Source organism: Candidatus Accumulibacter sp. ACC007 (genome assembly GCF_907163205.1).
In the GTDB taxonomy this organism is placed as follows: domain Bacteria; phylum Pseudomonadota; class Gammaproteobacteria; order Burkholderiales; family Rhodocyclaceae; genus Accumulibacter; species Accumulibacter regalis.
In genome coordinates this window covers 1-111,139 of the sequence record NZ_CAJQUD010000006.1, presented here as the reverse complement: position 1 = coordinate 111,139, position 111,139 = coordinate 1, and the positions used below count along the sequence as shown (strand labels likewise).

Annotated in this window: 107 protein-coding genes, 4 pseudogenes and 1 riboswitch; of the genes and pseudogenes, 48 read left to right on the top strand and 63 right to left on the bottom strand. The window is 64.3% G+C overall.

Annotated elements, in window-relative coordinates:
* Positions 1-118: 118 nt before the first annotated feature.
* The 6 genes from QZ634_RS14375 to rapZ form a co-directional block, all read right to left on the bottom strand.
* Complete coding sequence (locus QZ634_RS14375) at positions 119-469, bottom strand: TfoX/Sxy family protein (protein ID WP_291989467.1); 351 nt, start codon at positions 467-469, stop codon at positions 119-121.
* A gap of 10 nt (positions 470-479) precedes the next feature.
* Complete coding sequence (gene metF, locus QZ634_RS14370) at positions 480-1,319, bottom strand: methylenetetrahydrofolate reductase [NAD(P)H] (RefSeq protein ID WP_291989465.1); 840 nt, start codon at positions 1,317-1,319, stop codon at positions 480-482.
* A 10-nt stretch (positions 1,320-1,329) separates the two neighbouring features.
* Positions 1,330-1,683, bottom strand: coding sequence for a phage holin family protein (locus QZ634_RS14365; RefSeq protein WP_291989463.1), 354 nt, complete (start codon positions 1,681-1,683; stop codon positions 1,330-1,332).
* Between the two features lie 27 nt (positions 1,684-1,710).
* Complete coding sequence (ahcY, locus tag QZ634_RS14360) at positions 1,711-3,120, bottom strand: adenosylhomocysteinase (protein WP_291989954.1); 1,410 nt, start codon at positions 3,118-3,120, stop codon at positions 1,711-1,713.
* Positions 3,121-3,225: 105 nt separating this feature from the next.
* Positions 3,226-3,298: riboswitch (S-adenosyl-L-homocysteine riboswitch) on the bottom strand.
* Between the two features lie 78 nt (positions 3,299-3,376).
* The gene (locus QZ634_RS14355) at positions 3,377-3,751 is read right to left on the bottom strand and encodes a NusG domain II-containing protein (RefSeq protein ID WP_291989461.1); all 375 of its coding nucleotides are present in this window, start codon (positions 3,749-3,751) and stop codon (positions 3,377-3,379) included.
* Complete coding sequence (gene rapZ / locus QZ634_RS14350; protein ID WP_291989459.1) at positions 3,751-4,632, bottom strand: RNase adapter RapZ; 882 nt, start codon at positions 4,630-4,632, stop codon at positions 3,751-3,753. The genes QZ634_RS14355 and rapZ overlap by 1 nt, the downstream gene beginning before the upstream one ends.
* Positions 4,633-4,714: 82 nt before the next feature.
* Between rapZ and QZ634_RS14345 the strand changes: the two genes are divergently transcribed.
* The 3 genes from QZ634_RS14345 (at position 4,715) to QZ634_RS14335 (ending at position 8,373) form a co-directional block, all read left to right on the top strand.
* Positions 4,715-5,893 carry a M20 aminoacylase family protein gene (locus tag QZ634_RS14345; protein ID WP_291989457.1) on the top strand — a complete coding sequence of 393 codons (1,179 nt, stop codon included), beginning with the start codon at positions 4,715-4,717 and terminating at the stop codon, positions 5,891-5,893.
* A gap of 334 nt (positions 5,894-6,227) precedes the next feature.
* A complete protein-coding gene (locus tag QZ634_RS14340; protein WP_043567974.1) occupies positions 6,228-6,908 on the top strand; it encodes a response regulator transcription factor in 681 nt (226 codons plus the stop codon).
* Positions 6,877-8,373, top strand: coding sequence for a sensor histidine kinase (locus QZ634_RS14335; protein WP_291989455.1), 1,497 nt, complete (start codon positions 6,877-6,879; stop codon positions 8,371-8,373). Before QZ634_RS14340 ends, QZ634_RS14335 begins: the two co-directional genes overlap by 32 nt.
* Before the next feature lie 57 nt (positions 8,374-8,430).
* Here the strand turns inward: QZ634_RS14335 and QZ634_RS14330 are convergent, their stop codons facing one another.
* Positions 8,431-9,342, bottom strand: a complete 912-nt coding sequence (locus QZ634_RS14330) for a LysR substrate-binding domain-containing protein (protein WP_291989452.1) — start codon at positions 9,340-9,342, stop codon at positions 8,431-8,433.
* Positions 9,343-9,460: 118 nt separating this feature from the next.
* On the opposite strand from QZ634_RS14330, the gene QZ634_RS14325 reads away from it, so the two are divergent.
* Genes QZ634_RS14325 through tkt form a run of 3 tightly spaced genes read left to right on the top strand, consistent with a single transcriptional unit; the run spans position 9,461 to position 13,600 of the window.
* Positions 9,461-10,543, top strand: coding sequence for a class 1 fructose-bisphosphatase (locus QZ634_RS14325; protein WP_043567968.1), 1,083 nt, complete (start codon positions 9,461-9,463; stop codon positions 10,541-10,543).
* 59 nt (positions 10,544-10,602) lie between these two features.
* Positions 10,603-11,478, top strand: a complete 876-nt coding sequence (locus tag QZ634_RS14320) for a phosphoribulokinase (protein WP_291989450.1) — start codon at positions 10,603-10,605, stop codon at positions 11,476-11,478.
* 58 nt (positions 11,479-11,536) lie between these two features.
* Complete coding sequence (gene tkt, locus QZ634_RS14315) at positions 11,537-13,600, top strand: transketolase (protein ID WP_291989448.1); 2,064 nt, start codon at positions 11,537-11,539, stop codon at positions 13,598-13,600.
* A 96-nt stretch (positions 13,601-13,696) separates the two neighbouring features.
* On the opposite strand, the gene rpoH is transcribed toward tkt, so the two are convergent.
* From rpoH to QZ634_RS14290, 5 genes are all read right to left on the bottom strand, one after another.
* Positions 13,697-14,557: an RNA polymerase sigma factor RpoH gene (rpoH, locus tag QZ634_RS14310; protein WP_291989446.1), complete on the bottom strand. Its 861-nt coding sequence runs from the start codon at positions 14,555-14,557 to the stop codon at positions 13,697-13,699.
* 157 nt (positions 14,558-14,714) lie between these two features.
* Positions 14,715-15,191 carry a hypothetical protein gene (locus QZ634_RS14305; RefSeq protein ID WP_291989444.1) on the bottom strand — a complete coding sequence of 159 codons (477 nt, stop codon included), beginning with the start codon at positions 15,189-15,191 and terminating at the stop codon, positions 14,715-14,717.
* A 112-nt stretch (positions 15,192-15,303) separates the two neighbouring features.
* Positions 15,304-16,563 (bottom strand): multiheme c-type cytochrome, encoded by a 1,260-nt coding sequence (locus tag QZ634_RS14300; protein WP_291989442.1) that lies wholly within the window; start codon positions 16,561-16,563, stop codon positions 15,304-15,306.
* A 49-nt stretch (positions 16,564-16,612) separates the two neighbouring features.
* A complete protein-coding gene (locus tag QZ634_RS14295; RefSeq protein ID WP_291989441.1) occupies positions 16,613-16,885 on the bottom strand; it encodes a hypothetical protein in 273 nt (90 codons plus the stop codon).
* A 49-nt stretch (positions 16,886-16,934) separates the two neighbouring features.
* A complete protein-coding gene (locus QZ634_RS14290; RefSeq protein ID WP_291989439.1) occupies positions 16,935-17,555 on the bottom strand; it encodes a cytochrome C peroxidase in 621 nt (206 codons plus the stop codon).
* 287 nt (positions 17,556-17,842) lie between these two features.
* Here QZ634_RS14290 and QZ634_RS14285 point away from each other — a divergent pair, with 287 nt between their 5' ends.
* Entirely contained in the window at positions 17,843-18,055 is a 213-nt protein-coding gene (locus QZ634_RS14285; RefSeq protein ID WP_291989437.1) for a cysteine-rich CWC family protein, read from the top strand.
* On the opposite strand, the gene nudB is transcribed toward QZ634_RS14285, so the two are convergent.
* The 10 genes and pseudogenes from nudB to QZ634_RS14235 all read right to left on the bottom strand — a co-directional run bounded on the left by nudB (position 18,018) and on the right by QZ634_RS14235 (position 28,898).
* A complete protein-coding gene (nudB, locus tag QZ634_RS14280; protein ID WP_291989435.1) occupies positions 18,018-18,473 on the bottom strand; it encodes a dihydroneopterin triphosphate diphosphatase in 456 nt (151 codons plus the stop codon). The genes QZ634_RS14285 and nudB overlap by 38 nt on opposite strands.
* Positions 18,470-18,913 (bottom strand): barstar family protein, encoded by a 444-nt coding sequence (locus QZ634_RS14275; RefSeq protein WP_291989433.1) that lies wholly within the window; start codon positions 18,911-18,913, stop codon positions 18,470-18,472. The genes nudB and QZ634_RS14275 overlap by 4 nt, the downstream gene beginning before the upstream one ends.
* Before the next feature lie 12 nt (positions 18,914-18,925).
* Entirely contained in the window at positions 18,926-19,273 is a 348-nt protein-coding gene (locus QZ634_RS14270; protein ID WP_291989952.1) for a ribonuclease domain-containing protein, read from the bottom strand.
* A gap of 68 nt (positions 19,274-19,341) precedes the next feature.
* The gene (gene aspS / locus QZ634_RS14265; RefSeq protein ID WP_291989431.1) at positions 19,342-21,144 is read right to left on the bottom strand and encodes an aspartate--tRNA ligase; all 1,803 of its coding nucleotides are present in this window, start codon (positions 21,142-21,144) and stop codon (positions 19,342-19,344) included.
* 21 nt (positions 21,145-21,165) lie between these two features.
* The gene (locus tag QZ634_RS14260) at positions 21,166-21,819 is read right to left on the bottom strand and encodes a DUF502 domain-containing protein (RefSeq protein WP_291989429.1); all 654 of its coding nucleotides are present in this window, start codon (positions 21,817-21,819) and stop codon (positions 21,166-21,168) included.
* 260 nt (positions 21,820-22,079) lie between these two features.
* Positions 22,080-22,391, bottom strand: a pseudogene (locus QZ634_RS14255) (FmdB family zinc ribbon protein); the annotation flags it as partial.
* A 117-nt stretch (positions 22,392-22,508) separates the two neighbouring features.
* Positions 22,509-23,360, bottom strand: coding sequence for an A24 family peptidase (locus QZ634_RS14250; protein ID WP_291989950.1), 852 nt, complete (start codon positions 23,358-23,360; stop codon positions 22,509-22,511).
* 18 nt (positions 23,361-23,378) lie between these two features.
* On the bottom strand, positions 23,379-24,617 hold the full coding sequence (locus QZ634_RS14245) for a type II secretion system F family protein (RefSeq protein ID WP_291989427.1): 1,239 nt from the start codon (positions 24,615-24,617) through the stop codon (positions 23,379-23,381).
* 13 nt (positions 24,618-24,630) lie between these two features.
* Complete coding sequence (gene pilB, locus QZ634_RS14240; RefSeq protein ID WP_291989425.1) at positions 24,631-26,349, bottom strand: type IV-A pilus assembly ATPase PilB; 1,719 nt, start codon at positions 26,347-26,349, stop codon at positions 24,631-24,633.
* Between the two features lie 260 nt (positions 26,350-26,609).
* Positions 26,610-28,898: an NADP-dependent malic enzyme gene (locus QZ634_RS14235; RefSeq protein WP_291989423.1), complete on the bottom strand. Its 2,289-nt coding sequence runs from the start codon at positions 28,896-28,898 to the stop codon at positions 26,610-26,612.
* Between the two features lie 317 nt (positions 28,899-29,215).
* Between QZ634_RS14235 and fusA the strand changes: the two genes are divergently transcribed.
* Both fusA and plsB read left to right on the top strand, forming a co-directional pair.
* The gene (gene fusA, locus QZ634_RS14230; RefSeq protein ID WP_291989421.1) at positions 29,216-31,264 is read left to right on the top strand and encodes an elongation factor G; all 2,049 of its coding nucleotides are present in this window, start codon (positions 29,216-29,218) and stop codon (positions 31,262-31,264) included.
* Between the two features lie 34 nt (positions 31,265-31,298).
* Positions 31,299-33,815, top strand: coding sequence for a glycerol-3-phosphate 1-O-acyltransferase PlsB (plsB, locus tag QZ634_RS14225; RefSeq protein ID WP_291989419.1), 2,517 nt, complete (start codon positions 31,299-31,301; stop codon positions 33,813-33,815).
* A gap of 20 nt (positions 33,816-33,835) precedes the next feature.
* On the opposite strand, the gene QZ634_RS14220 is transcribed toward plsB, so the two are convergent.
* Positions 33,836-34,627, bottom strand: a complete 792-nt coding sequence (locus QZ634_RS14220; RefSeq protein ID WP_291989417.1) for a lytic transglycosylase domain-containing protein — start codon at positions 34,625-34,627, stop codon at positions 33,836-33,838.
* 596 nt (positions 34,628-35,223) lie between these two features.
* Here QZ634_RS14220 and QZ634_RS14215 point away from each other — a divergent pair.
* Entirely contained in the window at positions 35,224-36,576 is a 1,353-nt protein-coding gene (locus QZ634_RS14215) for a hemolysin family protein (protein ID WP_291989415.1), read from the top strand.
* On the opposite strand, the gene queC is transcribed toward QZ634_RS14215, so the two are convergent.
* The 18 genes from queC to QZ634_RS14125 form a co-directional block, all read right to left on the bottom strand.
* Positions 36,564-37,262 carry a 7-cyano-7-deazaguanine synthase QueC gene (queC, locus tag QZ634_RS14210; protein WP_291989412.1) on the bottom strand — a complete coding sequence of 233 codons (699 nt, stop codon included), beginning with the start codon at positions 37,260-37,262 and terminating at the stop codon, positions 36,564-36,566. The two genes, QZ634_RS14215 and queC, sit on opposite strands and share 13 nt — an antisense overlap.
* A gap of 167 nt (positions 37,263-37,429) precedes the next feature.
* Positions 37,430-37,915, bottom strand: a complete 486-nt coding sequence (gene phaP, locus QZ634_RS14205) for a TIGR01841 family phasin (protein WP_291989410.1) — start codon at positions 37,913-37,915, stop codon at positions 37,430-37,432.
* 147 nt (positions 37,916-38,062) lie between these two features.
* Positions 38,063-39,448 (bottom strand): hypothetical protein, encoded by a 1,386-nt coding sequence (locus QZ634_RS14200; RefSeq protein ID WP_291989408.1) that lies wholly within the window; start codon positions 39,446-39,448, stop codon positions 38,063-38,065.
* Positions 39,449-39,614: 166 nt separating this feature from the next.
* On the bottom strand, positions 39,615-39,977 hold the full coding sequence (locus tag QZ634_RS14195) for a PilZ domain-containing protein (RefSeq protein WP_291989406.1): 363 nt from the start codon (positions 39,975-39,977) through the stop codon (positions 39,615-39,617).
* A 19-nt stretch (positions 39,978-39,996) separates the two neighbouring features.
* Positions 39,997-40,656 (bottom strand): 7-carboxy-7-deazaguanine synthase QueE, encoded by a 660-nt coding sequence (gene queE, locus QZ634_RS14190; RefSeq protein WP_291989403.1) that lies wholly within the window; start codon positions 40,654-40,656, stop codon positions 39,997-39,999.
* A 4-nt stretch (positions 40,657-40,660) separates the two neighbouring features.
* Positions 40,661-41,476, bottom strand: a complete 816-nt coding sequence (gene ybgF, locus QZ634_RS14185) for a tol-pal system protein YbgF (protein ID WP_291989401.1) — start codon at positions 41,474-41,476, stop codon at positions 40,661-40,663.
* Between the two features lies 1 nt (position 41,477).
* The gene (pal, locus tag QZ634_RS14180) at positions 41,478-42,002 is read right to left on the bottom strand and encodes a peptidoglycan-associated lipoprotein Pal (RefSeq protein WP_291989399.1); all 525 of its coding nucleotides are present in this window, start codon (positions 42,000-42,002) and stop codon (positions 41,478-41,480) included.
* 41 nt (positions 42,003-42,043) lie between these two features.
* Positions 42,044-43,336, bottom strand: a complete 1,293-nt coding sequence (tolB, locus tag QZ634_RS14175) for a Tol-Pal system beta propeller repeat protein TolB (protein ID WP_291989398.1) — start codon at positions 43,334-43,336, stop codon at positions 42,044-42,046.
* Positions 43,337-43,464: 128 nt separating this feature from the next.
* Positions 43,465-44,502 (bottom strand): cell envelope integrity protein TolA, encoded by a 1,038-nt coding sequence (gene tolA / locus QZ634_RS14170; protein WP_291989396.1) that lies wholly within the window; start codon positions 44,500-44,502, stop codon positions 43,465-43,467.
* Between the two features lie 11 nt (positions 44,503-44,513).
* On the bottom strand, positions 44,514-44,918 hold the full coding sequence (locus tag QZ634_RS14165) for an ExbD/TolR family protein (RefSeq protein ID WP_291989394.1): 405 nt from the start codon (positions 44,916-44,918) through the stop codon (positions 44,514-44,516).
* Positions 44,919-44,922: 4 nt separating this feature from the next.
* Positions 44,923-45,600 (bottom strand): protein TolQ, encoded by a 678-nt coding sequence (gene tolQ, locus QZ634_RS14160; protein WP_043567916.1) that lies wholly within the window; start codon positions 45,598-45,600, stop codon positions 44,923-44,925.
* Entirely contained in the window at positions 45,597-46,040 is a 444-nt protein-coding gene (ybgC, locus tag QZ634_RS14155) for a tol-pal system-associated acyl-CoA thioesterase (protein WP_291989392.1), read from the bottom strand. The genes tolQ and ybgC overlap by 4 nt, the downstream gene beginning before the upstream one ends.
* Before the next feature lie 74 nt (positions 46,041-46,114).
* Positions 46,115-47,179 carry a Holliday junction branch migration DNA helicase RuvB gene (gene ruvB / locus QZ634_RS14150; protein WP_291989389.1) on the bottom strand — a complete coding sequence of 355 codons (1,065 nt, stop codon included), beginning with the start codon at positions 47,177-47,179 and terminating at the stop codon, positions 46,115-46,117.
* The gene (locus tag QZ634_RS14145; RefSeq protein WP_291989387.1) at positions 47,176-48,264 is read right to left on the bottom strand and encodes an AI-2E family transporter; all 1,089 of its coding nucleotides are present in this window, start codon (positions 48,262-48,264) and stop codon (positions 47,176-47,178) included. Before QZ634_RS14145 ends, ruvB begins: the two co-directional genes overlap by 4 nt.
* A 17-nt stretch (positions 48,265-48,281) precedes the next feature.
* Positions 48,282-48,857 (bottom strand): Holliday junction branch migration protein RuvA, encoded by a 576-nt coding sequence (gene ruvA, locus QZ634_RS14140; RefSeq protein ID WP_291989385.1) that lies wholly within the window; start codon positions 48,855-48,857, stop codon positions 48,282-48,284.
* The gene (gene ruvC / locus QZ634_RS14135) at positions 48,854-49,432 is read right to left on the bottom strand and encodes a crossover junction endodeoxyribonuclease RuvC (protein ID WP_291989383.1); all 579 of its coding nucleotides are present in this window, start codon (positions 49,430-49,432) and stop codon (positions 48,854-48,856) included. Before ruvC ends, ruvA begins: the two co-directional genes overlap by 4 nt.
* Entirely contained in the window at positions 49,429-50,292 is an 864-nt protein-coding gene (locus tag QZ634_RS14130; RefSeq protein ID WP_291989381.1) for a DMT family transporter, read from the bottom strand. Before QZ634_RS14130 ends, ruvC begins: the two co-directional genes overlap by 4 nt.
* Positions 50,293-50,415: 123 nt before the next feature.
* Positions 50,416-51,195, bottom strand: a complete 780-nt coding sequence (locus tag QZ634_RS14125) for an IclR family transcriptional regulator (protein WP_291989379.1) — start codon at positions 51,193-51,195, stop codon at positions 50,416-50,418.
* Between the two features lie 353 nt (positions 51,196-51,548).
* Here QZ634_RS14125 and QZ634_RS14120 point away from each other — a divergent pair, with 353 nt between their 5' ends.
* The 6 genes from QZ634_RS14120 to QZ634_RS14095 all read left to right on the top strand — a co-directional run bounded on the left by QZ634_RS14120 (position 51,549) and on the right by QZ634_RS14095 (position 56,531).
* On the top strand, positions 51,549-52,268 hold the full coding sequence (locus QZ634_RS14120) for an aldehyde dehydrogenase family protein (RefSeq protein WP_291989377.1): 720 nt from the start codon (positions 51,549-51,551) through the stop codon (positions 52,266-52,268).
* Positions 52,269-52,271: 3 nt separating this feature from the next.
* Complete coding sequence (locus QZ634_RS14115) at positions 52,272-53,228, top strand: D-2-hydroxyacid dehydrogenase (protein ID WP_291989375.1); 957 nt, start codon at positions 52,272-52,274, stop codon at positions 53,226-53,228.
* Between the two features lie 28 nt (positions 53,229-53,256).
* Positions 53,257-53,895: an MT-A70 family methyltransferase gene (locus QZ634_RS14110; protein ID WP_291989373.1), complete on the top strand. Its 639-nt coding sequence runs from the start codon at positions 53,257-53,259 to the stop codon at positions 53,893-53,895.
* 75 nt (positions 53,896-53,970) lie between these two features.
* Positions 53,971-54,732: a molybdate ABC transporter substrate-binding protein gene (gene modA, locus QZ634_RS14105; RefSeq protein ID WP_291989371.1), complete on the top strand. Its 762-nt coding sequence runs from the start codon at positions 53,971-53,973 to the stop codon at positions 54,730-54,732.
* 33 nt (positions 54,733-54,765) lie between these two features.
* A complete protein-coding gene (gene modB / locus QZ634_RS14100) occupies positions 54,766-55,428 on the top strand; it encodes a molybdate ABC transporter permease subunit (RefSeq protein ID WP_291989948.1) in 663 nt (220 codons plus the stop codon).
* Entirely contained in the window at positions 55,425-56,531 is a 1,107-nt protein-coding gene (locus QZ634_RS14095) for an ABC transporter ATP-binding protein (protein ID WP_291989369.1), read from the top strand. Before modB ends, QZ634_RS14095 begins: the two co-directional genes overlap by 4 nt.
* A gap of 33 nt (positions 56,532-56,564) precedes the next feature.
* Here QZ634_RS14095 and QZ634_RS14090 read toward each other — a convergent pair whose 3' ends face one another.
* Positions 56,565-57,053, bottom strand: coding sequence for an Lrp/AsnC family transcriptional regulator (locus QZ634_RS14090; protein WP_291989367.1), 489 nt, complete (start codon positions 57,051-57,053; stop codon positions 56,565-56,567).
* 173 nt (positions 57,054-57,226) lie between these two features.
* Here QZ634_RS14090 and leuA point away from each other — a divergent pair, with 173 nt between their 5' ends.
* Positions 57,227-58,933, top strand: a complete 1,707-nt coding sequence (gene leuA / locus QZ634_RS14085) for a 2-isopropylmalate synthase (RefSeq protein ID WP_291989365.1) — start codon at positions 57,227-57,229, stop codon at positions 58,931-58,933.
* A 35-nt stretch (positions 58,934-58,968) separates the two neighbouring features.
* On the opposite strand, the gene QZ634_RS14080 is transcribed toward leuA, so the two are convergent.
* Complete coding sequence (locus QZ634_RS14080; protein WP_291989363.1) at positions 58,969-59,457, bottom strand: Spy/CpxP family protein refolding chaperone; 489 nt, start codon at positions 59,455-59,457, stop codon at positions 58,969-58,971.
* A 122-nt stretch (positions 59,458-59,579) separates the two neighbouring features.
* A complete protein-coding gene (locus QZ634_RS14075) occupies positions 59,580-60,092 on the bottom strand; it encodes a Spy/CpxP family protein refolding chaperone (protein WP_291989361.1) in 513 nt (170 codons plus the stop codon).
* Positions 60,093-60,326: 234 nt separating this feature from the next.
* On the opposite strand from QZ634_RS14075, the gene QZ634_RS14070 reads away from it, so the two are divergent.
* Entirely contained in the window at positions 60,327-61,016 is a 690-nt protein-coding gene (locus QZ634_RS14070; protein ID WP_291989359.1) for a response regulator transcription factor, read from the top strand.
* A 2-nt stretch (positions 61,017-61,018) separates the two neighbouring features.
* The gene (locus tag QZ634_RS14065; protein WP_291989357.1) at positions 61,019-62,422 is read left to right on the top strand and encodes an ATP-binding protein; all 1,404 of its coding nucleotides are present in this window, start codon (positions 61,019-61,021) and stop codon (positions 62,420-62,422) included.
* A gap of 71 nt (positions 62,423-62,493) precedes the next feature.
* On the opposite strand, the gene QZ634_RS14060 is transcribed toward QZ634_RS14065, so the two are convergent.
* Positions 62,494-63,081 carry a Fe-Mn family superoxide dismutase gene (locus QZ634_RS14060; RefSeq protein ID WP_291989355.1) on the bottom strand — a complete coding sequence of 196 codons (588 nt, stop codon included), beginning with the start codon at positions 63,079-63,081 and terminating at the stop codon, positions 62,494-62,496.
* 149 nt (positions 63,082-63,230) lie between these two features.
* Positions 63,231-64,652: an exodeoxyribonuclease VII large subunit gene (gene xseA / locus QZ634_RS14055; RefSeq protein ID WP_291989353.1), complete on the bottom strand. Its 1,422-nt coding sequence runs from the start codon at positions 64,650-64,652 to the stop codon at positions 63,231-63,233.
* Between the two features lie 367 nt (positions 64,653-65,019).
* On the opposite strand from xseA, the gene QZ634_RS14050 reads away from it, so the two are divergent.
* From QZ634_RS14050 to QZ634_RS14020, 7 genes are all read left to right on the top strand, one after another.
* A complete protein-coding gene (locus QZ634_RS14050) occupies positions 65,020-65,628 on the top strand; it encodes a MotA/TolQ/ExbB proton channel family protein (protein ID WP_291989351.1) in 609 nt (202 codons plus the stop codon).
* A 9-nt stretch (positions 65,629-65,637) separates the two neighbouring features.
* Positions 65,638-66,054, top strand: a complete 417-nt coding sequence (locus QZ634_RS14045; protein ID WP_291989349.1) for a biopolymer transporter ExbD — start codon at positions 65,638-65,640, stop codon at positions 66,052-66,054.
* Positions 66,054-67,112, top strand: coding sequence for a tetraacyldisaccharide 4'-kinase (gene lpxK / locus QZ634_RS14040; RefSeq protein ID WP_291989347.1), 1,059 nt, complete (start codon positions 66,054-66,056; stop codon positions 67,110-67,112). Before QZ634_RS14045 ends, lpxK begins: the two co-directional genes overlap by 1 nt.
* Positions 67,093-67,269, top strand: a complete 177-nt coding sequence (locus tag QZ634_RS14035; RefSeq protein ID WP_043570348.1) for a Trm112 family protein — start codon at positions 67,093-67,095, stop codon at positions 67,267-67,269. The genes lpxK and QZ634_RS14035 overlap by 20 nt, the downstream gene beginning before the upstream one ends.
* 18 nt (positions 67,270-67,287) lie before the next feature.
* Positions 67,288-68,076: a 3-deoxy-manno-octulosonate cytidylyltransferase gene (kdsB, locus tag QZ634_RS14030; protein ID WP_291989344.1), complete on the top strand. Its 789-nt coding sequence runs from the start codon at positions 67,288-67,290 to the stop codon at positions 68,074-68,076.
* Between the two features lie 115 nt (positions 68,077-68,191).
* Entirely contained in the window at positions 68,192-68,845 is a 654-nt protein-coding gene (adk, locus tag QZ634_RS14025; RefSeq protein ID WP_291989342.1) for an adenylate kinase, read from the top strand.
* Positions 68,846-69,156: 311 nt separating this feature from the next.
* The gene (locus QZ634_RS14020; protein ID WP_291989340.1) at positions 69,157-71,589 is read left to right on the top strand and encodes a sodium-translocating pyrophosphatase; all 2,433 of its coding nucleotides are present in this window, start codon (positions 69,157-69,159) and stop codon (positions 71,587-71,589) included.
* A gap of 165 nt (positions 71,590-71,754) precedes the next feature.
* Here QZ634_RS14020 and QZ634_RS14015 read toward each other — a convergent pair whose 3' ends face one another.
* The 5 genes from QZ634_RS14015 to QZ634_RS13995 all read right to left on the bottom strand — a co-directional run bounded on the left by QZ634_RS14015 (position 71,755) and on the right by QZ634_RS13995 (position 81,332).
* Positions 71,755-72,381 (bottom strand): YbhB/YbcL family Raf kinase inhibitor-like protein, encoded by a 627-nt coding sequence (locus QZ634_RS14015; RefSeq protein WP_291989338.1) that lies wholly within the window; start codon positions 72,379-72,381, stop codon positions 71,755-71,757.
* 19 nt (positions 72,382-72,400) lie between these two features.
* Positions 72,401-73,939, bottom strand: coding sequence for a murein biosynthesis integral membrane protein MurJ (gene murJ, locus QZ634_RS14010; RefSeq protein WP_291989336.1), 1,539 nt, complete (start codon positions 73,937-73,939; stop codon positions 72,401-72,403).
* A gap of 153 nt (positions 73,940-74,092) precedes the next feature.
* Positions 74,093-74,398: a hypothetical protein gene (locus QZ634_RS14005; protein WP_291989334.1), complete on the bottom strand. Its 306-nt coding sequence runs from the start codon at positions 74,396-74,398 to the stop codon at positions 74,093-74,095.
* Between the two features lie 5 nt (positions 74,399-74,403).
* Entirely contained in the window at positions 74,404-74,688 is a 285-nt protein-coding gene (locus tag QZ634_RS14000) for a hypothetical protein (RefSeq protein ID WP_291863987.1), read from the bottom strand.
* A 179-nt stretch (positions 74,689-74,867) separates the two neighbouring features.
* Positions 74,868-81,332, bottom strand: a complete 6,465-nt coding sequence (locus QZ634_RS13995) for an S-layer family protein (protein ID WP_291989332.1) — start codon at positions 81,330-81,332, stop codon at positions 74,868-74,870.
* 280 nt (positions 81,333-81,612) lie between these two features.
* Between QZ634_RS13995 and QZ634_RS13990 the strand changes: the two genes are divergently transcribed.
* On the top strand, positions 81,613-82,593 hold the full coding sequence (locus tag QZ634_RS13990) for a LuxR C-terminal-related transcriptional regulator (RefSeq protein ID WP_291989330.1): 981 nt from the start codon (positions 81,613-81,615) through the stop codon (positions 82,591-82,593).
* Positions 82,594-82,632: 39 nt separating this feature from the next.
* Here the strand turns inward: QZ634_RS13990 and QZ634_RS13985 are convergent, their stop codons facing one another.
* Genes QZ634_RS13985 through QZ634_RS13970 form a run of 4 tightly spaced genes read right to left on the bottom strand, consistent with a single transcriptional unit; the run spans position 82,633 to position 85,949 of the window.
* Positions 82,633-83,853: a lipocalin family protein gene (locus tag QZ634_RS13985; RefSeq protein WP_291989328.1), complete on the bottom strand. Its 1,221-nt coding sequence runs from the start codon at positions 83,851-83,853 to the stop codon at positions 82,633-82,635.
* Positions 83,850-84,869, bottom strand: a complete 1,020-nt coding sequence (locus QZ634_RS13980) for a hydrolase 1, exosortase A system-associated (RefSeq protein WP_291989326.1) — start codon at positions 84,867-84,869, stop codon at positions 83,850-83,852. Before QZ634_RS13980 ends, QZ634_RS13985 begins: the two co-directional genes overlap by 4 nt.
* Positions 84,866-85,687 carry a hydrolase 2, exosortase A system-associated gene (locus QZ634_RS13975; RefSeq protein ID WP_291989324.1) on the bottom strand — a complete coding sequence of 274 codons (822 nt, stop codon included), beginning with the start codon at positions 85,685-85,687 and terminating at the stop codon, positions 84,866-84,868. The genes QZ634_RS13980 and QZ634_RS13975 overlap by 4 nt, the downstream gene beginning before the upstream one ends.
* Positions 85,688-85,697: 10 nt before the next feature.
* Positions 85,698-85,949: a phosphopantetheine-binding protein gene (locus QZ634_RS13970; RefSeq protein ID WP_291989322.1), complete on the bottom strand. Its 252-nt coding sequence runs from the start codon at positions 85,947-85,949 to the stop codon at positions 85,698-85,700.
* Between the two features lie 280 nt (positions 85,950-86,229).
* Between QZ634_RS13970 and QZ634_RS13965 the strand changes: the two genes are divergently transcribed.
* Positions 86,230-86,757, top strand: coding sequence for an adenylyltransferase/cytidyltransferase family protein (locus QZ634_RS13965; protein ID WP_291989320.1), 528 nt, complete (start codon positions 86,230-86,232; stop codon positions 86,755-86,757).
* Between the two features lie 53 nt (positions 86,758-86,810).
* Here the strand turns inward: QZ634_RS13965 and QZ634_RS13960 are convergent, their stop codons facing one another.
* The 5 genes from QZ634_RS13960 to QZ634_RS13940 form a co-directional block, all read right to left on the bottom strand.
* The gene (locus QZ634_RS13960; RefSeq protein WP_291989318.1) at positions 86,811-87,665 is read right to left on the bottom strand and encodes an HDOD domain-containing protein; all 855 of its coding nucleotides are present in this window, start codon (positions 87,663-87,665) and stop codon (positions 86,811-86,813) included.
* 100 nt (positions 87,666-87,765) lie between these two features.
* Positions 87,766-88,149 (bottom strand): YajD family HNH nuclease, encoded by a 384-nt coding sequence (locus QZ634_RS13955; RefSeq protein ID WP_291989316.1) that lies wholly within the window; start codon positions 88,147-88,149, stop codon positions 87,766-87,768.
* A gap of 65 nt (positions 88,150-88,214) precedes the next feature.
* On the bottom strand, positions 88,215-89,381 hold the full coding sequence (locus QZ634_RS13950; protein WP_291989314.1) for an alkaline phosphatase family protein: 1,167 nt from the start codon (positions 89,379-89,381) through the stop codon (positions 88,215-88,217).
* Positions 89,382-89,414: 33 nt separating this feature from the next.
* Positions 89,415-91,247 carry a class I poly(R)-hydroxyalkanoic acid synthase gene (phaC, locus tag QZ634_RS13945; RefSeq protein ID WP_291989312.1) on the bottom strand — a complete coding sequence of 611 codons (1,833 nt, stop codon included), beginning with the start codon at positions 91,245-91,247 and terminating at the stop codon, positions 89,415-89,417.
* Positions 91,248-91,249: 2 nt separating this feature from the next.
* Entirely contained in the window at positions 91,250-92,317 is a 1,068-nt protein-coding gene (locus QZ634_RS13940) for an MBL fold metallo-hydrolase (RefSeq protein ID WP_291989310.1), read from the bottom strand.
* Positions 92,318-92,381: 64 nt separating this feature from the next.
* On the opposite strand from QZ634_RS13940, the gene QZ634_RS13935 reads away from it, so the two are divergent.
* The 14 genes from QZ634_RS13935 (at position 92,382) to QZ634_RS13870 (ending at position 105,776) form a co-directional block, all read left to right on the top strand.
* Positions 92,382-92,927 carry a MerR family DNA-binding transcriptional regulator gene (locus QZ634_RS13935; RefSeq protein WP_291989308.1) on the top strand — a complete coding sequence of 182 codons (546 nt, stop codon included), beginning with the start codon at positions 92,382-92,384 and terminating at the stop codon, positions 92,925-92,927.
* 46 nt (positions 92,928-92,973) lie between these two features.
* Positions 92,974-93,432: a PaaI family thioesterase gene (locus QZ634_RS13930; protein ID WP_291989306.1), complete on the top strand. Its 459-nt coding sequence runs from the start codon at positions 92,974-92,976 to the stop codon at positions 93,430-93,432.
* Between the two features lie 33 nt (positions 93,433-93,465).
* Entirely contained in the window at positions 93,466-94,629 is a 1,164-nt protein-coding gene (locus tag QZ634_RS13925; protein ID WP_291989304.1) for an isovaleryl-CoA dehydrogenase, read from the top strand.
* A gap of 118 nt (positions 94,630-94,747) precedes the next feature.
* Positions 94,748-95,890: a carbonate dehydratase gene (can, locus tag QZ634_RS13920; RefSeq protein ID WP_291989302.1), complete on the top strand. Its 1,143-nt coding sequence runs from the start codon at positions 94,748-94,750 to the stop codon at positions 95,888-95,890.
* 13 nt (positions 95,891-95,903) lie between these two features.
* Positions 95,904-96,848: an EamA family transporter gene (locus tag QZ634_RS13915; protein WP_291989300.1), complete on the top strand. Its 945-nt coding sequence runs from the start codon at positions 95,904-95,906 to the stop codon at positions 96,846-96,848.
* Positions 96,845-97,981 (top strand): acyl-CoA dehydrogenase, encoded by a 1,137-nt coding sequence (locus tag QZ634_RS13910; protein ID WP_291989298.1) that lies wholly within the window; start codon positions 96,845-96,847, stop codon positions 97,979-97,981. Before QZ634_RS13915 ends, QZ634_RS13910 begins: the two co-directional genes overlap by 4 nt.
* 212 nt (positions 97,982-98,193) lie before the next feature.
* The gene (locus QZ634_RS13905; protein WP_291989296.1) at positions 98,194-98,796 is read left to right on the top strand and encodes a 2-hydroxychromene-2-carboxylate isomerase; all 603 of its coding nucleotides are present in this window, start codon (positions 98,194-98,196) and stop codon (positions 98,794-98,796) included.
* Positions 98,796-100,421 carry a carboxyl transferase domain-containing protein gene (locus tag QZ634_RS13900; RefSeq protein ID WP_291989294.1) on the top strand — a complete coding sequence of 542 codons (1,626 nt, stop codon included), beginning with the start codon at positions 98,796-98,798 and terminating at the stop codon, positions 100,419-100,421. The genes QZ634_RS13905 and QZ634_RS13900 overlap by 1 nt, the downstream gene beginning before the upstream one ends.
* An 11-nt stretch (positions 100,422-100,432) precedes the next feature.
* On the top strand, positions 100,433-101,227 hold the full coding sequence (locus tag QZ634_RS13895) for an enoyl-CoA hydratase/isomerase family protein (RefSeq protein WP_291989292.1): 795 nt from the start codon (positions 100,433-100,435) through the stop codon (positions 101,225-101,227).
* Positions 101,228-101,354: 127 nt separating this feature from the next.
* Positions 101,355-103,391: an acetyl/propionyl/methylcrotonyl-CoA carboxylase subunit alpha gene (locus tag QZ634_RS13890; protein ID WP_291989290.1), complete on the top strand. Its 2,037-nt coding sequence runs from the start codon at positions 101,355-101,357 to the stop codon at positions 103,389-103,391.
* 1 nt (position 103,392) lies between these two features.
* The gene (locus QZ634_RS13885) at positions 103,393-104,316 is read left to right on the top strand and encodes a hydroxymethylglutaryl-CoA lyase (protein ID WP_291989289.1); all 924 of its coding nucleotides are present in this window, start codon (positions 103,393-103,395) and stop codon (positions 104,314-104,316) included.
* A gap of 31 nt (positions 104,317-104,347) precedes the next feature.
* The gene (locus tag QZ634_RS13880; RefSeq protein ID WP_291989287.1) at positions 104,348-104,590 is read left to right on the top strand and encodes a DUF1289 domain-containing protein; all 243 of its coding nucleotides are present in this window, start codon (positions 104,348-104,350) and stop codon (positions 104,588-104,590) included.
* Between the two features lie 80 nt (positions 104,591-104,670).
* Positions 104,671-104,862: a DUF1289 domain-containing protein gene (locus QZ634_RS13875; protein WP_043570425.1), complete on the top strand. Its 192-nt coding sequence runs from the start codon at positions 104,671-104,673 to the stop codon at positions 104,860-104,862.
* Positions 104,862-105,776, top strand: coding sequence for an MBL fold metallo-hydrolase (locus QZ634_RS13870; RefSeq protein WP_291989285.1), 915 nt, complete (start codon positions 104,862-104,864; stop codon positions 105,774-105,776). The genes QZ634_RS13875 and QZ634_RS13870 overlap by 1 nt, the downstream gene beginning before the upstream one ends.
* Before the next feature lie 26 nt (positions 105,777-105,802).
* Here the strand turns inward: QZ634_RS13870 and QZ634_RS13865 are convergent, their stop codons facing one another.
* Both QZ634_RS13865 and QZ634_RS13860 read right to left on the bottom strand, forming a co-directional pair.
* Positions 105,803-106,249, bottom strand: coding sequence for a thioredoxin family protein (locus tag QZ634_RS13865; RefSeq protein ID WP_291989283.1), 447 nt, complete (start codon positions 106,247-106,249; stop codon positions 105,803-105,805).
* 26 nt (positions 106,250-106,275) lie between these two features.
* On the bottom strand, positions 106,276-106,638 hold the full coding sequence (locus QZ634_RS13860; RefSeq protein ID WP_291989946.1) for a response regulator: 363 nt from the start codon (positions 106,636-106,638) through the stop codon (positions 106,276-106,278).
* On the opposite strand from QZ634_RS13860, the gene QZ634_RS13855 reads away from it, so the two are divergent.
* Positions 106,531-107,235: a hypothetical protein gene (locus tag QZ634_RS13855; RefSeq protein ID WP_291989970.1), complete on the top strand. Its 705-nt coding sequence runs from the start codon at positions 106,531-106,533 to the stop codon at positions 107,233-107,235. The genes QZ634_RS13860 and QZ634_RS13855 overlap by 108 nt on opposite strands.
* 171 nt (positions 107,236-107,406) lie before the next feature.
* Here QZ634_RS13855 and QZ634_RS13850 read toward each other — a convergent pair whose 3' ends face one another.
* Complete coding sequence (locus QZ634_RS13850) at positions 107,407-107,730, bottom strand: hypothetical protein (protein WP_291989282.1); 324 nt, start codon at positions 107,728-107,730, stop codon at positions 107,407-107,409.
* A gap of 23 nt (positions 107,731-107,753) precedes the next feature.
* On the opposite strand from QZ634_RS13850, the pseudogene ribBA reads away from it, so the two are divergent.
* The 5 genes and pseudogenes from ribBA to QZ634_RS13825 all read left to right on the top strand — a co-directional run.
* A pseudogene (gene ribBA / locus QZ634_RS13845) lies at positions 107,754-108,876 on the top strand (bifunctional 3,4-dihydroxy-2-butanone-4-phosphate synthase/GTP cyclohydrolase II).
* 45 nt (positions 108,877-108,921) lie between these two features.
* Positions 108,922-109,401: a 6,7-dimethyl-8-ribityllumazine synthase gene (gene ribH / locus QZ634_RS13840; RefSeq protein WP_291989944.1), complete on the top strand. Its 480-nt coding sequence runs from the start codon at positions 108,922-108,924 to the stop codon at positions 109,399-109,401.
* Positions 109,401-109,896, top strand: a pseudogene (gene nusB, locus QZ634_RS13835) (transcription antitermination factor NusB). Before ribH ends, nusB begins: the two are co-directional and overlap by 1 nt.
* A 51-nt stretch (positions 109,897-109,947) precedes the next feature.
* Complete coding sequence (gene thiL, locus QZ634_RS13830; protein WP_291989281.1) at positions 109,948-110,907, top strand: thiamine-phosphate kinase; 960 nt, start codon at positions 109,948-109,950, stop codon at positions 110,905-110,907.
* Between the two features lie 28 nt (positions 110,908-110,935).
* Positions 110,936-111,139: pseudogene (locus tag QZ634_RS13825) on the top strand (phosphatidylglycerophosphatase A); the annotation flags it as partial.

The following is a 111,139-nucleotide window of genomic DNA, read 5'->3' as shown; positions in this document are numbered from 1 at the left end:
CGTGCAGCAGGCGAGACGGCGCGACGCGCGCAATTCTAGCCCGAAATCTGCTCTTTCGCCGACTACCTGCGCGGGGCCGCGTTCGGTCGTGCTCGGCGCGGCCGGTGTCGCCGGCGTGCTACTTGGCTGGTTTGCGACTGCGCGCCGCCGCGGCCAGTGCGGCACGTGCCCAGGGCAACATTTCCTCGCCGCTCTCCATCGCCTCTTCGGGCACCGTCCAGTAATTCATCGTGTCGTTGCGGCCGTCCTTGCGCTGGACGCTGAAAGGCTTGCCGCCGACCGCTTCGAAGGTGGCGGCGCTCTGCGCATCCGCCTTGAGGTAGAGGACGTCGTCGGCGACGATCGCAAAGAACAGATCGTCGCAATAAAAGCCCCAGCCGCCGAACATTGCCTTGACGCGCAGCGTGCCGAGCGGAGCGAAGAGTTCGAGAGCATAGCGGACAACTACGGGTAGCTCGCGTGCAGCCATCTTGAGAAACCTATGAAAGGTGGAGGCGCTGCCACAGCTGGGTGGTCAGGGCGTCCTGGTTGAGGGTGTAAAAGTGCAGGCCCGGTGCGTCGTTGGCCAATAGCTGTTCGCAAAGCCCGCTGACCACGTCGAGGCCGAAGGCACGGATGGACGCGCTATCGTCGCCGTAGCTTTCCAGCTTCTTCCTGATCCAGCGCGGTATTTCCGCACCGCAGGTGTCGGAGAAGCGTGCCAGGCTGCTGTAGCTGGCGATCGGCATCATGCCGGGGACGATCGGCACGTCGATGCCGATTGCCTGGCAATCGTCGATGAAGTGCGCGTAGGCGTCGAAGTTGTAGAAGTACTGGGTGATCGCCGAGTTGGCTCCGGCATCGAGTTTGCGCTTGAAGTTCACGAGGTCATCGCGCGGGCTTCTTGCCTGCGGGTGGTATTCGGGGTAGGCGGCGACTTCGATATGAAACCAGTCGCCGGTTTCGGCGCGGATGAATTCGACCAGCTCGTTGGCGTAGCGAAAAGTGCCGGGCCTGGCCATCCCCGACGGGAGGTCGCCGCGCAAGGCGACGAGGTGGCGGATGCCGTTCGCGCGGTACTGTTCAAGGATGCTGCGAATGCTTTCGCGCGTCGAGCCGATGCACGACAGGTGCGGCGCCGCCTGGTGGCCCTCGCCCTGGATGTCGAGCACCGTTTCGAGCGTCCGGTCACGGGTCGAGCCACCAGCGCCGAAAGTGACCGAGAAGAAGCGGGGCTTGAGCGCCGCCATGCGGGCACGTGCGGCGCGCAGCTTCTCGGCGCCTTCGGGCGTTTGTGGGGGGAAAAGTTCGAGGCTGAAAGTACGCTTGTGCTGTGTCATGGGGAGACCATCACTTGCCCTTGCGGGCAGCTAACAGGGAGGAAAGTATCGACGCGATGATGCTGTACAGCAGCGCTCCGAAGACACCTGGCCAGAAGCCGCTGACGACGAAGCCTTCGAGCAGTGAACCAGCCAGCCAGAACATCAGGCCGTTGACCACGAACAGGAAGAGGCCGAAGGTCAGCAGCGTGACCGGGAGGGTGAGCAGAACCAACAGGGGCCGCAAGACGGTGTTCACCAGCCCCAGCAACAAGGCGGCGATCAGTGCCGCCGCAAACGATGCCAGCTGTATCGACGCGGGCATCAGATAGGCGACGGCAAGCAGCGCGCAGGCGTTGAGCAGCCAGAGCAGGATCAGTCGCATGACGATCTCCCCTGTTGGTAGCGGGCATCAGTAGCGGTAGTGGTCCGGTTTGTAGGGACCGTTCTTGGCGACACCGATGTACGCGGCTTGCGCATCGCTCAATTCGCTGAGTTGCGCGTTCAGCGTCTTGAGCTGCAGGCGGGCGACCTTTTCGTCGAGATGCTTGGGCAGCGTATAGACGCCGACCGGATAATCGGCGGTACGCGTGAACAGCTCGATCTGGGCGATGGTCTGGTTGGCGAACGACGAACTCATCACGTACGAGGGGTGGCCGGTGCCGCAGCCGAGGTTGACCAGGCGACCTTTGGCCAGCAGGATGATGCGCTTGCCGTCGGGAAAGATGACATGGTCGACCTGTGGCTTGATCTCTTCCCAGTCGTAACCCTCGACCGAGGCGACGTCGATTTCGTTGTCGAAGTGCCCGATGTTGCAGACGATGGCCTGATTCTTCATCCTGGCCATGTGGCCATGGTCGATGACGTGATAGTTGCCGGTGCAGGTGACGAAGATGTCGGCCTTGTCGGCAGCGTAGTCCATGGTCACTACCCGGAAGCCTTCCATGGCTGCCTGCAGCGCACAGATCGGGTCGACCTCGGTCACCCAGACCTGCGCGGAGAGGGCGCGCATGGCCTGCGCGGAGCCCTTGCCGACGTCGCCGTAGCCGGCAATCAGGGCAATCTTGCCGGCGATCATCACGTCAGTGGCGCGCTTGATGCCGTCGACCAGCGATTCGCGGCAGCCGTAGAGATTGTCGAACTTCGATTTGGTGACCGAATCATTGACGTTGATCGCCGGGAAGCGCAGCTCGCCCTTGGCGTGCATCTGGTAAAGGCGATGCACACCGGTGGTGGTTTCTTCGGTGACCCCCTTGACCGCCGCCAGGCGGACCGAGTACCAGGCAGGATCGCTGGCCAGCTTGGCCTTGATTGCCGCGAAGAGAATGGTCTCTTCTTCGGAAGTCGGTTTGGCGAGTACCGAGAGGTCCTTTTCGGCTCTGGCGCCGAGGTGCAGGAGCAGCGTCGCGTCGCCGCCATCGTCGAGGATCATGTTGCTGAAACCGCCGTCGGGCCACTCGAAGATACGGTGCGTGTAGTCCCAGTAATCGGTCAGCGATTCGCCCTTGACGGCGAATACCGGTACACCCGATGCGGCGATGGCCGCGGCGGCATGGTCCTGGGTCGAGAAGATGTTGCACGACGCCCAGCGCACTTCGGCGCCGAGGGCGGTCAGCGTCTCGATCAGTACGGCGGTCTGGATGGTCATGTGCAGCGAGCCGGTGATGCGCGCACCCTGCAGCGTCTTGGCGGCGGCGAATTCTTCGCGAATCGCCATCAGGCCAGGCATTTCGGTTTCGGCGATGCGCATTTCCTTGCGGCCCCAGTCGGCGAGGCCGAGGTCGGCGATTACGTAGTCTTGGGTCTTGCTAAAAGCGTCCAGCACAGGTGGCTCCTTCGGAACTTTGACGGGCAAGGAAGCCGGAGCGTGCCGTACTGAAGGACTTCAGCCTGGGCTCACCCCGCTTCCCATGCCCGGCATGGGTTGGTTGGATGAGCGCCGTTTGAGAAATCCGAGCCTGAAACTGTCGAACGACAGCCCTGCAGCGCCCCTCGGATTAGGCTTGCCATTATAACGCGGATCGCTGTCTGTAAAACCAGGGCATTCGTCACACACCAGCGGCCATGGCGCTCCGCATTCAGTAGGACAGCGAATCGTAAGTCTGCCTGTTTCCCTGCACTTCGACACTGACCTGGTTCGGAGCGCAGATGGCGATCTCTCCGGGCCGCGATAGCCAGCCCTGGCGCACGCAGTACTGGCGTGGGCCAGGATCCGCAGCGATGCGCACCCGACGCTGCTCGACGACCACCGTCGTGACGCCCAAGGGGCCTGGGACATCGATACGGCGATTGCGCGACAGGTCGAGCTCCGAGAAGATTTCGCCGCCACGCCGGACGATCGCTTTTTCAGCAGTGCCGGCCTGCCAGGCGAGCGGGAAAGCGGTAGCGCAGAGGGCCAGGCCCAGCGCCACGGTCAGCCAGTCGCCGGGCTTGAACAGCCCGAGCCAGAGCATTACGGGATGTCGAGAGCGGCCATCGGCGGCGGCGCCAATTCACGGTGCCGAACCAGTACCCGGGCACTGCTGCGGAATTCACGTCCCAAACGCTCGGCGAGGTACACCGAGCGGTGCTGCCCGCCGGTGCAGCCGATGGCCACGGTCAGGTAATTGCGACTGTCGCGAACGTACGCCGGTAGCCAGGCACGAACGAAGCCGGCAATGTCGTTGCGCATGCGCAGGACTTCGGGTTCAGCTTCGAGAAAGGAAACGACCTGCACGTCACGGCCGGTCAGCGCGCGCAGGTTGACTTCGTAGTACGGATTGGGCAGGCAACGTACGTCGAACACCAGATCGGCGTCAAGCGGAATGCCGTTCTTGAAGCCAAAGGATTCGAACAGCAGTGCCAGCCCGTGGCGGGGATCGGCGTCGTCGTCGGTGGCGACAAACTGGCGCACCCACTCGCGCAGCGAGCTGGGCTTGAGGACGCTGGTATCCATGTGGTGCGCGATGGCGGACAGGCCGGCCAGGTGGACACGTTCCTCGGCAATGGCTTCGGTGAGGGTCAGCCGATCGCTGGCCAGCGGGTGCCGGCGCCGCGTTTCCGAGTAGCGCTTGACCAGCGTGTCGTCCTGCGCGTCGAGAAACAGCAGCTGCAGTTCGAGATCCCCGCCGCGCAGGGCGTCGAGCTGCGGCGGTAGCTTGGCGACGCTGTCGCCGCCGCGACTGTCGATCACCACGCCGACCTTGTGATAGCCCTGCTCATCGAGTTGCGCAACCAGTTGCGGCAACAACTGGGAGGGCAGGTTGTCCACACAATAGTAGTCAGCGTCCTCCAGTACTTTGAGGGCGATCGATTTGCCGGAACCGGAGAGGCCGCTAATGAGAACGAGATGCATGTGAGCAAGGATAACGGTGCGCGCCGCCACGAGCAAGCCAGTCTGGCATACACTCGATCTTCCAATTTGTCTGGGCAGGCTCATGAGTCTTTTTGATATCCCCTTTCTCGACGAGCTGGCGGCCATTCGGCGCGACATTCACGCTCACCCGGAGCTTGCTTTCAATGAGTTGCGCACCGCCGATCTGGTCGTGCGCGAGCTGAGCAGCTACGGCTTGCAGGTTCATCGCGGGCTGGCGCAGACGGGCGTCGTGGCGACGCTGCGCAAAGGCAGCAGCGAGCGGGCGATTGGCCTGCGCGCCGACATGGATGCGCTGCCGCTGCTCGAGAAGAACGACTTTTCGCACCGCTCGACCGCCGCAGGCCTGATGCACGCCTGTGGTCACGACGGCCATACGGCGATGCTGCTCGGCGCCGCGCGCTACATGGCCGGGCACGTCGACGAGCTCGATTTTGACGGCAGCGTGCATTTCATCTTCCAGCCTGCCGAGGAGTCGGAGGGAGGGGCTGCGGTGATGATTGCCGACGGACTGTTCGAGAAGTTTCCGATGGACGCCGTGTTTGGCCTGCACAACTGGCCCGGAATCCCGGTTGGCGAAATGGCGGTTATGCCGGGGCCGGTGATGGCCGGGACTTGCGCCTTCGAGATCTGGGTGCGTGGGCACGGTTGCCATGCCGCGATGCCGCATCAGGGCGTCGACACGCTGGTCGTCAGCAGCCAGTTGGTGCTCGCCTTGCAGACCGTCGTGGCGCGCAACGTCCACCCTTGCGAGTCGGCCGTCGTCAGCGTCACTCAGATGCACGGCGGTGAGGCGTGGAACATCATTCCCGACGATGCCGTCCTGCGTGGCACGATCCGCAGCTTCAATGGCGAAACACAGGTGCTGGTCGAGCGCGCCGTCGAGCGTCTGTGCACCGGCATGGCCAGCGCCTTTGGTGCGCAGATCTCGGTGCGCTTCGACCACCGCTATCCGGCAACGGTCAATAGCGCTGCAGAAAGCGAGGTCTGTCGTCAGGTGGTGAGGGATTTGCTCGGCGCCGACAAACTGCGGGTCGATGAGCTGCCGTCGATGGGCGCCGAAGACTTCGCCTACATGCTGGCCGAGAAGCCGGGTTGTTACGTCTGGCTGGGCAACGGTCCCGGCAGCGGCGGCTGCACCCTGCACAATCCCCACTACGACTTCAACGACGAAATCCTGCCGCTCGGAATCAGTTACTGGGTACGACTGGCAGAGACCTGGCTCAAGCGCGGCAAGGCCTGAATCGCAGGCGGCGAGGCGAGGCCGCTGGCCACCCGTCAAGACTTCGGCAGGACCTTCGGAAGGCCACGACAGGAGAGGGTTTTTTGTTACACTCGCACGGACAGCGGGGCCACAGTGTCCCCGGCGGCCGCCCGTCCAGTGGCACGATGGTGGTTTCGGCGCCGCGGCAGGGTCCGCGAAAAATGGTGGGGAGTGTCCAGTGCAGTACCCGGACACTCCCCAAGTTCCGGTCGCAACCAGAACTCCCAAGACCATGAAATGGAGAACAGCGTGCGTAGCCTAAAAGCGGGGGCTTACAGGCAGCTTACGTACGCCAGGCAACGAACCGAGATCCATGCGCATTCTTCTTGCTGAAGACGACCGAATCATTGCCGATGGCCTTAGCCGCTCGCTGCGCAAGGCGGGCTACGCAGTCGACTGCGCCTATACGGGAATCGACGCCGATACGGCTTTGATGACCAACGTCTACGATCTGGTGATTCTCGATCTCGGCCTGCCAAAGTTGCCCGGGCTGGACGTGCTGCGGCGGCTGCGTGCTCGCAAGTCGAGCACCCCGGTATTGATCCTGACCGCGCTTGACGGCATTGACGACCGCGTCAAAGGGCTTGACCTCGGTGCCGACGACTACATGGCCAAGCCGTTCGAACTGCCGGAGCTGGAGGCGCGTGTGCGTGCGCTGAGTCGTCGCTCGTCAGGGACGGCACGTCTCATCCAGTGTGGTTTGCTGACCTTTGACCAGACCGACCGCTGCGCGATGGTCGATGGTGAGATGCTCGACCTTTCCGCACGCGAGCTCGGCCTGCTGGAGATTCTCCTCTCGCGCACCAAGCGGCTGGTCAGCAAGGACCAGCTGGTCGATCACCTCTGTGGCTGGGGCGAGGAAGTGAGCCACAATGCGATCGAGGTCTATATCCATCGCTTGCGCAAGAAGCTCGAAGCGACAGGTGTCAATATCACGACCGTGCGTGGCCTCGGATACTATCTTGAGAAACCTGCGGAAGAAACGAGACCCTGACGTCCAGCGCTCGCTGTTCGGCGAGATTCTGGACTGGATGCTTGCACCCCTCCTCTTCGTGTGGCCGATCAGCATCGCTTTCACCCACTACTTTGCCAACAGTGTTGCCAGCTTCCCCTATGATCAGTCGCTGCGCGAACATGTGGCGGCGATATCGCGCCAGATTACCTTCGCCGACGGGCGTCCGCAGCTGGCAATGCCCGGCCTGGCGCAGCTTTTTCTGCGTTCCGACGAGATCGACAACGTCTATTTTCACCTCCTTGACGCTGACGGCACCCTGGTTGTCGGAGACCCGGAACTGCCGGTGCCGCCCTTGCCTGCCAGCCTGGGGAGCGTCGAGTCCGGCGAGGTTCATTTCCGCGATGACGAGTACCGCGGCCAGACGCTGCGCGTCGCTTATACGTATGTCTTCGCCAGCCCCAGCTCGCCGACGCGTCGCGTTCTGATCGAGGTCGGCGAAACGACTGAAAAGCGTTCCCAGTTGGCGAACAAGATCATTGCCAGCGTGATCCTGCCGCAGTTCGTGATTATCCCTTTGGCGGTAGTGCTGGTCTGGTTCGGGCTGTCGCAGGGACTGCGTCCGCTGACCCGTTTGCGTAACCGCATCGAAGCGCGTCGCGAAGCAGACCTCTCGCCAATTTCGCTGAGCCGCGTCCCCGAGGAACTGCGACCGCTGACCGAAGCTTTCAATTCGATGCTGGCGCGAATGCAGAACAACGTCGAAGCACAGCGCCGGTTCATCGCCAACGCCGCGCACCAGATGCGAACGCCGCTGACCGGCCTGAAGACGCAAGCGCAGCTGGCCATGGGTGAGCGTGACCCGGGCGAGTTGCGGCACGCGCTGAGTCAGATTCTCACCGGCGTCGATCGCGCCTCGCACCTGGTCGACCAGTTGTTGGCGCTGGCGCGCGCCGAGGCGAGCGGCCATTCGCAGCAAACGCTGGTGCCGCTCGACCTTGAGCAGTTGCTGCGCGAAATCGTCGAAACCTGGGTTGTGCAGGCGCTCGAGAAACGCATCGATCTGGGTTACGAACCGGCCGGCGTGGTGCCGATTGTCGGCAACGCCTTTCTGTTGCGCGAGATGATCAACAACCTGCTCGACAATGCCCTGCGCTATACGCCCGCCGGAGGGCGGGTGACGGCGCGGGTATTCGGGCAGGGCGACTTTGCTCTCCTCGAAATCGAAGACAGCGGCAGCGGAATTTCCGACGACGATTCACACAAGGTCTTCGACCGCTTTTATCGGGCCGACGGCAGCGATGGCGAGGGGAGCGGCCTGGGCCTGGCCATCGTTCGCGAAATTGCTGAGGTCCATCAGGCGGCAGCCAGCCTGCGCCCGAAGACCGGCGACGCGGGTCGTGAAGCGGCGTGCGGCTGTATTGCCAGGATCGTTTTCCCGCTGCGTCGCCTGCAGCCGTCTCACCTGCCGACACCGGCAGCCACCACGCGCACCGGCTTTGCCTGATCCATGCCGCTGGCGTGCTGGTCGCGCGTGTCGGCGATCGCCTTGGCGACCGAATCGTCAGACCAGCTTGCGCAGGTAGGCGGGCGCGAATTCCAGCACGAAGTCCCAGAAGGCGGCCAGCGCTGGCGTCAGGTGCTTGCTCTTGTGGCGGACGATGTGCCAGCGGCGCATCACCGGCGTTCCCTCGACCTTCAGGACGCTCAGGCGCCCAGCGCTGAGTTCGAGTCCGAGCGTGTGCTGGGAAAGGAAGCTGATCCCCAGGCCGGCGACGACCGCCTGCTTGATGGCTTCATTGCTGCCCATCTCCATGCCGATGCGCGGCTTGATCGAACGCTCGTGAAAGAACTCCTCCATCGCCGAGCGTGTGCCTGATCCCGTCTCGCGAACGATCAGCATTTCACTGGCCAGGTCTTCGACGGCGACACTTGGCCGCCGGGTCAGGGGATGGTCGGCAGCGGCGACGATCACCAGCGGGTGCGGCGCGAAGGCCACCGCCGTGGCGTCGAGGGCCGGCGGCGGCCGGCCCATGATCGCCAGATCCACCTCGTTGCTGGCGAGCAGGCGAAAGACCGTGTCGCGGTTGTCGATGAGCAGGCGGATACGTACGTCGGCGTGCGTCTTGCGAAACTGTGCCAGCAGCCCCGGCGCGAAATACTCGGCCGTACTGGCGACGGCGACGGCGATGCGTCCGCCTTTCAGACCTTTCAGCGCCAGTAGCGCTTCGTCGGCCTCTTTCAGCGACTGCAGGATCTGGCGCGCGTGTTCGAGCAGGATCTCACCCGCCTCGGTCAGAAAGACGCGCTTGCCGATGCGTTCGAAGAGCAGGGTCCCACAGACTTCCTCCAGCTGCTTGATTTGCAGCGAGATGGCCGCGTGCGTCAGATGCAGACTCTCGGCAGCCCGCGCAAACGAGAGGTGGCTGGCGGCGACCGAAAAAATCTGCAGCTGACGGATAGTCGCGTTTCTCATCGGTTAGTTTTTATTAAACAAAATAGACAATAGCTTTAACTAGAGTTTTTCTATCAGGCGGCTAGAATCGGGGCATCGCTGATCGACCAGCCAAGATTTCATCTTCCGGAGTACCGCCATGCTATGCGGACGTACCAACGTAAACAAGTTCCTGATCGAAGAGCAGCGCCGCAATCCGTCGCTGGTCGGTGATTTTTCAATGCTCATGAGCGACATCGTTCGTTCCTGCAAGGCCATTGCCCAGGGCGTCTCGCGTGGTTCGCTGGCCGACCTGCTGGGTGATGCCGGCAGCGAAAACGTCCAGGGCGAAGGGCAGAAGAAGCTCGACGTCCTCGCCAACCAGGCCTTCCTCCGCCACTGCGAGTGGGGTGGCCACCTGGCGGCGATGGCCTCCGAGGAGATGGAAGATATTTTTCCGATTCCCTCCGAAAACCCCCGTGGCCGCTATCTGCTGGTTTTTGACCCCCTCGACGGCTCTTCGAATATCGACGTCAACCTGTCGGTGGGGAGCATCTTTTCGGTCCTGCGCTGCCCCGAGAATTGTAGTGGCGGTGCGCCGACGGCGGTCGATTTTCTGCAACCGGGCGCGCAGCAGGTTGCCGCCGGCTACGCGCTCTACGGACCATCGACAATGCTCGTACTGAGCGTCGGCAACGGAACGCATGGTTTTACGCTCGATCGCAACATAGGCGAATTCCTGCTCACCCACCCGAACCTGGTGATCGCGCCGGAAACGCGCGAGTTCGCGATCAACGCTTCCAACGAGCGCTTCTGGGAGCCGCCTGTGCAGCGCTACGTCAGCGAGTGTCTGGCCGGGCAGAGCGGCGTTCGCGGCAAGGACTTCAATATGCGCTGGGTGGCGTCGATGGTTGCCGAAGTTCATCGCATCCTGATGCGCGGCGGCGTTTTCATGTATCCGCGGGACAGCAAGGATCTGTCCAGGCCTGGTCGCTTGCGCCTGATGTACGAAGCGAATCCGATGGCCATGATCGTCGCCCAGGCGGGTGGCCTGGCGTCAACCGGCAGCCAGCGCATTCTCGACGTGCAACCGACCAGCCTGCACGAAAGGGTGCCGGTGATTCTCGGTTCGCGTGACGAGGTCGAACGAATCGAACGCTACCATCGCGAGCACGAGACCGGTGAGGATCAGCCCTTCAGTTCGCCGTTGTTCTCGACGCGCACCCTGTTCCGGGACGATTGAGCCCAGCATCGGGCAGCCGCGCGGACACCGCTCAACTTTAGTTACAGGAGGAATCCCCAATGTCGATCAAGAACCCCGTCATCGCGATTACCGGTTCCTCGGGCGCCGGAACCACGTCGGTGACCAAGGCTTTCCAGCACATCTTTCGGCGCGAGAACCTCAACGCGGCGATTATCGAGGGCGACAGTTTTCATCGTTACGATCGCCTGGAGATGCGCGAGAAGATGGCCGAGAAGGCGCTTGCCGGTGACCACCAGTTCAGTCACTTCGGACCCGAAGCCAATTTGTTCGCCGAACTCGAAGCCTTGTTCCGAACGTACGGCGCGAGCGGTGGTGGCACGAGTCGCCACTATGTGCATGACGATCTTGAAGCCGAGCTTTACGCTTCGCCACCGGGAACTTTCACGCCTTGGGCTGACCTCCCTGCGGGGACCGACCTCTTGTTCTACGAAGGTCTGCATGGCGCGGCGAGCACCGCTACGGTTGACGTCGGGCGCCATGTCGATCTGTGCGTCGGTGTCGTCCCGATCATCAACCTCGAATGGATCCAGAAGTTGCATCGCGACAAGGCGCAGCGCGGTTACTCGACCGAAGCGGTGGTCGATACCATCCTGCGACGGATGCCTGAGTACATCAACTACATTTGCCCGCAGTTTTCCAGGACGCACGTCAATTTCCAGCGCGTGCCAACGGTCGATACCTCGAATCCGTTCATTGCGCAGGATATCCCGCAGGCTGACGAAAGCATGCTGGTGATCCGTTTTGCCAATCCTCAGGGCATTGATTTCCCCTATCTGCTGAGCATGCTGCATGGTTCGTTCATGTCGCGCCCGAACATCATCGTCTGCCCAGGCGGCAAGATGGGTCTGGCGATGCAGATCATTTTTACGCCGATGATCATGCAGTTGATGGACAAGAAGCGCCGTGCGCGCTGAACGTCATCGCCCGCACTGGTCGAGGACAGTTGCCCTGCCCTGAGGGAAGGAGATTTCCGTGCCCACCGCATCCCGCAAGCTACGCCGCCGCTGCGCCAACGCGCTGCGCTTCCTCGCCATTGACGCCGTGCAGGCGGCGAACTCGGGGCATCCCGGGATGCCGATGGGCATGGCCGACATCGCCGAGGTGCTCTGGCGTCATCACCTCAAGCACAATCCGGCCAATCCGCGCTGGTCCGATCGCGACCGTTTCGTGCTTTCCAACGGGCATGGCTCGATGCTCCTCTACGCGCTGCTGCATCTCAGCGGCTACGATCTGCCGATCGACGAGCTGCGGCGTTTTCGACAACTGCACTCGAAGACGCCGGGTCACCCCGAGTTCGGGATAACCGCCGGGGTCGAAACGACCACCGGACCGCTCGGGCAGGGGCTGGCCAACGCCGTCGGCATGGCGCTCGCCGAGCGCCTGATGGGCGAGACCTTCAACCGCCCGGCGCACAAGATCGTCGACCACTACACCTACGCCTTCATTGGCGACGGTTGCTTGATGGAAGGCGTTTCGCACGAAGCCTGTTCGTTGGCCGGGCGCCTGTCGCTGTCGAAGTTGATCGTTTTCTACGACGACAACGACATTTCCATCGACGGGCGCGTACAGCCGTGGTTCGCTGACGACACGCCGCAGCGTTTCGAGGCCTACGGCTGGCGGGTGGTACCCCATTGTGACGGCCACGACGCCGATTCGATCGAGGCAGCGATTCGCATTGCCAGGACCCAGACCGGGCGGCCGACGCTGATCTGCTGCAAGACCATGATCGGGTTTGGCTCGCCGAACAAGGGCGGTACGCATGAGGTGCACGGGGCGCCGCTGGGTGTGGCCGAGATTGCCGACACGCGCCGCCTGCTCGAATGGCCGTTTGCCCCTTTCGAAATCCCTCCTGATGTTCGTTCTGGCTGGGACGCGCGCGTTTCTGGGGCCGACGCCGAGAATGACTGGAAGCTGCGCTTTGCCGCGTATCGTGTCGCCTACCCGGAGTTGGCTGCCGAGTTTGCCCGTCGCATGCAGGGCGAGTTACCTGCCGACTGGAGCCGGCACGTCGCGGCGTTGCTCAAACAGTGCGCAACACAGGCTGGCGCCGTCGCCACGCGCAAGGCTTCGCAGAATGTCATCGAAGCGCTGGCCCCTGTGCTGCCAGAGTTGCTCGGTGGATCGGCCGACCTGACCGGGTCGAATCTGACCAACTGGAGCGGCACGCGCCCGGCCAACCGCGAACAGGCCGGCAACTACGTCAACTATGGGGTGCGCGAGTTCGGCATGACGGCAATCGCCAACGGCATCGCGCTGCACGGCGGCTTCATTCCGTATACCGCGACTTTCCTGGTCTTTTCCGATTACGCACGGAACGCAATTCGCCTCGCCGCGCTGATGAAGCTGCGCCAGCTGATGGTCTACACGCACGATTCGATCGGCCTCGGCGAGGACGGCCCGACGCATCAGCCGATCGAGCACGCGGCGTCCCTGCGTTTGATTCCCGGACTGGACGTGTGGCGCCCGGCCGACGCCGTCGAGACGGCGGTCGCCTGGACTTCTGCCCTTGAACGAAGGGATGGCCCTTCGTGCTTCCTGCTCTCCCGGCAAAACCTGCCGGCGCTGGCGCGCAGCGCCGCGCAGATCGCCAGCATCAAGCTCGGTGGCTACGTCATCGGCGATGCGGACAGCGTCGCAACGAGCGTGCTGCTGATCGGCACCGGTTCCGAGTTGAACATCGCCATGGCCGCGCAGGTGGCACTCGAAGAGGAAGGAATCGTCGCACGCGTGGTTTCGATGCCGTGCACGCGGCGTTTCGATCTGCAGCCGCTGGCGTACCGGCAGCAGGTGCTGCCGCCGTCGCTTCCGGCCGTCGCTATCGAGGCCGGGCATCCCGATCTGTGGTGGAAGTACGTCGGCGGCAAAGGTGCCGTCGTCGGCATCGACCGTTTTGGCGAGTCGGCGCCGGCAGCCGACCTCTACGACTTCTTCGCCATCAACGTGGCGAGGGTTGTCGCCGAGGCGCGCCGCCTGGTGAAGGCGCCGTCATCAGCCGCGAAAAAGGCTTTGCCAGGCAAGGCGGAAAGGGGGAGCTGACGGTCGACGAACCTTTGCTCTTGAGGCAAGAAAAAAGCCGGCATTGCCGGCTTTTCCGCGTGCAGGTGGCATCTCCACCCGCGACTTTGCGTACCCTCAGGTATTCGCCACCAGCGGCGCCAGATTGGCGCGCATCTTCTGCATTGCCTTGACCTCGATCTGCCGAATCCGTTCTGCGGAAACCGAGAACTCGCCGGCGAGATCGTGCAGGGTTGCCGGGTTTTCTTCGGTCAGCCAGCGCGCTTCGACAATTCTGCGGCTACGCGGGTCGAGACTGCCCAGGGCATTCTGCAGGCCGTCGCTGTGCAGTCGGTCGCGGGCACGCCCTTCAAGGACGTGCACCGGTTCGCTGGAGTTGTCGGCGAGATAGGCCGCAGGCACGAAGGCCTCGTCATCGTCAGCCTGCGCGTCGAAGGCCGTGTCGTGTCCGGACAGGCGCGTGTCCATTTCCATGACCTCGTCGGCTTTGACGTTCAGGCGTTGGGCGATGTCGGCAACCTGAACCGGGCCGAGAGCGTCGCGGTTCGCTTTCATGCTGCGCAGGTTGAAAAACAGTTTGCGCTGCGCCTTGGTCGTTGCCAGTTTCACCATTCGCCAGTTCTTGAGCACGTACTCATGGATCTCGGCTTTGATCCAGTGGATGGCAAACGAAACCAGCCGAACTCCGCGCCCCGGATCGAAGCGCTTGACGGCTTTCATCAGCCCGATATTGCCCTCCTGAATCAAATCCGCATGCGGCAGCCCATAACCCAGGTAGCCGCGAGAAACGGAAATCACCAGACGAAGGTGCGAAAGAACCAACTGCCGCGCAGCGTCGAGATCGCTTTCTTCGCGGAAGCGGGTCGCCAGACCAAACTCCTGCTCTTCGGTCAGCATGGGAACCTGTCTGGCCGCCTGGATATACGCGTCGATGCTGCCAATCGCGGAGATCGTTGGTAAAGCCAAAGCTTGCGTCATTTGGATGCACTCCTCCTTGCTGTTTACTTGCTATCACCCGTATTTTAGCACTCGCAGTCTGAGAGTGCTAAAGCTAGAGAAGGTTCGCCCTCAGACAGGCGATAGATCGATGCCAAGATCTGCTACGAACGGCGAGCAACGCAGAGCCGTCGCTGGATCAGTTCACCACCAGCCGGTAGTCGGGCGTTGGGTTCAGCGGGCACGAATAAACGTACTCGCCGGGCTGGAGATCGATTACGTAGTCCTGCGTCTTGCCCGTAAGCAGGCCACCGCCGGAGACACTGGGCAGCGTGACCCGTCCTGCAATCCCTTGGCCACGCAACCAGAAGCCGAGTTCGTAGGGAACGTCCTTGTTGGTGACGCGAAAGATCGTCTTGCCCGGCTTGAGTTGCAGGGTTTTCGCCGTTTGCACGCGGCTGGCGCCAGACTTGGCATTGATGGCCTCGCAGTCCTGGATCTTGGTGCTGCGATAGCCGTGGTTGGTGCCCTGCTCGCTCTCCAGGAACTGGCAGGGGACCTGCGTCAGTTCGACGATGACCGCAGCGTCCCCGCCGGCGGCCAGTGCGCTGCCGCCAAGCCCTGGGGCGGCGAGAACGAGAGTCACTAAGAGCTTGTTTGTGATGGTCATGGTCATGGTAATTTCTCCTCAAAAACGTTTCTGGTTGTGCCGCCAAGCGCAGTCCAGTGAAAAGACGCAAGCCACGTGTGACGGTGTCTGCGCACGCCCTGCGACGGGGTCGGCGGGCTCATCGCTGCGGCAGCACTCGCCGCTCCTCAAAAGCCAGGAAAGAAGACGATTCGGCTTGTTTGAGTGCCTGACCGATGAGCTCCCGGCCTCTTCCTGCCGCGCCGTCGGCAAGCAACGCACGGTAGAAACGGGAGTAGAACTCGTCAGGTTCCACGCGCAAGCGGTAGGCAAGTGCCACGGCGGCGCGATGCACGGGCCGCTCGTAGACCAGGCGTAGCTCGCCGTCGGGCGCCAGGCGGGTGTCGCTGGTTTCGCTGCCGAGATCGAGAGGGACCAGGCGTTGAATCAGCTGTTCGATACGTGTCCCCGGCAGACTGCGGCCGTCGCCGTCGAGCTGCTCGATCTCGGCGACCAGCCTGGGTGTCACATAGGTCGGCAGGTAATGGCCAGCGCCGGTATTACGCACGCTCAGAGCCGCGCGGATGGCATTATTGGTCCACTCGCCGCCTTCCACTGAAAAGGTGACGGCAGCGCGGACCGTTTCCGGATCGTGAATTCCTCGCCAGAAATGCCGGCGTTCGGGCATGTGGCACGATTGGCAGCTGCGGCCTTCCCGGGCGTGTCGCGAGGCTTTCCATTCGTCGTGGGTGTTCTCCAACAGCTTGCCGTTCAGCGCGTATTCGTGGGGCTGGAACTGATGGCAGGCAGAGCAGAAGCGGGAATCTTCGAATGCCCCCGTGGCGACGAAGCCGGCGTGCGGCAACGTAGCATTCTGTGCCGCGTCGGGTGCTGTTCCATCGCGCCGCGGCGGACCGGAACGTTGATGAGCCCGGACATGACAAGCGGCACAGACGACCCCCTGCTGGTGCAGAGAAGCGGTTGCCGGTGAAGGCGCCGCGTCTGGTGACGCGTGTTCGGTTGCCGCGAGTTCGGCAAGCAGATCATTGGCCTGTTCGGCCAGAGGTGCGTGGCAGCGGAGGCAATCCTGGTGTTCGTCGCGCGCCGTCGGCGTCATGGCGAGCAATTGCCCCATCAGACCGGGCCCCATGGCCTGGGCGTGCAAACTTGTTTTCCAGTCGCGATATTGCTCGGCGTGGCAACTACCGCAATCGCTGGGCATCAGCGACGCTTCGAGCGGGCTGAACTGCTCCGGTGCCTTGCCCTGCGCGGGCAGTGGACGCGCCCAGTGGCGCTCGAGAAAAGCGCTGGTCGCATGCGCGGACCCGGTACCCGGGTTGCGTTCTGCGCGGGCTGGTGACAGCACCGTCTCGCTTCTGTCACAGGCGTTGAGAACGAACAGCAAAACGGGAAGGGCCAAGAGCACCCTTCCCGTTGCAACTGCCGAGGTAAACATGCTCAGGCGATGCTCACATCTTCTTGGCTGCGCAGGGGTTCTTCGCCGCGCAAGGATTCTTGGCGGCACAGGGGTTTTTCGTTGCGCACGGATTCTTCGCCGCGCAGGGGTTTGCCGCCTTCGCCGCACAGGGATTGGCCATCTTGGTCGCCGCGGATCTTCCTGCGCAGGGGTTTTTCGCCGTACACGGATTCTTGGCGGCGCAGGGATTGGCCGCGTGCGCAAACGGAACGGCGAGAGCAAGGGCGGCTGTGCCGAGAGCAAGCTTCAGGGTTTTCGTATTCATTGGCGTCTCCTTGGGTGGTTTTTTCTTACACAACCTAGCGGAACGTCCGCTATTTCTTTACAGCACAGGGATTTCTTGCCGCGCAGGGGTTGTTACTCGCTGCGCAAGGGTTACGGGCGGCGCAGGGGTTGTGTACCTTTCCCTTGGCCGGCGTGAAGGTCTTCTGGATTTCGGTCGCGTAAGCACCGAGAGCCGCCAGCTCCCGCGAACTCCAGGCCAGTGGTTGTGCGGCCATGGGAGCGAGCATGCAGATTTGAACCATTTCGTCGAGGTGCGTGGTCTTCATGCCGACACGATCTTTGGCCATCTGGACCGCATGCGGATAGGGCTGCGCGAAAGTGTCGTGGAACGTGCCATTCGACTGATGGCAGGTGTTGCAAGACATGCCGTTGGTCGACAGGCTGCTGTCGGACCACAGGCGCTGGCCTTCCTGCTTGAGTTCGCCGGCAGTGCCCGCGTACGGCCTGTAGTTCGTCGGGCGGGTGACCAGCTTCCGGTCAATAGCGTCGTTCGGCTTGCTGGCAGCACACGGGTTCTTCGCTGCAACGGGGGTTTGCGACTTCGGCGCGCAGGGGTTACAGGGGTTGGCTGCGTGCGCGGCGGCCATCGGCAGTGCCAGGCCACCGGCTAGAGCGATGGCCAGAGCAAGGGGTTTCGCTGTCGGATTCATCACTGATTTCCTCTCTTTGCGGTAGTCTTCGTTGCCCTCATCAGCGCCGGCGACGCCTGTGGATGGCCCCTGATAGCGCTTGGTCGCCGCACACGGGCCGATGCTTACACCTTTCTCGTGTTTTTCTTCTTTCCTGCATCGCTCTGCCTGAACCTCCGTTGAGCAGAGTCCATTCACGCTTGACAAGGTGACCGCACGGCGCAGAATCGGTTCATGAGCCGCGGGGGGCCGATCCAATCGAAGTGCGAGACCCCGGATGAGAGTGAATCTGGAGAGTGAGGAACGCCATGTCGAAGGTCCCTGAAGATCCGCAAGCGAGTACCTGCCCCGCTTGCGGCACGTCCTTTGTCTGTGGTGCGGCGGCGGGCCTGGCAAGCTGCTGGTGCATGGAGAAAGCGCCGCTTTCGTTGGCGCCGGAGGCCGGAGGCCGTTGTTTTTGCCCGACCTGCCTGGCGCAGCGCTTCAGCGCCGCGCCGGGGAAACCCTCTCCGGCAGCATGAGCAGCGCGTCGCGGTTGCTCCACGAAAAGCACTTCGCAGCGGCCTCGTGCCAGGGCAGCCAGCAGTAGTCGAGGTGCTCGTCGGGAGCAATGACGACCGCTCGCACGGCCGCTACCTGCAGTGAGAAAACGTGCTCGGTGTTGTGTACGACTCCCGGCGCGTAACGATGTCGCCACTCGGCAAAAATCTCGTAGCGGTTGCTCATCTGCCAGTCGTGCAAGTCGCCTGGAGGCGCACTGATGCCCGTCTCTTCGGCAAGCTCACGCAGCGCCGTGTCGGCCAGCGCCTCGCCGCCTTCCTGGCTGCCGGTGACCGACTGCCAGTAGCCCGCATGCGAGGCACGCTCAAGCAACAGCACCTGCAGGTCGGGGGTATGGACCACAACCAGGACCGATACCGGTCGCTTGTAGGCCGTCATTCCAGGGTCGGAAGTGTTGCCAACCCGTCGGCCTGGAGGTCGTAGAAAACCCACATCGGGACACCCTGCGAACGCCATTCGTCGATCGCTGCGGCGAAGACTTCGTTGAGTGTCCGAAAAGCGTTCGCGTTCGCGAACTGCAGGGCTTCGGCTCGCGACAGGATCAGCAGATAACCGCACTCCTCGCGCCACGAGATATCGCTCAGGCAATCCTTCAGCGCGTCGAAGTTGCCGCCGTACCATGCGGGGAAGCCGAGCTGGCGGCCGAGCCGGGTCAGTACCCCATGGATCTGGTCCGAGTCGCCGAGATCGGCTTCGAAACAAGCAAAGCCGGCGGCTTCGGCAGCTTCGCGCAGGGCCCTACGATCACCGTGCGGAAGACGGTAGATGCCGGCCTGGCGTGAATCCTCCAACAGAGCTTGCAGGTCTTTCTGTGTCATGGTGGGTCGTGACTATTCGCGGATGCGGCGGAAGCTGCGGTAGTGATCGCTGGTGTAGTAATACTCGCCGGAGGTGGCGACATCGCCGCCGCGTCCCTCTCCGGCAACGATGCGCCGCGCACCGCGGTCGCGGCTGCCTGGCGTCGGCACCGTGTATTCACGATAGTAGGCGCGTGGCTGCAAGGGGAGGTGCTTTTCGAAATTACCGAAATTGCTGCCGTCCTTGTGCGGATAGGGGAATGGTCCGCCTTGCTTGATCAGGCGCAAGGTGTGCAGCGCTTCGGCGGGTAGCTCGGCCAGCGTGATGCTCGCCAGGGGAGCGCTCTCGCGTGCCTGCGTGGTGCCGCTCGGGCCGAGCAGGCCAAGCAGCGCAAGTAGCGCTGCGACCAGCAGCAGGCGAAAATGCCCAGCGGCGCGTAGCACGACTGCTAGCCCTTGCCGACCTCTACCTGCGTTTCGACTTTCTGGCGCAGGCGGATATGCAGCTCTCGTAACTGCTTCTCGTCGACGCTGTTCGGCGCGTCGGTGAGCAGGCACTGCGCCCGTTGCGTTTTCGGAAAAGCGATCACGTCGCGGATCGACTCGGCGCCGGCCATCATGGCGACGATGCGATCCAGGCCAAAGGCCAGGCCGCCATGCGGTGGCGCACCGTACTTGAGCGCGTCGAGCAGGAAGCCGAACTTGAGCTGCGCCTCGTCGTCGCCGATACCGAGTACCTTGAAGACTCTTTCCTGTACCTCGGACTGGTGGATACGCACCGAGCCGCCACCCAGCTCGGAACCGTTCAGTGCCAGGTCGTAGGCTTTCGCCAGGCAGCGACCGGGGTCGCTCTGCAGCAGCTCCAGGTGGCCGTCCTTCGGGCTGGTGAAGGGGTGGTGGCAGGCCGTCCAGCGGCGCTCGGTTTCGTCGAAGTCGAACATCGGGAAGTCCACGATCCACACCGGCTCCCATGGATTGCCGTTGAGGAAGTTCTTTTCGTGACCGATCCTGACGCGCAGAGCGCCGAGTGCGTCATTGACCACCTTGCTCTTGTCGGCGCCGAAGAAAATCAGATCGCCGGACTGCGCGCCGGTGCGTTCGACGATGGCCTTCAGCGCAGCTTCATGCAGGTTCTTGACGATCGGCGATTGCAGGCCGGTTTCGTTGAGCTGGGTAACATCGTTGACCTTGATATAGGCCAGGCCGCGAGCACCATAGATGCCGACGAACTGGGTGTAAGCGTCGATCTCGCCACGCGTCAGAGTGGCGCCGCCGGGAACGCGCAAGGCAGCAATGCGGCCGCCCGGGCTATTGGCGACGCCGGCAAAGACCTTGAAGGAAACGTCCTTGAGCACGTCGGTGACTTCGACGAGTTCGAGATCGACACGCAGATCCGGCTTGTCCGAACCGTAACGATCCATCGCCTCGCCGTAGCTCAGGCGGGGAAAGGGGTTGGGCAGTTCGACGGCCATTACCTCGCGGAACACCGCCCGGATCAGCTCCTCCATGAGCGTGACGATTTCGCCTTCGGCCATGAACGACGTCTCGATATCGACCTGGGTGAACTCCGGCTGGCGGTCGGCGCGCAGGTCCTCGTCGCGAAAGCACTTGACGATCTGGTAGTAGCGGTCGAAGCCGGCGACCATCAGCAGTTGCTTGAACAGTTGCGGCGACTGCGGCAGGGCGAAGAACTGCCCCGGATGAACGCGCGACGGCACCAGATAGTCGCGCGCGCCTTCCGGCGTGCTCTTGGTGAGCATCGGCGTTTCGATGTCCATGAAGCCGGCGTCGTCGAGGAAGCGACGGAAGGCGCGTGCCGTCTGGTAGCGCAGCTGCATGTTCTTCTGCATCTGCGGACGGCGCAGGTCGATCACCCGGTGCTGAAGGCGAATGCTTTCCGACAGGTTCTCTTCGTCAAGCTGGAACGGCGGGGTTGCCGAAGCGTTGAGGATCTCCATTGCGTGACAGAGAATCTCGACTTCGCCGCTGGCGATGTTGGCGTTCACCGTACCTTCGGGACGGGCGCGGACCTTGCCTGTAATGCGCAGGCAAAACTCGTTGCGCACCGTTTCAGCGGCTGCGAACATTTCCGGACGATCGGGGTCGCAGACGATCTGGGCCAGGCCCTCGCGGTCGCGGAGGTCGACGAAGATGACGCCGCCGTGGTCCCGCCGCCGATGCGCCCAGCCGCAAAGCCTCACCTCCTGGCCGATGAGCTGTGAATTGACTTGTCCGCAATAATGAGTTCGCATGCTGTTTCCGGGTGGCTGGTATCAGATATTGTTGGGGTCGATGGGCGGCGTAGCGGCGGTGGTCTGTTTCGACGCTGCCGCTTTTCTGGCCGGTGGCGCCACAACGCCCATCGAGATGACGTACTTCAGCGCCGTATCGACGCTCATGTCCAGTTCAATGACGTCGCTTCTCGGCAGCATCAGGAAGAAGCCCGAGGTCGGGTTCGGCGTCGTCGGCACGTAGACACTGACGTAGTCACCGTCGAGATGGTGAAGCACATCGGCGCCCGGCGTGCCGGTGAGGAAAGCGATCGTCCAGGCCCCGCGCCGCGGGTACTCGATCAGCAGTGCCTTGCGAAAAGCGTTGCCGGACGACGAGAAGAGGGTGTCGGACACCTGTTTGACGCTGTTGTAGATCGAATTGACGACCGGAATGCGCGCCAGCAGATGTTCCCACCACAGCACCAACCGCTGGCCGATGAAATTGGCCGCCAGCAAGCCGGTGATCATGATGATCAGCAGGGTCAGGATCGCTCCGGCACCCGGGATGTCGAAGCCGAGGAGCGTGCGCGGGTGCATCGCCGCCGGCAGCAGGCGCATCGATTGATCCATGGTGCCGACGATCAGCACCAGTACCCAGGCCGTGATGGCCAACGGCACCCAGATCAGCAGTCCGGTAATGAAGTAGCGCTTCATTCCTTGCCGTTGGCCGCCGGCGTGCTCTTCGCGCTGGTGGAGGCAGTGTCCGGACTCGTCGAAGTTCCTGCCTTCTCCGAACCGGTCGAGTTTGCCGCACTCGGTGAACTCGCCGTACCGCCGGCGGCTGGGCCCTCCTTGCTTTCGGATCCCTTGGTGGCCGTCGACGGGGCCTTGTTGCCCCCCTTGAAATCGGTCACGTACCAGCCGCTGCCTTTCAACTGGAAGCCGGCAGCCGTGACCTGCTTTCTATCAGTGTCCGGACTCGTCGAAGTTCCTGCCTTCTCCGAACCGGTCGAGTTTGCCGCACTCGGTGAACTCGCCGTACCGCCGGCGGCTGGGCCCTCCTTGCTTTCGGATCCCTTGGTGGCCGTCGACGGGGCCTTGTTGCCCCCCTTGAAATCGGTCACGTACCAGCCGCTGCCTTTCAACTGGAAGCCGGCAGCCGTGACCTGCTTTCTATACGTGGCCTGGCCGCATTCAGGGCAGATGCTCAAGGCCGCGTCACTGAGTTTTTGCAGGTGATCCTTCGTGAAACCGCATGTTTCGCAGCGATAGGCGTAAATCGGCATGACAAGCCCTCAAAGGACGCAGGATAGCGCCCGAAAGGGCACGATTATACGCGAACCCAGGTGTCGTTTACCCGTCCCCGGCGCGTCGCAAAGGACCCCTGTTGCCGGCCGGTAGAGCTACAGCAGGCTCAGGTAGGCGCGCGTAAGTGGCTTGCCCCAGAAGAGTGCCAGCAAGCCAGCGGCCGCCAGGTAGGGGCCGAAGGGAATCGGCACGCTGCGTCCGCGCTTGGCAATGGCGATCAAGGCGATGCCGACCACTGCGCCAAGCAGCGACGAGAGCAGGATGGTCAGGGGCAGCATCTCCCAGCCGAGCCAGGCGCCGAGCGCGGCGAGCAGCTTGAAGTCGCCGTAGCCCATGCCCTCCTTGCCGGTGGTCAGCTTGAACACCCAATAGACCGACCACAGGGCAAGATAGCCGCACACCGCCCCGATCACCGCCGACTGCAGGTCGGCAAAGGTGCCGAACAGGTTGAACAGCAGGCCCGCCCAGAGCAGTGGCAGCGTGATCGCATCGGGCAACAGCTGGCTGTCGAAGTCGATGCAGGTCAGCGCGATCAGGCTCCATATCAGCAGCATGGCGGCAACAGCCGCCCAGCCATAGCCGAAATGGAAGGCCGCAAGGGCGGACAACAGGCCGCTTGTCGCTTCAACCAGTGGGTAGCGGGGCGAGATGGGTGCCGCGCACGCCGAACAGCGGCCACGGAGAAACAGCCAGCTCAGTACTGGAACGTTCTCGAGCGCAGTAATCGCGTGTCCGCACGCAGGGCAGCGCGAGCCGGGTCTGGCCAGCGACAGTGGTTCGTGTGGCGGTGGGTCCTGACCACACAGTTCGGCGCAGTGGTTGCGCCAGTCGCGTTCCATCATCATCGGCAAGCGGTGGATGACGACGTTGAGAAAGCTGCCAACCAGCAGCCCGAGCACGGCGCAGATCAGCGCGAACAGGGCAGGGGGCAGGTCGGCAGGGAGCAGGTCGGGCACGATCCCAGGTTAGCCGACGACGGCGCCCAGTTTGAAGATCGGCAGGTACATGGCAATCACCATGCCGCCGATCAGGACGCCGAGAACGACCATGATGATCGGCTCCATGAGGCTGGAAAGCGCCTCGACCGCGTCGTCCACCTCGGCCTCGAAGAAATCGGCAACCTTGCCGAGCATTGAATCGAGGGCGCCGGACTCCTCGCCGATGGCCACCATCTGATTGACCATGTTCGGGAAAAGTGCGGTGTTCTGCATCGCCGAAGTGAGGCTGGTACCGGTGCTGACCTCACCCTGGATCTGCCTGGTGGCGACCTTGTAAACGTAGTTTCCGGCAGCGCCGCCGACCGATTCCAGTGACTCGACCAGCGGCACGCCGGCCGCGAACATGGTGGCCAGCGTCCGCGTCCAGCGGGCGATCACCGATTTGCGAATGATGTCGCCGAAAATCGGCAAGCGGAGAAACAGGCGGTCGAAAGCCATCTGCATCTTTTCCGAACGTTTCCAGGAATAGAAGAAGCCATAGATGGCGGCACCGGTACCGCCGAAAATGGCCCACCAATAGTCGATGAAGAAGTCCGATATGGCGATTACCACCAGTGTTGGCGTGGGCAGATCGGCACCGAAGCTCTTGAAGACCTCCTTGAAGGCCGGAATGACGAAAATCATGATCACCGCAGTGATAATGAAAGCGACGACGATGATCGCCACCGGGTAGAACAGTGCTGCCTTGATCTTGGACTTGATGGCGAGCATTTTCTCCTTGTAGTTCGCCAGGCGGTCGAGGAGCGTTTCGAGAATACCGGCTTGCTCGCCGGCTGCGACCAGGTTGCAGTACAACTGATCGAACTGCAGCGGATGCTTGCGGAACGCTTGCGACAGGGAACTGCCGGTCTCGACGTCAGCCTTGATGTCCAGGAGCAGTTTGCCGACCGACGGGTTGTCGTGCCCGCGCCCGACGATTTCAAAGGTCTGCAGCAGCGGTACGCCGGATTTCATCATCGTCGCCAGCTGGCGCGTGAACAGCGTGATGTCCTTCTCGGTGATCTGTCGCCCACCCTTGAAGCGCTGCTTCGTGACCTTGCTGACCAGAATCCCCTGCCGCCGAAGCGTGGCGCGCACGACGTTCTGGCTGTTGGCGCGCTGCTCGCCGCGAACGACCTTGCCAGCCTTGTTTTTCCCTTCCCAGAGAAATACGTATTCCTTGACTTCCGGCTCGGCTTTTCTGGTGCGTTTCGCTGCGGTCGCCATTATTCCCCCGTTTTCAAGCGTTGGTGCTGCCGAGAATCTCGTCAAGAGAGGTGAGCCCTTGCTTGACCTTCAGCAGGCCGGAGCGGCGTAGATCATTGACCCCCTCCAGCCTGGCCTGGGCGGCGACGTCATGCTCCGTGCCGTTGGCCATGACAATGCGCTGAATCGCCTCGGTCACGGGCATCACCTCGTAGAGACCAACACGTCCCTTGTAGCCACTGCTCTTGCAGCGTTCGCACTCGCCCGGACCGTAGAGCGTCCACGTTCCATCCAGATCACTTTCCAGGAAGCCGGCGTTGAGCAAGGTCTCGACCGGTGTGTCGAGTTGCTTCTTGCAGGTGCACAGCCGACGTACCAGGCGTTGCGCGGTGATCAGCAGAATGCTCGAGGCCAGATTGAAGGTCGGGATGCCCATGTTCATCAGGCGGGTCAGCGTTCCCGGCGCATCATTGGTATGCAGCGTCGACAAGACGATGTGCCCGGTTTGCGCCGCCTTGATCGCGATTTCCGCGGTTTCGATGTCGCGGATCTCGCCGACCATGATGATGTCCGGGTCTTGCCGAAGAAAGGCCTTGAGCGCCACCGGGAAAGTGAGCCCGGCTTTGTCATCGACGTTGACCTGGTTGATCCCTGGCAGGGGTATTTCGGCCGGGTCTTCGGCGGTGGCGATGTTGACCCCGGCTTTGTTCAGAATGTTGAGGCAGGTATAGAGCGAAACCGTTTTTCCCGAACCGGTTGGTCCAGTGACCAGGATCATTCCGTAGGGACGGTGGATGGCATCGAGCAACAGCGCCTTCTGCTCGGGTTCGTATCCCAGCGCATCGATTCCGAGGCTGGCGCTGGCCGGGTCGAGAATCCGCAAGACGATCTTTTCCCCGTACATGGTTGGCAGAGTGCTGACCCGGAAGTCGATGGATCGACTCTTGGACAGCACGAGTCGCATCCGACCGTCCTGGGGGACGCGCTTCTCGGCAATGTTCAGGCGCGAAATGACCTTGATCCGCGAGGCGATTTTGTCCTTGATGACCAGCGGCGGCGCCGCCACTTCACGCAAGATGCCGTCGGTTCGAAAACGGATGCGATAGTTCTTCTCATACGGTTCGAAATGGATGTCGGAGGCGCCGTCGTTGATCGCGTCCAGCATCATTTTCTGAATGAACCTGACGACCGGTGCGTCGTCAACCTCAAGCGTTGACGCGGCCTCGTCGGCCCTTTCCTGCGTCTGCTCGTCGGTGAACTCGAGGTTGATGTCCTCGCTGGTGAAGCTCTTCAAACTCTCCTCGACGGTTTCGGAGAGCTTGGCGACCAGGGGGCCGAGCTTGTTTTCCTCGACGATTACCGGGTCCACTGCCAAACCCGTCTGGAAGCGAATTTCATCAAGCGCGCGCAGATTGGTCGGATCGGCGATGGCGATTGCCAGGCGGTTGCCACGCTTGTGCAGGGGCACGACGCGATGGCTGGCGATCAGCTTGCGGTCAATTGCGCTTTTCTGGATTTGCGCGTCGTCGAAAGCGGACAGGTCGAGCAGGGGGTAGCCGAACTTCTCGGCGGCAAAACGGGCCAGGTCAATGAAGGTCGCCTTGTTGGCGCTGACCATCTGTTCAATCAGCGAGGTCCGGTTGGCCGCCGCCTGCGCGAGCAAGGACTCCGCCTCGACTTCCTTGAGCCGACCAGCTTGCACCAGCGCACGGGCGAGACCACTGAGTGGGGAGTGTTGCGGATTGGCTGCCATTGTTCGCGATAGGGCCCTGCAATGCGTTGTGAACCATCAGGTCCCGGCTATGCCGAGTTATTAGCCCTCCCGATGATGCATTGACTCGGCGTGTTTGTAAAGCGGCGGGTTTACGGCAAGAATCCCGCTCCCGGGGCCGCTTGCGGAGCGTGCTGTTCCTGGCCAAAGCAGCCGGTGCGCCGAAGGCGCGCGGTGCCATGCAGCCGGCGCGCGCAATGGGCGACGCTCGGCGGTGCGCCTCGCCGGCCGCTGTGCAGCGCTTACTCGCTCGCCGCCTCGACGACGATCAGAGCGCTCATGTCCACCACTCGACGGACCGTCGACGTCGCCGCCAGCACATGCACCGGGCGCGCCGCGCCGAGCAGGATCGGGCCCACCGACATGCCGTCGCCACCGGTCATCTTGAGCAGGTTGTACGAGATGTTGGCGGCGTCCAGGTTGGGCATCACCAGCAGATTTGCCTCACCGGTCAGCGGCGACTGGGGGTCCGAGCGCTCACGGATGCTTTGTGAGAGGGCGCTTTCACCGTGCATCTCGCCGTCGATTTCCAGGTCCGGCGCCTTGGCGCGGACGATTTCCACTGCCCTGGCGACCTTGCGGGCGCCAGCGGTGAGCGAAGATCCGAAGTTCGAGTGCGAGAGCATGGCTATTTTTGGGCGGATCGCAAAGCGACTGACCGCCTCGGCCGCCATCAGCGTTATCTCGGCCAGCTGCTCGGCGTCGGGATCCTCGTTGACGTGCGTATCGCAGAGGAAAAGGGCGCGGCCGGGCAGCAGGACATGCGTCATCGCGGCCATTGTCGTGCGCCCGGGCTCCTTGCCGATGACCTCGTCGATTTGCCGCAGGTGATGCGCGAAGCGGCCGGAGAGGCCGCAGAGCATGCCGTCAGCGTAGCCGAGGCTGAGCAGCATGGCCCCGATGATGGTGTTGTTGGTGCGCAAGCGCGTCTTGGCGATGTCGACGGTCACTCCGTGGCGCTTGCGCAACTGGTGATAGGCAGTCCAGCACTCCTTGTAGCGCTCGTCGCTGGCCGGGTCGACCACCTCGAAATCGGTACCCGGGCGCAACTTCGACGAGATCCTCTTCAGGCGAGTCGCAATGACCTCCGGGCGACCGATCAGGATCGGCCGCGTCAGACCCTCATTGATGATCGTCTGTGCGGCGCGCAGCATCCGCTCGTCCTCCCCGTCGCAATAGACGATGCGCTTTTCGCTGCTGCGCTTGGCGGCCGAGAACACCGCGCGCATGCCGACGCCGCTTTGGTAGACGAACTCGCGCAGCTTCTCCCGGTAAGCTTCCATATCGGCGATCGGTCGGGTGGCCACTCCCGAATTCATCGCCGCCAGGGCAACCGCCGGGGCGATGATGGTGATCAAGCCTGGATCGAAAGGCTTGGGGATCAGATAGTCGCGGCCAAAGACCAACTCCTGGCCGGGGTAGGCCATGGCCACTTCGTCGCTCACCTCCTCCTGCGCCATCGCCGCCAGGGCTTTGACGCAGGCCATTTTCATCTGCTCGTTGATGCCCGTCGCACCGACGTCGAGCGCGCCACGGAAAATGAAGGGGAAACAGAGAACATTGTTGACCTGGTTCGGATAGTCCGAGCGACCGGTGGCGATGATCACGTCGGGGCGAACTTCTCTGGCCAGTTCGGGCATGATCTCCGGGTTCGGATTGGCGAGCGCAAAAACGATCGGATCCTTGGCCATGTTGGCGAGCATCTCGGGTTCGAGGATCCCTGCCGCGGAGAGTCCGAGGAAGACGTCGGCCCCCTCGAGTGCTTCACCGAGGGTGCGGCACTCAGTGTCGCGCGCATAGCGCGCCTTGTTCGGCTCCATGTCGGCGTCGCGGCCGGCGTAGATCACGCCTTTCGAGTCGCAGACGAGAATGTTCTCGCGACGTACGCCGAGATCGCACCACAGGTTCAGGCAGGAAATCGCCGCCGCCCCGGCTCCGGAGCAAACGACGCTGACTTCGGCGATTTTCTTGCCCGTTACCTTGAGCGCATTCAGGATCGCTGCCGACGAAATGATCGCCGTACCGTGCTGATCGTCGTGAAAGACAGGAATCGACATCCGCTCCTTGAGCTTGGCTTCGATATAGAAGCATTCCGGAGCCTTGATGTCTTCCAGGTTGATGCCACCCAATGTCGGTTCCATCGCGGCGATCATGTCGATCAGCCGGTCGGGGTCCCTTTCGGCCAGTTCGATATCGAAGACATCGATTCCGGCGAATTTCTTGAACAGGCAGCCTTTACCCTCCATCACCGGCTTCGCTGCCAGCGGACCGATGTTGCCCAGGCCAAGTACCGCCGTACCGTTGGTGATCACCCCGACCAGGTTGGCGCGCGAGGTATACAGGCTGGCCGAGCCGGGATCATCGACGATGGCGTGGCAAGCGAAGGCGACGCCCGGAGAATAGGCCAGCGCCAGGTCGAGCTGGTTGTTCAGTCCTTTGGTCGGCTGGACAGCTATCTTGCCCGGAGTCGGCTCGCGGTGATACTCGAGGGCAGCCTCACGAAGATCGGCCTGGCGCAGATCGTTTTCCATTTGGGACTCCTGACGCGGTGTTCATCAAAAATAAAGCGCGTCACTTTAGCTGACTGACGCGGTTTACACAAAACGGATGTTCTGGCGAGTTGTTTTTCCGGCCAAGATCTCTCGGCTGGCGTGGCTGCCGCTGCCGATGTCTGTCCGCCTGCCGGAGCGTGGCCGACCCTCTGTCGATGGCATTCCCGAAGCCGGTCGCGAGCAGCGCGCGCGACGCTCGCGGCGGGAGTAAAATGATGTCAGCACGCGCGGCCTGACATGCCATGTGGCTAGAGGGGAAGCTGCGGCGTGCGTTCGACTTGAATGGGAGATGATGAATGGGCCAAACCACCACCAGTATGCTGCGCGCTGTCGCTCTTGTCGGCCACGGTGCTGCTGGCAAGACGACGCTAGCCGAAAGCCTGCTCGCTGCCGCCGGCGCTATCAGCAGCCGCGGTGCCGTCGAAAGAGGTAACACCGTTTGCGACTTTGATGCGCAGGAAAAGGAATTCGGCCACTCGCTGAACGCGACCCTGGTGGGGTTTTCGTGGCAGGACGTGTATGTGCATCTGATCGATACGCCAGGTTTTCCGGACTTCGCGGGGCAGGCGATCAGCGCTCTGGCCGCGGTCGATACCGCACTGGTGGTCATCAACGCGCAGAATGGTATCGAACTCTCGACTGAAAAGATGATGCAGCTGGCCGCCGCTCGCGGCGTTTGCCGGATGATCGTCATCAACAAGATCGACGCCGACAACGTCAACCTGCCGGCGCTGGTCGGCGAGATTCGCGAGCGCTTCGGGCGCGAGTGCATGTTGCTTGACTTGCCGGTCAAGCACGGCGCAGAGGTCGTCGAGTTGCTTGGTCACGACAGCGGCGAGAGCGATTTCGAATCGGTGGCCGCGGCGCACCGCGCCTTGATCGATCAGATCGTCGAGGAAGACGAGGATCTGCTCGCCCGCTATCTTGACGAGGGTCTCGATCCCAGCCCGGAGGAACTGCACCTGCCGTTCGAGAAAGCACTGCGTTCAGGCCATCTGATTCCGATCCTGTTCGTTTCGGCAAGAACCGGCGCTGGCATCCGGCAACTACTCGACGCGCTTGCCCAGCTGGCACCCAGTCCGGCCGAGGGCAACCCGCCGCCGTTCTATCGTGGCGAGCCGGGCGGAGCGACGGAAGCATTCCGGGCGGACCCAGACCCGGAAAAGCACGTTCTCGCGCACGTCTTCAAGATCGTCAGTGATCCCTTCATTGGCAAGGTTGGCATTTTCCGCGTTCATCAGGGCACCATTCGCAAGGACTCGCAGCTCTTTGTCGGCGACGGCAAGCGCCCGTTCAAGGTCGGTCACATCTACCGCCTGCAGGGCAAGGAATACCTCGAAGCCGAGTCACTGGTCCCTGGCGATCTCGGTGCGGTGGCCAAGGTCGACGAAATAGAATTCGACTGCGTGCTGCACGATTCGCACGACGAAGACCACATCCACCTCAAGCCGCTCGAGTTCCCGCAGCCCATGCAGGGCCTGGCCGTGCATGCCAAACGCAAGGCCGACGAGCAGCGCCTGTTCGAGATTCTGCGCAAGCTCGAGGTCGAAGACCCGTGTTTCCGGATCGAACGCCATCCGACGACCAATGAAACGGTCATTCGCGGCATCGGCGAAATGCACCTGCGCGCCAAGCTCACCCGGCTGGCGCAGCAGTACAAACTCGAACTCGATACTACGCCGCCGCAGATTGCCTATCGTGAAGCGATCACCACCTCGGCCGAAGGGCACTGCCGGCACAAGAAGCAGAGCGGCGGCGCCGGTCAGTTTGGTGAAGTGGCGCTGCGCGTCGAACCGCTCGCGCGTGGTGCCGGTTTCGAGTTCGTCGATATCGTCAAGGGCGGCGTCATCCCGGGCGTGTTCATGGCCTCGGTCGAGAAGGGTGTCCGTCAGGCCCTGGCCGATGGCGTTGTCGCCGGTTTCGAAGTGCAGGACTTGCGGGTCACCGTACACGACGGCAAGTCGCACCCGGTCGACGGCAAGGACATCGCTTTCCAGACCGCCGGCCGCAAAGCGACGATCGAAGCGATTCGAGCGGCCAAGCCAATCATTCTCGAACCGGTGGTCGAAATCGAGATTCTCGCTCCCGAAGCGATGACCGGCGACCTCACAGGCGATCTTTCCAGCAAGCGCGGCCACCTCACCGGCACGCAGCCGCGCGGGCCGGGAGTGATGGCGATCACCGGCGAGGTGCCGCTCGCCGAACTGGACGGTTATCAGTCACGCCTGAAATCGCTGACCGCGGGACAGGGCTCGTTCAGCATCGCCTTCTCGCATTACGCGCAGGTGCCGCCGGCGACGCAACAGCAGCTTGTCTCCGAGCATCAGGTGGTCGACGAGGAATAGGGGCCAGCGAGCAGCGACCGGGATCCAGGTCGTCGTGATTGGCGCGCGCAAGCTCGCCGACTGGTTTCTCCCGCTGGCCCGCCGGCTCTTGTACCTCTGGGTACGCAGCTCGGTTTTCCCGGAGAAGATGCAGGACTTGTGCCTCGCTCCGGGCAAGCCGGTCTGTTATGTCCTCCAGGACCGCCACTTGTCGAACCTCCTGGTGCTTCTCGAGGAATCGCGGCGCGCCGGCTTGCCGCGCGCCGAGGCACCGCTGGCCATCGGCGGCCAGCATCCGACGCGCTCGTTCTTCTTCGTCAATCGTGACCGCAGCCTGACTGGCCGGGCGCGCGATCAGAATGATCATTCGCCGTTGCTGGCGCATCTGATCGGCGCGACCATTGCCGACCCGGAACTCGATGTGCAATTGCTGCCGGTGGTTATTCTCTGGGGGCGATCTCCCGGCAAGCAGGACTCGATCGTCAAGGCGCTGTTCTCGGAAACCTGGCGCCCGCCAGGCGCCTGGCGACAGCTGCTGGCGATCGTGTTGCACGGCCGCCAGGTCCTGGTGCGCTACAACTCGCCAATCTCGCTGCGTGATCTACTGCACGGGGGGCTCGACCAGGAGCAGGCGCAACGCAAGTTGTCGCGGGTTTTGCGGGTCCATTTTCGTCGCCAGCGGCAGATGGCGATCGGGCCCGATCTGTCGCACCGCCACACGCAGGTGGGCGCGGTGCTCGCCGGCGAGCGAGTGCGCGCGGCGATGGCCAGCGAAGTCGCGACGCACGGCATTACGCCCGACCAGGCAAGAGCGCGGGCCGCCGGCTTCGCCCGCGAGATTGCTTCCGACTATTCGCACGGCGCCGTTCGGGCCCTGGAGCTGTTCCTGACCTGGCTGTGGAAACGGATCTACGACGGCATCGAGACGCATAATTTCGAAGCCCTGACCCGTGTCGCGCCAGGCCATGAAATTGTTTACGTTCCCTGCCACCGCAGCCATGTCGATTACCTGCTGCTCTCTTACCTGATTCGCCGCAAGGGGTTGACTCCGCCGCATATCGCCGCCGGTGCCAACCTCAACATGCCCATCGTCGGCGCCCTGCTACGCCGCTGCGGTGCTTTTTTCCTGCGCCGCAGCTTCAGGGGCGAGCCGCTCTATACGGCCGTTTTCGACGAGTACCTGCACCTTGTCCTGGCGCGCGGCTTTCCGCTGGAGTATTTCATCGAGGGCGGGCGCAGTCGTAGCGGCAGGATGCTGACGCCCAAGGCCGGCATCCTCGGGATGACCGTGCACAGCTTCATTCGCGAGCACAGCCGGCCGCTGGTCTTCGTGCCGGTGTATATCGGCTACGAGAAGCTGCTCGAAGGGCGCAGCTACCTTGCCGAGCTGGCCGGAAAAGCCAAGCGGCGCGAGTCGCTGTGGGGCATTCTGAGGACCATTCGCAGTATCAAACGGGTATTTGGCCGGGTCCATGTCTGTGTCGCCGAGCCGCTGCCTCTGGCCGCCTTTCTCGACGCGCAGCACCCCGGCTGGCGCGCGGGCTCTGACGATTGTCCTGCCCCGTGGTCGCGTGCGCTTGTCCGCCGCGTGGCTGGCGAAATCGCCAAGCGGATCAATGAGGCGAGCGTTCTCAATCCGGTCAACCTGATCGCCCTGGCGCTGCTGGCGACGCCAAGGCACACCGCCGACGAGTCTTCGCTGCACCGGCTGATCGAGCACTACCAGGCCTTGTTCGCCGAAGCGCCATACGCGTCGGCGAGTATCGCCTGCACACTCGACGCGCAGCAGATTGTCGCCTACGCCCAGCGCCTGGGCTTCGTCGAGCGTTTTTCCGATCCCCTGGGGGAGCTGATTCGCGTCACCGAAAAGCAGGCGCCGTTGCTGGCCTACTTTCGCAACAATGTCCTGCACCTGTTTGCCCTGCCGGCGGTGATCGCCTGTCTGCTCAGTCACAATCGTCGACTCGCCAGTGCGCGTATGGCGCAGGCGGTGCGTGGCATCTACGTCTTGCTGCGCGCCGAGTTGTTCCTGCGCTGGCCGGAAGCTGAACTGGCTGTCGCCAGCGATGCCGTGATCGAGGTGCTGGTCGGTCGCGGCCTTTTGCTGCGCAGCGATCCCTCGGGCAGCCTGGCGGCGCCGGAGCCGATCAGTCAGGAGTTTGCCGAACTGCACTTGCTCGGCGAAAGCATTCGACCGCTCCTGGAACGATACTTCCTTACGCTGGCCTTGCTCGAGCAACACGGAAGTGGACAGCTGACTCGCCAGGCTCTCGAGGACAGCTGCCATCATCTGGGGCGGCGGCTGGCGCTGCTTTACGAATTCAATTCGCCTGAGTTCGCCGAAAAGCTCGCTTTCTCGGGCTTCATTGGCACGCTGATCGAAGCCGAATTCCTGTGTGAAGACGAGGGCGGCCTGCTGCACTTCGATCATCGACTGATGACGCCGCTGGCGGATGCCGAACTGCTGCTCTCCGCCGAGGCCAGACAGGCGATCCGGCGCATGGCGGGAGGCGATCTTTCCGGAGCAGGCCACGGAGCAGGTTTGCCTCCAGCAAAGCCGCCGCCATCGTGATCTGGCGACGGGGAGCCCGCTCAGGCGCGTGAGTTGCCGCCGCGCTTGGCTGCCTTTTCGAGACGCTGCTTCTCGGCAAAGACTTTTTTCGCGTAGCCGGTTGCCGGGTCCGTGGGCGAGCCACCGTAGTGCTGCAGCCCGCCGGTCAGGCTGCCGCGCCAGCGGATCGCCTCCTCGAGGACATGCACGCCAACCTGAATATTGGTCACCGGGTCAAGAAACGGCTGCTCGCCGGCGTCTTCCGGCAGTTTGTCCTTATGGATGTCAGGCATCACCTGCATCAGGCCCTGTGCGCCGACCGGGCTTTCGGCAAAGGGGTTGAAGCGCGACTCGATGCCGATGATGGCGATGATCAATAGCGGATCGAGTTTACGCTCGCGGCCGACGCTCTGCGCGGTCTCGAAAATCGGAACCAGCGCCTCGGGGGCAACGCGGTAGCGATCCGACACGTAGTCGAGCGCGCGCTGCAGGGAGGGGCGCAGCGCTGCGGGGGCAGCGGCGAAGGTTTCCTTCTTGACCGCCTCCTTCACCGCTGGCACTGCTTGCGCTTCGGCGGTGGTGATCGATGCTTCCTCTTCGGCCATCAACGATGGCGATACGGTCGCTGGCAAACTGGCGGTCGGCGCGACGGTTTCCGTCGTTGCCGCCGCCTGCCGCTGGCCGCCGTCATCCTTGCGACTGTCGCTGAAGGCCGGCTTGACGGTGCCCACCAGGAGCATCAGCCCGACGATGACCAAGGCGTATTGAATGAAACTCAAGGTGGCGTCGCTACGACGTGGCCTTGTACTCTTGAGTGAGATTGTGGCAGACATGCTCTCTCCTTCACTGTTGTCAGCGTGGCTGTGTTACGCGCCAACGATGACAATTACAGATGGGTATAAAGCCTCGAACTTGGGGGAAACTGGTACCCTGAGGCCGGGTCTCTGTGCGGATTGTTGCGCCGCAAGCAGAGGGGGCGAGAAGCAAGCGGGGCCGCTGAAAGTGCCGTGTGTCGTTTCAACTGAGCGCTGAAACTTGCTTGCTTCGGATCAACTGGAGGCGGACTCTATTGATTATCAAGGGTCTGGTCAACCCGGGTGGCCCGGCGCGCCGCGTCAAGGCGCCCCAGGGGCAAGCCCGCAAGCATAGCGGCCGGCGAGTGGGCAAAACGCTCGGGTGGCTGCAGGCCTTGCTCTAAGGGCGCTCGAGCGATGCCCGGGCTGAGCGGCCGTGGCATTCGTCATGGCCGTCAAGGGCCCGGCAACAGTGTTGCAAAAAAACAACATTGCGGCGCCTTTGCTGCGGCGCAACATGGTGATCTCCGTTCGCTGGCGTTATGGTGCGGCCACTTTTTCGGGCCTTGCGGTCGATATAATGCCCACTTGTCTGTCGTGCACCACGCCGACCGTCAGCCACCTTGCCCCCATTCATGGACATCGCCCTCCTCTTTTTGCTGATCCTCCTCAACGGCGTTCTCGCGATGTCGGAAATCGCGCTCGTTTCTTCGCGCCAGTCGCGCCTGCAGAAGCTCGCCGACGACGGCAACCTGGGCGCCCGTTCGGCACTGGCGCTGCAGCACGAGCCGTCGATCTTCCTGTCGACCGTGCAGGTTGGCATTACCAGTGTCGGCATTCTCAGCGGCGCCATTGGCGACGCCACGCTGGCGGTTCCGCTCGGCGAGTGGCTGGCGGGTGTAACGGCGCTGGCGCCCTACGCGAGGGCCATCTCAATGACGCTGGTTGTCTGCGCGGTGACCTATTTCGCGGTTGTCGTCGGCGAACTGGTTCCCAAGCGCCTTGGTTTGCTGGCGCCGGAGCGTGTGGCCTCGTTCATTGCGCCGCCGATGAATCTGCTCTCCCTGTTGGCGCGCCCGCTGGTCTGGCTGCTTGCCTCGTCGTCTACCCTGCTGCTGCGTCTGCTCGGTGCGCGCCGGGTGCCGGACTCTTCGGTCACCGACGACGAAATCAAGATCCTGATGAGTCAGGGTGCCAGGGCAGGCGTTTTCCATGTCAGCGAACAGGAGATTGTTGCCAATGTCCTGCGCCTTGACCAGCAGCGCATTCGCGAAATCATGACCCATCGCAAGGATCTCTACCTGATCGATCTGAACGATGAGGAAGCGGAAATCCGTAAGCGTCTCGCCGCCAGCCCCTTTAAACGCGTCGTCGTCTGCCGCGATGGCCTCGACGACCTCGTCGGCGTCTTGCGCACCAGCGACCTGCTCAAAGGCGCGTTTTCCGGTGAGACGCTGAACATCGAGGCGTTCGTACGCCCGCCGCTGTACGTTCCGGCGAGCGTGAACACGACGCAGTTGCTCGAAACTTTCCGCAGGGCGCAGCAGCAGTGTGCGCTGCTGGTCGACGAATACGGCGAGCTGCAGGGCCTGGTCACGCTTACCGACGTGCTGACTTCGATCGTCGGCGACCTGCCGGTCTTCGACACCCCCGAGGAGCAGGATATTGTCGCCCGCGAGGACGGCTCCTGGCTGGTCGACGGCGGCGTCACGCTTGAGCGACTGCGCAGTGTGCTCCAGATCGCTGTCGCCCTGCCCGGTGAGGAAGAGGGTGCCTTCCACACGCTCGGCGGTTTCATCATGTACGTGCTCGGCCACATTCCAAAAACCGCGGACCATTTCGAGTTTGCCGGGCTGCGCTTCGAGGTGGTTGACATGGATCACAATCGAGTCGACAAGGTCTTGATTGCACGTTCTATTCCCGCCGACAAGGCGTCGCCTGGTGGGGCCGTCGAGGCCTCGCTGCCGGGTAGCGATCAGCGGGCGTAGCGCGTCGGATCGGCGACTGCGGCGGCGGCGAAGCCGGCTTGCCGCAGCCGGCACGAGTCGCAGACAGCGCAGGCGCGCCCTGATGGGTCCGCCTGGTAGCAGGAAACGGTGAGCGCGTAGTCGACGCCGAGCTCTGCGCCACGCTGGATGATCTGCGCCTTGCCAAGATTGATCAGCGGAGCGTGAATGTGCAGCGCCGCGCCTTCGACGGCAGCCTTGGTCGCCAACCTGGCCATGTGTTCGAAAGCGGCGATGTATTCCGGTCGGCAATCGGGATAGCCCGAGTAATCGACGGCATTGACGCCGACGAAAATGTCGTTGCTGCCGAGCACCTCGGCCCAGGCCAGCGCCAGCGAGAGCATGATCGTGTTGCGTGCCGGGACGTAGGTGACCGGAATGCCCGGTTGTACGCCGCCGACGGGGACGGCGATCGTCGCATCGGTCAGCGCCGAACCGCCGAAGACGTCCAGCGACAGGCTGACGATGCGATGTTCGGCGGCGCCGAGCGCCGCGGAGACCGCCGCCGCCGCTTGCAGTTCGGCGCGATGACGCTGACCGTAGTCTACCGACAGGCAATGGCATGCGAAACCCGCGGCCCGGGCGATGGCCAGCGTCGTCGCCGAGTCGAGTCCGCCGGAGAGCAGAACGACGGCACTCTGGCCGGGTGAGTCAGGGGGCGTATTCATGGGGTCGAGAATATACCGCTTTCCGGGCCTGCCCGCGGGCCTTCTCCCCGAAGTTGCGGAAAGTCCGGGGATGCCCGGGCGTGTCGCCACACCTCCGACGCAGGCGGGAGGACGCAGGCCGCGCGCGGTGAATCCACGCCGTGACTTGCTCGTGCCGCGCCTCGCAATCAGGCCTCCCCCGACGCTCCCGGCAGCTTCAGCACGTCCTTGATTTCACCGAGGCTTTCCGGGATGCGCTTGGCAATCGCGGCGCTTGCCTGTTGATTGGCCTGAATCACGATTTGCGTCAGTTCCTGCATCTGCCCGACTGCGGTGGCGAAGGCTTTTTTCGCCAGGTCGCTCTCGACGGCCAGCAGCTGTTGCGGCGAGCCGGACTGCGACAGCTTGCCGATCGCGGCGGTCAACTCGCGCATCGTTTCCTGCAGCAGCTTCGCCTGCCACTCGCCGACCGCCTTCATGCCTTCCAGGGCCGCTTGGTTGGCGGCGTTCAGCGCTTCCAGGTTGTCGCGCTGGCTGGCGACCAGAGCGTCCATATTGACTCCCGGTACCTTGAGAGCGGCAATCATGTTGAGCATTTGTTCGCTGCTCGTGGTCATGTCCATGCTGGCGACTGCCTTGCTCCAATCGCCGAGTTGTTGAGAAAGTTCTGCCATTTCGTTGTCCTCCTGTCGATTTGCTTCTAGCTGCGAGTGCTTGTGAGTAGTCGTGCATGGCCGTGTTTGACGCTGCGCGGGGCGTCCGTGGGCGGCAATCACTTCCGCGGTTTCTGCCTTGTGGCGCTCCATTTCTCTTTCCCTGCCCTACTCCGGCGCAACCTCCAGTAGCGCTTGCCCACCGGCGACGAGGTTGATCATCTGCGCCACGGCCTTTATCTGCTTGCCATCCCTGGTGTGGTAGCCGGAATGCGTGTAATTCTGCCCCCACCAGTCCCAGCAGCCGCGCGGATTCACCGGCCCCAGGCTGCGCGCCTGGATTTGCGGATAGAGGACGATCATCTCGTTGGCTTTGGCCCATTCGTTGTAGCCGGCAAACTTGGCGAACAGATTGCCAGCGTGGCCTGGCCGATAGTCGGTGCTGCCGCCCTGCCTGCAACCATGAAAGGCAATGTGCAGCTTGCACTGCCGGCCGTCCCGGCACGGCTCGGGAATGAAGATGTAGCCTTCTCTGGCCATCGAGGCATTCTGCAACGCGGTAGTGGGGAGGTCCGAGAACTTGCCGAAAACCTGCCGTTGATCGAAGGACTGCAGCTCGTTCTCCTGGACCTGCAGGCGACCCTTGTCCAGCGCCTGCGCGCCGTAAATCCGTTCGAGGATCGCACCGGCGAGATCGACGTCCTTCAGATCCTTGCATACCGCCAGCTTGTCGGGGGGCGGACAGGCGACTGCGACTTCTCCGTCGGTTGCCGACGCGGCGGGGCAAATGCAGAGGTTCTTCTTCGCTTGTTGCCTGGCCACTGCTTCGCAGTCGTCGATGTAGGCGTTGGTCTCCATCGCCGGCGGTGGCGCCGGCGGCACGGCACAGTCGCCGACGACCTTGCCGCCAGGTTTGCCGAAACCGTCGCGGACCATCGTGTGGCGGGCGGGGAAGGTGCCGTTGAAGTCGATGTTGCCTTGCCGCACGGCGCCTTTGTCGGGGTCGGCATAGAAGCGGAAGACGGTGGCCATCACCCCGTGCGGCACGATGTCGTCGTAGCTGCCGCTGAACAGATAGATCTTGTCGTCGCGAAGATTGACGAGTCGACTGATCTTGCCGGCGGCTTCCTGTTTCCTTGCCTCGTCGAAGGACGCGCGTGCCGCCGCCTCGATCGCCCGTCTGCCCTTTGGCGCCAGGTCGGTCTTGCCGCAGAGTCTGGGGTCCAGCTTGATGGCCAGGCATTCGAGCATTGCGAACTGACTGCAGCGAGTGAGCGCGTCGAGAATGCTGCCGCGAGCGCAGTAGTAGGGTCCGCCGGCGACGATGCCGGCGCCCATGATGTGCTGCGAGTGCGCGACGTGAAACTGGTGCGCCATGAAGCCACCCGAGGAAATCCCCGACACGGAAATCTGGGTGGTATCGACCTTGACGCCGGCGGCCACGTCTTCCAGCGCCGGGGCAGCGCTTGGCGAAGCGGAAAATGCCAGCACCCACAGCGCCGCGATGCTCAGGACGCCGTAGCGAGTGCGCGCGCTCACTTCTTGCCGTGACATCTTTTTCTCCCTTTTTTTCTTGAGTCGTCGCCTGACGCCATCTACCCGGCTTGCCGTCCGCACAAGCGACGCGCAAAATGCTGCGCCGCACCATGAAGCATAGGGTGCGGCTGGCCAAAGTCAAGTCGGGAGGGTGCGGCGCGGGGCGCCAGGGTAAGGTGACGGACTACGCGCTGAGCAGCGCCGAAAGCTCGCGCTGCAGCAGGTCGGGGTCAGCGGCGTTCAGCTCGACGAGGCGCCGCAGGTGCGTGACGCTGTCGACATCGATGGCCTGGCAGGCGAGCCCGGTTCGGCGGCCTTCACGGTGTGCGACGGACGCCTGCATGCAGATCACGCTGCCGGCGTCGTCGAGGACGACACGCAGTTCAGCGCTGGCTGCGAGTCCAGGCTCGGCATGCGCCGGCAGGTGCACCAGCGCACCGCGCAGGGAAAGGTCGAGGACGCGTACGTCGAGCTGCTGCCCAGCAAGAAGTAACTGAGCCGGTGAATCGAAGGCAATACGGGAGAAGTGACGTCGCTGCTTGGTCATGGCCGCTCGCTGGGAAAGTTTACCTAGCGCGCAGCTTACCCCAAAGAATCTTGTGCAGCTGCAACTGGAAGCGTACGGGCAGGCGGTCGGCGAGCAGCCAGTCGGCCAGGGTTGCCGCTGCCAATTCGCCGTCGACGGGCGAAAAAAGCAGCGGACAGAGGGCCGCGAGCTGACGTTCCACGATCAGCTGCCGTGCCCATTCGTAGTCAGAGCGGTCCTTGAGAACGAACTTGATCTCGTCGTTGACGGTCAGCAGGGCGAGGTTCTGCCAACGATTCCGGTCGCTCTCACCGGAACCGGGTGGCTTGACGTCAACGACGCGCGCGACGCGCGCGTCGACCTGGCCGATATCGAGTGCGCCCGAAGTTTCCAGAGAGACGGCATGGCCGGCGTCACACAGAGCGCCGAGCAGGGGCAGACAAGCGGGCTGGGCGAGGGGTTCGCCGCCGGTCACGCAGACGCGGGCGACGTCGTGAGTGGCGACCTCGGCGAGGACTTCCGGTAGCGACATCGTCTGCCCGCCCGAGAAGGCGTAGGCCGTGTCGCACCATACACAACGCAGGGGGCAGCCGGTCAGGCGGACGAAAACGGTAGGCAAGCCGACGCGCGAGCTCTCCCCTTGCAGGGACAGGAAAATCTCGCTGATCTTCAGCGCCGGGGTCTTTCCCGAGGATTCCACCTGCCTATTTTTTCAGGCGTTGCCTGGCGGCGCTCGCCGCCGTGCTGTCCGGGTACTTGGCCAGCAGGGCTTCCAGCGTACTCCTGGCATTCTTGCTGTCGCCGAGTTCCTGTTGGCAGGTGGCGACGTTGAGCAGCGCATCGGGCGCCTTGCTGTGGGTCGGCCACTTGCTGCCGACGACGCGCTGTGCCTCGAGCGACCGGCGACAATCACGCAAGGCGTAATGGGCGTTGCCGAGCCAGTAATAAGCGTTGGGTGTCAGCGTGCTGTCCGGATGCGCCTTGGCGAAGGCTTCGAACGCCGTTGCCGCTTCCTTGAGCTTGTTGGCCCGAAACAGATTGAGCGCCGCTTCGTACTCGCGGGTCTCGGCGGCCGGATCGCTGGCCACCTTCCTGGGAGTCTCGCTGGCTACCGGCTTCATGTCGTCCGCCGGTCTGGATGTCGTGCCGGCAGCTGCCGCTGCCGTGCTCGCCGCCGCGGGTGTCTCAAGTTTGCGCAGGCGACCGTCGAGGTCGACGTAGAAGTCCTGCTGCCGCTTCTTGGCCGCATCGAGCTCGTAGTTCAGCGTCTCGACCTGGCCGCGCAGGCGGGCATTTTCGTCGCGCAACGCCTGGATCTGATTGGCCAGTTCCATCTGCCCTCTGGCGACCGTGTCCAGGCGTTCGTTCGACTTCGCCGAAAGATCGGTGACCTGGCGTCTCGCCTCCTCGTCGTCGAAAAGACCGGCGTGCGCCTGCTGCGCGCCGAGCGCGGCGAGCAACAGGGCGACCGAAACGACGCGTGTTCTGGCCGGCGAGCGACCCGTGCAGGTCCCCGGCATCCTAGAACTCGCCGTTATAGAGCATGTCGGCGCGACGGTTCTCGGCCCAGGCGGTTTCGTTCTGGCCTTCATTCTTCGGCTTCTCCTCGCCGAGGCTCACTGCCTCGAGCTGCTCTTCCTGAGCGCCGAGCAAGGCCAGCATTCTCTTCACCGCATCGGCGCGTTTCTGACCGAGCGCAAGGTTGTACTCACGGCTGCCGCGCTGGTCGGTGTTGCCCTGGATGAGCAGTCTGAACTGGCGGTTCTGAGTGAGGAACTTGGCGTGCGAAGCGACCAGATCCCGGTATTCCGGTTTCACTTCGTAGTTGTCATAATCAAAATAGACGCTGCGCTTGGAGAGGATATTGTTGGGATCGGTGAGCTCGGGTGGCAGGCGCTGGCTATCGACACCCCCTGTCGTGACGGTGGCCACTCCCGGCCCGCGTGACTCGACCGGCGCACCGGCGCCGGCTTTGTCGGCGTCTGGCGTCGAGCTGCAGGCGGCCAACAGAAGGGCAAGAGCAGCCGGGATGACGAGTTGTTTCATGGATCTATCTCCTGCGGAAAATGGATGATTAAAGCGACTTTTTACTTGTTGAAGGGGCCCCACGCCGGCTCGCGAACATCACCCGCCGATATGGACAGGCGTTGTTTGATTCGGCCGTCGGTAGACACCGCCGAGAGGACGCCCCGACCACCGGACTCGGTGGCAATCAGGATCATCCGGCCGTTCGGCGCAAACGTCGGTGACTCGTCCTTGTAGGAGTCGGTCAGTACCTGTACCTGCCTGCTCGCCAGATCCATCACGCTCAAACGGAATCCGCCGTCACGCCGGCTGATGAAGGCCATCGACTTGCCGTCCGGCGACAGGCGTGGCGTGACGTTGTAGCTGCCTTCGAAGCTCACCCGCTGCACGTCGCCACCGCCGATACCGGCCCTGTAGATCTGCGGGCTGCCGCCACGGTCCGAAGTGAAATAGACGAATTGTCCGTCCGGAGAAAAGTTGGGTTCGGTATTGATCGCGCTGCTGCTCGTCAGGCGCTGCGCGCCGGTGCCGTCGGCATTGACGATGAAGATTTGCGAGCCGCCCTCCTTGCTCAGCACGACGGCCAGACGGCGGCCGTCGGGAGACCATGCCGGCGCCGAGTTCGAACCCTTGAAGTTGGCCACGACGATACGCTTGCCGGAGGCCAGCGAGTGCACATACACCACGGGTTTCTTGTTTTCGAACGAGACGTAGGCCAGACGGTCGCCATCAGGCGACCAGGAGGGCGAGATGATCGGTTCCTTGGAGATCAGAGCCATCTGCGCATTCTGCCCGTCGGCATCGGCGATGTGCAACTCGTAGCGCGCGGCGTTGACCCGCACGACATAGGCAATTCGCGTCGAGAAAACGCCAGGCTCGCCGGTCAGCTTCTCGTAGATCACGTCCGCGATGCGGTGTCCCGCGGCGCGCAGCATCGGCTTCGAGGTCACGAAAGCAGAGCCGCCGAGGACCGTCTCACGGGTGACGTCGTAAAGCCGGAAGCGTGCCTCCTGGCGTCCGTCGGCACTCACGCCGATGCTGCCAGCGGCGAGCGCGTCGGCACCGCGGCTTTTCCAGTCGCCGAAGATCGGGCTGCTGGTCTCGGTGATGGCAATGCCGCCGGTGTCGATCATCTTGAACAGGCCACTGCGTTCAAGGTCGCTACGGATGACCGAAGTCAGAATCCTCGAAGCGGCCGGATCTCCGCCGAAGTCGGCGATGGCCACGGGAATGCGGTTGGCGCCAGCACCGGTGATCTCGATGGTCAGTTGAGCGTGTGCCGACGCGTGCAGCAAAGCAAGTGCGCAGACGGCAAACAGGCCGATACGACGGATCTGGGAGAGTGTTCTTGACATGGCGCGATCCAATACAGAATGGGAGATTATATCGCCTTTGCATTCTTGGCATCTGTAACAAAGATTGATCTTGTCGAGAGCTGCCTGCCAAAGCGAAAGAAAAGGGCGCCAACTGTCAACGCCGATTGCTAGTCGTCACGTGGGCGGTAGGGGATCTTCAGGACCCGATCGAAGAGTTCCGCTTGAGCGGGTTTCGGCAAGGGCGACGATCTGCGGATCGCGCGCTCGACGGCGGCGTCGAGCGCTGCGTTGCCGCTCGAACGGCGGATCTTGACGTCGAGGACGTCGCCGCTGGGTAGTTGCGTGACCTCGAACTCGGCCTCCGGATTTCCCTGGATGCCTGGCGGCAGGGCGATGTTGCCACGAATCTTGCCACGCACCTTGTCCATGTACTCGGCCAGGCCGCGGGCGCGCTCGACGGCCGCCTGTTCGGCCTGCAGTTGCTTGAGCTGGCGTGCCTCGGCCTGAGCCCGGGCGCGCTGGTCCTGAGCGGCTTTCTCAGCCGCTTTCTCGGCCGCTTTCTGCTTCGCTTCCTGCGCCGCCTTCTGCTTTTCCAGCTGCGCTTTCTCACGTTCCAGCTCGTCCTCGAAACTTGGTCGGCGTTCCGGTTGCGGCTTGGGCTCCTCCTTCTTCGGCTTGGGTTCTTCCTTTTTCGGCGGTTCTTTGGTTTTCGGCTGTTCCTTCGGCGGTGGCTCCTTCGCTTTCGGCTCTTCCTTTTTGGCAGCTTCCTTCTTCGGCGGCTCCTTGACTTCTTCTTTCCTGGGCGTTTCCTTGGGCTTTTTCTCTTCCTTCAGCACGATGTCCGGCTTGACCTCGGGCTTGGGTGCCGGTTTGGGTTCGGGCTTCGCTTCGGGTTTTGGCGCCGGCTTTGGAGGCGGGGGCGGAGGTGGCGACGGGGCAGGTTTCGGTTCCGGCCTCACTTCGGGCTTTGGCTCGGGCTCCGGCCTGGCTTGCGGTGCCGGCTCGGTCTTGACCGGCAGAGCCGGCGCCGGTGCGCTGCGCCAGACTTCGACTTCGATCGACTTCGGTGCCTTGCTCTTCCATTGCACGCCGAAGAACAAGGCGCCGATGAGCAGAACATGGACGGTTGCCGCAAGAGCCAGCGAGCGCCATTTGGCTGGATCGGCTGCTTGCGGTGGCGCCGTGGGTGTGTCGACTGAATTCACTGCTCAGCAACTCACTTGTCGGCCAGCTGGACGAGCAGGCCAATGCGCTTGACCTCGTTGCGCTGCAACTCGTCCATGACCTTGAGCACGGCTTCATACTTGACGCTGCGGTCACCGACGATGACCACCGCCAGTTCGGGGTTCGCAGTCTGTGCCGCACGAATCTCCCCGGGCAGCTGGCCGCTTGTCAGCGGACGTTCGCCGGCCCCCGGTGCCAGCAGGGTCAGGCTCCCGTCGGCGCGCACATTGACCTGCAGCGCGTCGGCGGGCGGCTGCGCCGCTTTGCCGACCGACGGCACGTCGATGCTGGCGGTGGTCATCATCGGCGCGGTGACCATGAAGATCACCAGCAGCACCAGCATGACGTCGATATAGGGGACGACGTTGATCTCGTTTTTCAGACGGCGCGGACGCATGGCCTTACCTCACTTGCCGTTGCAGGATGTTCGAGAATTCCTCCATGAACGACTCGAAGCGCGACGAGAGGCGATCGATCTCGTGCGCGAAGCGGTTGTAGGCGACTACTGCCGGAATCGCCGCGAAGAGGCCGATGGCGGTGGCCACCAGCGCTTCGGCAATCCCCGGGGCAACCGCCGAGAGCGTCGCCTGACCGACGTTGGCCAGGCCGCGGAAGGAATGCATGATTCCCCAGACGGTGCCGAACAGGCCGACGTAGGGACTCACCGAGCCGACCGAGGCGAGAAAGGCAAGATGCGAGTCGATGCTGTCCATCTCGCGCTGATAGGTGGCCCGCATGGCGCGGCGCGAGCCGTCGATGACGTCCTTGGCGTCGAGGTGCTTCTGGCTGCGCAGTTTGGTGAACTCGCGAAAACCGGCTTCGAAGATACGTTCCATGCTGCCGGTGCTGTGGCGGTCGTTGATGGCGCTCTGGTAGAGGCTGTTGAGATCGCCGCCGCTCCAGAAGTCGCGCTCGAACTGCTCGGTTTGCGATCGCGCCGCCTTGACGGTGAACCACTTGCGGAAAATGTAGTACCAGGACATGAACGAAACGCCGGCCAAGAGGAGCATGACCGCCTGCACGACGGCACTGGCGTTGAGGATCAGGTGCAGGATCGAGAGGTCTTGCGAGACGTTCATTGCAATGCTTCCAGTTGGGACCGCAGAAATGCGGGAATCGAAGTCGGCTTCATCTGCGCCGAGTTTACACAAACGATCTGGACGGTGGCGCCGAGCAGGGCGATCGAGCCGCCGGCGACGCTCTCGTCGGCACGTCGGATGGCCTGGCGAAAAAATATTTGTGCGCGGCTGATCTTCTCCACTTCGAGATCAACGAGTAGCTGATCGTCGAGCCGAGCCGGCTTCAGGAAGTCGACCTGAACGCTGCGCACGACGAAGGCGATCCCCGGGTCGCGCAGCAAGTTCGCCTGCCGATGACCGATCGCGCGCAGCCATTCGCTGCGACAGCGTTCGAGGAACTTCAGATAGTTGGCGTAATAGACGACCCCGCCGGCGTCGGTGTCTTCGTAGTAGATACGAACGGGAATCGAGAAAGAACTGAGCTTGGGCGTGAATTTCATCGTAGGATCAGATTCTAATGCAGCTTTCTTCACGTAGAAAGTAAGCTTTTGTGACCGGGCGTGCAAGGAGCGGCTCAGGTGTTTCGCCAGAGTTCGACCTGCGCGTCGGCGAGCAGGTGTTCGAGACCCAGATGCCGGTAGACGGCTGCCGTCGCCATCCGCCCACGCGGTGTGCGTTGCAGGAAACCTTGCTGGATCAGGTAGGGTTCGAGCACATCCTCGATGGTATCGCGCGCTTCGCCAATGGCCGCGGCAAGGTTGTCGACACCGACCGGGCCGCCAGCGAACTTGTCGATCACCGCCGACAGCAGCTTGCGGTCCATGACGTCGAGGCCGCCGTGGTCAACGTCGAGCATCAGCAACGCCGCGTCGGCGACCTCGCGCGTGATCCGGCCGGCGGCCCTGACTTCGGCGAAATCGCGTACCCGCCGCAACAGCCGGTTGGCAACCCGCGGCGTGCCCCGCGAACGGCGCGCGATTTCCAGCGCGCCGCCGCTATCGGCGGGCACCTTGAGCAACTGCGACGAACGCGTGACGATCTGCGTCAGCTCCTCGGCGGTGTAGAACTCGAGCCTGGAGACGATACCGAAGCGGTCGCGCAGCGGGTTGGTGAGCATGCCGGCGCGGGTGGTCGCGCCGACCAGCGTAAAGGGCGGCAGATCGAGTTTGACCGAGCGCGCCGCTGGCCCCTCGCCGATCATGATGTCGATCTGGAAGTCTTCCAGGGCCGGATAGAGGATTTCCTCGACGACCGGCGACAAGCGGTGGATCTCGTCGATGAACAGCACGTCGTGCGCGTCGAGGTTGGTCAGGATGGCGGCCAGATCGCCGGCTCTCTCGAGGACCGGGCCCGATGTCGAGCGCAGGTTGACGCCCATTTCGGCGGCGATGATGTGCGCCAGCGTCGTTTTCCCCAGTCCGGGCGGACCAAAGAGGAGGACGTGGTCAAGCGTGTCGCGGCGCCGCCTGGCGGCTTCGATGAAGATCGCCAGCTGTTCGCGGATTTTCGCCTGGCCAACGTAATCGGCCAGCCGCCGCGGCCGCAGAGCGCGCTCGATGGCTTCTTCCTGCGTCGATTTCGACTCGGCCGAAATCAGCCGCTCGATCGGCGCTGCGCCGAGATCGTCGCTTTCGATCATGGCTGGCGCTCGCTTTCCGTGGCCAGGGCGGCGGGGGAGTCGGGACCGTCGTGCGCCAGCCACTCGCGGATCAGCACCTGCCCGAGGGCGAGCAGGGTTGGCCCGAGGAACAGGCCGATGAAGCCGAAGACCAGGACGCCGCCGAAAACGCCGACGACGATCAGCAGCAGCGGCAGGCTCGCGCTGCGCGAAATGAGGATCGGTTTGAGGAAGTTATCGACGCTGCTGATGGCGAACATCCCCCACAGCACCATGAACACGGCCCAGCCGGTCTGGTCGCCGTTGTACAGCCAGATTGCCGCCCCCAACCAGATCAGCGTCGCGCCGACCACCGGCACCATCGAGAAAAAGAAGGTGGCAATGGTCAGCAGAATGACGCCCGGAACGCCGGCGACGAGAAAGCCGATCATGGCCACGATCGACTGCGCCGCGGCGGTTCCGACGATCCCGGCCATGACGCCGGTGACGGTTCCCTCGGCCAGCGTCAGCATCCGTTCGCCGAGGTTGCCGGCGAGCATGCGGCTGCCGGTGAGCAGGGCGTCGGCGTAGATATGCGCGTCGCGAAAGATGAAGAAGACGAAGAAGATCACCAGCACCAGTTGCAACAGTCCTTGCGCAAACAGGGCCACCGCGGCCAGCGCGAACTTGCGCGTCGGGTCGAAAACCTGACGCAGGAGATTGTTCATTTCCTCGCGGCTATCGGCCAGATCGTGCCAATATCCGGTGACGTCCGGGCCGATGATCGGCAGACTGGCAAGCCACGCCGGCGGTTGGCCGGGAATGCCGCTCTCCAGCAGTGGTTTCACCTGCCGGATGCCGATCTGAACGGCGTCGGCGAGTGAGCCGGAGAGCAAGGCCATTGGCACTACCAGCAAGAGCAGCAAGAGTAGCGACAGCAGGAGCGCCGCTAGACTGCTGCGCCCACCGCAGAGCGTCAGCAGGCGGTTGCGAATCGGCAGCGTCGTCAGGCAGATGACGACGGCGAAAAGCAGGGTGCCCGTAAACGGCAGCAGCACAGCAACACAGCCGATCAGAAGCAGCGCGACGAGCGCGATCTGGATCAGTTGCTTGTGGCTGGGATTCATGGATTCATGGGCGCGGTTCAGACCTTTGACAGCAGTTTGAGCGCCTGCCGAATGCCGTCGGAAGTAGTGGTTTCGGCCGGCAACTGCCTCATCACGGCGCCTGCTTCGCGCTCATTGTAACCCAGCGCCAGCAGCGCATTGAGAATGTCGCTGCGGCTGTCGGCGGCCGCCGGCGTGGCCGTCGGCAGAGCCTCGGCGAGCTTGCCCTTGAGTTCGAGCAGCAGGCGCTCGGCGGTCTTGGTGCCGATTCCCGGTACCTTGGTCAGCCGCCCGACTTCCTGACGGGAGACGACTTGCGCCAGGTCGCTCACCGACAGTCCGGAGAGTACCGACAGCGCCATGCGCGCGCCGACGCCGGAGATCCTGAGCAGCTGGCGAAACGCGAAGCGCTCGCTTTCGGTGGCAAAACCGTAGAGGAACTGCCCGTCCTCGCGGACCGCGAAATGGGTCAGCAAGCTGAGTCTCTCGCCGTTCTCGGGCAGGTTGTAGAAGGTGCTCATCGGTACCTCGAGCTCATAGCCGACGCCATGCACGTCGACCACTACCTGCGGCGGATTCTTCGCGAGCAGGATGCCACTCAATCGGCTGATCATCTCTTGTTCTCCTTGGCGACCATCCATCGCCCATTGCGGACGTGCAGACCGCGGCTGCTCAATTGTTCGATGCCCTGGCCCCCGTGCGCGTGCGCGATCGCGCAGGCCAGGGCGTCGGCGGCGTCCGGGCTCGGCTCGGCCGCCAGCGACAACAGGCGGCGCACCATGTGCTGCACCTGCACCTTGTCGGCGTGGCCGTTGCCGACCACCGCCTGTTTGACCTGCAGGGCAGTGTACTCGGCGACTTCCAGGCCGCTGACGACCAGCGCTGTGATCGCCGCACCCCTTGCCTGGCCGAGGCGCAGCGTCGATTGTGGATTGACGTTCACGAAGACGATTTCGACGGCCGCCTGGTCGGGCCGATGCCGGGCGACCAGCGTGCGCAGTTCCCTGTGTATGGTTCCCAGGCGGCTGGGCAGCGAAGCACCGGCGTCGGTCTTGATGCAGCCGCTGGCCAGGTAGGACAGGCGGTTGCCGGTCTTTTCGATGAGCCCGAAGCCGGTGATGCGCAAGCCCGGGTCGATGCCCAGAATACGCAGCGGGCCTGCTTTCCCGTTCTGCCCTGCCTCATTCATCGCGGTGTCGCGCGCGCCAGATAGACGCCGCTGACCGCCAGCACCATGCCGGCAACCGCCAGCGCGCCGAGTGTTTCGTCGAACAGCAGCCAGGCGATGATCGCCGTGCTCGGCGGCGTCAGGTAGAACAGGGTGGCGACGTTGACCGCACTGCCACTGCGGATAAGCAGATTGAGCAGGCTGATCGCCCCGACCGAGAGTACCAGCACCAGCCACAGCAGGGCGAAGACGAACTGCGGCGTCCACTCGATGAGCATGCTTTCGCTTGCCGAGGCGACGACGGCGGTGATCAGCGCGGTGGGCAGGAACTGGATTACCGAGCCGGTACGCAGGTCGAATCGCGGACAGAAGCGCTTCTGATACAGGGTGCCAAGGGTGATGCCGAGCAATGCGGCGATGGCCGGAACGAGCATTGCCGCCAGTGGCACGCCAGCAAGCTTGTTGGCAACGACCAGGGTCACTCCGGCGAAGCCGAGCGCCAGGCCCAGCCATTGCCGCGGCGAGACGCGTTCGCCGAGCAGAAAGCCGGCCCCGCAGGCAGTCAGCAGCGGCTGCATGCCGACCACCAGCGCCGTCACGCCCGCCGGCAAGCCGTGTTTTATGGCCATGAACACGCCACCCAAATAGACGCCGTGCACGAGAACGCCGGAAACGCCGATGTGGAAAAACTGGCGCGGATTGGCCGGCCACGGTGCGCGCGTCAGCAGTACAAGGGGAAGCATCAGCGTCAGCACCAGCAGGTAGCGGGTGAGCAGGAAGGTCAAGGGTTCGGCGTAGGGTAGGCCGAACTTGGCGCCGATGAATCCGGTGCTCCACAGAAAGACAAAAAGAAAGGGCAGCAGCGATGTCGGCAGGGGCATTCAATGGGCTCCGTGGCAGGGGACAGAGTGTAGCAAGCATCGCCACGGCAATGGCGGCACCGTTCTTCGCGGTGGTTGGTGCGGGTGTCTCTTGTTCCACGGCTTGCAGACCGGTCGCGCGGGTTATGGGTGCGGTGGTGCCTGATGGCCCAGGGCCCGCGCGATCTTGTCGGCCGTTGCCTTGATCGTCGTTGCCCAGTCTGGATCGTGGCGGTCGCTGGGGGCCGAGACGGAAAGCCCGGCGACCAGCTGATCCTCGTCGTTGCGGATCGGCGCAGCGATGCAGCGCAGGCCGACCTCCGCTTCTTCATTGTCAAAGGCCACTTCGTGGCGGCGAATCTTGTCGAGTTCCTTGTCCAGGGCATCGAGGCGCGTCAGCGAGTGCGGCGTCTTGCCCGGCAGACCGGTACGACGCGCGTAGGCGCGGACATCGCTGGCGCTGTCGGCAGCAAGAAACAGCTTGCCCACCGAAGTCAGGTGCAGTGGCGCCCGACCACCGACCAGATAGACGACGCGGACCAGCGAGCGACCGCTGGAGGTACGTTCGACGTAGATGATCTCGTCCTCGTGGCGGATGCCGAGGTTGACGGCCTCGCCGATGGCCTCGTGCAATTGCTGCATGTATGGCCGGGCGACTTCACGGATGCTGATCCGCGACTTGACCAGATTTCCCAGTTCGAGGAGCCGGATGCCGAGCGTATAGCTGCCGTTCTCGTGCCGCTCGACAACCGCGGCGCTGGTCATCGCGGCCAGGATGCGGTGCGCCGTCGACGGGTGCAGGCCGCTGTTCCTGGCCAGGACCTTGAGGCTCACCGGCTCGCGGATGTCAGCCAGCACGTCGAGCAGCGACATCATGCGCTCGATGACCTGTATCGACGTCTTCTCTGCCTGTTGTTCCGCCATTACCTTCCTATCGCAATTCCCGGAACCTTCCGTTTTTACCTGTGGGAGACTACTATTGCTGGCTCTGCCACTCGCCCACGCTGACTTGTGCGGCGCAATATCTTACCATCATGCGCGTTGCCCTGTTCGTAGGCTACCTGGTCGTGCCCAGCGCTTCTTGCGCCGCTCGCGACCTGCCCGCAGCGCCGGGTAGGACGTTTCGCAAACTCTACCGCCAGTGCCAGCGCGTCCGGTGAGGTGCGCGAGCGCAGCGACGCGCCAGGCCAGTCCCCTCTTCCGATATCCGGCATTGCCTCAATTCATGAGTCGCCCAGGCGACTTCCTCGGCAACCAAGCAAGGAGCGAACCTCCAGATGATGTCCGCAACCGACCAGGTCCTGGCCATACCGCTGTGGATCAATGGGCACGCCTATTTGACCATGGCACCGGCTTTTTTCGATGTTCGCGACGCACGCAGCGGCGAGGTCAAGCGGCGCACACCGCTGTGCGGCGCTTCCGAAGCGCTCGCTGCCGCTGGCTCGGCGCAGGCGGCCCTCGCTGACTGGGCGGCCAGAAGCGTCGCTGAACGCGCGGCCCTGTTGCTCGTCCTGGCCGACGCGCTGGCCGGGTATGGCGAGCATTTCGCCGCCCTGATCAGCGAAGAAACCGGCAAGGATGCCGCTTCGGCAGCGGCCGAAGTCGACGCCGCGCTCGGCCTGCTGCGCGGCCGCGACTCGGCGACCGATAGCAGGGGCGGCAGCAGCGCGGCCAAGGCGGTCGTGGCCATCGTCAGCGACGACAGCGCGCCGCTGCTCGGTCCGCTGCGGCACGCCGTTCCGGCACTGCTGGCGGGCGCGACGGTGGTCGTCAAACCGAGCCCGAAAGCGCCCTCGGCCGTTTTCGCCCTGGCCGAACTGACGGCCGAGAGCGCTTTCCCTGCGGGCGTTTTCAACGTTTTGCACGGCGACCTGAAAGCCATCGAAGGCCTTTGTGTCGCCAGCCAGGTCAGCCGGCTGTGCTTTTCCGGCGATTCTGCCCTCGGCGCCAAGGTCGCCGAAGTCGCCATCCGCTACGACAAACCGTTCGTGGATTGAGCCATGCACCGAATTGTCTATCTTGAGCGTGAATCGATCATCGCCGAAGTTCGCCGGCCGGATTTCCCGCATCACTGGGTCGAACATGCGCAGACGCTGCAGCACGAGGTCAAGGAGCGGCTCGCCGGAGCGACGATGGCCATCGTCAACAAACTGCAGATCGACGCCGAGCTGATTGCCGCGCTACCCGCCTTGCAGATGGTCGCCGTCGCCGCCACCGGCAGCAACAACATCGATGTCGACGCTTGCCGTGCGCGTGGCATCATCGTCTCGAACATCCGTGGCTACGCCGTGCATAGCGTCCCCGAGCAGGTGCTGGCGATGTTGCTGGCGCTGTCGCGCAATCTCTTCGCCTATCGGCAGGCGGTCGTCGACGGCAAGTGGCAGCGTTCCGGGCAGTTCTGCTTTTTCGACTACCCGATCCGCGACCTGCACGGCGCAACGCTGGCGCTGATCGGCAGCGGCAGCCTGGGCAGCGGAGTCGCCCGTCTGGCCGCCGCGTTCGGCATGCGCGTGCTGCGCAGCGAACGCAAGGATGCCCTCAGCGTTCGTCCTGGCTACACGCCCTTCGCCGAAGCGCTACGCCAGGCCGACGTGGTTTCACTGCATTGCCCGCTGAACGCCGAAACGGCGAGGCTGATCGGCGAAGCCGAACTGCGGTCGATGAAAACCTCGGCGCTGCTGATCAATACCGCGCGCGGCGGCCTGGTCGATGAAGCAGCGCTGGCCCGGGCGCTGCAGGAAGGCTGGATCGCCGGGGCCGGCTTCGACGTCCTCAGCGTCGAGCCGCCGCGCAGCGGCAACCCCCTGCTCGCTCCCGAGCTGCTGGCCTTGTCCAATTTCCTGCTAACCCCGCACGTCGCCTGGGCCAGCCAGCCCGCGATGCAGGTACTCGCCGACCAGCTGATCGACAATCTGGAAGCCTTCGCCCGCGGCGAGCCGCAACACGTGCTGACATGAACCGTGCATTGGCCGCCAAAACCCCGCCATGATCGCTGCCGCCGAGGACCTCCTGCTGAGAGCCGGCGGGCTGCGCTTCCACACCGTGCTGGCCGACCCGCCGTGGCGCTTTCAGAACCAGACCGGCAAGGTGGCGCCGGAACACAAACGCCTCAATCGCTACGACACGATGACCCTGGACGCCATTTGCGAGCTGCCGGTGGCGGAGATTTGCCAGGACAGCGCACATCTCTATCTCTGGGTTCCCAACGCGCTCTTGCCGGAAGGCCTGCGCGTCCTGCAGTCCTGGGGCTTTGCCTACAAGAGCAATCTCGTCTGGCACAAGGTGCGCAAGGACGGCGGTCCTGATGGGCGAGGGGTCGGTTTCTACTTTCGCAATACCACCGAAATCATCCTCTTTGGCGTGCGTGGCAAGAACGCCCGCACCCTGGCGCCGGGGCGGCGCCAGGTGAACATCATCCGCTCGATGAAACGCGAGCATTCGCGCAAGCCCGACGAACAGTACGCGCTCATTGAATCCTGCAGCCCGGCGCCGCGCATCGAACTCTTCGCGCGTGGCACGCGCGCCGGCTGGACGACCTGGGGCGATCAGGCGGACAGCTATTCGCCCGACTGGCCAACCTATGCCAATCATTCACAGGCCGATGGCTCGCTGCACGAGCTCTGAGCCGGGCTCCACGAGCGCCGTGTCGCCAGGCTCGCCTGCCCACCTGCTCTTCCTCTCTCCTTGGGTCATGACAAGATGCGCTTCCTGCTTTTCCTTCTGCTGAGCTTTTTCGTCATCGTCGCCAACGCCCAGACAGTCAAGGTCGCTGCCGCCTCGGATCTGCAGTTCGCGCTCGGCGAGATTGCTGCCCGTTATGAACGGGAGAGCGGCAACAAGGTCGTTCTGTCCTTCGGTTCCTCGGGCAACTTCGCCCGCCAGATTCCCCAGGGGGCGCCTTTCGACCTCTTCCTGTCCGCCGACGAGGAGTACATTTTCCGTCTCGCCGGACAGGGCCTGCTGCGCGACCAGGGCCAGCTCTACGCAATCGGGCGCGTCGCACTGCTGGTACCCCACGGCTCGTCGCTGAAGGTCGACAGCGAACTTCGCGACCTGGCGGCGGCGATCGGCGATGGTCGCCTGCAGCGTCTGGCGATCGCCAATCCCGAGCACGCGCCCTACGGGCGTGCCGCCCGCGCCGTCCTCGAACGCGCCGGCCTCTGGGCAGCGCTGCAGGGCAGGCTGGTGCTCGGCGAGAACGTCGCGCAGGCGGCGCAGTTTGCGCTCAGCGGTTCGGCGCAGGGCGGCATCGTTGCCTGGTCGCTGGTCAAGGCGCCCGAGTTGGCCCGGCACGGTGTCGCAGCACTGATTCCCGAGAGCTGGCATCCGCCGCTGCGCCAGCGCATGGCGCTGACCCGTCACGCCGGCGAGGACGCCAGCCGTTTCTACGCCTATCTGCAACAGCCGGTGGCGCGCGCCATTTTCGAGCGCTACGGTTTTTCGCTGCCGGCAACCAGGTAAGGGGCGCGCACTGTGGCCGCAGGGATGGCCGTGATCGACTGGCAGGCGCTCTCGCTTTCGCTACAACTGGCCAGCGCCACGGCACTTTTGCTACTGCCCTTGGCGATCTGGCTGGCACGCCTCCTGGCCTGGTCGCAGTTTCGCCATCAGGGCGCGCTGGAGGCGGCGATCCTGCTGCCGCTGGTGCTGCCACCCACTGTTCTCGGCTATTACCTGTTGCTCGGCTTCGGCGGCGCCTCTCCCCTTGGCCAGGCGTACCACGCCCTGACCGGACGGACATTGGTGTTCAGCTTCGACGGACTGCTCGCCGCCTCGCTGATCTTCAACCTACCCTTCGCCGTGCAGCCGATGCAGCGTTCCTTTGCCGCCATCCCGCGCGAAGTCCGCGAAGCGGCGTGGGTCTCCGGGCTGTCGCGCTGGCAGACCTTCCTGCGCATCGAACTGCCGCTCGCCTGGCCGGGCGTCGCCGCCGCGCTGGCGCTGACCTTCGCGCACACCCTCGGTGAGTTCGGCGTCGTGCTGATGGTCGGCGGCAGCCTGCCCGGCGAGACCAAGACCATCGCCATCGCCATCTACGATCAGGCGCAGGCGTTCAACGATTCGGCGGCGGCAGGCATGTCGGCGCTGTTGCTGGCGCTGTCTTTCGTCGCCGTGCTGCTGGTCAGTCGCCTCGGGCGTTCGGTGCTGCGCCGGTGAAACTGGTCGCCCGCCTCGAACAGAGCGTGCCGATTCCGCTGGCCGCCGACATCGCCTGCGACAGCGGTGAGCTGCTGGCGCTGGTCGGCCCTTCGGGAAGCGGCAAATCGACCATTCTGCGTTGCCTTGCCGGCCTGCACCGGCCGTCGGGCGGGCGCGTTCGTTGCGGCGACGACATCTGGTTCGACGCCAGCGGTGGCGTCGATGTCTCGCCGCAGCAGCGGCGTGTCGGCTTCGTCTTCCAGCACTACGCGCTCTTTCCTCACCTCAGCGCGCTGGCCAACGTGATGGTCGCCCTGCAGCACCTGCCGGCGCGCGCGCGCGCGGCGCAGGCGCGTCACTGGCTGGCGCGCAGCAGGCTCGAAGGCCTCGAGGACCGGCGCCCGGCCGAACTCTCCGGCGGCCAGCAGCAACGGGTGGCGATTGCCCGCGCGCTGGCGCGCGAGCCGCAGGTGCTGCTCCTCGACGAACCGTTCTCGGCGCTCGATCAGGTGACCCGCCGCAAGCTGCTGCGCCAGCTGATCGAGCTGCGCCGCTCGCTGGCCATCCCGATCATCCTGGTCACGCACGACCTCGAGGAGGCGGCGCTGCTTGCCGACAACATGACCGTCCTGCACCACGGCCGCACGCTGCACACCGCGCCGCCAGGCGAACTGCTGGCGCGACCGGCGAGCGCGCTGGTTGCCCGCCTCACCGACCAGCCGAACGTCTTCATCGGCAGGGTCACCGAGCAGTCGCCGAGCACCGACACGACGCTGATCGACTGGCACGGGCAGCCGCTGCAGGCGGCGCATCACGCCGAATTCGCCGTCGGCGACAGGATCTGCTGGATCGTTCCCGAAGCCGGCGTAATCCTCGTTCGCGACCACCAGGCCGAGCGCGAGAACACGCTTGGCGCGATCGTCAGCGAGCGACTCGCCTGGCGCGGACACGCGACGGTGACCGCTCGCGTCGGCGAAGGCGGCGATGCGATGCTGTCGTTCGCCATCGGCAGCGCGGTGGCGCAGCGCCGCGGTATCGTCCCCGGGGCGCGCATTGTCTTGCAGTTGCAGAAGGCCGCCATCTGTCTGACCCCCGTCGATCCGGCGATCGGCAGCCACTGATTCATCCGAACCCTGGTGAACGCTCCTCCCGGATCAACTGGCCAGAAAACTCGACGCCATCGCCAGCGGCAACGCCGTCCTGTCAACCACCCGGCGCAGGACAAAGCTCGAATGCACGCCGGTCACGCCGGGGATGCGGGTGAGGCGGTTGAGGAGCAGTTCCTGGTAGGCGTCCATGTCCCTGACCACCACCTTGAGCTGGTAGTCGGCGTCCTGACCAGTGATCAGCAGGCATTCGAGCAACTCCGGGATCTCGGCGATGGCGGCGTCGAAGCCGGTGAAGCGCTCGGGCGTGTGCTGGTCCATTGAAATGTAGATCAGCGCCATCAGCGACAGGCCGAGTTTCCTGGCGTCGAGCAGTGCGCGATAGCCGGTGATCAGCCCGGATTCCTCGAGCGCGCGCATCCGCCGCAGGCAGGGTGAGGGCGAAAGGCCGATGCGGTCGGCGAGGTCCTGATTGCTGATTCGGCCGTCTTCCTGGAGGACGCGCAGAATCTGCCAGTCGTAGCGATCGAGGTGCACGAGATTTCTCCGCTGAAGCAATTGCGCAATTGTAATGCTGGTTTCTTTTTATGTGCGCAACAGACTTGCTCCAAAGTCCCTTTTAAAGCGGCAATACGCAAGCACCTGCCGGCGGCTTTTCCCTACCATGTGGGTCATCAGATTCAACACCCGAAACCCGAGGAGTCGCCATCATGTTGTCCAACCCCGCCAGCAAGTACCGCTCTTTCCCGCCGGTCGCGCTTGCCGACCGGCAGTGGCCGAATGCCACGATCAGCAAGCCACCGATCTGGATGAGCACCGATCTGCGCGACGGCAATCAGTCGCTCTTCGAGCCGATGAACGCCGAACGCAAGACGCGCATGTTCAGGATGCTCTGCGAGATCGGTTTCAAGGAGATCGAGGTCGCTTTCCCGTCGGCGTCGCAGACCGACTTCGATTTCGTGCGCAGCCTCATCGAGGGCGGGCATATTCCCGGTGACGTGAGCATCGAGGTCCTCACGCAGGCGCGCGAGCATCTCATTCGGCGGACGATGGAGTCGGTGCGCGGCGCGCGACGGGCGATCGTGCATGTCTATAACGCCACCTCGAAACCTTTCCGCGAGACCGTCTTTCAGATGAGCCGGGAGGAAGTGATCGACATGGCGGTGGTGGCGGTGAAGTTGATCAGGGACCTGGCGGCGCAGGCGCCGGAGACCGAATGGGTGCTCGAATACAGCCCGGAAACCTTCACCGCCACCGAGCTCGACTTCGCGCTCGAAGTCTGCAACGCGGTGACCGCCGCCTGGGGCGCGACGCCGGACAACAAGGTGATCCTCAACCTGCCGACGACCGTCGAGATGGCCACGCCGAACGTCTACGCCGACCAGATCGAATGGATGCATCGTCACCTCGAGCGGCGCGACAGCGTGATCATCAGCCTGCATCCGCACAACGACCGTGGCACCGCCGTGGCCGCCGCCGAACTCGCCCTGATGGCTGGCGCCGAGCGCGTCGAGGGCTGCCTGTTCGGCAACGGCGAGCGCACCGGCAACGTCGATCTGGTCACCCTGGCGCTCAATCTGTACACCCAGGGCGTCGCGCCGGGGCTCGACTTTTCGGACATCAATGCCGTTGCCCGGACCTTCGAGCAGTGCAGCCAGTTGCCGATTCACCCGCGCCATCCCTACGTCGGCGATCTGGTGTTCACCGCTTTCTCGGGTTCGCATCAGGACGCCATCAAGAAGGGCTTTGCGGTCGGGCAGAGCGACGGTTTCTGGAACGTTCCCTACTTGCCGATCGACCCGGCCGACCTTGGCCGCAGCTACGACTCGGTGATCCGCGTCAACAGCCAGTCGGGCAAGGGCGGCATTGCCTACCTGCTGGAAAGCGAATACGGCGTGGTCATGCCGCGCCGCTTGCAGGTCGAGTTCTCGGGTGTCGTCCAGCAGCATGTCGACGAGCACGGCGGCGAGATGAGTGCTGCCGCCATCTGGCAGCTCTTCTCGGCGACCTATATCGACTGCGTGGACCCGGTACGCTACCGCGAGCACCACCTCTTCGAGCACGGTGGCGGCAACGGGCAAGGCATCCGCCTCAATGTCGATATCGACGGCATGCCGCAGGTACTCACCGGTACCGGCAACGGCCCGATCGACGCAGCGGTGAATGCCTTCCAGAGTGTCGGCATCGATATCCAGGTGCGCAGTTATGAAGAGCGCGCGATGAGTCCCAGCGGCGAGGGCGGCAACGCCAGGGCCTGCGCCTTCATCGAAGTCGCGCCGGCGGCTGGTGGCGGTAGCGAGTTCTACGGCGCCGGGGTGGACACCAACATCGTTACCGCGTCGCTGCGAGCGGTGATCACCGGCATCAACCGTCTCGAGTCCAGCGTGCCGAGAGGGGCGCAGCAGCAGGCCGCGTAGCGCGGCCTGGGCGGGCGCTCCGCCCACGGCGCTGCTCAGCCGCCAGACTGGCGGACGCGCTGTTCAAGCCTGCGCTGCATCATTCGCTGGCTCTGTGCCACGAACTCCTTGCGCTGCTCTGGGGTGAGCATGTCCATCATCTGGTGGTGCTGGCGGGCACGAATCTGTTCCAGTTCTGCCGTCACCTGCGCGCCCTCCTCGGTCAGTTTCTTGACCTGGAGTTCGTCGTACTGGCCTTTCATCTGCATTTCGTCAAGCTGCATGCGGGTGTCGCGGACGTGCTTGAACTTCTCGTCCATCAGGTCGGCGTCCTGTTTGCGCAGATCGGCGATGCGCGCCTGCTGCTCGGCGGTCAGCTTCAGTCCCTTCATCAGCGGCGGCACGCCGTCGCGATGACCTTGCGCCGCCTGCGGCCCGAGGCAGTCATAGGCCGCGCCTGGCGGTCCTGCTGCGACGGTCAGTGGCGTAGCCAGGGAAATCCCGGTAGCAAGCAAGATGGCGAGGGTGCGACGGGGTGTGGTCATTATTTACTCCGCTAAGGTGGAATCGATCGAGGGACGGCGTTGGCGGCTTCGTCGGTCGTCTGCAGCCTTCGCCAGGCGCTCATGCTACCCGCCTGGCGAAGGCTGCCAGTCCTGACGTCCGGTCAAGCGGCGGGCCCTGGTCGCTCGCCACGCTTCTTCTCCCAGCGCTTCATCATCGCATCGCGCTGGGCTGCGAGCTTCTCGCGCTGCTCGGGGGTGAGCACCGCCATGATCTGGTGGTGCTGACGGGCCCGCAGCTGGGCCATTTCGGCCATTGCCTGGGCGCCCTGCTCGGTAAGCGCCTTGACTTTCGCTTCGTCGTATTCGCCCTTCTTCGCCATTTCGTGCAGCTGCGCACGGCTGTCGCGCATGCTCTGGTACTTTTCGCCGATCAGCGCGCTGTCCTGCTTGCGTAGCTCGCTGATCGTGGTTTGCTGTTCGGGGGTCAGCTTAAGGTTCTTCATCATCGGTGGCACGCCGTCGCGCTGGCCGCCGCGCATCTCTGACCAGCCTTTGCCACAGCCGCCTTCCATTCCGCCGCCCATCATCGGGCCGGCATTGGCGGCCAGCGGGACGGCCAGGGCGATGCTGCTGGTGGCCAGGAAAACGGCAAGAGTGCGTTTGAATGTATTCATGTTTGGCTCCTTGATAAAGGGGGGTTCCAGTCGGGCATCGGTTGCCTCGACCGTTGGCTGAACTTTCGCGCAGCGGGCGGTAAAGCGCGGTTAATCGTCTGTAAAGCCATGTAAATGGGCGCCGAGCGGCAGCAGGCGATGGGCAGCGGGCGTTAAAGCCGGTAAAGAGCCGTAAAGAAGCGTGACCAGGCCTTGCCGGCGCTTATCATCAGTGCTGTGGAGAGGATGGGCACGATGACTCGAGTACTGCTGGTCGATGACGATGTCGAACTCGCCTCGATGCTGCGCGAGTACCTCGAACAGGAGGGATTCGAAGCCGAGGCGGTGCATGATGGCGAAAGCGGTGTGCGCGAAGCACTCAGCGGGCGCTACGCCATCGCCGTGCTCGACGTGATGATGCCGCGGCTCAACGGCGTCGAGGTCCTGCGCCGCATCCGCGCCGCCAGCCGCCTGCCGGTGTTGATGCTCACCGCCAGGGGTGATGACATCGACCGCATCATCGGGCTCGAACTCGGCGCCGACGACTACGTGCCGAAGCCGTGTTCGCCACGCGAGCTGGTCGCCCGGCTGCGGGCGATCCTGCGCCGGGTCGCCGACAACAGCGCCGAGAGCACGTCCGACGGGCCGATCGTCGTCGGTCCCCTGCGCATGTGGCCCGAGCGGCGAAGCGCGCAATGGCAGCAGCAGCCGCTCGAATTGACGAGCACCGAATACAGCATTCTCGAAGTCATGGCCCGCCACGCTGGCCGCGTGGTGAGCAAGAGCGACCTCTCGGAGCTGGCGATGGGGCGCCCGCTGGCGCGCTTCGACCGGAGTATCGACGTGCATGTGAGCAGCATTCGCCAGAAGCTCGGCGCCCGGCCCGACGGCGACTCGTGGATCCAGACCGTTCGCGGCCAGGGTTATCAGTTCGTCAAGGCCTGAACGTGGGACGGCTCTTCTGGAAATCCTTCTTTGCCTTCTGGCTGGCGCTGTTGCTCGCCGGTGTCGGCGTCGGCAGCGTCGTCTGGCTGCACCGTCAGGCCGAGGCCGAATTCGAATCGCTGCCGGCCCTGCCGGGTGGCCCGCGGGCGGCGGTGATGCTCGATGCGGCGGAGGTTTTCCTGCGCCGCGGCGGCCCACAGATGATGCGCGAAGTGTTGCGCGAATGGGCCGAAGCTCCGGGCAAGGCGCAGCTTTTCGTGATCGACGAAGGCGGTCGCGACCTCTTCGGTCGCGAGCTTCCCGGCGACCTGAGCGCCGCGCTGGCTTCGGGTGACTTCCGGCGTGGACCGATGTCCGGTGCGCGGCGCGTACACGCGCACGACGGACAGACCTACACCTTGGTCGCCCGTTACGAGCGCCCGGGTGGGCGTGGTCACCTGCTGCGCAGCGAACGGCCGTCGCCGGCGCTGCCGATCATTGCCGGTCTGCTCGCCAGCCTCGCCTTCAGCGCCGCGCTGGCGTGGTACGTGGCCAAGCCGATTCGCAGCCTGCGCGGCGCTTTTCGCGCCGTTTCCGACGGGCATCTGGAGACGCGCGTGCAGCCTTCGATGGGCAGCCGGCGCGACGAGCTGGCCGATCTCGGGCGCGACTTCGACCGCATGGCGCAGCGCCTGCAGGCGCAGATCCATAGCCAACAGCGTCTTCTGCACGATGTTTCGCACGAGCTGCGCTCGCCGCTGGCGCGCCTGCACGCAGCCATCGGGCTGGCCCGGCAGAGCCCGGAGAAACTCGAAATGACGCTCGAGCGCATCGAACGCGAGTCGGTTCGCCTTGACGAACTGGTCGGCGAGCTGCTCACCCTGTCGCGTCTCGAAGCCGGCACGCCGGGCGCGCCACCGGTGACCATCGAGCTCATGGAAATGGTCGCCAGCATCGCCGACGACGCCGGTTTCGAGGCCGAAGCGAGTGGTCGCCGCGTGCATTTCAGCGGTGCCGGCGAAGTGACCGCGAGCGTGCAGGGTGAGCTGCTCTATCGCGCTGTCGAGAACGTCGTTCGCAACGCCGCCAAATACACCGCCGCGGGGACCACCGTCGAAGTGACGGCGCGCCGCCTGGTCGACGGTGGGGTAGCAGGGGAAGGCAGGACTTCCGGGGTTTCGGGCGCCTGCCAAGCGTCAGGCGTGTTCGAAATCGTCGTTGCCGATCGCGGCCCCGGCGTGCCGGAAGCCGACCTCGAGGCAATTTTTGAACCGTTCTACCGTGCCGACAACAACGCGGGCACGATCGGCTACGGACTCGGACTGGCGATCGCCCGGCGGGCGCTGCTTTCGCACGGCGGCCAGGTACGGGCACGCAACAGGCCGGATGGCGGCCTCGAAGTGACGCTCAGTTTGCCGCTCGGCTAAGCAACGCTGCGCACCCTTTTCAAAATGAAAAACGGGGGCCTGGGCCCCCGTCCTGCGTCGCTTGCTGCCGCTTAGCCGGCGAAATTCTTCTCGGCGAAGGTCCAGTTGGCGAGTTGGGCGAGGAAGGTCTCGACGAACTTGGGACGCATGTTGCGGTAGTCGACGTAGTAGGCATGCTCCCAGACATCGATGCACAGGAGCGCCGTGTCGCCGGTGGTCAGCGGCGTGCCGGCCGCGCCCATGTTGACGATATCCACCGAGCCGTCGGCTTTCTTGACCAGCCAGGTCCAGCCCGAGCCGAAGTTGCCGACCGCGGAAGCCTGGAAAGCCTTGCCGAACTCGGCGAATGAGCCCCACTTGGCGTCGATCGCCGCGGCCAGCGCGCCGCCGGGTGCGCCGCCGCCAGCGGGCTTCAGGCAGTTCCAGAAGAAAGTGTGGTTCCAGACCTGCGCCGAGTTGTTGTAGATGCCGCCGGCGGGCGCTTTCTTGACGATTGCCTCGAGGTCAAGAGCTTCGTATTCGCTGCCCTTGATCAGGTTGTTGAGGTTGGTGACGTAGGCCTGATGGTGCTTGCCGTGGTGGTATTCGAGGGTTTCCTGCGACATGTGCGGCGCCAGAGCGTCGATGGCGAAGGGAAGCTGCGGTAGCTGATGTTCCATTGTTGTTCTCCGTGAAGGTTGTTATGGGGTGAAATGGAGCGCAGTCAAGCGATGCGGTGAACGCGTCCTGCTCGTTCGCGTATTCATGGCTTTTACGGATTTCATGGATCCGCGAGTTCCTGGCTTCCTGGCTTCCTGGCCCCGGAATTCTATTCGCGGCCCGCGGTACTGGCAATGGCGCCTGGTGGAAAGAGCGGTCGATCGGGCCCTCCATGATCTTCGAAAAGCGCAGTCACCTCGGCCTCGAGGCGCCCACGGTGCAACAAGACAGCAATTCGCGCGCTTGGTTCCAGGCTGCGGGCGTCGCGGACGATCTCGCCCTGCCCGTTGGTGACGACACTGTAACCGCGCGCCAGGACAGCCTGCGGATTGAGGTGCGCGAGTCCGGCGGCCAGCCGGTCGAGGTCGGCGCGCCTGCCGTGCTGCACGTCGTGCCAGGCGCTGCGCAGTTGTGGTGCCAGTGCGGCGAGCCGGCCGGCGTGGCGTGCCGGGTCGGGGCGGTTGAGCAGCAGGCGGCGGCTGAGGCGGGTCAGTTCAGCGCGGGAATGCGCGCTGGCTTGCAGCAGCCCGGCGCCGAGCCGGCGCCGTAGATTGCGCAGCCGTTCGCCGTGCTGGGCCAGGTACTGCGCCGGATGTTGCAGGCGGCGGGCCAGCCAGTCCACCTGCTGGCCACGCTGGGCAAGAAGCTGCTCGATCTGCCGGCGCAGGGCGGCCTGTGAGCCAGCGAGACGAGCGAGCAGCGCCGCCTGCTCGGGGGCGGCGAGTTCGGCCGCCGCCGTGGGTGTCGGCGCACGCTGATCGGCGGCGAAGTCGGCGATGGTGAAATCGGTTTCGTGGCCGACTCCGCAGATCACCGGCAGCGGGCAGGCGCGGATCGCCCGCGCCACGCGCTCGTCATTGAACGCCCAGAGGTCTTCCATGCTGCCGCCGCCACGACAGACGATCAGCACTTCGCAGTCGCGGCGCTCGCCGGCGCGGCAAATGGCGTCGGCAATCTGCGCGCCGGCGCCGTCGCCCTGCACCGGCGTCGGGTAGACGACGATGCTCAGCTGCGGGGCGCGGCGGGTGAGCGTCGTCAGAACGTCGCGCAGTGCCGCCGCCTGCAGCGAGGTGACGACGCCGACGCAGCGCGGAAACGTCGGCAGGGCGCGTTTGCCGGCGCTGGCGAAGAGCCCTTCGCCGTCGAGCTTGTCCTTGAGGCGCAGGAACTCTTCGTAGAGGTGGCCGACGCCGCCGCGCCGCGCGGCTTCGACGTTGAGTTGGAAGTCGCCGCGCGCCTCGTAGAGAGTGACCAGCACCCGCGCCTCGATGTGCTGGCCGTTTTCCAGTCGCCAGCCGAGGAGCTGCGCGCGGCTGCGGAACATCACGCAGCGCACCTGTGCGGCGGCGTCCTTGAGCGAGAAGTAGACATGTCCGGAAGGCGCCCGGCTGAGGTTGGAGACCTCGCCGGCGACCCAGCACAGCGGAAAGGCGGACTCGAGTCGTTCGCGGGCGAGGCGATTGAGCACGGCCACCGGGATCACCGGAGCGCTTGCGGGAAAGGTGTTGCTGGCTGGGGCGGTCTCTGACATCCGCGGATTCTACATGGCTCGCCGCGCGCGCTGCCGGCGGCGGTGTTCTGGCTCACCCGTTTGGCGGCCGGCGGGCAGTCTGCGGCTGATGTGCAGGGCACTTTCCGTCGGCAAAGGCCCGGTGCCCCCGCCGGCTCGTTGCTCGCTGGGCAGGCACGGCAAAAAAACGCTTGCCCGTTCGCCACTTGCGCCGCTTGCCAACAGCCTGGCAGCACTCTTATCCACAGTTCCTGTGGATTCCCGGGCGGTCAGTGAATGCGTCCGGCCTCGCTGGCGCCGGTTCGCAGCGCCACGCATCGCATCGGCACTTGCCGCAAAGCCTGGCGCAGGCTAAAGTTCTCCCCTTGAAAATCACCTGGGGTGCACCGTGTTTGCCATCGTTCAGGCCGCTGGTTGGCCAATCTGGCCCTTGCTGCTGGCGTCGATCCTGGCCGTCGCGCTGATCATCGAGCGCCTGGTGGCGCTGCGGCGGGCCAAAGTCGTTCCGGCCGGCCTGTTGCAGCGGGTGGTCAGCGAATTCCGGGAGAGAGGTGCCACACAGGCGATGGTCGTCGATCTGGAGGCGCATTCGCCACTTGGTCGCGTGCTTGCCGCCGGTCTGCGCAACGAGGGTTGTTCGCGCGAAATCATGAAGGAGTCGATCGAGGAGGCCGGCACCGTCGTTTCGCACGAGCTCGAACGCTACCTGACGACGCTCGGCACCATTGCCTCGATCAGCCCCTTGATGGGTCTGTTCGGCACCATCGTCGGCATGATCGAGATCTTCGCCTCGCAGGCGCCCAGCGGCAGCAACCCGATGCAACTGGCGCACGGGATTTCGGTGGCCCTGTACAACACCGGCTTCGGCCTGGTGATCGCCATTCCGAGCATGATCTTCTGGCGCCACTTCCGTGCCCTGGTTTCCGGTTTCGTCATCGACATGCAGCAACAGGCGGTGCGCCTGGTCGAGGTTCTGCACGGCGAGCGCCGGTCCTAGGAGCCGACGATGAACTTTCGCCGCGGTCGCACGAGCGACGTGCCCGAGATCAACCTGATTCCCTTCATCGACGTGCTCCTGGTGATCATCATCTTCCTCATGCTCACCACCACCTACGCCAAGTTCTCGGGGCTGGAGATCAACCTGCCGACGGCCGACGCCAGCAAGCAGAACGAGCAGCCCAATGAAATCAGCGTGAGCGTGACCCCGTCCGGCCAGGTGCTGGTCAACAAGACGCCGCTCGCTGCCGTCAGCGTCGAGGCGATCAGCGACGCACTGCGCCGCGCTGCCGGCGAGGCCAAGGATCCGGTGATCGTCATCAACGCCGACGCCAAGGCAACGCATCAGAGCGTTGTCGACATCATGCAGGCGGCTCAGGCAGCCGGTTACCCGCGCATTTCCTTCGCCACGCAATCGCCCCGCTGATGGCCGCTGGCGGCATCGCAGGCAGCCTTTCGCGGCGCTGGTATGAGCGCCGTCTGACCCCTGCCCTGTGGCCGCTGCTGCCCCTCTCCTGGCTGTTCGGCGCACTTGCCGGGCTGCGACGCAGGTGGTTCCGCTGCGGTGTGCCGCTGGCACACCGCTTGCCGGTGCCGGTGATCGTCGTCGGCAATCTCACTGTTGGTGGCAGCGGCAAGACGCCGCTGGTGCTGTGGTTGGTCGAGCGTCTGCGCGAAGCCGGTTGGCGACCGGGCATCATCAGTCGCGGCCATGGTGGCAGCGGCGAGGGCGTGCGCGTGGTCGCCGCAGGCACGCCACCTTCCCTGGTTGGCGATGAGCCGCTGCTCCTCGCGCGGCGTAGCGGTGTGCCGGTCTTCGTCGGTCGCGACCGGGTGGCCGCCGGGAAAACCCTGCTCGTCGCCCATCCCGAATGCGATGTGATCGTCTCCGACGATGGCCTGCAGCACTATCGCCTGCAGCGTACACTGGAAATCGTGGTCTTTGACGGGCGCGGCGCCGGCAATCGCCGGCTGCTGCCTGCGGGCCCCCTGCGCGAGCCACTGCGGCGACTGACCGGGGTGGACGCAGTGGTCTGGAACGGCCGCCGCGAACCTGACGTGGCGGGTGCCGCCGGCGATTGTCCGCAGTTCGACATGCGCCTCGTGGGCCAGCGCTTCGTCGCCGCCGGTGAGTTCGCCCGTCGGCTCGCCGGTAGTTGCGACGCGGCTTCTCTGCGCGGTCGCAAGCTGTATGCGCTGGCCGGGATCGGCGATCCTGCTCGCTTCTTCGCGCAGCTGCAGGCGCTGGGGCTCGATTTCGAAGCCCACCCCTTTGCCGACCACCATGCCTATACTGCCGCCGACCTGGCCTTTGCTGGCGACGGCGTCCTGCTGATGACCGAAAAAGATGCGGTAAAATGTGCGCCGATTGTGACCGGCGAGGCTTGGGTGTTGCCGGTCGAAGCGGTCATCAGCGGCCCGCCGGGGGGGGCCGGTCTTTTCGAGACAATTCTGGAGAAACTCAATGGACGCACGACTGCTTGATATCCTCGTCTGCCCGATCTGCAAGGCCAACCTCGAATACCGCAAGGCGCAGTCGGAGCTGGTGTGCAAGCCTTGCAGGCTGGCTTTCCCGGTCCGCGACGGCATCCCGATCATGCTGCAGGATGAAGCCCGTCCGCTGACCACCGACGAAGCCTGAGTGCCGGGCGCCGCAAACATGCACGCGATGCCGTTCAAGGTGGTCATTCCGGCTCGTTATGCGTCGACCCGCTTGCCGGGCAAACCTCTGCTCGACCTGGCCGGCAAGCCGATGGTCGTGCGCGTCGCCGAGCGTGCCGTTTTGTCGGGTGCCGATGAAGTGCTGGTGGCCACCGACCATCCGCAAGTGCTGGCGGCGGTCGAGCGCCACGGCTTGCGGGCCATGTTGACCCGTGCCGATCACGTCAGCGGGACGGACCGCCTGGCCGAGGTGGTCGATGCTGCCGGCTGGAGTGACGACACCATGGTGGTCAACGTGCAAGGCGATGAACCACTGATCGACCCGGCGCTGATCGCCCGGACGGCAGCCCAGCTGGCGCAGAGTGGCGCCGACATCGCCACCGTGGCGCACCCCGTCGTAGACGCCGCCGATTTCTTCAGTCCGCATGTGGTCAAGGTGGTGCTGGCCGCCAGTGGCGACGCGCTGTATTTTTCGCGGGCGCCGATTCCCTATGCGCGCGACCACTTTGCCCGCGAGGCGGGCGGCGAAACGCTGCCCGCGCACATGCTCGCCTATCGCCACGTCGGGCTGTACGCCTATCGCGCGCGCTTCCTGCGCACCTATGCCGGCCTCGCGCCTTCGCCGCTGGAAGGCCTCGAAGCGCTCGAGCAGTTGCGTGCCCTGTGGCACGGCTTTCGCATCAGCGTGGCGATTTCCGACCAGCTGCCGGCTGCCGGTGTCGATACCCCCGCGGATGCGCAACGCGTTCAGGCATCGTTCAAAAAGTTTGACCGTCTGCCGGTTTGAGGGTAAGTTGCGGCGTGTTGATCACGACAACGTGCTGCCGGCGGCCCGTGGCTGGAGTGCAAGTGTCTGAACTTCTGAACAATTTGCTCGACTTGAAAATCAACGAAAGCGAACCATGAAACTCATTCTACTCGGTGCGCCAGGGGCTGGAAAAGGCACCCAGGCCCAGTTCATTTGCGAGCACTTCGGCATCCCGCAGATCTCCACCGGCGACATGCTGCGTGCTGCGGTGAAGGCCGGCACCCCTCTCGGAGTGGCCGCCAAAAAGGTGATGGATTCCGGGGGCCTGGTCTCCGACGAGATCATCATCGGCCTGGTCAGCGATCGCCTGCAACAGCCCGATTGCGCCGAGGGCTACCTCTTCGACGGTTTCCCGCGCACCTTGCCGCAAGCCGAGGCGATGAAGGCTGCCGGGGTGGCGCTCGACTACGTGCTCGAAATCGACGTCGCCGACGAGGAAATCATCGAACGGATGAGCGGCCGCCGCGTCCATCTCGCCTCCGGGCGTACCTATCATCTGCGCTTCAACCCGCCGCGCGTGGCCGGACAGGATGATGCGACGGGAGAAGAGCTGATTCAGCGCGCCGACGACCAGGAGGAAACGGTCCGCAAGCGCTTGCAGATTTATCATTCGCAGACCAAGCCCTTGCTCGAGTACTACCGAGCATGGGCGGCCACTGGTGACCCCAGGGCGCCGAAGTGCCCGCGAATTGCCGGTGTCGGCAGCGTCGAGGAGATCAAGAGAGCCGCGTTCGATGCGCTTCAATAGCCCTCGCCGTCGATGACGGTGGATCGCAAGGAGGTCTCTTCTGCGCAGCTCGCGAGTGCCAGTGCCGTCGCTTCCCGATTGCGGGCATGGGGCTACCGCGGTCTCACCAGCGCCGCTGCTGCGGCGTTTGTTGCGTCTGCGGAGCGGCCAAGACTCTGTTCTCCGCCACTCCGGCTTGAACCGTTCGCAGCGAGCGAGCGATCAAGCGGTGTTTAGCATCGGTTTTTTGTTGTTCAAGTCGCTTATGGGGTAAATTTCAGCCACGGGGAGTTCCCCTGGGAGCTGGGAAACTTTAGAGAGGGAGGTTGTATATGGGTTATCTGGTGTTCGCGCTGATATGTGCGCTCATTGCAGTAGGTTACGGCGCTGCAATGACCAAATGGATTCTCGGCTTGCCAGCCGGCAATCCGAAAATGCAGGAGATTGCCAAAGCCATTCAGGAGGGCGCTTCTGCTTATCTCAACAAGCAGTACACCACCATCGGCGTCGTCGGTGCGGTCCTTTTCGTGGTCATCTGGCTGGCACTCGGCAAGCTCATGGCCATCGGCTTCCTGATCGGCGCCGTCCTCTCGGGGGCCACCGGCTTCATCGGCATGAACGTTTCGGTGCGCGCCAACGTGCGCACCGCCGAAGCGGCGCGCAACGGCATTGCCCCGGCGCTGGACGTCGCCTTCAAGGGGGGTGCCATCACCGGCATGCTCGTCGTCGGTCTCGGTCTGCTCGGTGTCGCCGGCTACTACGCCGTCCTCAGAGACCCGAGCGGCGACCTGCATCACGCGGTTGAACCGCTGATTGGCCTGGCCTTCGGCGGCTCGCTGATCTCGATCTTTGCCCGTCTGGGTGGCGGCATCTTCACCAAGGGAGCGGACGTCGGCGCCGACCTGGTCGGCAAGGTCGAGGCTGGAATTCCGGAAGACGACCCACGTAACCCGGCGGTCATCGCCGACAACGTCGGTGACAACGTCGGCGACTGTGCGGGCATGGCTGCCGACCTCTTCGAGACCTACGGGGTGACCGTGGTCGCGACCATGGTGCTTGGCGCAATGATGCTCAAGGGCGTCCCCGACGCCAACGACAACCTGATCATCTACCCGCTGGTCCTGGGGGGCGTTTCCATCATTGCCTCGATCGTTGGCTGCTTCTTCGTCAAAGCCAGTGATGGCGGCAAGATCATGAATGCGCTCTACCGCGGCCTGGCCGTGGCTGGCGCACTGGCTCTGGTCGCCTTCTACCCGGTGACCATCATGCTGCTCGGCGACGGAATAACGCTTGCGGACGGCAAGCTGATCAGCTCCGGGAGCATCTTCGGGGCGGCGACCATCGGCCTGATACTGACCGGCCTGCTGGTGTGGATCACCGAGTATTACACCGCGACCGAGTTCTCGCCGGTCAGGAGTGTTGCCCAGGCTTCGACCACCGGTCACGGCACGAACATCATCGCTGGCCTCGCCGTCTCGATGAAATCGTGTGCACTGCCGGTACTCTCCGTTTGCGCGGCGATCTACGTCACCCATGCGCTGGCCGGCCTTTACGGCATCGCCATCGCGGCGACCGCGATGCTCTCGATGTCCGGAATCATCGTTGCCCTCGACGCCTATGGGCCGATTACCGACAACGCGGGTGGTATCGCCGAAATGGCCGGTTTGCCGGCGTCGGTGCGCGATGTCACCGACCCGCTCGACGCGGTTGGCAATACCACCAAGGCGGTGACCAAAGGCTACGCCATCGGCTCCGCCGGTCTGGCCGCGCTGGTCCTGTTTGCCGACTACACGCACGCCCTCGAAGCCAACTTCGGCGGCAGCATGCGTTTCGATCTGTCGAATCACATGGTGATCATCGGCCTCTTCCTCGGCGGTCTGATTCCCTACCTCTTCGCTGCCATGGCGATGGAGGCCGTGGGTCGTGCTGCCGGTTCCGTGGTCGTCGAAGTGCGCCGGCAGTTCAAGGAAATCAAGGGCATCATGGAAGGCAAGGCGAAGCCGGATTACTCCCGCGCTGTCGGCATGCTGACCGCTGCAGCGATCCGCGAAATGATCATCCCCTCGCTGCTGCCGGTGCTGGTGCCGGTGGTCGTTGGCCTGCTGCTTGGCCCACAGGCGCTCGGCGGCCTGCTGATGGGAACGATTATCACCGGCCTCTTCGTCGCCATCTCGATGACCACCGGTGGTGGTGCCTGGGATAACGCCAAGAAGCACATCGAGGACGGTAACTTCGGCGGCAAGGGTTCGGAAGCACACAAGGCTTCGGTGACCGGAGATACCGTCGGCGATCCGTACAAGGATACGGCTGGTCCGGCGATCAACCCGCTGATCAAGATCATCAACATCGTTGCGCTGATGATCGTGCCCTTGATGGTTCCTGCTGCAGGCGCCAAGCCGATGCCGGCAGCGCAAGCTCCGGCTGCCGTTCCAGCTGCGGCGATGGCCGCCGCGCTGCCGATGGCCACGGTCTATTTCGAAGTCGGCTCGGCCGAACTTCCGGGTGATGTCGCGACGACGCTTGAAGGCATCGTCGTCTATGCCAAGGCCAATGCCGGCGCCAGGCTCGGTATTTCGGGCTTCCACGATGCCACTGGCAGTGCGGAAGCCAACGCCGAGGTTTCTAAGAACCGTGCCGTCGCTGTCGGTGAGGTGCTGAAAATGGTCGGAATCGCCGAAGAGCGTATCGAGCTGAAGAAGCCCGAGTTGACCACCGGCCCCGGCGACGGCGCCGAGGCGCGTCGCGTCGAGGTCAGGGTGATGTAGTCGCGCATGTGCAGCGGCGGCTTGCCGCTGTGCTCGCCGTCCGCTTGGCGAAAAAAAAAACGAACGGGCCTTCTCATGCGGCCCGTTCGTTTTTACGGGTGCGCTCGATCGGTCGCCAGGGCGCATCCAGTTGCCTCTGCGCTGCCTGCCGCCATGCGGGCGACTCTACTTGAGCGCAGGATTCAGCGTGTAAGTGCCGGTCAGGCTGGCCTGCGCGAGGATGTGCCCGTGCATCGCGGCACGGACCTGCTGCCCGGTCAGTTTGCCTTCGACATCGAGCTTGGCCACGTCGAGCGCAAAAACGGTATATACATAACGGTGGACCATCTCGTCGTTCCATGGCGGGCAGGGCCCGTCGTAGCCGTAGTAGTCGCCGCGCATATCGTTGTCGCCGGCAAACCAGCTGGTGTAATCGTTGATTCCCTGGCGTGCGTCGTGTGGCGCGTGCGGACCGGGCTTGCCACGTGGCGTGACATCGCTGGAGAACTCGCCTTCGCTGATCTCGCTGAGGCTGGCCGGCAGGTCGAAGAGCACCCAGTGGAAGAAATCGACGCGCGCCAGCGACGCCGGCACCGTCCGGTCCTCCTGATTGACGTCGTCACCCTGGCTCGGAACGTCGGGGTCATGGCAGATGATGGCCAGCGACTGCGTGCCGGCCGGGGCATCGCTCCACGCCAGCTGCGGGTTGCGGTTGCTGCCCAGGCAGACGTGGTGATCGGGGTCGGCAATGCAGAAAGCGAAGTCGCCGGGGATCTGCTGCCCGTCAGTGAAACTACTGCTGCTCAATCTCATCGTTGATCCTCCTGATTGATTACTCGGCCGCGCTGCGTTTGAAGTCGCGCAGGCGAAAACCTGCGATCCATAGTGTAGCGAAATAGACGCTCGCACCGAAGCTCACGAGGAGCGAAAGGCGGAGCAGGCGCTGGCTGAGGTTCCAGCCCAACCAGGCGCTCTCTTCGTCAACGGTAAACCAAAGCGCCGCAGCCATGGCCACCATGGCCAGCACGAGGCGGGCGTAGAAGCGTAGCCAGCCGGGTTGCGGGGCATAGATGCGGCTCTGCCGCAAACCCTGAAACAGCAGGCTGGCGTTGAGAATCGCCGCCAGGCTGATGGCCAGGGCCAGTCCGGCGTGCTGTAGCCAGCCCACCAGCAGCAGGTTCAGGATCTGTGTCGTGCACAGTGAAATGATCGCGATCCGGACCGGCGTGCGCACGTTCTGGCGGGCATAGAAACCGGGGGCGAGAACTTTCACCAGGATCAGGCCGAGCAGTCCGATGCTGTAGGCGAGCAGCGCGTTGCGAGTCATCAAGACGTCGTGGGCAGTGAACGCGCCGTGGTAAAACAGCGTCGTGATCAGCGGCGTCGCCAGCAGCGCCAGCGCCAGCGCTGCCGGTGCGGCGAGGAGGAAGGTCAGCCGCAGTCCCCAGTCGAGAAGCCGCGAGTAATCGTCGTGCTGCTCGGCGGCATGGTGCCGCGACAGCGAGGGCAGCAGAATGGTGCCCAGGGCCGCGCCGAGGAGGCCGGCCGGGAACTCCATCAGCCGGTCGGCATAGTACAGCCACGAAACACTGCCGGTGGCCAGGAACGAGGCGAAAACGGTATTCAGCAGCAGGCTGACCTGAGCCACCGAAACGCCCAGCAAGGCCGGTCCCATCAGCCGCAGGATGCGGCGAACGCCTTCGTCGCGCAGCTGCAGTGAGAATCTGGGCAGCATGCCGATGCGCTTGAGCGCCGGGATCTGGAAGGCCAGTTGTACGGCGCCGCCGATGAAAACGGCCCAGGCGAGCGCCAGGATCGGCGGCTCGAAGTGCGGCGCTGCGAACAGCGCCATGGCAATGAACGAAACGTTGAGGAGCACCGGCGTGAAAGCCGGAACGGCAAACCGACTCCAGGTATTGAGCACGCCGCCGGCCAGCGCGACCAGCGACATGAAGAGAATATAGGGGAAGGTGATGCGCGTCAGGCTGACGGTCAGGGCGAACTTTTCCGGGTCGTCGGCAAAGCCCGGCGCCGAGAGGTAAACGAGCAGCGAGGCGGCCGCCATACCGAGCACGGTCACCACCAGGACGAGGAGAAAAAGTGTGCTGCTCACGCGATCGACAAGCAGCCGGGTTTCTTCCGGGCCGCGCTTGTTGCGGTATTCGCCGAGAATCGGGACAAACGCTTGCGAGAAAGCACCTTCGGCAAACAGCCGGCGCAGCAGGTTGGGCAGCTTGAAAGCAACGAAGAATGCGTCGGTCAGCAGCCCGGCGCCGAAGGTGCGGGCAATCACGAAGTCGCGCACGAAGCCGAGGATACGCGACAGCAGGGTCATGCTGCTGACGGTGGCGAGGGTCTTCAGGAGATTCATTGCGGCTCCGGGCGGCGCCGCGCAGGCGCAAAGCCCGTCATCTTAGCGCCTGCAGGGCGGAAGCAGAACGCCTTTGTGGCGGCGAGCGTGCTTCGGAGAACAGGTTGCCGGTGGCGGGCGTCAGCGCCGCCACCTCCGATCCTCCGGTCAGGGCTACTGGGCTTGAGCCGGCTTGGCGTCCGCGTTGATGGTGATGCCGCGCTGTTGCAGCGCATTGACCACCGTCTGTGCATTCTTGTTACCGGCGCTGGCCAGCTTCTGCGTGCCGGCGGCCAGCGAATCTAGCTGCGCGCGCATTTTCTGGGCGTTCGTGTAGGTGCTGTCCTGATTGCTGCGCAGGCTCGCCAGCTGGGCTCGTTCCTGGTTCAGCTGGCTGGCCTGGAAGCCGAACCAGACGACCAGCGCCAGCGCGATCAAGAGCACCGGAAGAAAGAAATTCGTTTGCTGTGGCTCGTTCATGTCGTTCACCGTGCCGCAGCGGCTTGCCCGCCGGCGCTGAAAGTGATCCCCTCCGAGGCCAGCAAGTCGCGCAAGGCGGTGTCGTTGTCGCGCGCCGCAAGATCGGCCAGCGACTTGATCAGGGACTGGTAGAGAGGTTCCAGCTGCAGGCTCTGCTGGATGTACTGGCCGCGTGTGGCCAGCTCATTCTGCTCCTGGCGGTTGGCGCTGAACATCAGCGCATTGACAATCGCCAGACACAGCGCCAGGGCGCCCAGGGCGAGCAGGGCACGATATTGCATAGTGGTCAATCGAGGACTCCCGAGAAATTCAAGGAACGCGCCTTGCGGCGGCGAACAGGGGAAACGAGCGGCAAGAAAACGCGGTGGAAATGGTCGTGGCCAACGAGCGGCTAACAAGTGGTTAACAGTTGGCCAATCGGCGGCCAGAGGCGAGACGGGTTCCTCTGCCGAGGAACCCGTTTGCGGCCTTAGTCTAACATTCCGCGGCGACGCTGGAGAACAATGATGGCCATGGCGATGGTCAGCAGCAGCAGAGTGCCGGGTTCCGGAATCTGGTTGCCGCCGCCCGCCTGTACCCGAGCCTGGACGGTGAGCCGGATGTCCTGGAAGGCGGCGCTGTAGCCGCTGCCATTGTGACCGACGGCCGAGAGTACGATGGTGTCGCTGAAGCTGCCAACATTCAGGGCATCGAAGGCAATCTCGAGGCCGCCTTGCGCTTCACCGGCGTCCAGATCGGCAAAGGAAGCGAAGCCGCTCTTCAGGAACTCGTTGAGCGCGAAGCTGTAAGCGCCATCGAGCAGGTCGGCCGGGCCGACGACGTCGTTGGCCAGTTGCAGCAAGGCGCTGACCATGCCGCTGCCCGCGGTGAGCGTGCCGAAGTCGAGCAGGAAATCAAAGCCGCTGCCGCCCAGCGAGCCCGCCCCCGAGGTCTGCGAGAAGGTCGGCTTGGCGTAGTTGTTGACCTGCGCCTGCAGGGTGAGCGCGGTGTCGCCGAGGCCAAGGTCGGCCATCTCCGGGTTGTGGCTGGCAAACTGCAGCCGGTCACCGCCCTGGGTAAACACCCCGGCGCTGGTCGTGTCGAGGCTGACCAGCAGGCTGCTGGCGTCGGTCTGCCCGGCGGCCAGGCCGCTGACGCTGCCACTGCCGCCGAAGGGACCGACGGGCATGTTGATGAAGCTGCCCTGCAGCGTATCGTTGAGGGCCGCCACCGGCGCGCTGTTGGTCACCGAGATGTTCTTTGCCCCAACCACGTCGCCCTTGTGGACGATCCCGAAGTCGACGAGCACCGTATTGACCTGCGCGACGGCCTTCTCGTACACCCTGCCGGCCAGGCTGACCACTTGGCTGCCGACTGAAATGTCGGCCGCGCCGGTGGTGCCGGCCCCGGTCGATGCGAAGTTCACTTCCGCACTGCCGGCGACGCTGCCGGCCGAGCTGGTGTTCAACGCGATCTGCAGGCTGCTGGCGTCGGTGCCTTGCGCCGCCAGGTTGGCGATGGCGCCGCTAGCCGAGAAACCGCCAGCCAGCGTGCCGAAGCCGGCCTTGAGCCCTTCGGTGAAGCTGTCCGGACTGGCGTTGCTGACGCTGATCGCCGCCGTCGGTGCCGCGTCGCCGCGGCGTGCCACGAGGGTGACGTCGGTAGTGTTCAGGGTCGGGTTGGCCAGCCGATAGACGTCACCGCTGACATTGACCGTCTGCGGCGCGAGATTCGTCGTTCCCAGGCCGCTGGTGCCGTTACCGTCGGAGACCAGCGCGATCGTTGCGCTGCCGCTCTTAGCGCCGGCGCTGCTGGTGTCGATGCCGACACGCAGGTCGCTGCCGTTGGTCGCCTGGGCGGCGAGCAGATTGAAGGCGCCGCTGGCGGTGACTGGTACGCCGTTGGAGCTGATGCTGGCGTTGAGCTTTTCGGAGAAGCCGTCGTTGGCTGCCGTGTTGGTGATGCTCAAGGTCTGCTCGGCCGTGCTGCCGATGCGCACGGCACCGAAGTTGACCGGGTTGGGGGTCGCCGGGCTGGCGCTGGCCAAGCGGAAGACGCTGCCGCTGGTGGTGATGTCGCCACTGACGCCGATCGTCTGCGACGCCAGCGCGGAGATGCCCAGACCGCTGGTGCCGGTGCCGTCGGAAGCAAAGTTGATCACCTGCGTGCCGTTGACGTTGCCCGCGGCGGTGGTGTTCAGGCCAACGAGCATGCTGCTGCTGTTGGTCGCCTGCGCGGCCAGTTGGCTGATGCTGCCGCTGGTCGTGATGCGTGCGTCCGAACTGGCGCCGAAGCTGGCGTTGAGTTTTTCCGAGAAGCCGTCGGCGAGCGCCGTATTGCTGATGCTCAGCGCCTGCTGGACGAAGTCGCCGACGTGGACGTTGCCGAAGGCGATGGCGCCAAGGTTGTTGGCCGACGCCAGGCGGTAGACGTCGCCGCTGACGTTGATCGTCTGGCTGCCGGCGGAAATGGCCGCCAGGCCGCTGCTGCCGGTACCGTCGGAGACGTAGCTGATCGTCGCGCTACCGCTCTTGGCGCCGGCGCTGCTGGTGTCGATGCCGACCTGCAGGCTGCTGCTGTTGGTCGCCTGTGCCGCGAGCAGGTTGACGCTGCCGCTGGCGGTGGCCGGACCGCCGTTGGAGCTGATGCTGGCGTTGAGCTTTTCGGAGAAGCCATCGGCGGCGGCGGTGTTCTGCACCGTCAGCAGCTGACTCGCGGTATCGCCGACGTGGCGGTTGGCGAAGACGATCGGCGTCGGGTTGGCTGCGCCGGCCGCCAGGCGGTAGACGTCGCCCGAGACGGTGAGCACCTGACTGCCGACGCTGGCGATGCCCAGGCCGTTGCTCACCCCATTGACCGTGCCCGTGGTCTCGTAGGCGAGCGTCACGGTGCCGGTTTTCGCGCCGGCGGTGCTGTTGTCGACGCGCGCCCCCGTGGTGGTGTTGTTGCTGCCGCCGGCGATCAGGCCGAGGATGTTGCCGCCACTGATCGCGGCGTCGCCGCTGCTGCCGGCGAAACTGGCGTTCAGATCTTCGGAGAAGGCGCCTGCCGCGGCGTTATTGGTGATGGTGAAGAACTGCGTCACCGGCGTTCCGCCGACGCGCTGATTGGCGATCACCAGCGGCGAGGGCGTTGCGTTGCCGATGGCCGCGTTGTAGGCCGCCGCACTGCTGGCCAGCACGATGTTCAGCTTCTGGTCGGGGATATTCTCGAAATTGCTGCGCAGGTTGACGACCTGGCCGCTGAGCGGTGCGAGCGCACCGGCGCTGGCTGCGCTGAAGGTCACGCCGAGGTTGCCGGTGTTGTTGCCCGGTGCGCCGGTGTTGTAGTTGCCGGCCGTGACACCGCTGCCACCGAGGCGTGCATCGCTCAGATTGGCGCCGTTGACGCTGGTCTGGACGGCGCCGCGCAGCGCCGGGCCGGTGGTGCCGTTGTTCGCGATCTGGTAGTTGAACGTGGTGTCACCGACGCGCACGTTGTTGATCGTCAGTGTCGCATTGTTGGTGGCGCCATTGCTCACGCCGGCGCCGGTGATCACCTGCGCGACATCGCCACCGGCGACGATCTGGCCGGGCCCGGAAACGCCGGCGCGGCGGTTGAAGGCGTTGCCTGCGCCGGCGGCGACGTTGGTGTAGTCGGTGTTGATGGTCAGGTTCTGGGTGCCGATGTTGAGCGTCGATCCGGCAGCACCCATGACCAGCCGGCCCTGCGTGTTCGCGGCGTTGGTCAGGTTCATCACGCCGCTCGCATCGACTTGCAGCGTGCCGCTACCGGTGACGCCGTTGTCGATCGTCAGCGTCCCGTTTTGCGCACGCAGGGTGCCATGGTTGGTCAGCGTGCCATCGGTATTGACTCGGATCAGGCCACCGCCGTCTGAATTGATCGTGCCGTTGTTCACCAGCGTGTGTGTGCCGCCGATATTGATCTGGCCACCGATATTGCCATTCTCGCCGCGGATGGTGACGTTCGAGCCGATGGTGCTCGTGCCGTTGCCATCCAGGTCCAGGCGGTTGCCGGCGCCGGTGTTGCCGAAGACGATCGAGCCATTTCCGGCGAGTGCCTGTCCGCCCTCGAGGCTGAGAATGCCATTGTTGTTGATATTGACCGTGCCATTGACCGTCAGCCCATTGACTACGCGCTCGCGGCTGTTGACGAGGGTGGCCATGTCCAGCGTGCCGCCGATCGTCGTTGCATCGAGATAGTTGCTGGCACTGCTGGTGACCCGGAAGACGCCACCGTTGACTGAATTGATCGCTCCGCCGGTGACCCGTTGTGTCGACTGGAGAACGACACCGTTGTCGGCGAGGATCACACCGCTGGCGGTGTTGTTGACGTTGCTGTTCAGGTTCAGGGTGCCACCGTTGCGGGCTTCCAGGACGCTGTTGTTGGTCACCGCCGAGTCGGTGATGGTGATCGTTCCGCCAGCGACATCGGCGGAGATCCTGCCGTTGTTGAGCAAGGTCTGCGTGCCGCCGATATTGATCTGGGCGCCGATGGTGCCGTTCTCGCCGCGGATGGTGACGTTCGTGCCGACGGTGGTGGTGCCGTTGCTATCGAGGTCGACCCGGTTGCCCGGACCCGTGGCCCCGAGCACGATGCTGCCGTTGCCATCGAGGGCGCCGTTACCCTCGAAGCTGAGGATGCCGTTGTTGTTGATGTTGATCGTGCCGTTGAGCGTCAGGCCGCCCCCAATGACGCGTTCGCGGGCGTTGGTGGCGGTCAGGTCGAGGTTGCCGTTCAGGGTGACGCCGCTGAGGTAGTTGGCAGGGCTGCTGCTGGCACGGAAGATGCCGCTCCCCGAGGTATTGACCGTGCCGCTGATCACCACGCCGTTCTGCTGCACGGTGCTGCCGACACCGGCGACGATCTGGCCGCTGGCACCGCCGGCAACGTTGCTCGACAGGAGCAGGGTGCCACCGTTACTGGCTTCCAGGATGCCGTTGTTGGTCACCGCCGAGTCAGTAATGTTGATCGTTCCGCCAGCGACATCGGCGGAGATCCTGCCGTTGTTGACCAGCAGTTGCGTGCCGCCGATATTGATCGCGCTGCCGATGGTGCCGTTCTCGCCGCGGATGGTGATGTTCGACCCGACGGTGGTGGTTCCGGTGCCGTCGAGGGCGACGCGGTTGCCCGAACCGGTGGCCCCGAGCACGATGCTGCCGTTGCCATCGAGGGCGCCGTTGCCCTCGAAGCTGAGGACGGCGTTGCTATCGATGTCGATCCTGCCGTTGAGCGTTAGGCCACCGCCATCGACGCGTTCCCGGGCGTTGGTGCTGGTCATGTCGAGGTTGCCGTTCAGGGTGACGCCCCTGAGGTAGTTGGCAGGGCTGCTGCTGGCACGGAAGATGCCGGTCCCCGAGGTATTGACCGTGCCGCTGATCACGACGCCGTTCTGCTGCACGGTGCTGCCGGCACCGGCGATGATCTGGCCGCCGGCACCGCCGGCGACGTTGCTGGACAGGAGCAGGGTGCCCCCGTTCTTGGCTTCCAGGATGCCGTTGTTGGTCACCGCCGAGTCGGTGATGTTGATCGTTCCGCCAGCGACATCGGCGGAGATCCTGCCGTTGTTGAGCAGGGTCTGCGTGCCGCCGATATTGATCTGGTTGCCGATGGTGCCGTTCTCGCCGCGGATGGTGATGTTCGACCCGACGGTGGTGGTTCCGGTGCCGTCGAGGTCCACGCGGTTGCCCGAACCGGTGGCCCCGAGCACGATGCTGCCGTTGCCATTCAGAGCGCTGTCACCCTCGAAGCTCAGGCTGCCGTTGTTGTTGATGTCGATGGTGCCGTTGAGCGTCAGGCCGCCACCAATGACTCGTTCCCGGGCGTTGGTGGCGGTGAGGTCGAGGTTGCCGTTCAGGGTGGCGCCGCTGAGGTAGTTGGAGGCGCTGCTGGTGGCACGAAAGACGCCGCTCCCCGAGGTGTTGACCGTTCCGCTGATCGTCACGCCGCTCTGCTGCACGGTGCTGCCGGCACCGGCGATGATCTGGCCGCTGGCACCGCCGGCGACGTTGCTGGACAGGAGCAGGGTGCCCCCGTTCTTGGCTTCCAGGATGCCGTTGTTGGTCACCGCCGAATCGGTGATGTTGATCGTTCCGCCAGCGACATCGGCGGAGATCCTGCCGTTGTTGAGCAGGGTCTGCGTGCCGCCGATATTGATCTGGTCGCCGATGGTGCCGTTCTCGCCGCGGATGGTGACGTTCGACCCGACGGTGGTGGTTCCGGTGCCGTCGAGGGCGACGCGGTTGCCCGGACCCGTGGCCCCGAGCACGATGCTGCCGTTGCCACTCAGAGCGCCGTCACCCTCGAAGCTGAGGACAGCGTTGCTATCGATGTCGATGGTGCCGTTGAGCGTCAGGCCGCCACCAATGACTCGTTCCCGGGCGTTGGTGTTGGTCATGTCGAGCTTGCCGTTCAGGGTGACGCCGCTCAGGTAGTTGGAAGGGCTACTGAATGCCACCAGCGCGCCGCTACCCGTTGTGCTGATGATGCCGCCGGTGATGGTGCTGCCGAACTGGTTGACGACACTGCCGTCATCGATGTTGATCGTGCCGCCGGTGTTGTTGATGTTGTGGCCGACGGAGACGCCAATATTGGCCGTCGAGGCGCCGCCGACGTTGATGACGCCGCTGTTGGTGGTGGTGCCGCCACCACCGACGAGGTTGAGGCCGAAGGCGTCGATGTTGATCTGGCCGGCGTTGTTCAGCGTCCGAATCGACTGCCCGGTGTTGATCGTGACCACGCCCGCGGCGCCGATATTGGCGGTGTCGCTGCTGCCGGGCGTGGTCGCCGGATTACCATTGCCCGCGCCGCAGGTCAACCAGTCGGAGGGCGTCGCCCAGTTGCCGGCGGTAACGTTCCAGGTGCAGGTGGCCGCGAGGGCTTGCTGTGCGGGGAAGGCGAGAAGAATGGCAAGAAGGGCTGGCTTGACTGTCGAAAGCGGGTGCTTGGCGCGCATGGGTGTCTCCTCTGATCACGGACGGAACGCCGACAGCACTCGGCGCCGGCCGGCAACATAAAGCAACTTGATGTCAGTCCTAAAAGCAAGTCCTATGCCCGCAAGGATTTGGTGCCGGCTCGCAGCGGCTTTCCGTTGATCTTTCAGGCGCTTATGGGGGCTAAGTCGGTGCGTTGCAGGGACGGGTCGGCAATTTTCCTGAGCGTGCCGCGCGCGCTTGTAAAGCGCCACGATGATGCAATTGCACCATTGGCGGAGAGCAGTACAGAACGGATTTTTGGTGCACAATGCGCGTATGCCGAACGTCGACGCTGGCCCTTTGAATGCGCTGATCCTGCACCTTTATCGCGACGGTCGCGAGGTGCCGCTGGGCAGCTTCCAGGCCTGGGCAGTGGAGCAGCTGCGCTCGCTGGTGGACTTCGACTCGGCCTGGTGGGGCAACGCCACGGCGCATCCTCCGGCGCTGCACGAAGTGTTCCTGCACAACTGCGATGAAAGCATCGTCGACGCGTATCCGCCTTTCGTCGACGGCGATTTCTTTCGCGCCGCCCTGGTCGCCTCGCCTGGCATTTCGGTCAACATGAGTGACCTCACCACGCGCGCACGCTACGTGCGCACAGCACTGTATCGCCAGCTGGGGCGGCGCTTCAGGATCGAATGGTCGCTGGGAACGCTGGTCATCGAACCGACGTCGTCGCTATACGAGTTCCTGACGCTGTGGCGTCACGACCGCAAGCGCCCTTTTTCCGAGACCGAGCGGCAAACCAAGGAACTGCTGATGCCGCACCTGGTGGAGATACATCGCGCCGTGCGCTTGCGCCATTTCCTGAGAGTTCCCGGCGCCTTCAACCGCGAGTGGGCGGTGGCCGATGCGCGGGGTTTCCTGCGTGAGGCTTCACCAGCCTTCATTTCCCGCGTCAGCAAGCTCTGGCCGGACTGGCGTGGCAGCGCCCTGCCCGAGCCGCTGCTCGCTTCCCTGCGCACGGGGCGTGCGTATGTCTCGCCCGAGCTGGCTCTGGACGTTGCGTCATGCGCTCACCTGCGCTACCTCAGCGCTCGATCGGACGGCGCGCTGGCGCAGCTTTCGGCGCGCGAAGGCGAGGTTGCCAGGCGCTATGCGCAGGGCGAAACCTATTCGGCCATCGCCAGGAGTCTGTCGCTTTCTCCGGCAACGGTACGCAACCATATTGCCCACTGCTTTCGCAAGCTGGGGGTCAACAACAAGGCCGAACTGGTGCGCCGCCTCGAAGGTAGGGCGTGACGCGCTGGCGATCTGAGCAATCCTGTCCTGTCGAGCGCGCTATTTCTTGCGTTTCGCCGCTTGTGGCTCCTTCGCCGACTCCTTGGCCGGCGGCTCCTTCACCGGCTCGTAGCCGCTCAACTCCATGAAGCCGCCACCGCTGTGCGAGCCGCTCACCTTGACCGCGCCTTCCCAGTACACGTTCAGCGTCGTCGTGCGCGAATCAAACTCGCTCGCCCGGATGACCGGGTCCACCTGCAGTTGCAGGCCCTTCGAGGGAATCGCGACGGTCCAGTCCAGCGGATAGCGCACTCCGGATGCAGGGCTCGTCCAGCTGGCCGTTGAGCCGAGCGCAATGTCGGCATCGCCGAGGGCGGTTACCGTGCCGTTCCTTGCGTAGGTGCCCATGCGCTGGACCGGTTTTCCCTGCCGATCGAAGAGCTCGAAAATCATGATGTCGGCACCGTCGGTGAGTTGCAGGGCAAACCAGTTCCAGCGCAGGTTTGCTGCTTCGAAGTCACCCCATTGATGGTCGAACCACACTTCGCCGCGTACCGCTTTCCGCTGGCCCTCGACGGTCAGCGTCCCTTGCGCGGTCATGCGTGGACGCGAAGTGTAATAGCTCTTGCCGGCGGCAGCGAAGTCAAGCAGGCCGGCGACCGGCGTTCCCGGCGCCTGGTGCAGGACCGGCGCGTTCCGGTCATCGAGTTGCAGATCGAGCGAAAAGTCCTTGCCGGCCATCTTGGCCAGGTGTTTTTCGCCGTTTCCCTGCAGCTGCCATTTGCCGAAGCTCAGGTTGAAGCCGTCCCGGCGCCCATCCGAGGGGTTGCCGGCGGTACGCGCCTGCTCGGTGTATCGCTTCTCGGTCCGATGGTCGAGGAGCGAGCCGTGGAAGACCGTGTGCGTCAGCGTTCCGCGCCGCAGGAAGCTGGCCAGGTGAAACGAGTATTTTTCGCCGGAGTCGGTTTGCAGGTGGCCGCTGTAGTACCACCATTCGGTGAGCTTGTCGTGCACCGCGTCGTCGGCTGGCAGTTTCACCGGCGGCAGCAGCCCGGCGTCGGCGCTCGCGCTGGCCAAAGTGGCCACCCGATGGGCCGCGCCGGAGGGTACGGGCAGCGGCTCGGAGCGCATGAAGAGCACCCAGGCGACGGCCACCAGAATGGCCAGCCAGCCGGTAATGACCAGCCATCGATAGCGTCGGAACCAGCGTGCCGAGCCGGCATGGGCCTTGCCGCGAGTGTGGCGTCGGCCGCCATAGGAACTGGTGATCTGCGTGCTCATGCGAGGAATCCCCCGGTGGTGGGAGCGGTTTCAAGAACCTCGCTCACGGTGTCAAGCCAAGCCAGCGTGGCGTCTTCGACTTGCGCACGCTGCGTGCGAGAGGAAAAAGTGTGATCGGCCTCGGCAAGATCGACCCGCCGCACCTTGGCCGCGTCGACGAGTCCTGACCAGGCCGGGTCGCTGCCGGCAAACTCGAGAAACTCTTTGGCAGTGTAGTCCTGTCCGCTAAGGATCAGTAGCAGCCGGCCGGGAAACTCGCGCCAGCCTTCCGCCATGCGTTCCTGGAAGCTGTGCCTTTGCGGAGCCTTGCCCGGCGCGCGCGAACGCCGCGCCAGCATTGCGCTGGCGAGCAGCGCGCGCAGCGACTTGACCACTTCGAGGCGGCCGCTGAGCAGCTTGCGCCAGAATTCGCCCTGCATCAGGCGTTGCCCGTAGTAGTGCTTGATGTGCGTCTGCGCCAGGCTGGCCTCCGAGCGCACCCAGGGGTTGAGCAAGGCCAGGCCGGCGATGCGCGGGTCACGGCTTGCCTGGACGTACAGCAGGGCAGCCGATGCGGCGTCGCAAAGGCCCCAGAGAACGACGCGCTGCAGCGTCGGGCTGGCGCTCTGGAAGGCGTCGATGGCCGCAGCGATGTCCGTCGACACCTCCTCGAAGCCACGCATGCCGCCACCGGCGTCACCCATGCCGCGGTAGTCGAAACGCATCGCCGGATAACCTGCGGCGGCGAGGCGTCTGGCAAGCAGCAGGAACTGGCGGTGACTGCCCACCCGGTACTGCGGGCCGCCGACGACGATCAGTACGCCACAGGTGGCGCGCTGCTCGCGGCGGCGGTCGTCGGCGGTGAGCCTTGCCGGTTGGCCGTTGGCTGCGCCGTCTGGCAGCTCTGCCTGGCCCTCGTCGCGGTCGGCGGTGGTTTGCTGGTTGCCGCCGTGGCGCCCGGCCGGTGGCCAGGCGACAATTGCCGGCAGCAGTTCGCCGGCGCACGGAATGAGCAGCGCCTGTTCGCGGCTGTTCATGCCGGAACGGCTTCCGAGAGGGCGCGCAGGCTGGCCTCGAGCAGCGCCGGACACTCGCTGATTTCTGTCGTCTGCCAGAACGCAGGGCCGCTGACCGCCGTGCCGCGCGCTTCCTGGCCGGCGGCCTGCCACTGCGTGAGGCGCGCCGTGGCTGCCGGCGAGAGGCGGGCATCGGGTCGCCCGGAAATTTCGATCCATTCGACGCGACCCGAGCGGTGCGGCAGGAGAAGTTCCGCCTGTTCGAGACCATGCGCCAGCGCGGGCGACAACAGATAGCCGGCGATCTCGATGGCTTCCCCTTGCCGGAGCTGGCTGCGCAAGCGCTCCATGACGCCCTTGCCATCGCTGGCGAGCATTTCGGCGGCCACTTTCAGGCGCAGGAATTGCTGCAGAAACTGCTTGCCGGAGAGCACCGGTTGCCAGAGCAGCAGCTTGACCGGCGTTTGCATGCGCTGCGCCGCCTCATTGACCAGCAGGCAGCCACTGCGCAGGCCCCACAACCACAAGGGGGCTGGCGTCCGTTCCTGCAGCCAGGAACAGGCGAGCCTTACGTCGGCCAGCCAGGCCTCCCAGGTGGCGTCGCCGAAATCACCCGCACTGTCGCCGCAGCCGAGCAGATCGATCTGCAGCACGCTGTAGCCGGCGCTGGCCATGGCCCTGGCCTGCAGTGCCGCCATCCGGCGCGACTTGTTGAGCTCCTCGCCGAAGGGATGCACGTAGACCACCGCGCCACGTTGTTTCTCCGCCGGCTCCGGGGTGTAGAGCAGGGCAAAGCGCTGGCCGGCGGCGCTGGGCAGGAAGAAGGCTTCGCAGGGCATCGTCAACGGCTCAGGCGCCCAGTTTTCCCTGCACGAAGTCGAGCAGCGTGCCTAGCGAGGCAAAGACCGTGCCGTCGATTTCATCGTCGTCCACGACAAAGCCGAAACGTTCCTCCAGGGTCGTGATCAGGGCCACGACGGCCATCGAATCGAGTTCCGGAATGGCGCCAAGCAGGGGCGTGTCCAGGGTGAAGGCGCTGGCGCGGCCCTTGAGGCTCAATACCTCGTCAAGCACAGCGACGACCTCGTTTCTGATCTCCATGTTTTCTCCTGTGGCGGGGTTGGTCCAGCATTCGAGTATGCCGCATTCCGGATTGCGCATTCGGCCAGCCAAGCGGGCGCTGGTCATTTGAGCGGCGATTATAACGAGCTGCTTGCCGAGCCTCCGTGAGATAGGTCACGTGGCGAGCTTCGCGTGTGCTCCGATGGCCAGGCCTTGCTGGCCGGGCGGGCGGATGAGAGACTGGCGTGCATCGCCAGGTGATCAGGCTGGCGCCCGACTGGGCCAGCCCGCAGCACCGGCAAGCTTCCTGGAGTGAACAATGGCCGAATCGATCTTGCCGGCGCAGCCTGCCGCCACCGTAACCAGTGCATTGCCCGCCTTCGAGAGCAAGATCGTCGCCCCCGGCGAACTTGCCGGGCGCCTCGCCGACGTGGCGCGCCCTCTGGTGTTCACCAATGGCTGCTTCGACATCGTTCATCGCGGGCATGTGACGCTTCTCGCGCAGGCACGGGCGCTGGGTGCGGCGCTGCTGGTGGCGGTGAACTCGGACGCTTCGGTCAAGCGTCTCGGCAAAGGCGACGACCGGCCGGTGAATTGCCTGCTCGATCGGCTGGCGGTGATCGCCGCGCTGGAATCGGTGACGCTGGTGACCTGGTTCGACGAGGATACGCCGCTGCAGCGCATCCTCGATTGCCGGCCGGAGGTTCTCGTCAAGGGTGGCGACTGGCCGGTCGAGAAAATCGTCGGCAACCGCGAAGTGAGCGCTGGCGGGGGGCGCGTCGTGTCCCTGCCTTTCATCCACCAGACTTCCACCACCGCGCTGCTCGAGAAGATCCGCCGGCTGTAGTGCTGCCTCCTGCCTCGGGCCGGTGAGGGAGGGCTGAAAGGGAAGCTGGCGCGCTAGGCTTTGCCGCCGAGTGCGGCCTTCAGCGAGGCAACGTCGTCGGCCGACTCGGCGAGCAAGGGCTCGAGTTCGTCGGCTGCGAACAGCTGCGCGACAACGGCGGCGTCAGGCGGCGCGGAGTAGGCCGGATCTCGCCAGCCGTGCTGCACATTGGCTAGGCGGTTGGCGACGAACAGGACTTCGGCCAGCGTGCTTACGCTGTCCATCGCGTGCTCCAGTTCGTGTTCCTGAACGACGCTCAGCAGTTCTTCGGGCAAACCCATCGCCGCGAGCAGGGCGTGTCCGATGTCGGCATGCCATTGCACCAGCAACTGGTGCAACTCGGCCGGGTCGGCGATCAGGTCGGGGAAATTCGCTGCCCGCGAGAGCAGGTAGAAGACGCCGATATCATGGACCAGGCCGGCGAACATGGCCTCGTCCGGACTGATCTTGGTCAGTCGCCGGGCGAGGACGCGCGACAGGGCAGCCACGTGCATGCTGTGTTCCCAGAGGCGTCGCGAGAGGGCTTCGAAGGGTGCCATCTTCTTCGAATTGAGCAACTGCTCCATGGCCACGGCGAACGAGACGCTGCGTACCGCTTCCATGCCGACGCGAGCGATGGCTCGGTTGAGGTCGGCGATGACTCGTCCGGAACGGTTCATTGCCGCCGAGTTGGCCAGGCGGATGATCTTGGTGCTCATCAGCGGCTCGGCGCTGACCAGCGTTCCGAGCTGTTCGATGGTCAGGTCGGGTTTCTTGAGTGCCGTTCGTACCTGGAAGGTGATGTCGAGAAAGGTCGGAAAGCAGACCATTTCGCTGGACAGGTCGCGGGCGATATCTTCGAGGATGCGAAAGCTGGTTTGATTGCTCATTGCTCGTTGCTCCGACACGCTGTGCGCGGTGGCAGGGGGCCAGGGTCGCTGCCTGCGCTATTCGCTCTCCTGGCGCACCCCGGGCGGCGCCAGTCGCTGATTAGTTGCGTTTCAGTAGATCCTTGAGGTTGGCGAAGGGCTGGCCGGTGGCCACGGCCTTGCTTTTCGTAGCCGACGAATCGATCCCCGCCTGACGCGCCGCGTCGGCGTCGAGTTGCCGCGAGTGCTCGTTGTCGTGACAGTACAGGCATAACAGCTCCCAGTTACTACCGTCGCCGGGGTTGTTGTCGTGATTGTGATCGCGGTGGTGAACGGTCAGTTCGCGCAGATTGTGGTGGCTGAATTCACGACTGCAGCGTCCGCAGATCCACGGGTAGATTTTCAGCGCCTGTTCGCGATAACCGGCCTCGCGGCTCTGGCGATTGCGGATCGCGTCGGCGATCAGACGATCGGTGTGGGCGCTCTTGGCATTGTCGTTGGCCATTTCATGGACTCCCTGATGGAATGAAGACGGTCGCTTGCACTGCTCGCCGGCACGTCCTGTCGCGGCTAGACACGTAGCGCGATCAAGGGCACGTGCATCTCGCTGCTGCTGGTGCCGCCGTGCACGCCGAGCATGGTGTAGCGCTTTTCGCCAGGTAGCCAGTCCTTGATCGTCCAGTTGTCCTTCATCAGCAGCGTGTAGTCGCCAACCCTCGATGCGAGAGCGCGATGATAGGGCGGCGGACCGAACCAGCCGGCGGCGATCAGCTCCTCGCTGGCGTAGAGGTGGCAGGCGCGACTGAGATGGCGGCGGACGTAGTTTTCGAAAGCTGGCCGCTTCGCCGCGGCGACGTAGCAATAGGCGACGCGACGCTCGCCGCACAGGGGCCGTTGCAACAGCGCCGCGAGCTGCGGATGGTCGTCGACATCGATCACCCGTCGGCCCGGGGAATCGATGAACCCGTGGTCGGCGGTGACCAGCAGCCAGGTATTGCTGCCGCGAAGCCGTCGCCGCAATTCGCCGAAATGGGCATCAAACGCGGCCAGCGTCTGTTGGGCCTGGCGGCTGTCTGTGCCGTAACGGTGTGAATGGGTGTCGAGATCGGGATAGTAGGCGTAGATGTAGCGCGACTTGATCTTTTCCTGGGTGAGCTCGCCGATGTTGGCGAAAACCTCCGGCAAGGCGCGGTAGGGTATGGTCTGCGCGCCGCGCGAGTGCCAGCTGTTGAAGGCGCTGCCGGCGATGCTTTGCGGCGCGATCACCCACGATTCTCGGTTCAGTGTCTGAAACAGCGATTGATGCTCGAACAGGCGTGCCGGCAGCTGTTCGGGCGGAGTCAGCGACGGTCCGTCGCGGGGAGTCAGTGGCAGAATGGCCAGCGTCTGGTCGATCTCGTCGAGGTGCATGTGCCAGCCGGTCAGTCCGTGCTGCGCCGGGGCCAGTCCGGTCATGAAGGTGGTGATCGCGCTGGCGGTCGTCGATGGGAAAACCGAGGTCATGCTGCCCAGCTGGTGCTCCTGCAGATTCAGGCTGGCGGAATGCCTGGCCAGGGTCCGCAGGCCGAGGCCGTCGACCACGATCAGCACCACATGCCGTGCGCGGGCGAGTTGCGCCGCCGACAGCAAGGCCAGCGGCGGGTAGTCGCTGCGCGTGCTGCCGCAGGCGGTGGCGATGCTCTGCATCAGGTTGACGATGCTGCCGCCGCTGTAGTCGGGGAGTTGGGTCGAGCTCATCGGGCAGGTCTTCTCTCAGGCACGTGCGGCTGGCTAGGGCGCCGCTGGTCGGCCGCCGCGACCGATGGCGTAGCTGCCGGGAGCATCCTCGATCACCTTCAGTGCCCGCTCACCCGGCTGGCGCGCGCCGACCAGGGAATTGCCGTCGGCCTGGGCGAGCAGCCATTGTTGCCAGTCGGTCCACCATGAACCGTGGTGCCGGGTGGCGCTGCTCAGGAACGCGCCTGCCTGTTCGGGCAGGGTGCTGCTTTCGTTTGTCCAGTAGCCGTGTTGCTTGGCCGCGGGCGGATTGATCGTCCCGGCGAGGTGGCCGGAACCGCCGAGGACGAAGCGGCGCGGGCCGCCGGGCAGCTGTGCGCCGTTGTAGACACTCCGCCACGGGGAAATATGGTCTTCGATCGTGGCCAGGAAATAACACGGCAGCTTGACCCGGGAGACGTCGATGGCGACGCCGGCCAGGGTAACCCCGCCCGGCTGCCGCAGTTTGTTGGCCTGGTAGAAGTTCTCCACATAGAAGCGGTGCAGCGCCGTCGGCAGGCGCGTCACGTCGGCGTTCCAGTGCAGCAGGTCGACCGGAAAGCGATCCCTGCCGAGAAGGTAGTTGTTGACCACGACGGACCAGATCAGGTCGTTGGCGTGCACCATCTTGTACGTGCTGCTGGTCAGCGCTGCGCTGTCCCGATGGCGCGTTCCGGCAGTCTTTCCTGTGCTGCTGGGCGCCGCCTCGGCAAGCGTTGCCAGTTCGCCGGGTGCGGAGAAGTCGATCAGCGTTCCCAGGAAAGTCGCTGAAGCCACACGCTTGTCGCGGCGGGCGGCCATCCAGGCGAGGGTGGCCATCAGCAGCGTGCCGCCGAGGCAGTAGCCGACGACGTCGACCTGCTTCTCGCCGCTTGCCTGCTCGACAGCGTCGATTGCCGCCAGTACGCCATCGACCAGATAGTCGGCGAAGCCTCTCTGTGCCAGTCGCTGGTCGGGGTCGACCCAGCTGATGATGAAGGTCGTGAAGCCCTGTTCGCTCGCCCAGCGGACGAAGGAATTGCTTTCGCGAAGGTCGAAGACATAGTACTTGTTGATCCACGGCGGCACGATCAGCAAGGGTTTCCGGTGCTGGTGGCTGCCGGTCGCCTGGTACTGAATCAACTGCATCAGCTCGTTCTGGTAGATCACCTTGCCCGGGGTGCTGGCCAGGTCCGTGCCGAGACGCCAGGCGCCGCTGTCGCCAGGCCGCGGGGGAGGTAGCCCTGGCGCATCGCCTGCGGCGAAGTCCTTGAGCAGGTGCTTGAGGCCCTTGAGCAGGTTCTTGCCCTTGCTGCTTACCGTTTCGCGCAGCACTTCCGGGTTGGTGAGGGCGAAGTTGGTCGGCGCCAGCGCGTCGATGTACTGCCGGGTGAGCGTGCTTACCCGCTGCCGGGTCACTTCGTCGAGGCCCTCCGCGCTGGCCACCGTCTGGTGCAGGTGGCGAGCCGTGATCAGGTACGATTGTTTGATGAAGTCGAAGAGGAAATGGTCCTCCCAGGCTTCGTCGGCGAAGCGTTCGTCATCGGCGTCGGGGCGGGCCACGGCGTGGGAGGGCATGCCCATGCTACGCAGCATGGATTGCTGCCACAGCTGGACGTGATCGCGCATCATCGCCATCTGGGTTTGCGCCAGCCGGTACGGGCTGACCAGCAGCCGCGCCGAGAGATCCATGAACGCCCCGGCGACTGCGAATTCCTCGCTGGGAAACCAGATACCTTTTCTGGCGGTCTTCTTCATGTGCCGGCGCAGCAGGCGTGATGCGCGCTGGGCGACTTCCAGATAGCTGTTGGCGACCTCTGCGGCGGCGGGCAGAGATCGGTCTTGTGCACTCGCTGGCGGCGATGTCATGGTCAGTGTCCGGCGGGTTGTCCTGGAGGACCGGCAGCGCCCTGCTTTCTGACGAAACGGATCAGGCCGCTTTCGTCCTCGCTGCGCAGCAGTCGGCCGGCGTGCTCGAGCCGGTTGAGATGGGCGATCGCCTCACCCATGGCAAACATCGTCTGATGGGTGTCGAGATCACGTGCGAACAGGGTCATCAGCAGCTCGGCAGCGCTGCGCGGGCTGGTGCAATGGTCTTCGAGCACCTGCAGCCGCTCTTCGTGATGGGCGTGCAGGGCATTGACGCGGTTCTCGATTCCGTGAAAAGGCAATCCGTGCGACGGCAGGACCAGCGTTTCGGCCGGCAGTTCGCGGTAACGGTCGATCGACTGCAGGAAGTCGCGCAGCGAATCGGCTGTCGGGGTGACGGCAAAGACGCTGATGTTGGTCGAGATTTTGGGCAACAGCATGTCGCCGGAAATCAGGACGCCCAACTCGCGACAGTAGAGTGCGGCATGTTCCGGCGAGTGGCCGAAGCCGAGGCGAACCTGCCAGCGCTGCCTGCCGATGTGCAACTCGTCACCCCCAAACAGGCGCTGGTAGGTGGTTGGCAGGCTCGGCACGCCACGGTTGTAGTTGCCGCTGCGCCGCTCAAGCGCCGCACAGCGGTCGGCGTCGAGTCCGTGCGCACGAAACTGGCGCAGCATCGGCTGATTGCCGTGCCCGCCGATTTCGTGCCAGACCGCGTGCGCGGTCAGATACTCGCCCAGCGTCATGCACACCGGCGCGCCGGTCTGTTCCTGCAGCCAGGCGGCGAGGCCGAGGTGATCGGGGTGAAAGTGGGTGACGATGATGCGCACGATTCGCCCGCCACGTTCGCTCGCGCTCAGCCGGGAAAGGATCGTTTGCCAGCAGGCCTTGACCGTGTCGAGCGCAAAACCGGTATCGACAATCGTCCAGCCGTCGTCGTCCTCGAGCAACCAGAGGTTGATGTGATTCAGCGCGAAGGGCAGCGGCATGCGCAACCAGTGGATGCCGGGAGCGACCGCGAAGGTTTCTCCGGCGGCCGGGGGGGTGGCAAAAGGGTAGTCGGGGAGCATTGGGCGGTGGATTGTAAAAACGTCCGGAATCTATAAACTTGGCCGCTCAGGAGGCTGGCCCCTGATGGCCTCTGCAGCGAAGCATTCTACACGTGATCAGACTCCGGACAGCCCTGCAGTGGATCAGCAAGCGACGACCTTCAGCATTTCCGATCTGGCGCGAGAGTTTCACATCACGCCACGAACGATCCGTTTCTACGAGGATCAGGGTCTGCTCTCGCCAATGCGCGAAGGTCGGACGCGCGTGTTCACGCGCCGTGACCGTACGCGTCTGAAGCTTGCCCTGCGCGGCAAGCGGCTGGGCTTCAGTCTGGTCGAAATCTCCTACCTGATCGGTATGTACGACCGTGCGCGCGACAAGAACACGCAGTTGTCGGAGTTCCTGAACGGCCTGCAGCAGCGCAAGGAAGCCTTGTTGCAGCAACGCGAGGACATCGAGGCGGTGCTGCAGGAAGTCTGCAACTTCGAACAGCAATGCCGGCAACTGTTGCTGACCCGCGCGGCGAGCGAGACGGTCAATAAGGTGGCCAGCAACGGGACCGGCAAGACGGTCGAGGATGCGACCAAGCAAGCGGCCAACAAAGCGGCGAAAGCCGACAAGGTGGCGTGAGCGCGCCGCGCGAAAATGGTTGACGTTTACGTCAACGTAACCTTAAATGGCGGTCATGCACAAAGCTCAGGATTCCGATTTTGCCGAACGTGTCCGCGCCAGCTTCGATCGCCAGCAGGCGATGGCGCTGATTGGCGCCCGCATGGCGGTGGTCGAGCCCGGGTACACCGAGATCCATTTGCCGCATAAAGCCGAAATCACGCAGCAGCATGGCTACATCCATGGCGGAGTGGTGGGCATGATCGCCGACTCGGCGGCCGGTTACGCCGCCAGTACGCTGACCGCGCCGGAGACGGGCGTGCTGACCGTCGAGTACAAGCTCAACCTGCTCGCGCCGGCCGAGGGCGATCTGCTGATTGCCGAGGGGTCGGTACTCCGCTACGGGCGGACGCTGATCGTCACCCGCGCCGAAGTGTTTGCCGTTCAGCATGGCCGCAAGAGCATGTGTGCCTTGATGCAGCAGACGATCATGACCGTGCACGGCAAGAAAGAGCATCCGCGCTAGTACCTGCCCCAGCCCACCCAAGGAGCGAGAGACATGGAATATCCGAGCCTCAACTTTGCCCACGGCGAAACGATCGACATGCTGCGGGAAAGCATTCGCGGCTTTGCTGCTGCCGAAATCGCACCGCGTGCCGAGGCCATCGATCGCGACAACCTGTTTCCCGCCGATCTGTGGCGCAAGTTCGGCGACATGGGGTTGCTCGGGATGACCGCCGACGAGGAGTACGGCGGAACCGGGCTCGGCTACCTGGCGCACATCATCGCCATGGAAGAGGTTTCGCGGGCGTCGGCGAGCGTCGGACTCTCGTATGGCGCGCACTCCAACCTTTGCGTCAACCAGATCGGGCGCAACGGCAACGCAGCGCAGAAGGCCAGGTATTTGCCGAAGCTGATTTCCGGCGAGCACGTCGGCGCGCTGGCGATGTCCGAAGCGAATGCCGGTTCCGATGTGGTGAGCATGAAGCTGCGCGCCGAAGCCAGGGGTGACCACCTTGTGCTCAACGGCGGCAAGATGTGGATCACCAACGGCGGTGACGCCGACACCCTGGTGGTTTACGCGAAGACCGACATCAACGCCGGGGCGAAGGGAATCACCGCGCTGATCGTCGAGAAGGGAATGAAGGGCTTCTCCTGCGGCTCGAAGCTCGACAAGCTCGGCATGCGCGGCTCGAACACCTACCCGCTGTTCTTCGACGACTGCGAAGTGCCGCTGGACAACGTCCTTGGCCAGGTCAACGGCGGCGTGCGCGTGCTCATGAGCGGCCTCGATTACGAGCGCGCGGTGCTCGCCGGCGGGCCGCTGGGGATCATGGCCGCGGCGATGGACCTGGTGCTGCCCTACCTGCACGACCGCCAGCAGTTCGGGCAGGCGATCGGCGAGTTCCAGTTGATGCAGGGCAAGGTCGCCGACATGTACACCACCTTCAACGTCTGCCGGGCCTACGTCTATGCCGTGGGCCAGGCTTGCGATCGCGGCGAAACGACGCGCAAGGACGCCGCAGGCGCGATTCTCTACGCCGCCGAAAAGGCAACCTGGATGGCCGGCGAGACCATCCAGACGCTCGGCGGCAACGGCTACATCAACGAGTATCCGGCCGGCAGGCTGTGGCGCGACGCGAAGCTTTACGAAATCGGCGCCGGTACTTCGGAAATCCGCCGTATGCTGATTGGTCGCGAACTGTTCGCCGACACGCTCTGAGGCGCCATGCGCCCTACACTGAGCGTTACGCCGCTGCGCGGGAACATGCCTGCCGCCACGGCGTAGCGCGTTTCCAGCAGCTATTCTGCAGCCCTTGTCCGCAGCTTTCGGGAAGATCATGACCACCATCCTGCGCAACCTTACCGCCGACGACAGCGCTGCTGTCGAACACGTTCGCCAGTTCTTCCGCAACTATGCCGCCTGGCTGGGCGTCGATCTGTCATTCCAGGGTTTCGAGGAGGAAATGGCGTCGCTGCCGGGCGCCTATGCGGCCCCATCGGGTCGCTTGTTCTACGCCGAGCGCGACGGCCAGCCGGCGGGCTGCGTCGGCATCCGGCCGCTGTCCGCGGGTCTCTGCGAAATGAAGCGCCTGTACGTCGAGCCCGGGCAGCGCGGTGGTGGCGTCGGTCTCGAGCTGGCGCTGGCGGCGATCAAGGCGGCCAAGGATATCGGTTACAAGCGGCTGCTGCTCGACACCCTGCCGGCGATGCGCGTCGCCGTCCGCCTGTATCGTGAATTGGGTTTTCACGAAGCGCCCGCGTACTACCAGACGCCGATCGAGGGGACCATGTTTCTCGCCCTCGATCTGCAGAACTGGACCGAGGAGGAAGTGGCCAACGAAAACCTCTTTCACCTCTTCGACTTCAACCGCGCCTGGTCGAATCGCATGCAGGAAAGCGACGCCGAGTATTTCATGCGCCTGTCGCGGCTGCAGACGCCAGAGTATCTGTGGATCGGCTGTTCCGATTCGCGGGTGCCGGCGAACGAGATCGTCGGCCTGCTGCCGGGCGAGATCTTCGTGCATCGCAACGTCGCCAACGTCGTCGTGCATACCGATCTCAACTGCCTGTCGGTGATACAGTTCGCGGTCGATGCGCTCAAGGTGCGGCACGTAATGGTCGTCGGCCATTACGGTTGCGGGGGGGTGAAGGCGGCGCTCAATCGTGACCGCGTCGGCCTGGTCGACATCTGGCTGCGGCACGTGCGAGACGTGCACGACAAGCATCTGGCGCGCGTCGACAGCCTGCCGCCCGAGCAGCGACATGACCGCCTGTGCGAGCTCAACGTCCTCGAACAGGTGGCCAACGTCTGCCAGACCTTCGTCGTCCAGGATGCCTGGCAGCGTGGCCAGCCGCTGACCGTGCACGGCTGGATCTACGGCCTCAAGGACGGTCTGATGCGCGACCTCGGGTTTACCGTGCACCGCCAGGAAGACCTGCTGCCCACCTATCTGACGGCACTCGAAGCCTTGCAGGGCTGACGTGACGGCTCACTTGTCACTTACCCGGGAGCGGATTTCTGCGTCGCCGGCGACCTATTTCAAGCTGATTTCCACGGCGGCGCTGTGGGGGGCGACGTGGGTCGCCGCGCGCATCGCGGTCAGCGAAGCGGCGCCGCTGGCCGTGGCCAGCTGGCGCTTCCTGCTCGCGGCGCTGGTTCTCGGCGCCTTGCTGGTCGTTCGCGAAGGCTGGCCGCGGTGGTCGCTCGGCGAGTGGCTGACGCTCACCGCGCTCGGCGCCACCGGTATCTTCCTTTACAACGTCTGCTTTCTCTACGGCATGACGATGATTCAGGCCGGCCGTGGTGCGCTGGTCGTGGCGCTGACGCCGGCGCTGATCGCCGCCAGCGACTGGCTGCTGTTCGGCGCGCCGATGTCGCCGACCAAGGCGCTCGGCATCGGCCTGGCTGCCTTCGGCTGCCTGCTGGTGGTCACCAATGGCCATCCCTCTCTGCTGCTCGCCGGCGAGGTGGGGCTCGGCGAATGGCTGATCATCGGCTGCGCCGTGATGTGGACGATCTACACCTTCCTCGGGCGGCGCGGTACCCGCTCGCTCTCGCCGCTGGCGATGACTTTCGGCGCCAGTGTCACCGGCTGGTTGATGCTGACCGGCGCGGCCCTGCTGCAGGGTTCGCTCTTTTCGCTGTCAGAAACGACCTGGCGTGGCTGGAGCGCAATCGTTTTCCTCGGACTTTTCGGCACCGCCCTGGCTTTCACCTGGTACGCCGAGGCCGTACAGCGCATCGGCGCCACGCGTTCGGCGGCGTTCATCAATCTGGTGCCGGTCAGCGCCGTCATCCTTGGTGCCGTGCTGCTCGGAGAGCGGCTCGGGCTGGCCGTGCTGAGCGGCGGCGCCCTGGTGATTGCCGGCGTCTACATTACCAATCGCGCCGGCGTGAAACTTGCGTCCGGTGCGAACCTCAAGGAGAAAGCTGCATGATTCTGACTCAGGAACAGGAAATGATTCGTGACTCGCTGCGTGAATTCGCGCGCGAGCGTCTGGCCCCCTTCGCCGGCGAATGGGACCGCAATCACACGTTTCCGGCTGAGGCCTTACGCGAACTCGGCGAACTTGGCGCGCTCGGAATGGTGGTTCCCGAGGAGTGGGGCGGTGCCGGCATGGACTACATGTCGCTGGTGCTGGTGATCGAGGAAATCGCTGCCGGTGATGGCGCCACCTCGACCATCGTCAGCGTCCAGAACTCGCTGGCCTGCGGGATCACCATGAAGTACGGCTCCGACGAGCAGAAGGAAACCTGGCTCAAACCGCTGGCCAGCGGCGAGAAACTCGGCTGCTTCTGCCTGACCGAACCGCACACCGGGTCCGACGCCGCAGCGATCACTACCCGTGCCGACCGCGACGGCGACCATTTCGTCCTCAATGGCGTCAAGCAGTTCATCACCACCGGCAAATACGGCCAGGTGGCGATCGTCTTCGCGGTGACCGACAAGGCTGCGGGCAAGAAAGGCATCTCGTGTTTCCTGGTGCCCACCGACACCCCCGGCTATATCGTTGCGCGCATCGAGGAAAAGATGGGACAGCGTGCTTCGGATACTGCCCAGATCCTGTTCGAAGACTGCCGTGTTCCGGCGTCCTGCCTGCTCGGCCAGGAAGGCGACGGCTACCGTATTGCCCTGTCGAACCTCGAAGCCGGCCGCATCGGCATCGCCGCGCAGTCGGTCGGCATGGCGCGCGCCGCCTTCGAATGCGCGGTGCAGTACGCCAAGGACCGCGAAACCTTCGGCAAGCCGATCATCGAACACCAGGCGGTCAGCTTCCGCCTTGCCGACATGGCCACCCAGATCGACGCCGCGCGGCTGATGGTCTGGCGCGCCGCAACTTTCAAGGATGCCGGCAAGCCCTGCCTCAAGGAGGCGTCGATGGCCAAGATGTTCGCCTCCGAAATGGCCGAGAAGGTCTGTTCGGACGCCATCCAGATTCTCGGCGGTTATGGCTACGTCAGCGATTTCCCGGTCGAGCGGATCTACCGCGACGTCCGCGTCTGCCAGATTTACGAGGGCGCCAACGACATCCAGCGGCTGGTCATCGGCCGCGCCGTTGCCGACGCCTGACATGAGCCGCCACGCGCTGCGGCCGGAGGCGGACCCCGCCTGGCTCAAGGTCCGCTCGCCATACCGCTTGCGGGCGGTTTCCTTTGCATCTGGATAGGTACCCATGCCGACCACGACAAACTGCTTGGCTGATATCGGTCCGTAGCGAAGTCGCTTCCCCCGGGCTTTGCGCCTGAATCGTCAACACATCCACTCATCGGGAAGACCAAGCCATGCCGGAACCCATCGATTTCTACTTCGACTTCTCGTCGCCGTATGGCTACCTGGCCTCCGAGAAGATCGACGAACTCGCCAGGAGCCACGGGCGCCAGGTCAGATGGCGGCCGATTCTGCTCGGCGTGGTGTTCAAGCACACCGGCGCCGCGCCCTTGACGCTGGTGCCGCTCAAGGGCGAGTACTCGGTGCACGACTTCTCGCGCTCGGCGCGCTTCCTCTCTGTGCATTACCGCCATCCGGCGAAGTTTCCGCTCGCTACCCAGCACGCGGCGCGCGCCTATTACTGGCTGGACGATCAGGACTGTGCAACGGCGCGGGCCTTCGCGCACTCGCTTTTCCGCGCGTTCTACGCCGAGGGGCGCGACATCTCCGACCTGGACGTGGTCCTCGAACTGGCGGCGCGGCACGGAGCCGATCGCGACTCCCTGTCTGTCGCGCTGAACGGCCCCGAACTCAAGCAGCGGCTGAAAGACGAAGGCGACGCGGCGCTCGCCAGGGGTGTTTTTGGTTCGCCGTACATGATCGTCGACGGCGAGCCGTTTTTCGGTGTTGACCGGCTGCCACAGCTCGATCGCTGGCTGACCTCTGGAGGTTTCTGATGCCCGTACTGCAAACCCAGCTCAACGCGCGGAGTGCCGAATTCAAGGCCAACGGCGAGGCCATGCGTGCGGTCGTTGCCGATCTGCGTGCCACCGTCGCGCGCATCGCCCTCGGGGGGCCTGAAAGCGCGCGCCAGAAACATCTGGCGCGCGGCAAGCTGCTGCCACGCGAGCGCGTCAACGCCCTGATCGACCCCGGCTCGCCCTTTGTCGAACTATCGCAGCTGGCCGCCTACGGCATGTATGGCGGCAGCGCGGAGAATCCCTTCGAGGTGCCGGCGGCGTCGCTGATCACCGGTATCGGGCGGGTGAACGGCATCGAGTGCATGATCGTTGCCAACGACGCGACGGTGAAAGGGGGTACCTACTACCCGCTGACCGTCAAGAAACACCTGCGCGCGCAGGAGATCGCCGGCGAGAACCGCTTGCCATGCATCTACCTGGTCGACTCGGGCGGCGCTTTCCTGCCCATGCAGGAGGACGTCTTTCCGGACAAGGAGCATTTCGGCCGCATCTTCTACAACCAGGCCAATCTTTCGGCGGCGGGTATCCCGCAGATCGCAGCGGTGATGGGCTCATGCACCGCGGGCGGGGCCTATGTGCCGGCAATGTCCGACGAATCGATCATCGTCAAGGATCAGGGAACGATCTTTCTCGGCGGGCCGCCGCTGGTCAAGGCGGCGACCGGAGAAGTGGTGAGCGCCGAGGATCTGGGTGGCGCCGACGTGCATACGCGCGTCTCGGGTGTCGCCGACCACTACGCCGAAAACGACGCGCACGCGCTGGCGATTGCTCGCCGCATCGTCGGCAATCTCAACTGGCGCAAGCGCCCGCCGCTTGCTCTGAGCGAGCCGCGTGCGCCGCTGTACGCGGCCGACGAGTTGTACGGAGTGATCCCGAGCGATAGCAAGAAGCCTTTCGACGTGCGCGAGATCATCGCGCGCATCGTCGATGGCTCGGACTTCGACGAGTTCAAGGCGCGTTACGGAACGACCATCGTCTGCGGCTTTGCGCGCGTCTGGGGCTATCCGGTCGGAATTGTCGCCAACAATGGCATCTTGTTTTCGGAATCGTCGCTGAAAGCCGCCCATTTCGTCGAACTCTGCGCGCAGCGCGGCATTCCGCTGCTTTTCCTGCAGAACATCACCGGCTTCATGGTCGGTCGCAAGTACGAGAACGGCGGCATTGCTCGCGACGGTGCGAAGATGGTCACCGCCGTCGCCTGTGCCAAGGTGCCGAAATTCACGGTGGTCATCGGCGGTTCTTTCGGTGCCGGCAATTACGGCATGTGCGGTCGTGCCTACTCGCCGCGTTTCATGTGGATGTGGCCGAATGCGCGCATTTCGGTGATGGGTGGCGAGCAGGCGGCGGCTGTTCTGGCAACGGTCAGGCGCGACGGCATCGAAGCCGCCGGCAAGTCGTGGAGCGCTGCGGACGAAGAAGCATTCAAGGCGCCGATCCGCGCCCAGTACGAGGTCCAGGGTCATCCCTATTACGCCAGCGCCCGCCTCTGGGACGATGGCGTGATCGACCCCGCCGACACCCGGCGGGTTCTCGGACTCGGCCTCTCGGCAGCGATGAACGCCGCAGCCGAAGCGACGAAGTTCGGCATTTTTCGGATGTGAGCGAGGTTTTGATGAGCGACTACCAAGCAATAGTGACCGAGGTCGACGCCGGTGTCGGCATCCTGACGCTGAACAAGGCACAGCGCCACAACGCTTTCGACGCGCAACTGATCGCCGAGATCACTGCCGGTTTGCGAGAACTCGACGCCGACGCCGATGTCCGCGTCGTCGTCCTCTCGTCTACCGGCAAGAGCTTCTGCGCCGGCGCCGACCTGAACTGGATGCGCGCCGCTGCCGGCTACTCGGAGGAGGAAAACCTGCGCGACGCGAATCGCCTGGCCGAGCTCCTGTCGACGCTCAACGAACTCTCGAAGCCGACGATTGCACGCGTCCAGGGACCTGCCTACGGCGGTGGCGTCGGCCTGATCGCCGCTTGCGATATCGCCGTGGGTACCTACGACGCCATCTTCTCGCTCAGCGAAGTGAAACTGGGGATCATTCCGGCGCTGATCAGTCCCTACGTCCTGGCGGCCATCGGCGAGCGCTACAGTCGGCGCTACATGCTGACCGCCGAGCGCTTCTCGGCTGCAGAAGCTTACCGGATCGGCTTGCTGCACGAGATCGTTCCTGGCGAGGAACAACTCGACGAGGCGATTGGCGAAATCGTCGACAGCCTGCTGGCCAACGGCCCGAGCGCGCAGGCCGAGTGCAAGGCGCTGCTCCGCGTCGTCGTCGGGCAGCCGATCGACGAGCAGACGATCGCCGAAACGGCACAACGCATTACCCGCGTGCGCAGCAGTCCGGAAGGCCAGGAAGGTCTGGCCGCTTTCCTCGAAAAGCGGCGGCCGAACTGGCTGCTGGAGTGATGCGCGGAGTGGCCAGCCGGAGAACGACGCACCGCCATCAAAATGCATTGCCCTGCGGCTTGCCGCTGTTGAACCATTGACTCGACATTCACGGCGCACTGGCGGCGTGGAGGCGAAAGGTGCTCCGATGTTTACAAAGATTCTGATAGCCAATCGCGGCGAGATCGCCTGCCGTGTGATCAAGACCGCGCGGCGCATGGGCGTGCGTACGGTGGCCGTCTATTCGGAGGCCGACGCCAACGCCCGCCACGTGCGCCTGGCTGACGAGGCGGTGTGCATCGGTCCCGCTGCCGTCCGCGAGTCGTACCTGGTCGGCGAGCGAATTCTTGCTGCCGCCCGCCGAACCGGTGCGCAGGCGATCCATCCCGGCTACGGCTTTCTGTCCGAGAACGACGTCTTTGCCGACGCCTGCGCTGCCGCGGGGATCGTCTTCATTGGGCCGCCAGCAGCAGCGATCCGCGCCATGGGTTCGAAGTCGGCGGCCAAGGCGATCATGAGCGCTGCCGGCGTCCCGGTGACGCCCGGCTACCACGGCGACGACCAGGAGGCGGAGCTGCTGCGGGTAAAAGCCGACGCGATCGGCTATCCGGTGCTGATCAAGGCAGCGGCCGGGGGCGGCGGCAAGGGAATGCGCCTGGTCGAGCGTGGCGAGGATTTTGCCGCCGCGCTGGCGTCGTGCCAGCGCGAGGCGCTCTCGTCGTTCGGCGACGACAAGGTGCTGATCGAGAAGTATCTTAGCCGTTCGCGGCATATCGAATTCCAGATCTTCGCCGATACGCGCGGCAATTGCGTTCATCTTTTCGAACGTGACTGCTCGGTGCAGCGCCGTCATCAGAAAGTTCTCGAGGAAGCACCGGCTCCGGGAATGACGAGCGCACGGCGCACGGCGATGGGCAAGGCGGCCGTCGACGCCGCGCGCGCGGTCGGTTATGTCGGCGCGGGCACGGTGGAGTTCATCGCCAGCGACACTTTCGTGGCTGATGGAAGCTTCTATTTCATGGAAATGAACACCCGCCTGCAGGTCGAGCACCCGGTCACCGAAATGATTTCCGGGCAGGATCTCGTCGAGTGGCAGCTGCGCGTGGCCAGCGGCGAAGCCCTGCCGCTACGCCAGGAGCAACTGGAAATCCGTGGGCACGCGCTCGAGGCGCGGATCTATGCCGAGAACCCCGAGCAGGATTTCCTGCCGTCGACCGGGCGGCTGGTACATCTCTCGCCGCCGGCCGAAAGCCTCAACGTGCGCGTTGACACGGGCATCGAACAGGGCGACGAAATCACGCCGTTCTACGACCCGATGATCGCCAAACTCGTCGTTTGGGACGTGGACCGTGACGCGGCCTTGGCGCGCATGTGGCAGGCGCTGGCCGACTACCGCATCGTCGGCGTCAGCACCAACGTCGCCTTCCTGTCACGCTTGGTGGTCTGTCCGGCTTTTGCCGACGCCGATCTCGATACCGGCCTCATCGAGCGCAGCCGCGAGTTCCTCTTTCCGGCCCACAGCGAACCGCCGCGCAATGTCTTTTTCGTCGCCGCGGTCGCCGGTTTGCTGCGCGAGCAGGCGGCGGCGCTCAGCAGGGCCAGCCATTCGGGCGACCCCTGGTCGCCGTGGAGTTCGCACGACGGCTGGCGCCTGAACATTCAGTCGCGACGCACGCTCACCTATCGCAGTGGCGAAGCAGTGTTCGAAGTGGCGGTTGACTACGAGGTCGATGGCTGGCGCCTGACGCTGGCTGGCGAGTCGGTGCTTGCCCGCGGTCGGGTTCTCGAGAGCGGACGTTTTGCCGGCCAGCTTGCCGTCGAACTCGACGATCGTCGCCTGGTGGCCAGCGTCGTCGCTGTCAATGAGAAGCAGGAGCAGAAGCGGTATGTCTTCCTGCATGGCAGCAACTACCTGATCCTGCGCGACGATCCGCTGCACCTGGTCGAGGCTGGCGGTACGCACGGCGGGGGCCTGACGGCGCCGATGCCGGGCAAAGTTGTCGCCTTGCTGGCAGCGGTCGGCCAGCAGGTGGAAAAAGGTGCGCCGCTGCTGATTCTCGAAGCGATGAAGATGGAACATACGATCACCGCGCCGAAGAATGGCATCGTCAAGGCCTTCTGCTACGCTGCCGGCGATCAGGTTGCCGATGGTGCCGAACTGGTCGACTTTGCCGCGGAGAAATGAAATGGCGTTGCCGAAACAGGTCAAACTGGTCGAAGTCGGTCCCCGCGATGGCTTGCAGAACGAGGCGCAGATTGTTCCGGCGGCGATCAAGATCGAATTGATCGAACGTCTCGCCGATGCCGGGCTGTCGACCATCGAGGCGACCTCGTTCGTGTCGCCGAAGTGGGTGCCGCAAATGGCCGACAGCGCCGAAGTCCTGCGCGCGGTGTTGTCCAGTCCGCGTCGCCGGCCGCAGGTAGCGTACCCGGTACTGACGCCCAATCTCAAGGGCTTCGACGCGGCCATCGAGGCTGGCGCGCAGGAGGTGGCGATTTTTGGCGCCGCTTCGGAAGCGTTCTCGGAGAAGAACATCAACTGCAGTATCGCCGAAAGCCTGAAGCGCTTCGCCGCCGTCGTCGACGCCGCCAGCGCCCTCGAGATCCGCGTGCGGGGCTATGTTTCCTGTGTCGTCGCCTGCCCTTACGAAGGCCCGGTTGATCCGCGACGTGCCGCCTGGGTCGCCCGGCAGCTTTTCGAGATGGGTTGCTACGAGGTCTCGCTCGGCGACACCATCGGCGCCGGAACGCCGGCGTCGATCACCAAGATGCTCGAAGCCTGTGCGACGGTGGTGCCGATCAAGCGCCTGGCGGGTCATTATCACGATACCTACGGGATGGCGATTGCCAATATCTACGCTTCGCTGCAGATGGGCATGGCGGTTTTCGACAGCTCGATCGCCGGTCTCGGTGGCTGCCCCTATGCCACCGGGGCGAGTGGCAACGTAGCGACGGAAGACGTCGTTTATCTGCTCCAGGGGCTGGCCGTCGAAAGCGGTGTCGACATGGGCAAGTTGCTCGCTGCCGGCCAGTTCATAGCCAGTCACCTGGGCCGCGAACCGGCGTCAAAGGCCGCGCGCGCGCTGCGTGCGCGCCAGCGCACGGGCTAAAGGCAGGGGCAAGGCTTTTGATGTGGAGGAAATGGCCGTGAGTCAAGTGCAGGCGCAAAGCGTCGCGTCGCCGTGCATCAACGTCTGCAAGATGGACGACGACGGCGGCTTCTGTCTCGGCTGCTTCCGGACGATCGAAGAGATTGCCGTCTGGAGCCGCGCCCCGGACGAGCAGCGCCTGAGAATCCTGGTCGCTGTAGAGCGTCGCCGCGTTGAGCACGACCCCGCCGGCTGTGCGTCGGGAGGGGAGTTTCGTGGCGACTGTGAGCGCTGACCGGCGGCGAGACAAGCGAGGAGTGGGCAAATGAAACACGGACCGGTTCGCTGCGAATTCATTGCTCATGGCCAGCGCCCATGAGCGAGACTGAAGACGACTATCTCTGTGTCGGGGTCTGCATGTTCGACCCGGATTCGGGTTACTGCCTTGGCTGCGGGCGCCCGCCCGAGCCGGTGTCAGACGCCGCGCAGGGGATCGTCGTCGAAGAGGTGCAGCCGCTGCGGGTCGTCGATGAGGGACTGAACGGCGATTCCCCCGACAAGTCCTGATGTTGCCCGACAACCTCCTGGTTCTTGAACGCGGCTGGCTGTCGTCGAACAACATCGTTTTCCTCGAAGGCGAGCGGGCGGCACTGATCGATAGCGGTTACGTCACGCAGGCCGGCCAGACGCTTGCCTTGCTCGAACACGCGCTGGCTGGTCGTCGCCTGACGCGCTTGCTGAACACCCATTCGCATTCTGACCATATCGGAGGCAACGCCGCGCTGGTCGAGGCTTTTGGCTGCCAGGTCGTCGTTCCGCACGGAATCGACGCGACGATCGCCGAGTGGGACGAAGAGGCGCTGCTGCTTTCACCGCTTGGTCAGTCCGCCGCCCGCTTTCGCCACGATGCGACGCTTGCCGCTGGCGATGAAATCGAGCTCGGCGGTCTCAACTGGCGGGCGATCGCGGTTCCCGGTCACGACATGGACGCCCTCGCCTATCACAACCCCGAACGGCGTATCCTGATCTCCGGTGATGCGCTGTGGCGCAATGGCTTCGGGGTCATTTTTTCGGAACTTCTTGGCCATCCGGAAGGTGCTGGTGGCCTCAAGGCGGCGCGTGAAACGCTCGATGTGCTTGCTCGCCTGCCGGTCGAAGTGGTGATCCCCGGTCATGGCGCGCCTTTCGTCGACGTCGAAGATGCTTTCGAGCGGGCGTATCGGCGGCTGGCTGCGTTCGAACACGACATCGATCTGCTCGTCTGGCACGCGCTCAAGGTGATTCTTGCTTTTGCCTTGCTGGAAAGACGGCAGCTGCCGCGCGCCGATCTGCCCGTTTTTCTTGCGCGCCTGAGTTTTTGCCAGAGCGTCAACGCGCGCTACCTGAACCTCAGCAACGAGGTGCTGGCGCACCGCCTGGCTCGCGACCTGATCCGCGTGGGCACGCTACGCGACGAGCAGGGAGTGCTGGTCGCCATGTAGCTGCGCTATCGCGCTGCTGCACCCGCTCAGTCCTGGGGACAGAGTCTTCCCAGGCAAGCGGCATCGAGGTGGCGCAGGTCCGGGTCGTCCTGCCAGCCGTGACGGTCGACGCTGGAGAATGCGTATTCCTCACTTTCTTCGCTGCTTTGTTCCAGGAAAGCCTCGAGCGTGCGTTTCAGGTGACTCGGTGTCGGCAGCATGATGCCGTAGAAGAGGACCAGGTTGCGACGCTTGATGAGTAGCGTTGGGAAGTTTTCCACGTCGATGTCGCCCAGGTTGTCGGCGTGTTCCTCGATATCCAGCCAGTGAAATCCGGCCTCCGGGAACTGGCGGGCGAGCGCCGCGAAGCCTTCCCGGTACTCGCGGCAAACGCCGCACCATTCGGCGCACAGGCAAACGATCACGAACTCGGCAAGCGTGGGGTTTCGTTGCCCATGCTTTTCCGGGTGATCGGTGCGAGGCGCGCTCTCCATGACGCCGGCGTTCGCTGAACGCGGGCTCAAGCGCTGCCCTGGCTGTTGGCCAGGCGCTGGATGTGGGCGATCAGCTGCTCCTCGGGGTAGGGTTTGCCGAGCAGTACGTCTACGCCCGCGGCGTCGGCTTCACCACGCAACTGCTCACTGTCCGAAGTGACCATGATGATCGGCAGGCGCGCGGTGGCGGCATTGGCACGCAGCTGTCGTGTCAGCTGCAAGCCGCTCATGCCGGGCATATCAACGTCGGTAATCAGTACGTCCGGCAAGGCGGCCTTGATTTGCTGGGCCGCGTCCAGTCCGTCTTCAGCCATGACGACCTGGTAGCGCTGGGTGCCGAGCAGGCGGCCGGTCTTGACGCGCACTACCTTGGAATCGTCAGCGATCATCACCACCGTTTCTTCTGGCGTCCTGGCTTTTGCTGGCGCCACCGGCGGGGCGCTGGCCGCGGCCAGCCGCTGCGCTTCCTCGGCTGCCTGGCGCTCGGTTTCGCGAGCAATGGCTTCGGCAACGGCCAGGCACTCTTCTTCTTCCGCACGCAGGGCTTCCTCAACGGCCTTGCGGTCCGCTTCGACTTGCGCAGCTTCCTCGGCGGCGGCGCGCTTGGCTTCCTCGGCGGCCTTGCGCTCGGCGGCGGCACGCTCGGCTTCCTCGGCGGCCTTGCGCTCGGCGGCGGCGCGCTTGGCTTCCTCGGCGGCCTTGCGCTCGGCGGCGGCGCGCTCGGCTTCCTCGGCGGCCATGCGCTCGGCGGCGGCACGCTCGGCTTCCTCGGCGGCCTTGCGCTCGGCGGCGGCACGCTCGGCTTCCTCGGCGGCCTTGCGCTCGGCGGCGGCACGCTCGGCTTCCTCGGCGGCCTGGCGTTGGCTGCGGCGTGCGCGGCTTCCTCGGCGGCCTGGCGTTGGGCTGCGGCGTGCGCGGCTTCCTCGGCGGCCTTGCGCTCGGCGGCGGCGCGGGCAGCCTCTTCAGTGGCTTCCCGCTCTTCTTGATCGTCTGCTGAACGACGAGTCCTGAAGGCGCGCAACGCGAAAAACGACACGATCACTATCGCGGCGACCAACAGCAAGCTCTCATTGATGGACATTGAACTGATCCTTCGCCTTCTTGGCATTCACCCTCGTCGGAATGTGCCGACGCACACCCAGTCACGATTCAATTGATCAGCCGATGGCGTTGTGCCCTCGCTGGCGACCATGATAAAACGAATAATTGACTGATTGGGTGATCGCTTGGCCGCGCGCTTGCGGCCAGGGTGCTCGGCGAATGGCGTTGATCGCCGCCCTGGCCCACCTGGCCGCCTTGGCCACGAAGCGATTGCCGGGCGGCGAGTGGCGGGCGGCGAGTGGCGGCGAAAGCGCCAGGGGCTTTATCTCCGCATGGCGGTGGAGCCGGGAAACTGAGAGAATGCCGGGTTCGGGAACGATGCGGCTTGACCAGTCAAGGCGTGGCTTGTCGCCAGTGGGCGCGGGCTCAATTGCGCGCATGCCCGCCGCGGAGGATGTAGAGAATGTCACCACAGAGCACTTCGACCGATGTTTCACCGATCGAAGAAGTCATTGTCGAAATGCGTGCCGGACGGATGGTCGTCCTGGTTGACGAAGAAGACCGTGAGAACGAGGGCGATCTGATTCTCGCCGCCGAACATGTGACTCCGGAGGCGATCAACTTCATGGCCCGCTTTGGGCGCGGGTTGATCTGCCTGACGCTGACCGAGGCGCGTTGTCGGCAACTGGGCCTGACGCAGATGGCGCGTGACAACAAGAGCCCCTACAGCACGGCCTTCACGGTTTCGATCGAAGCCGCCGAAGGGGTGACCACGGGCATCTCGGCGCAGGACCGCGCGCTGACCATCAAGGCGGCGGTGGCACGCAACGCGGGGCCTGCCGACATCGTCCAGCCCGGACATGTCTTTCCGATCATGGCGCGCGCGGGGGGGGTCCTGGTGCGCGCTGGCCATACCGAAGCCGGCTGTGATCTGGCGCTGCTCGCCGGGCTTGAGCCGGCGGCGGTGATTTGCGAAATCCTCAACGAGGATGGCAGCATGGCCCGTCTGCACGACCTGGTTGACTTCGCTCGCCAGCATGGCCTCAAGATTGGCACCATCGCCGATCTCATTCACTACCGCAGCCAGCACGAGACGCTGGTCGAGCGTACGCTGTCGAAGCCGGTGCAGTCCGCGCACGGCGAGTTCATGCTGCACGCGTACACGGATTGCACCTCGAACGAGGTGCACCTGGTGCTCACCAAGGGCGAGATCTGCCCCGACAGGAAACGGTGGTGCGCGTGCACGAGCCGCTCTCGGTGGTCGATTTCCTCGATCCGGGCGGGATCGGCATACTTTTTCACTCGACGTGGCACAGGCGGCGCTGGCGCGGGCAAGGGCGGGTGTAATCGTCTTGCTGCATCGGCCGGAGAGCGGTCAGGACATTCTCGCCATGCTCCGTGAGCCTGTGGCCAGCAAACGTCCGGCCGCCCGTTGGGACCCGCGCATCTACGGTATCGGGGCGCAGATTCTGCGCGATCTCGGGGTGGGAAAAATGAAACTACTTGCCAGTCCACGGCGCATGCCGAGCATGACCGGCTTCGATCTCGAAGTGACCGGCCACATCGCAAAACCTGACCGACCTTGAGAGGCTCTGATGAGCACCCAGACAACGCGTAACAAGACCGTTCCCGTGCGTCGCGACGAGAATATCCACGAATACGATGCTTCACTTGATGGCGACGGGCTGGCGATCGGCATCGTCATGAGTCGCTTCAGCCAGGACATCGGGGAAGGCCTGCTCAGCGCCAGCCTCAGCGAGCTGCAGCGCCTCGGCGTCGACGAAGCCCGCATTACGCTAGCGACCGTCCCGGGTGCTCTGGAGATACCTCTAGCGCTGCAGACGATGGCCCAAGCGGGCATTTCGAACGCGCTGATCGCGCTCGGCGCGGTCATTCGCGGCGAAACCTATCACTTCGAGATCGTCGCCAACGACTCGTGCCGGGGCGTGATGGAGGTGCAGCTCGATAGCGGCGTGCCCATCGCCAATGGAATCCTGACCTGCGAAGACGACGATCAGGCGCTCGCCCGCATGCAGCAGAAGGGTGCCGACTGCGCGCAGGTGGCGGTCGAGATGGCCAATCTGCTGGCAGTACTCGGGGAGCGCTCGTGATGGCCGGGCCGTCGCCGAACAAGACGAACGGCAAGGCCACTGCCGCTCGATCGCCGCGTCGCCGGGCCCGCGAATTCGCGCTGCAGGGGCTCTACCAGTGGCAGCTGAGCGGCAACGACCGAAGCGGCAATCGAGGCGCACCTGGGCGACGTCGAAGGCTTCGACAAGGCCGACAGCGAGTTTTTCGTCAAGCTGTTGCGCGGGGTGCTCGTTCAGCGCCTGGCGCTGCAGGAGCAGCTACAGGCGTATCTCGACCGTCCCTTCGCTGAGTTGTCGCCGATCGAAGCCAGCGTCCTGCTGGCCGGCGCTTTCGAGTTGAGCAACTATCCGCAGACCCCGTACCGGGTGATCATCAACGAGTCGATCGAGTTGGCCAAGGCCTACGGTGGCACCGACGGCCACAAATACGTCAACGGCGTCCTCGACAAGCTGGCTGCCCGCTTGCGTCCGGCCGAGGTCGAAGCCAAGCGCGCGGCTCGCGCCAAGGCACGCTGAGCAGCGTCGCCGAGCAAGTCCGGCAAGTCGTGCAGGTGCAAGGAAATGGAGATGCCCAGCGAGTTTGAACTGATCCGGACGTACTTTTCCAGGCCGACGCCGCAAGCGGTCCTCGGCCCCGGTGATGATTGCGCGCTGCTGGCGCCGTCCGCGGGCTGCGAACTGGCGATAACCACCGACATGCTGGTCGAAGGAAGCCATTTCCTGCCCGGCACGGATCCCAGGCAGCTCGGCTGGAAAGCGCTGGCGGTCAACCTCTCCGACCTCGCTGCGATGGGCGCCAAGCCACGCTGGGCCTTGCTTGCCGGAAGCCTGCCCGAGGCGCGCGCCGAGTGGCTGGTGGCGTTTTCGGAAGGCGTCTTTGCCTGCGCCAGTCGCTATGGCGTCGACCTGGTCGGCGGCGATACGACGCGCGGTCCGCTCAACCTGTGTTTCACGGTGCTTGGTGAACTTCCCGCCGGCGAGGCGCTGCGTCGCGATCGGGCTTTGCCGGGTGACGATCTCTGGGTTTCCGGCTGGCCTGGCCTGGCGGCGATGGGGCTGGCCTGTCTGCAGGGGCGCGTACAGCTCAAGGAAGCGCTCGCCAAACGCTGTCTGGCCGCACTGCAGCAGCCCATGCCACGCGTCGAACTGGGACTCGAGTTGCGCTTGCGTCGTCTGGCGCACGCGGCCATCGACGTTTCGGATGGCTTGCTCGCCGACCTCGGCCACATCCTGGATCGATCGGCGGTCGCCGCCGAAGTCGGCGCGGCGCAGCTTCCGTCAAGGCCGGCTGGAGTCGACCCGGCGTTCGCGCGCCAGTGTCAGCTGGCTGGTGGCGACGACTATGAACTGGTGTTCTCGGCCCTGCCGGAAAGGCGACTCGAGATTGCCGCACTCGCCGCCGAGCTCGATCTGCCGCTCTGGCGCTTTGGCCGGATAGTCGCCGCGGCGAACACTCGCCTGACGCTGCTCGACGAAGACGGGCAGGCAATGGCCATCGACGGCAAAGGATTCGACCACTTTGGCTAGCCCCGCTCCTCCTTCCGTGCAATTTCTCATGGCGCATCCCGCGCACCTGGTCGCCTGTGGCTTTGGCAGTGGCTTGTCGCCGCGGGCGCCGGGGACTGTCGGCACACTCTTCGGCTGGCTGTCGTTCCCGCTGTTGCGTCCGTACATGAGCGACTTCGAGCTGCTCGGTTTCATTGTCGTCTGCTTCGTTGGCGGCGCGGTGGCGGTGCACAAGACGGGGATCGACTGGGTT

Excerpts from the sequence above, each read along its gene's own strand:
- queC (WP_291989412.1), bottom strand. The coding sequence starts at position 37,262 with ATGAATACGCCCCCTGACTCACCCGGCCAGAGTGCCGTCGTTCTGCTC.
- QZ634_RS14110 (WP_291989373.1), top strand. The coding sequence starts at position 53,257 with ATGATCGCTGCCGCCGAGGACCTCCTGCTGAGAGCCGGCGGGCTGCGC.
- tolB (WP_291989398.1), bottom strand. The coding sequence starts at position 43,336 with ATGTCAAGAACACTCTCCCAGATCCGTCGTATCGGCCTGTTTGCCGTC.
- leuA (WP_291989365.1), top strand. The coding sequence starts at position 57,227 with ATGTTGTCCAACCCCGCCAGCAAGTACCGCTCTTTCCCGCCGGTCGCG.
- QZ634_RS14260 (WP_291989429.1), bottom strand. The coding sequence starts at position 21,819 with ATGAAGCGCTACTTCATTACCGGACTGCTGATCTGGGTGCCGTTGGCC.
- QZ634_RS13850 (WP_291989282.1), bottom strand. The coding sequence starts at position 107,730 with ATGCGCGCAATTGAGCCCGCGCCCACTGGCGACAAGCCACGCCTTGAC.
- adk (WP_291989342.1), top strand. The coding sequence starts at position 68,192 with ATGAAACTCATTCTACTCGGTGCGCCAGGGGCTGGAAAAGGCACCCAG.
- QZ634_RS14115 (WP_291989375.1), top strand. The coding sequence starts at position 52,272 with ATGCACCGAATTGTCTATCTTGAGCGTGAATCGATCATCGCCGAAGTT.
- QZ634_RS14305 (WP_291989444.1), bottom strand. The coding sequence starts at position 15,191 with ATGACCATGACCATCACAAACAAGCTCTTAGTGACTCTCGTTCTCGCC.
- pilB (WP_291989425.1), bottom strand. The coding sequence starts at position 26,349 with ATGGCAGCCAATCCGCAACACTCCCCACTCAGTGGTCTCGCCCGTGCG.
- QZ634_RS13950 (WP_291989314.1), bottom strand. The coding sequence starts at position 89,381 with ATGAGCTCGACCCAACTCCCCGACTACAGCGGCGGCAGCATCGTCAAC.
- ruvA (WP_291989385.1), bottom strand. The coding sequence starts at position 48,857 with ATGATCAGCCGATTGAGTGGCATCCTGCTCGCGAAGAATCCGCCGCAG.
- QZ634_RS14080 (WP_291989363.1), bottom strand. The coding sequence starts at position 59,457 with ATGACCACACCCCGTCGCACCCTCGCCATCTTGCTTGCTACCGGGATT.
- QZ634_RS14035 (WP_043570348.1), top strand. The coding sequence starts at position 67,093 with ATGGACGCACGACTGCTTGATATCCTCGTCTGCCCGATCTGCAAGGCC.
- QZ634_RS13890 (WP_291989290.1), top strand. The coding sequence starts at position 101,355 with ATGTTTACAAAGATTCTGATAGCCAATCGCGGCGAGATCGCCTGCCGT.
- QZ634_RS14345 (WP_291989457.1), top strand. The coding sequence starts at position 4,715 with ATGAGTCTTTTTGATATCCCCTTTCTCGACGAGCTGGCGGCCATTCGG.
- QZ634_RS14355 (WP_291989461.1), bottom strand. The coding sequence starts at position 3,751 with ATGCTCTGGCTCGGGCTGTTCAAGCCCGGCGACTGGCTGACCGTGGCG.
- QZ634_RS14220 (WP_291989417.1), bottom strand. The coding sequence starts at position 34,627 with ATGTCTGCCACAATCTCACTCAAGAGTACAAGGCCACGTCGTAGCGAC.
- QZ634_RS14045 (WP_291989349.1), top strand. The coding sequence starts at position 65,638 with ATGAACTTTCGCCGCGGTCGCACGAGCGACGTGCCCGAGATCAACCTG.
- QZ634_RS13970 (WP_291989322.1), bottom strand. The coding sequence starts at position 85,949 with ATGGAGATCAGAAACGAGGTCGTCGCTGTGCTTGACGAGGTATTGAGC.
- QZ634_RS14075 (WP_291989361.1), bottom strand. The coding sequence starts at position 60,092 with ATGAATACATTCAAACGCACTCTTGCCGTTTTCCTGGCCACCAGCAGC.
- QZ634_RS13980 (WP_291989326.1), bottom strand. The coding sequence starts at position 84,869 with ATGAACAGCCGCGAACAGGCGCTGCTCATTCCGTGCGCCGGCGAACTG.
- modA (WP_291989371.1), top strand. The coding sequence starts at position 53,971 with ATGCGCTTCCTGCTTTTCCTTCTGCTGAGCTTTTTCGTCATCGTCGCC.
- ybgC (WP_291989392.1), bottom strand. The coding sequence starts at position 46,040 with ATGAAATTCACGCCCAAGCTCAGTTCTTTCTCGATTCCCGTTCGTATC.
- QZ634_RS14005 (WP_291989334.1), bottom strand. The coding sequence starts at position 74,398 with ATGAACGAGCCACAGCAAACGAATTTCTTTCTTCCGGTGCTCTTGATC.
- nudB (WP_291989435.1), bottom strand. The coding sequence starts at position 18,473 with ATGACGGCCTACAAGCGACCGGTATCGGTCCTGGTTGTGGTCCATACC.
- can (WP_291989302.1), top strand. The coding sequence starts at position 94,748 with ATGACCACCATCCTGCGCAACCTTACCGCCGACGACAGCGCTGCTGTC.
- QZ634_RS14295 (WP_291989441.1), bottom strand. The coding sequence starts at position 16,885 with ATGAATACGAAAACCCTGAAGCTTGCTCTCGGCACAGCCGCCCTTGCT.
- ruvC (WP_291989383.1), bottom strand. The coding sequence starts at position 49,432 with ATGAATGAGGCAGGGCAGAACGGGAAAGCAGGCCCGCTGCGTATTCTG.
- metF (WP_291989465.1), bottom strand. The coding sequence starts at position 1,319 with ATGACACAGCACAAGCGTACTTTCAGCCTCGAACTTTTCCCCCCACAA.
- QZ634_RS14165 (WP_291989394.1), bottom strand. The coding sequence starts at position 44,918 with ATGCGTCCGCGCCGTCTGAAAAACGAGATCAACGTCGTCCCCTATATC.
- QZ634_RS14145 (WP_291989387.1), bottom strand. The coding sequence starts at position 48,264 with ATGAATCCCAGCCACAAGCAACTGATCCAGATCGCGCTCGTCGCGCTG.
- phaP (WP_291989410.1), bottom strand. The coding sequence starts at position 37,915 with ATGGCAGAACTTTCTCAACAACTCGGCGATTGGAGCAAGGCAGTCGCC.
- QZ634_RS13985 (WP_291989328.1), bottom strand. The coding sequence starts at position 83,853 with ATGAGCACGCAGATCACCAGTTCCTATGGCGGCCGACGCCACACTCGC.
- phaC (WP_291989312.1), bottom strand. The coding sequence starts at position 91,247 with ATGACATCGCCGCCAGCGAGTGCACAAGACCGATCTCTGCCCGCCGCC.
- rpoH (WP_291989446.1), bottom strand. The coding sequence starts at position 14,557 with ATGACGCAAGCTTTGGCTTTACCAACGATCTCCGCGATTGGCAGCATC.
- QZ634_RS13895 (WP_291989292.1), top strand. The coding sequence starts at position 100,433 with ATGAGCGACTACCAAGCAATAGTGACCGAGGTCGACGCCGGTGTCGGC.
- QZ634_RS14290 (WP_291989439.1), bottom strand. The coding sequence starts at position 17,555 with ATGAATCCGACAGCGAAACCCCTTGCTCTGGCCATCGCTCTAGCCGGT.
- tolQ (WP_043567916.1), bottom strand. The coding sequence starts at position 45,600 with ATGAACGTCTCGCAAGACCTCTCGATCCTGCACCTGATCCTCAACGCC.
- pal (WP_291989399.1), bottom strand. The coding sequence starts at position 42,002 with ATGAAACAACTCGTCATCCCGGCTGCTCTTGCCCTTCTGTTGGCCGCC.
- QZ634_RS13865 (WP_291989283.1), bottom strand. The coding sequence starts at position 106,249 with ATGGAGAGCGCGCCTCGCACCGATCACCCGGAAAAGCATGGGCAACGA.
- QZ634_RS13880 (WP_291989287.1), top strand. The coding sequence starts at position 104,348 with ATGGCCGTGAGTCAAGTGCAGGCGCAAAGCGTCGCGTCGCCGTGCATC.
- ruvB (WP_291989389.1), bottom strand. The coding sequence starts at position 47,179 with ATGATCGAAAGCGACGATCTCGGCGCAGCGCCGATCGAGCGGCTGATT.
- rapZ (WP_291989459.1), bottom strand. The coding sequence starts at position 4,632 with ATGCATCTCGTTCTCATTAGCGGCCTCTCCGGTTCCGGCAAATCGATC.
- QZ634_RS14340 (WP_043567974.1), top strand. The coding sequence starts at position 6,228 with ATGCGCATTCTTCTTGCTGAAGACGACCGAATCATTGCCGATGGCCTT.
- QZ634_RS13940 (WP_291989310.1), bottom strand. The coding sequence starts at position 92,317 with ATGCTCCCCGACTACCCTTTTGCCACCCCCCCGGCCGCCGGAGAAACC.
- QZ634_RS14325 (WP_043567968.1), top strand. The coding sequence starts at position 9,461 with ATGCTATGCGGACGTACCAACGTAAACAAGTTCCTGATCGAAGAGCAG.
- QZ634_RS13965 (WP_291989320.1), top strand. The coding sequence starts at position 86,230 with ATGGCCGAATCGATCTTGCCGGCGCAGCCTGCCGCCACCGTAACCAGT.
- QZ634_RS14235 (WP_291989423.1), bottom strand. The coding sequence starts at position 28,898 with ATGGAAAACGATCTGCGCCAGGCCGATCTTCGTGAGGCTGCCCTCGAG.
- QZ634_RS13870 (WP_291989285.1), top strand. The coding sequence starts at position 104,862 with ATGTTGCCCGACAACCTCCTGGTTCTTGAACGCGGCTGGCTGTCGTCG.
- ybgF (WP_291989401.1), bottom strand. The coding sequence starts at position 41,476 with ATGCCGGGGACCTGCACGGGTCGCTCGCCGGCCAGAACACGCGTCGTT.
- fusA (WP_291989421.1), top strand. The coding sequence starts at position 29,216 with ATGGGCCAAACCACCACCAGTATGCTGCGCGCTGTCGCTCTTGTCGGC.
- QZ634_RS14060 (WP_291989355.1), bottom strand. The coding sequence starts at position 63,081 with ATGGAACATCAGCTACCGCAGCTTCCCTTCGCCATCGACGCTCTGGCG.
- QZ634_RS14245 (WP_291989427.1), bottom strand. The coding sequence starts at position 24,617 with ATGGCGACCGCAGCGAAACGCACCAGAAAAGCCGAGCCGGAAGTCAAG.
- QZ634_RS13860 (WP_291989946.1), bottom strand. The coding sequence starts at position 106,638 with ATGATCGCTGACGATTCCAAGGTAGTGCGCGTCAAGACCGGCCGCCTG.
- QZ634_RS13975 (WP_291989324.1), bottom strand. The coding sequence starts at position 85,687 with ATGCCCTGCGAAGCCTTCTTCCTGCCCAGCGCCGCCGGCCAGCGCTTT.
- QZ634_RS14015 (WP_291989338.1), bottom strand. The coding sequence starts at position 72,381 with ATGAGATTGAGCAGCAGTAGTTTCACTGACGGGCAGCAGATCCCCGGC.
- QZ634_RS13925 (WP_291989304.1), top strand. The coding sequence starts at position 93,466 with ATGGAATATCCGAGCCTCAACTTTGCCCACGGCGAAACGATCGACATG.
- QZ634_RS13960 (WP_291989318.1), bottom strand. The coding sequence starts at position 87,665 with ATGAGCAATCAAACCAGCTTTCGCATCCTCGAAGATATCGCCCGCGAC.
- QZ634_RS13930 (WP_291989306.1), top strand. The coding sequence starts at position 92,974 with ATGGCGGTCATGCACAAAGCTCAGGATTCCGATTTTGCCGAACGTGTC.
- QZ634_RS13995 (WP_291989332.1), bottom strand. The coding sequence starts at position 81,332 with ATGCGCGCCAAGCACCCGCTTTCGACAGTCAAGCCAGCCCTTCTTGCC.
- QZ634_RS13900 (WP_291989294.1), top strand. The coding sequence starts at position 98,796 with ATGCCCGTACTGCAAACCCAGCTCAACGCGCGGAGTGCCGAATTCAAG.
- kdsB (WP_291989344.1), top strand. The coding sequence starts at position 67,288 with ATGCACGCGATGCCGTTCAAGGTGGTCATTCCGGCTCGTTATGCGTCG.
- QZ634_RS14285 (WP_291989437.1), top strand. The coding sequence starts at position 17,843 with ATGTCGAAGGTCCCTGAAGATCCGCAAGCGAGTACCTGCCCCGCTTGC.
- QZ634_RS14020 (WP_291989340.1), top strand. The coding sequence starts at position 69,157 with ATGGGTTATCTGGTGTTCGCGCTGATATGTGCGCTCATTGCAGTAGGT.
- QZ634_RS14375 (WP_291989467.1), bottom strand. The coding sequence starts at position 469 with ATGGCTGCACGCGAGCTACCCGTAGTTGTCCGCTATGCTCTCGAACTC.
- QZ634_RS14275 (WP_291989433.1), bottom strand. The coding sequence starts at position 18,913 with ATGACACAGAAAGACCTGCAAGCTCTGTTGGAGGATTCACGCCAGGCC.
- QZ634_RS14195 (WP_291989406.1), bottom strand. The coding sequence starts at position 39,977 with ATGACCAAGCAGCGACGTCACTTCTCCCGTATTGCCTTCGATTCACCG.
- aspS (WP_291989431.1), bottom strand. The coding sequence starts at position 21,144 with ATGCGAACTCATTATTGCGGACAAGTCAATTCACAGCTCATCGGCCAG.
- QZ634_RS14320 (WP_291989450.1), top strand. The coding sequence starts at position 10,603 with ATGTCGATCAAGAACCCCGTCATCGCGATTACCGGTTCCTCGGGCGCC.
- QZ634_RS13955 (WP_291989316.1), bottom strand. The coding sequence starts at position 88,149 with ATGGCCAACGACAATGCCAAGAGCGCCCACACCGATCGTCTGATCGCC.
- QZ634_RS13935 (WP_291989308.1), top strand. The coding sequence starts at position 92,382 with ATGGCCTCTGCAGCGAAGCATTCTACACGTGATCAGACTCCGGACAGC.
- QZ634_RS13910 (WP_291989298.1), top strand. The coding sequence starts at position 96,845 with ATGATTCTGACTCAGGAACAGGAAATGATTCGTGACTCGCTGCGTGAA.
- QZ634_RS14120 (WP_291989377.1), top strand. The coding sequence starts at position 51,549 with ATGATGTCCGCAACCGACCAGGTCCTGGCCATACCGCTGTGGATCAAT.
- thiL (WP_291989281.1), top strand. The coding sequence starts at position 109,948 with ATGCCCAGCGAGTTTGAACTGATCCGGACGTACTTTTCCAGGCCGACG.
- QZ634_RS14200 (WP_291989408.1), bottom strand. The coding sequence starts at position 39,448 with ATGTCACGGCAAGAAGTGAGCGCGCGCACTCGCTACGGCGTCCTGAGC.
- QZ634_RS14125 (WP_291989379.1), bottom strand. The coding sequence starts at position 51,195 with ATGGCGGAACAACAGGCAGAGAAGACGTCGATACAGGTCATCGAGCGC.
- QZ634_RS13885 (WP_291989289.1), top strand. The coding sequence starts at position 103,393 with ATGGCGTTGCCGAAACAGGTCAAACTGGTCGAAGTCGGTCCCCGCGAT.
- QZ634_RS14365 (WP_291989463.1), bottom strand. The coding sequence starts at position 1,683 with ATGCGACTGATCCTGCTCTGGCTGCTCAACGCCTGCGCGCTGCTTGCC.
- QZ634_RS14130 (WP_291989381.1), bottom strand. The coding sequence starts at position 50,292 with ATGCCCCTGCCGACATCGCTGCTGCCCTTTCTTTTTGTCTTTCTGTGG.
- QZ634_RS13905 (WP_291989296.1), top strand. The coding sequence starts at position 98,194 with ATGCCGGAACCCATCGATTTCTACTTCGACTTCTCGTCGCCGTATGGC.
- xseA (WP_291989353.1), bottom strand. The coding sequence starts at position 64,652 with ATGTCAGAGACCGCCCCAGCCAGCAACACCTTTCCCGCAAGCGCTCCG.
- murJ (WP_291989336.1), bottom strand. The coding sequence starts at position 73,939 with ATGAATCTCCTGAAGACCCTCGCCACCGTCAGCAGCATGACCCTGCTG.
- QZ634_RS14215 (WP_291989415.1), top strand. The coding sequence starts at position 35,224 with ATGGACATCGCCCTCCTCTTTTTGCTGATCCTCCTCAACGGCGTTCTC.
- lpxK (WP_291989347.1), top strand. The coding sequence starts at position 66,054 with ATGGCCGCTGGCGGCATCGCAGGCAGCCTTTCGCGGCGCTGGTATGAG.
- QZ634_RS14070 (WP_291989359.1), top strand. The coding sequence starts at position 60,327 with ATGACTCGAGTACTGCTGGTCGATGACGATGTCGAACTCGCCTCGATG.
- QZ634_RS14330 (WP_291989452.1), bottom strand. The coding sequence starts at position 9,342 with ATGAGAAACGCGACTATCCGTCAGCTGCAGATTTTTTCGGTCGCCGCC.
- QZ634_RS13875 (WP_043570425.1), top strand. The coding sequence starts at position 104,671 with ATGAGCGAGACTGAAGACGACTATCTCTGTGTCGGGGTCTGCATGTTC.